The sequence below is a fragment of the Gordonia malaquae NBRC 108250 genome, assembly GCF_000344135.1.
Classification (GTDB): Bacteria; Actinomycetota; Actinomycetes; order Mycobacteriales; family Mycobacteriaceae; genus Gordonia; species Gordonia malaquae.
This window is the reverse complement of sequence record NZ_BAOP01000004.1, coordinates 115,343-230,685: the sequence shown is the minus strand read 5'-3', so window position 1 is coordinate 230,685 and position 115,343 is coordinate 115,343. Positions and strand designations below refer to the sequence as shown.

The window sequence follows — 115,343 nt, the reverse complement described above, 5'->3', positions numbered from 1 at the left end:
CCGATGGCCGTGCGCGCGTTCCGTGGGAAATGGTCTGTGGAGTGAGTCAGCCGACTCGTTGGTGCAGCCAGGTCACTTCGCCGTCTGCTCCGCCCATGCGGTACGACTCCAGGGCGTCGTCCCATGCGGTTCCGAGTGCGGTGTCGAGCTCGGCGGCCAGGCCTGCGCTGTCGGGCTGGGCGTCCATCATGGCGCGAAGTTGCATCTCACCGACGATCACGTCGCCGTTGGCGCTGATGGATCCGCGCCAGAGGCCGAGTCCGGGGACATGGCTGAATCGTTCGCCGTCGACGCCGTCGCTGGCGTTCTCAGTCACCTCGAACGCCAAGCCGGGCCACTCGCGCAGTGCGTTGGCCAGGCGCGCACCAGTGCTGACGGGACCGGTCCAGTCCACCGTGGCGCGCATGCGTCCAGGCTCGGCGTCTTGCGTCGACCACTTGAGATCTGCGCGCGCATTCAGCGTCGACGACAGCGCCCACTCCACATGCGGGCACAGCGCGACGGGAGAGGCGTGGATGTACACCACGCCAGTCGTCAGGTCCGCAAACTGGTTCAGAATGCGCACTGTTTCACCTCCGATTCGACGAGGAACGTCTTCCCCAAGGCACCGCGTCGAGATCGGATATCACACTACTGATACAGAGTATGCCTTGTGAGGTGCGTGTTGCGCTAGGTGTATCTGGTGTGGATGTGCTGTCGGGCGGTCGACAGCTGTCAGAGTGGGATGTTCTTGTGGCGACCGCGACGCGACGGTGCTGCGGCGAGAGCCTCAGCGAGACGACTGCGGGTCACCGAGGGGTCGATGATCTCGTCGACGACACCGATCGACTGAGCGCGGCCGACGCCGCCCGCAATCTGCTCGTGCTCCACTGCCAGACGGTCGTGGAGGGCTTCGCGCTCGTCCTCGGGAGCTGCGGCGAGCGTCTTCTTGTGCAGGATGCCGACAGCGGCTTTGGCGCCCATCACGGCGACTTCGGAGCCGGGCCAGGCGAACACGGCGGTCGCGCCGAGGGCGCGGGAGTTCATCGCGATGTATGCGCCGCCATAGATCTTGCGGGTGACGAGGGTGACTCGGGGGACGGTGCACTCGGCGAACGAGTGGAGCAGTTTGGCTCCGCGCCGCACGACGCCGTTCCACTCCTGTCCGACGCCGGGCAGGTAACCGGGGACGTCGGTGAGCACAACGATCGGGACGCCGAACGCGTCGCAGAGCCGCACGAAACGAGAGGCCTTCTCGGCGGCCTCGGAGTTGAGGCAGCCGCCCATGCGCAGCGGGTTGTTGGCGATCACGCCGACCGACCGGCCGGCGAGCCTGCCGAAGCCGATCGTGATGTTCGGGGCCCACTTGGCCTGGATCTCCTCGAACGTCGAGATCTCAGTGGCACCGTCTGCCGCGAGTTGGGTGTCGAGCAGGTTCTCGACGATCGGATGGACGTCGTATGCGCGACGATTCGACTCAGGGAGCAGCGCGCGAAGGTCTTTGTCCTCGGCTGCCGCATGCGTCATGTCGATCGAGCCCTGCTGAGAGAACGTGGTCACCAGTCGACGAGCACGCCAGTAGGCGTCGAGCTCGGAGTCGGCGGTGATGTGGCTGACGCCGGAGCGCTTGCCGTGCGTGTGAGGTCCGCCGAGCTCCTCCATGCTGACGCTCTCGCCGGTGACGCTCTTGACCACGTCGGGGCCGGTCACGAACACACGTCCGTCCGGGGCCATGATCACGACGTCGGTCAGTGCAGGTCCGTACGCTGCTCCGCCTGCCGCGAATCCGACGACAACGGAGATCTGCGGGACGTAGCCGGAGGCGCGCACCATCGCTTCGAACACGCCGCCGACCGCGTGCAGTCCTTCGACGCCCTCAGCGAGGCGCGCACCACCGGAATGCCAGATGCCCACGACCGGAGCCTGGTCTGCGATGGCGGTGTCGATCGCGTTCACGATGTGAGCGCAACCGACAACCCCCATGGCACCGCCCATCACGGTGCCATCAGTGCAATAGGAGACGGTGCGAACACCGTCGACCTCACCGACGGCTGCCAGCACACCCGATTTGTCGCGGGGGTGCAGGAGCTCGACGGTTCCTTCGTCGAAGAAGGTGGTCAACCGAAGCAGCGGGTCTCGGGGATCCGTCGCTTCCTCACGGCCGGGGATGGGTGCCAGTGTGGTCATCGGTTTCTCCTATGCGTGGAGGGTGTGTCAGTACCGGCCGAACGCCAATGCGACGTTGTGGCCACCGAACCCGAACGAGTTGCTGATCGCGTAGTCGATCTGTCCGCGACGAGCTTCACCGTGCACGACGTCGATGTCGCCGCACTCCGGATCCTGGTTGTCGAGATTCAGCGTCGGGGGAATGACTGACTCCTCCACCGACTTGATCGTCAGGACCGCTTCGAGGGCGCCGACGGCGCCGATCGAGTGGCCCAGAGCCGACTTGGGCGCGTAGATGGCCGCGTGATTGCCCACGGCCGCCTGAATGCCTTCCGATTCGGCGGTGTCGCCGATCGGCGTCGACGTCGCATGTGCGTTGACATGCGTGATGTCGGACTTCTGCAGGCCTGCGGTCTGCAGTGCGCGTGTCATCGCACGCGCGTTGCCCTGGCCCGACGGGTCCGGCGCCACGAGGTGGAAGCCGTCGGACGTGATTCCCGAGCCGAGCAGTCGAGCGTGGATGTGAGCACCGCGCGCCTTGGCGTGGTCCTCGCGCTCGAGGATCAGCATCGCTGCTGCTTCGCCGAAGACGAAGCCGTCACGATCTTTGTCGAACGGACGCGACGCTGCCGCCGGATCGTCGTTGCGGGTGCTCATCGCACGCATCATCGAGAACGCCGCGATCGGCACCGCGTCGATGTGTCCTTCGACGCCGCCGGTGACGACCATGTCGGCGTCGCCGAACACGATGTGCCGCCAGGCGTGCGCGATGGCTTCAGCACCCGAGGAGCAGGCCGACACCGGAGTGATGACGCCGGCGCGTGCGCCGATGTTCAGACCGGCGACGGCGGCGGGGCCGTTGGGCATCGTCATGGAGACGGCGAGCGGCGAAACCTTGCGGTAGTTGCCGGTCTCGCGGAGCACCCGGTCGGCGTCCATCATGGCCTCGGCGCCGCCGATGCCGGTGCCGAGCACGACGGCGAGTCGATCCGGGTCGACCTCGGGTGTGCCTGCCTGCGCCCAGAGGCGCTTGCTCAGCACGTGCGAGATCCGCTCGACGTACGCCATCCGGCGTGCCTCGATGCGCGTCACCTCAAGAGACGGGTCTTCGAGGAACTTGCCGCCGATGCTCACCGGCAACTTGTACTGCTCGATGTAGTCGTCGGTGAGCGTGCGGATCCCGGACTTCCCTGCGACGAGATTCTCCCAGGTGGTGTCGAGATCTCCGCCGAGGCTGGTGCTGGCGACCATGGAGGTCACCACCACGCTGGGGAACTCTCCGCCCCTGGTTGAAAAATCACGCAGTTCTGTCATATCAGGCCTGGCTCGCCTCGATCTGAGCGGCGATCGCTGCTGCGGTCTCCGGGTTCTCGGCCTCGAGCTTCTGGACGTAGGCGACGGTGTCGCCGACGGTGCGCAGGCTGGCGAGATCCTCATCGGGGACCTTGACGCCGTACTTGTCCTCGACCTGCACGGCGATCTCGACCATCGACAGCGAGTCGATGTCCAGGTCGTCGACGAACGACTTCTCGAGGGTCACTTCTGACGGCTCGATGCCGGTGACCTCTTCGACGATCTCTGCGATGCCGGCGACGAGCTGTTCCTGAGTGGCGGCCACGATGTGGCTCCCTTCTTCTGGGTGTTGCTTGCGGGGGTTTCGGAGGTCAGCGGGTTCGCTGTTGGACATCCGCTCGGGTGGAGCGGCCTCCGACGGCCGGGGGTGTCCGGCCTCATCCAAGTCCTGGGAGGTCCTCCAGATCTGCGGGGACCTTGACGGCGCGCGAGGGCACGCCCTTGAGTTCACGTTTGGCGATGCCCACCAGGGCACCTGCCGGCGTGAGTTCGATGATGGAGTCGACGCCTGCGGAGCGCATCGTCGCCGAGCACAGGTCCCACCGCACCGGGCTGGTGACCTGGTCGACGAGCTTCGCCAGAGCGGCGGCGCCGTCGGTCACCGCTGCGCCGTCGGAGTTCGACAGCAGGGTGCGGTTCGGATCGTTCGGAGTGATGTCGGCTGCGGCTGCGGCGACGGCATCGCGTGCGGGTGCCATGTAGTGGGTGTGGAATGCGCCGGCCACTGCGAGCTTGCGAGTGCGTGCCTTCTCCGGCGGGTTGGCGATCAGTTCGTCGATTGCCGCGACAGATCCTGCAGCGACGATCTGGCCCACCGCGTTGCGGTTCGCGGGAATGAGGTCGAGTTCGGCCAGCCGTGCGAGAACGGCGGTCTCGTCGCCGCCCAGCACTGCGGCCATGGTCGTTGCTTCGAGGGCGCAGGCTTTGGCCATCTCGGCGCCGCGGATGCCGGCGAGGCGGACTGCTTCGTCGGCGGTGATGACGCCGGTGATGGCCGCCGCCGCGAGTTCGCCGACCGAGTGGCCCGAGACGATCGTGTCGGCGGGGAGCTCGCCCTTGCGATTGCGGATCTCATCGAAAGCGAGGAGTGCGGAGACGACGACGAGCGGTTGTGTGACCGCGGTGTCGGTGATCTCGTCTGCGGTTGCGACGGTCCCGAGGCGCACGAGGTCGAGGCCGACCGTCTCCGACCATGCCGCGACACGATCGTGGGCACCGGGCTGCTCCAACCATTCGGTGAGCATGCCGGGTGTCTGGGAGCCCTGTCCGGGCGCAAGCAACGAAAGCACGTGACAAGACAACACCCTTGACGGGCTGCCCGATGGTGTTGAGTCGTATGAACCTGCAGAATGAAATTTGTGGGAACCCTACAAATGAATCCCGAAGGGCATCCGCATCGTCACCATGCCGTGATCCGTTACCGATATGAAGAAAATATTCCAACACCTGGCGCTATATCAAGATTCTCCGTGACGCCTGTGACTCAGGTTACGATTGTCGTTGCTTGTTGCTGATTTCGGGACAGTCGAGCGACGGTAAGTGCCACCCGGAGGACATATGCGTCCCGGGAGTTACCTGGGTCACGTCCCGTGATGTCGGTCACCTTTTTTAGTCGATACCGCACAGTGTTCGGATGTATGTACAGCTCCCGCGCGCAGGATTCGATGGACCCGCCCGCATCGAGGTACGCCTCGAGGGTCGACTGCAGAGTCTGGCCCTCGCCCCCGAGTGGCGTGATCAGTGAGTCGATCAACATCTGTGCCGCGGTCTGGTCGCCGTTCAAGGCGCGCTCGGGGAGCAGATCGGAGCTGTGCACCGGTCTGGGGGCGCCGGGCCACCCGCGGACGGCGTCTGCGGCGGTCATCGCTTCGACCGCCGAGGCGTGGGCCACGGTCAGGTTGGGCATCGTCGGTCCGATGACGACGGGGCCGTCCGCGAAGTTGTCGAGCAGATCGGTAAGGAATCTGTCGGTGGAGCTGAGCTGGCCGCCGACGATGGCGACCAGAGTGCTGCCCTGGACCACGGTCAGCGTCGCCCGGTCGTGGTGCTTGCCGGTGTTGTGAATCGCGAGCGGGACCGAAACGTTCTGCTCGGGTGGTGGCGTCCCGACGATGACGGTGGCCTGTGTTTCGCTCGGCCAGTTGAGGGCAGCGGCGCGGGACAACAGTTCGGTGCTGCCGTCGCCGCGGACGACGGCGTCGACGACGAGGGCTTCCATTCGCGAATCCCATGCGCCGCGCGACTCCGCGGCTGATGCGTAGATCGCCGCTGCGGCGAAACCGATCTCACGGCCGTAGCGCAGCACGGACTCGGTCAGTGCCCGCAGTTGGACGTCGTTCCTCGCCAGCAGCGGCAGCCACTTCTCGAAGAACTCCATGGCGACGCGGACCATCTCGACGGTCTGCAGGAGGGTGACTCGCCGTGCCAGGTCTTGGGGCACCACCTGAAACGCCTGCACGGTGAACTTCACGTTGCCCTCGGGATCCTGGATCCACTCGACGAAGTTCACGACCGATGTCTGCACGACGAGTTGGACGCTCGCCTTCTGCCCGGCGTCCAACTCGGTGAAGTAGGGGAGTTGCTCTGACATAGCGTGGACGGCCTCGGTCGCGAGTCGTCCGCTGTACAGCTTCATGCGTCGCAGCAGTGCATCGGGCAGCGCATCGTGCACGGTGGCGGGCGCGGGCACGTGAGCCCCGCGGCTGTTGTAGAGCACACCGGATGCGGCGCTCGCGGCGAGCGCTTCGCTGGTTGGTTGCTGTTCTTCGGGCACACGACCAATCTAACGTGCAGGTCGTCGGCGGTGAGCAGGGTACGCTCGGCCGGGTTGTGCGAAGGGTGCAGATCGTGACCAGCATGTGGTCACGATCTGCACCCTCAGTGGTCGGTCCGACTATGCGACGCCGGGGTCGCTGGTCTGCTCCGGCGCGGCGGTGACGTCGGTGATCTGGTACTTGTCGGCGGCCTGTGCTGCCACCGAGCGGTCCACCTCGCCGTCACGGGCCAGCCCGACGAGGACGCCCACGGCGATCGACTCCGCGTCGATGTTGAAGAAGCGTCGAGCGGCGGGACGGGTGTCAGAGAACCCGAAACCGTCCGCGCCCAGTGTCAGATAGGTGCCGGGGACATAGGCCCGGACCTGCTCCTGAACGCCGCGCATGTAGTCGGACACGCCCACCGTCGGTCCCGACGAGTCGGCGAGGAGTCCGGTCAAGTGCGGGATGCGCGACTGCGTCGGGTCCCGCAACTCGCCACGGTCGGCGTCGATGCCGTCGCGTGCCAGCTCCGACCACGAGGTGATGGAGTACACGTCTGCGGAGACGTCCCATTCGTCGGCGAGCAGATCCTGAGCTCGCAGGGCGTCGCCCATGGTGACGCCGGAGACGAGGATGCTGGCTCGATGCGTCTTGCCTTCGGGGCCCTTGCGGAACAGGTACCCGCCCTTGATCAGGCCGTCGACGTCGAGGCCGTCAGGTCGCGCAGGCTGTGTGATCGGCTCGTTGTAGACGGTGATGTAGAAGTAGACATCGTCCGGGTTGTCGCCGTACATGCGGGTCAGGCCGTTGTCGATGATCGCGGCGAGTTCGTACGCGAACGCCGGATCGTACGAGACGACGCCGGGATTGGTCGCGGCGATGAGCGGTGAATGACCGTCGGCGTGCTGCAGACCCTCGCCGGTCAGCGTCGTCCGACCGGCCGTCGCGCCGATCACGAAGCCTCGCGACATCTGGTCGGCCGCCGCCCAGAACCCGTCGCCGGTCCGCTGGAACCCGAACATCGAATAGAAGATGTACAGCGGGATCATCGGCTCGCCGTGCGTGGCGTACGACGTGGCGACCGCGGTGAAGCTCGCGGTGGAACCGGCCTCATTGATGCCCTCGTGCAGGATCTGACCTTCCTTGGCCTCCTTGTAGGCGAGCATCAGTTCGGCGTCGACCGACCGGTACTGTTGACCGTTGCGGTTGTAGATCTTGAGCGTCGGGAACCACGAGTCCATGCCGAATGTGCGCGCCTCGTCGGGAATGATCGGCACGATGCGCTTGCCGATCTCCTTGTCACGCAGCAGTTCCTTGAAGATGCGGACCAGGGCCATGGTGGTCGCGACCTGCTGATTGCCCGATCCCTTCGCGGTGACGGCGAGGGCTTTGGTGGTGTCCGGGTGCAGCGGGATCGTCGTGGTCCGACGCGATGGAAGGAAACCGCCGAGGTCACGGCGACGATCGAGCAGGTACTGGATCTCCGGTGAGTCCGCGCCGGGGTGATAGTACGGCGGCAGGTATGGATCGGCCTCGAGCTGAGCGTCGGTGATCGGGACACGCGAGGTGTCGCGGAACGCCTTGAGATCGTCGAGCGTCAACTTCTTCATCTGGTGCGTGGCGTTGCGACCCTCGAAGTGCTTGCCGAGTGTGTAGCCCTTGATCGTCTTCGCGAGGATGACAGTCGGCTGCCCCTTGTGATTCATCGCGGCGTTGTATGCGGCGTACACCTTGCGGTAGTCGTGGCCGCCGCGCTTGAGCTGCCAGATGTCCTGGTCGGTGAGGTTCTCCACGAGCGCCTTCGTGCGCGGGTCGCGGTTGAAGAACTGCTCACGGATGAACTGCCCGTCGTTGGCGCGGAACGTCTGGAAGTCGCCGTCGCGCGTCTTGTTCATCAGGTTGACGAGGGCGCCGTCCTGGTCGGCGTGGAAGAGCGCGTCCCACTCGCGGCCCCAGACGACCTTGATGACGTTCCAGCCCGCGCCGCGGAAGAACGACTCGAGTTCCTGAATGATCTTGCCGTTGCCGCGGACCGGGCCGTCGAGGCGCTGCAGGTTGCAGTTGATGACAAAGGTCAGATTGTCCAGGCCTTCCGTCGCCGCGACGTGCGCGAGACCCCGCGACTCCGCCTCGTCCATCTCGCCGTCGCCGAGGAACGCCCACACGTGCTGATCGGACGTGTCCTTGATGCCGCGGTCATGCAGGTAGTGGTTGAACCGCGCCTGGTAGATTGCGTTCATCGGGCCCAGGCCCATTGACACCGTGGGGAACTGCCAGAAGTCGGGCATCAGACGAGGATGCGGGTACGACGGCAGGCCGCCGCCGAGTCCGGCGTGGCTGTGCTCCTGCCGGAACCCGTCCATGCGGTGCTCGTCGATGCGTCCCTCGAGGAACGCGCGGGCGTACACACCGGGGGAGGCGTGGCCCTGCACGAAGATCTGATCGCCGCCGCCGGGATGGTTCGGTCCGCGGAAGAAGTGGTTGAAGCCGACCTCGTACAGCGACGCCGAGGACGCATAAGTCGAGATGTGCCCTCCGACTCCGATGCCGGGGCGCTGAGCTCGGTGCACCATGATCGCGGCGTTCCACCGGATGAACGCGCGGAACCGGCGCTCGAGGTCCTCGTCGCCGGGGAACTCGGGTTCGAGATCGGTCGGAATCGTGTTGACGTAGTCCGTCGAGGTGAGCGGCGGCAACGCGACACGATTGTCGTCGGCGCGCTCGAGCATCCGAAGCATCAGGTAGCGGGCCCGCTCCGGGCCTGCCGCACTCAGCATCGCGTCGAACGATTCCAGCCATTCATCGGTTTCGGTCGGATCGCTGTCGGCGAGGTACGACGCGACGCCGTCGCGGATCACCTCGACGCGGCTGCTGCGCGTGGGAGTGTCGTTGGGGCCGGTCGTGGTCGGGTCAGTCACAAATCCACCATTCTCGTCGGCGAGCCGGGGACAGGTCGGCGGGCTCGCTGTGGGGCCGTCGGGGTGTGACGGCGGATCGATTAGGGTCCACAAGGATTCTTGGTGGACCACTGTTCCATCGTGCCGTAAATCACCGCTCCTGGCAGTCGATGTGCCCAGTCACACGTCCTACTCTGCGGTAACCTGATTCGATTCATTTCACGGGTGGGAGGGCGAACCGATGGTGGTCCGTGCTGGAGCAGGCGTCACGGCCCTGATCGTGCTGTCGGCACTGGTCGTCTCGTGTTCGCAGGAGACGCCGCCGGAGCCGTCGACCGCCGCGGCGCCGTCGTCGGTCGGCAGCAGTCGCGCTGCGTCGGTTCCGACCGCAGAACGCTCCGAACTGGAGAAGATCGCCGCAGTCCAGGTGTGCCGCAATGTGATCACCTCTGCGGGAGCGATGGTCCGCGACTACAACGTCTTCATCACCAAACTCAACAGTGTGCAGTCGTACGCCAAGATGTCCTCCGAGGACCGCTGGGCCGCCGACACTCTCACCGCGGGCGCCGACCAGGTGCGCAAGGCCATCGCGCCGGCCACGCCGTCGGACCTCCTCGGTGCGGTCAACCGTTTCGTGGACAGCTCCGACGATCTGGCCGAGCGGATCGGCGAGAAGCAACTCGGCGGCCTCAACGCCGCATCGGACACCTGGGGCACCGACCGCACCGCGGCTCTGAACAAGTGCTCGGAGTTCCTTCCAGCCGAGTGAATCCGTGCCCGCAGAACACGTTCGGGCGGAGGAAACACCGGGTGTGCACTGTCGGGATGTCCGTTGAACCTCTAGTCTTGAACTGAGTTTCACTCGACAGTGACCCGACAGCCGTGAATGCACGGCAAACGGCACCGCGGGTGAACAGGACACTTGTAAACAAACGGGAGGACACACGCGGTGGTAGCCGCCACGGACGACAAGGCGAGCAAGCTCGGATTCACCAACGGAATGGTGATCCAAGAGCGCGGTTGGGACGAGGACACCGACGACGATCTGCGCATCGAGATCGAAGACGCGATCGATGCGGAGATGCTCGACGAGGACGCGATCGATGTAGTCGACGCCGTTGTCCTGTGGTGGCGAGACGACGACGGTGACCTCGTCGACGCGCTGATGGACGCCATCGGTCCCCTCGCCGAAGGCGGATTCATCTGGGTGCTGTCGCCGAAGACCGGTCGCGACGGTTACGTCGACCCGTCGGTCATCGCGGAGTCGGCGCCCACCGCGGGACTCACTCAGACATCGGTGACGAGCCTCGGCGACTGGACCGGTGCACGTCTGGTGACGCCGAAGGCTCGGTCGGGCAAACGAGCATGACGAAGCCGGACAGCGTTGCTGTCGGCCCGCTCCCTGTCGGATCGGTTGCGCCCGAGTTCGAGCTACGCGACCAGAACAACCGGCGAGTGACATTGTCGACCCTTCGTGAGAAGGGCGATGTGCTGATCGTGTTCTTTCCGCTCGCCTTCACGGGCACGTGCGAAGGTGAGCTCGGGTACATCCGTGACAATCTGCCGAAGTTCGACGACACCACTCTGACGACCGTCGCGGTCTCCGTCGGTCCGCCGCCGACCCATAAGGTGTGGTCGTCGGCGCAGGGCTACCTCTTCCCGATTCTCTCGGACTTCTGGCCGCATGGCGGAGTGGCGAGCGAGTACGGAGTCCTCGACACCGACCGCGGGTACGCCAACCGGGGAACCTTCCTCGTGGCACGCGACGGGACGGTCCGCTTCTCCGACATGGTCGGGCCCGGTGAGGCCCGCACGGTCGACACCTGGGACGAAGCGCTCTCGCTCCGCTCCTGATCCGCCTGTGGCGCAGGCGACTCAGGGCTGCGGCGGAACGACCTCGCTCGTCGACTTCAGGACGCAGCCGGCGGGCGGCAGATCCGTCGCCGGGTACATGGTGGCCAATGCGACTGCGAAGCGGCGAGCACGTTCGACGTAGCCCGCTTCGGTGTAGTGAACACCGTCTTGGAACCAGTTCTGCTCGGTTTCGCCCGCCCAGTCGTAGACCCGAAGGTTCGGGTACCGCTTGCACGCCCGGACGAGCGCACGGTTGAAGTTCCGCATCGCACCGTTGTCGTACGCGGGATTCTCGTTGAGGCGATTGGTGATGACGGTCGGCCACAGAACAGGCTGACCGACGAGCGGCTTGAGCAGGTTGTCGATGCGCATGTCGACGGGCCCGGCGCCGCCGACCTCCACGTTGGCGGTGTCGTTGATGCCCATCGCGATGACCCAGCAGCCGTGCACGCCTCGCCTGAGGGCACCTTCGATCGACTCGGTGGCGTTGGGCTGATCGTTCACCCGTTCCATGCTCGAGCGGCCTCCGACGACGTCTTCGATGTACGTCTTCGCGCCGACCTCGCGATAGCGACCTTCGAGGCGCAGCGCGACGTTCGGTTGCATTCCCGGATCACTCATGCCGATCGACGTCGAGTCGCCGACGTGGATCACCGTTGAACACTTGGTGCGGCGCTGCCCGGCGGGCAGCGTGGGCCCGTAGCGTTCGGGCGCGGGGCCCTCATCGATCTCCTCATCGATGCCGCTGCTGCCGTCGTCCGACTTGTAGAGAGCCGAGACGATCGGGAGGTCGGGGTTGAGCTTGGACACGGCGACCATCGACCCGACTGCCAATCCGAGGACCACCAGCGTCGCGAGAACGGCGCGGGCGGGGGAGCGGCGCTGTTCCGGCTGCTCGGAGGCCTGAGCGGGGATCGGCTCAGGATCCGGGGCAGCGGCCGCTGTGACGTCGCCGTCGGTGTCGTCGATCGGAGCGGTCGGCGCCGTGGGCGTCTCGTCTGCCTTGGGCGGAAGGTTCAACACGCTCGGGGCCTTGGACAGCACGGTGACGCCGGTGGGCACGCGGAAGCGCACGGTCTCGGCGGACGAGGGCTCGGCAGAGCCTCCCGGGGTCGGCTCGACGTCGGGCGTGTCGTCGGCGGCCGGCGCGCTGATGTCGACGGTCTCCTCGACGATCGGCGCGCGAAGCACCACGTCCACCGGCTCCTCGAGCAGTGGGCGGGGCTGCGACGGAGCCGCTGTCGCGGGGTCCCAGCCGGTGACGGAGGGAACGGGTTCCTGGGGGTGTTCGTCGGCCATCGGGGGCTCCTCAGTGGGGAGGTCGTCGGGCGTCGCCGACCGGAAAGGTCGCGCGAGGGTGGTGAAGGCGGCGACGGCCGTGGCCCACAGCGCGGCGCGCATGGTGTCCTCGTGGCGTCGGGGCGTGGTGAGCGCTGCACGGAACCCGTACTTCCGGATCGGGTCCTCCACGTAGCGCCACGAGAGGGAAGCGATGACAAGAGTCGCGATGACCACCACGATGGAACTGATCAGCGGTGATCCGCCGCGGATGATGCCGGGCAGGAACGCCACCAGTGGCATGTGCCAGAGGTAGATGCCGTACGATCGTTCGCCGATCCACCGGAACGGCTGCATGCTCAGGACTGTCGCGACGAGTGTCGACGGGGTCACCGCCGCCATCAGGACGCCCATCGTCGCCACGGTGAGGACCGCGATTCCCCAGTCGTAGAGCTCGAGTGAGTTGTCGCCCGTCGTCATGCACAGGTAGACGATGCCTGCGAGTCCGGCGATGCCTGCGACATCGAGCACACACCGTTGGTTGTGAGTGACCGTACGCGCGCGTGCCGGCCACCAGAAGGCGAGGGCCGCGCCCATCAGGAGTGCGCCCGCACGTGTGTCGGTGCCCTCGTAGGCGCGGGTGTTGTCGAAGCCGGCTTCGGCGAGCGTGGTGAGCAGGAAGAACGAGCCGAGAGCCAGGCCGAGCGTCACCAGGCTGATCAACCAGCGCTTGCGCAGGACCAGGTAGAAGAGCCCGAGCAGGAGCGGCCACAAGATGTAGAACTGCTCTTCGATCGACAACGACCACATGTGGCTCAGCGGGCTCGGGCCGCCGAACCGCTCGAAGTACGAGGTGTCCGACAGGATGGTGTGCCAATTGTTGACGTAGAACAACGCGCTGAGCGCTTGGCCGGAGTAGGTGCCGAGCTTGTCGGGGATCACCACGGCCGTCGTGACCAGCGTGGCGATCAAGACGAGGACCACGGCGGGCAGCAGCCGTCTGGCCCGTCGGAGCCAGAACGTCTTGAGATTGAGCCCGCCGGTGCGCTGGTGCGTCGCGATCAGCAGTGAGGTGATGAGGTAGCCGCTCAGGGTGAAGAACACGCCGACGCCGAGTAGTCCGCCCCTGAACCCGGGGACCTGCAGGTGATACAGCAGGACCACCGTGACCGCGACGGCGCGGATGCCGTCGAGGCCCGGTAGATAGGACGATTCGTTGTGCGTGGGACGTGGCATGTCCGGGCGGCACCCCCTGATGCGGTGAGACAGTGTGCGACGACGTGCTCTCCGCTCGACTGGTGGAGCCGGAGCCGGTCCGCCCGTCGTCACAGGCGGCGGCGTCGACGTTCCATCATAGGTCGTCGTCAGGGGTAACCTTGTCATTCATGTGACTGGATGACATGGAAATTCGGTTGCCGGGACGTGGGATCGGTCACGTCCCGGCGGTCGTGTGAATGTTCAGGCCGGAAACGCCGTCGCGAGCGCGGTGGCGAACAAGCGGTTGCGCTGGACGACGCCCGCGGCGTTGTAGTGGATTCCGTCGACATACCAGTCGTCCTGCGTCTCCGACGCGAAGTCGTAGACCTTCAGGTTCGGGTAGCGGCCGGTGGCCTTCTGCAGCGCGGTGTTGAAGGTGCGCATGTTGGCCGGGGCGTACGCCTTGTTGCTCGGATTCGACGTCATCACGGTGGGCCAGAGGACGTTCTGGCCGGTCAACTTCGACATCACGCGGTCGATCCGGGCGTCGGCGTCCACGCTGCTGCCGACTGCGACGTTCGCGGCGTCGTTGACGCCCATGGCGATCACCCAGCAGCCGCGTCGGCCGGATGCGAGCTGCGACGTGATGGCGTCCACGGCGTTCGGCTCGCCGTCGACCTTCTCGACGATGGACCGGCCGCCTGCGGCGTCGAGGACGCTGTCGGTGGCGCCGACTCGCTTGTACTGGGCGCTCAGGCGATCCTCGGGATCGGTGACTTTCGCAGCGCTGTCGATGCCGACGGAGGTCGAATCACCGATGTGGGTCACCTGGGCGCACGACGTCCGGCGCTCGCCCGTCGGCGTGACCTGCGGTGGAGCCTTTCCGTCCGGGGCCTGCGGGACGAGGAGATTGAACAGGGACTCGAGGTCGTATCCGCCGCTGCCGTTCTGGTCGATGGGCAGTTCCTGGATGATCCGCCCCGCGCTGTCCATCAGCTCGCCGATCGACGGTTCCGCTGAGGCGGGTGCGACGGGAACGAACGAGAGCGCGGCGATCGCGCCGACGACTCCGGCGGTCAGTTGGAGGCGGCGACGCTTGAGCGTGCGGGGCGAGGACGTCTGATCTCTAGTCACAATAATCCCAGTAGAACTCAACTGCCCCACGCGTTTCAACCCTCGGAGGGTTGCGGATGGGTATCGATGGTCTGCAGGGAGTTGTGTGTGCTGCCTGTCGTTCGCGCTCACAGGCAGGGGATGGGTAGGGCGGCGTTACGATCACCGCCGCGCAAAACCCTCGACTCGGACGGGTCTGCCTGGGAGCGTCGGAGTCGCTCGCGGGTGTGGCTGAGTGGTCAAGCAGCGGTCTGCAAAACCGTCTACGCAGGTTCGAGTCCTGTCATCCGCTCTGTTTTGGGCGACTCCGTCGAGTCGTCGTATATGGGGCTCCGTTGACTTATCAGCTTAGGCTTAGTTTACTATCGCATCGAGTCTTCGATGTGGCGGACGCCCGTCTTCGGTGTCCGATTCATCGAGGCCCGGCCTCGCCTTCCCGTGCGGGGCTGCCCCGTAGTCGACGGTGCACGTCGCCGTCGCCGTCAGCGAAGGAACTTCGTCCCATGCACATCTCCAGTCGATTCCGCTCTGTCGGGGCGGCGGCGGCACTAGCCGCCGTTCTCGTCCTGCCGGTCGCGTGCTCCAGCGACTCCGGCGACTCCGCGGATGCGGCTGTCACCGTTTCCGGTGCGTTCGGCGAGGCCACGATCGAGGGCGCGCCGCAGCGCATCGTCGCGCTGTCGACGACGGACGCCGACTTCGTGTTCGCGGCGGGCGCCAAGCCGATCGCGGTGCCGATCCTCGAACAGTCGAACGCTGCGACAGGCGGCACCGGAATCTACCCGTGGCAGAAGTCGCTCTACCCGGCCGACACCCCGAAGGTCGACGCGCCGGCAACCGACATCAGCGTTGAAGCCGTCGCCGCCCTCGACCCGGACTTGATCGTCGCAACCGGTTTCTGGGGACTGGACGAGAAGGTCTACGGAGCGCTCTCGGACATCGCGCCGGTCGTGCACTTCGACACCGAGGCCAATGCCGACGCGTGGCAGGACAACGTCCGCAAGGTCGGCAAGGCGGTCGGCGGCACCGAGAAGGCGGAGGAGAGCATCACCGCGGCCGAGGCGTCGATGACGTCGGTCCGCGAGGCGAACCCGAAGCTCGCAGGCAAGAAGTACAACGCCATCATCTCGCCGTCGGAGGACGGCGTGTACGTCCTGTGCTCGGAAGAGGACAACATGGCACGTGCGATGAAGGGTCTCGGCCTCGAACTCAGCGACTACGCGAAGACCGTCGAGTGCGACGGCGGCAAGGGGGAGGTCTCGTGGGAGAACCTGCCCAAGCTCGACGCCGATCTCCTCTGGGTGATCCCCGACACCGCCGACCAGATGTCGGTTCTCGACGCGCAGCCGCTGTGGCCGCAGCTGCCCGCGGTCAAGCGCGGAGCGTTCACCGTGGTCCCGAAGTCGGAGGGTGTTCCGTTCGCGCTCGGCTTCCCGTCTCCGCAGAGTCTTGAGTGGGGCGTCGGCCAGGTGGCGCCGAAGTTCTCCGAGGCCGTGTCCAAGTAGTTCATAGATCGTGTGACACCGCACTCGCGCGGTGTCACACGGCGTGGGAGCCCTCCGGGCCGCACCGGCAGATCGCAGTCAGTTAAGATAGCCTAAGCTAACTTTCCAGCGATTCGCCGATGGTGGCACGGAGGGCTTTCTCATATGACCGAGACGTTCAGCACGGTGACAGGTTCCGATCGCGGCGAGACGTCCATCGACGGCGCGGCCGTCGCTGTCGCCCCATACCGCGGGGCGACGCTCGACCTCCTCGCCGACGCGGACGTGGACGCCGGGTGTGGGCTCGGCCCGGATTCCCTCGTCGTCGAGGTGCCCGGCGTCGTCGGCCTGCCGGCCGACGTCGTGCTGGAGGCGTACACGCACTGGGCCGAGAACGCTTCCGGAGTGCGGTCCGACGCGGGGGCGTCGATCTCGGTCCGGCGAGTGACCGATCCCGCCGGGCGCATCGCCGGCTTCTCGATCACCGTGACCTCAGCGGACGTCGACGAGGTGTGGCTAGACGGCGCGTCCGACGTGATCGCCGACCTGGCCCACGCGCACTACGGCGGACGGCCGATGGAGTCCGTCGTCGGCGACGTCGACGCGGCAGCGGCTCGACTCTCCGCCCACAACAAGTCCAGTGACGTGTTCGATCGGGACCACTGGCACCGATTCGCCGGCGACCTGGAGGATCTCGAACCCGCACAGGTCGCCCGCGGTGGCGGACGTGGTGCACAGACCGCCGTGCGATCGGCGCGGGTGGCCAGGCGGGCGACAGGGTCGTCGCACGGTGACGTCGCCGCACTCGTGGGCCGATCACTCGTCGTCATCCGAGGCCTCTCCGGCGACCTCGGCGACGGGCTGCTGGTGGACGTTGAAGAGCCCGCTCGGACACCGGATCTGGTGGCAGTGCCGGGTCGAATCCGACGCCGGTTCCCGCTCCTGCTGTCGACCGAGGTCCTTGAATCGGACGGTGTCGTCACTGATGTCGATGCACAGACGGCCGCGGACTACGGTGCTCTCCGATTCGACAATCCACTCGCCGACGGACTGTTCGACGATCTCGCCGAAGCAGAAGTCCTGGTGGCGCTGCGGTCGGGTGACGCACTGCCCGATCCGACGAGCAGCAGGGGCGAGATCACCGATTTCGGCCGCTATCGAGTGCTTGTGACCGTGTGGATTCCGCGTCGAGACGGCGATGTCGCGGTGGACGTCGTCGTCGCTCCGGACGTCGACGTGGACGCCGATCGATTGTGTGCGGGGATCGTCGACGGTCTTGTCCGCTCCGGCGTGCGTCCACCCGCCGACGTGCATCGGGTGGGTGTTCCGGCGCCCCTCGTCGAAGTGAGTGCAGCGGCGCGGGCAGGCGTCGAGCAGACCTTCGGCGCGGTTCGCGACATCCTGCCGGTGTCCACGCTGCAGGAGGGGCTGCTCTATCACCTGTCCTCGGCGCAGTCGTCGGCCACCACGGACCTGTACGCTTCGCAGTTCCACCTTCGGCTCGCCGGGCCCGTCGATCCGGATCGGATGCGTGACGCCGTGGCGTCGCTGCTCCGACGTCACCCCAACCTGGCGGCGGGCTTCGTCACCTTCGGTGATCGGTCACTGTCAGTCCTCCCTGCCGTCGTCGAGCCGGACTTCACTGTTGTGCGCAGTTCGGAGTGGGATCACCGGGCAGGGCTCGACGTCCTCTTCGCCGCGGAACGGGCCCGGCCGTTCTCCGCGGTCAAGCCGCCCCTGATCCGATTCCTCCTCGTCGAGGAGTCCACAACCGAGTCGGTGCTGTGCGTGACTTTCGAGCACATCGTCGCCGACGGCTGGTCGGCCGGACTGATGATGGACACGCTCCTGGAGTTGTACAGCGACCCGACCGGGCGTGATCTTCCTGCACCCGTGCCCTTCCGCGACTACCTCGAGTGGTTGAGCGGACGTGACCTCGGCCTCGCCCGAGCAGTGTGGGCTCGCGAGATGTCCGGCATCGACCAGCCGACCTTGGTCCGTCCAGACGCCGACGCGTCGGCAGCATCGACGGCGATGGCCCGCGACTACCACCACGACCTGGACGCAGAGCTGAGCGAGCGCGTCCGCGCTTCCGCGGGGCGCGCCGGTGTCACCGTCAGCACCTTCCTCCAGACCGCATGGGGAGTGGTCCTGTCGCGGCTGGTGGGCTCGGACGACGTCGTGTTCGGGACCACGGTGTCGGGCCGACCGCCCGAACTGGCCGGATCCGAACGCATCGTCGGTCTTCTGTTCAACACGGTGCCGGTTCGCGTTCGCACGAACCCGTCGCAGTCGATCGGCGAACTCCTGTCCGCCGTCAACACGTCGACAGTCGCTGTCCTCGATCACCCCTACGTCGGACTCGGTGACATCCATGCCGCCGCCGGACTGCGCGCGTTGTTCGACACACTGTTCATCATTCAGAACCATCCGGGACGAGACGAGAGTCGGACGTATGGACCCGATGGCCGTGTACGAGTCACTCAGGCGGATCTGACCGACTCGACGCACTACCCGATCTCGTTCGCGGTTCATCCCGGAGAGACCATTCACATTCGGTGCGCGTATCGCGGTGATCTGTACAGCGCTGCGCAGATCGCCGATCTCACCGGGCGGCTGACGGCAGTCCTCGAATCGATGTCGACTGATCTCACCGCCCCCGTGGGGAGCATGTCGATCGCGACTGCGGCCGAACTCGCCGAGGCGGCCGAGGAGTGGAACGGCGGCGATCGGGCCGTCCGCGACGTCACCGTCGCAACCCTGTTCGACGAGTGCGTCGCTCGCGGCGGCGACGACGTCGCGCTGGTCGCCGGCCCCCGCCGTCTCTCGTTCACTGCGCTGGGGGACGAGGTGAACAGGCATGCGCGCATGTTCGCGCAGTTGGGTGCGGCGCCAGAAGCGCGAGTGCTTCTCATGCTGCCGCGCGATCATCGGATGATCGTGGCGATGTTCGCGACCTTCGCGACGGGAGCAGCGTATGTACCCGTCGATGCGGATTACCCGGCGGACCGCATCGGATACATGGTCGACGCGGCACGGCCGACGCTGATCGTCACCGTTGGCGCGCTGCGCGACCGCCCGGGTTACCGGGAGACGTTCGCCGCGACCGAGTGCCCGGTTCTCGATCTCGATGCCGATGCCGAACAGATCGCCGCACTCGACTCGGGTCCGCTCACCCGAGTCGAACTCGGCACGCACGCGACGGCCGACAATCTCGCCTACATCATCTTCACGTCGGGGTCGACGGGGCGGCCGAAGGGCGTCGCAGTGCCGTACCGCGGCCTCACCAACATGTACGCCAATCATCTCGAACGGATCTTCGAGCACGTCGTCGGAAGCCAGGGCGGGCGGCGGATGCGGATCGCGCACACCACGTCGTTCTCGTTCGACGCGTCGTGGGAGCAGTTGTTCTGGATGCTCGCGGGTCACGAGGTCCACGTGATCGACGAAGACCTGCGGCGTGACCCGGCAGCCCTGCTCGCATACTACGACTCCGCGTCGATCGACGGATTCGACGTCACTCCGTCCTATGCGACGCACCTCGTGGAGCAGGGGCTGCTCGATCGAGACCGCCCACGCGGGCGATCGGTGGCCGCGGATGCGGAAGGTGTCGTCTTCGTGTCTCTCGGCGGGGAGGCGGTGCCGGACGTCCTGTGGACCGCGCTTCGGGACGCTCCCGGTGTCGAGGGCTACAACCTGTACGGCCCGACCGAGTACACGATCAACGCGCTGGGGGCGGACGTCGCCGACAGCACGGTCTCGTCGGTCGGCCGGCCGATCTTCAACACCCGCGCCCACATCCTCGACTCGAGTCTGCACCCGGTCCTGCCTCAGGTGGCCGGCGAACTGTACCTGGCGGGTGCCGGCACGGCCCGCGGGTACCAGGACCAGCCCGGACTGACCGCGGACAGGTTCGTCGCCTGCCCGTGGGGTGACGGTGAGCGCATGTATCGGACCGGTGACCTGGCCCGGTGGCGCGAAGACGGCAGCATCGAATACCTGGGTCGTGCCGACGACCAGGTGAAGATCCGCGGCTTCCGCATCGAGCTCGGCGAAGTGGCCAACGTGTTGCTCGAATCCGACCTGGTCGGGCAGGCCACGGTGGTGGTGCGTGACGGCGCGAGCGGGCCGACGCTCGTGGCGTACGTCGTCGCATCCGATGCGGCCGATCTCGACGTTGATCGCCTCCGAGCACATTCGGCATCCCGGCTTCCCGACTACATGGTCCCGTCTGCGTTCGGGCAACTCGACGAGATCCCGTTGACGATCAATGGAAAGGTGGACGTCAGAGCCTTGCCCGCCGTCGACGTCCACCACGACGAGTACGTGGCGCCGCATGACGACCTCGAAGCCGCAGTGGCCGACATCGTGGCCGACGCTCTCGGCGTCGACCGCGTGTCGGTCGTCGACGATTTCTTCGCGATCGGCGGTCATTCGCTGCTGGCGATGCGGGTCGTCGCCCGGGTGAACAGCGACCTGGACGCCGACCTGTCGATGCGCGAAGTGTTCGACGCCCCCACGGTCGTCGGCATCGCGGCGGCCGTCCGCACGTCGGCGGGTGCGCGTGCCGCGGTGGTGGACACGGTCGTCGGTCCGGTCGTCCCCGCCTCGGCGGGGCAGCGATCGTTGTGGCTCATCGACCAGGTGTCCGGGGCGAGTTCGATGTACACCATCCCGGTCGTGATGACGGCGTCCGACGACTTCGATCCGACCGCGTGGTCTGCGGCACTGCGCGACGTCGTGATCAGACAGGAGGCCCTCCGCACGGTCCTCGTCGAATCGGACGGCGAACTCGTGCAGCAACTGACACCCGTCGACGACGTCGACGAGGTTCTGCAGGTCGACCGCGTCGATCTCGGCGACGCCCGGCCACTCGACGTCGTTCGGGAATGGGTCGCGCGCCCTGTCCTGGCGGGTGATTTCCCGGTGCGGGCGGCAGTCGGATCGGGGAACACGGGTACTCCGGTCGTCGCGCTCGCGATCCACCACGCGTCGATCGACGAGTGGTCACTTCCCGTCCTGCTTCGCGACCTCGGCGTCGCCTACACGGCGCGTGCCGCCGGGAACGCCCCGGACTTCACACCTCTCGCGTCGAGCTACAGCCAGTACTCGGTGTGGCAGCACGACATGCTGGCCGACTCGGCAGTCGTGCTGGACCACTGGGCGGAGCGTCTGGACGGTGCTCCGGAGGTCTCCATGATCGCGACCGACCGCGCGCGCCCGGCGATGTGGGACTCGGCCGGTCTCAGTGTCGACCTCGCTGTGCCCGCCGACGTGACCACCCGCCTCCGTGACCTCTGCGCGCGCGAAGACGCGAGCATGTACATGCTGATGCAGGCCGCGGTGGCGGTGGCGATGCACGGGCTCGGTGCGGGTGACGACATCGTGCTGGGCTCCCCGGTGGGCGGCCGAGGCGACACGGCGCTCGACGACCTCGTCGGCTACTTCGTGAACACCCTCCCGCTGCGGCATCGACTGGACGGCAATCCGACACTGCGCGAGATGATCGCGCGAGCCAGAGAAACGGTCTTGGACGGGTTCGCTCATCAGGACGTGCCGTTCGACATGATCGTCGGGCGGTCCGGGGTGAGTCGGAGCAGCGCGTACAACCCGCTGTTCCAGACTCTGGTCACGTATCGGGTCGACCGAGTGATCGGTGATGACGCCGACCTCCTCGACGAGGCCGGATTCGGTCCGTTCCCCGAACGCGTTGAGGTGGGAACCGTCAAGGCGGACCTGGAGATCGACCTCGCCGAGCAGGCGGGTGGGCTGACCGGCGTCATCGCGTATGCGAGTGCGTTGTTCGACTCCGGAACAGCCGAACGACTCGCCCAGGGACTCGTGAGGGTGCTCACCTCGTTCGCGGACGCGCCCGGACGACGTCTGTCTGAGGTCGTGGTGGCCGGTGATCTGGACGCGGCCGCGATCACCGCCTGGTCGACCGGCGGGCGACGCGTCCCGGCGGCGGAAGCTCCGCTCGGGGATCTGCTCGTCGATGCGTTCTCCCGCCACGCCGATCGTGTCGCAGTCGTCGCCGACGGCGAGAGCCTGACCTTCGACGAGCTCAACAGGTCCGCAAGCGCGATCGCGCGAACGCTCCGTGCAATCGGGCTCGAGCCCGAGGATCGCGTCGCGTTGCTGATCCCGAGGTCGGCGACGATGATCGCGGGTTTCGTCGCGGTCCCGCTGGCCGGCGGTGTGATCCTGCCGATCGACACGTCGTATCCCGACGACCGGATCGCAGCGATCCTCGCCGATGCGTGTCCGACCGTTCTGCTCACCTCGGCGGGCACGAAATCTCGATTCGCGGCGTCGGCGGGGGCGATCGGCGCACGTCTGGTCAACGTGGACGAGATCGACGACTCCGCGACGCCGATCGACGGGACCTCAGTGCCCGCACGGGTGCGCGTCAGCAATGCGGCCTACACGGTGTACACGTCCGGGTCCACCGGCCGCCCGAAGGGCATCCTCGTCGACCACACCGCGATCGTGAATCTGATCCGTTGGCGCCAGAGCGAGTTCGAACTGCACCCCGGCGACGGTGTGCTCCAGAAGACGTCGCTCGGTTTCGACCCGGCGATCCCGGAGATCCTCTGGCCGCTGTTGTACGGAGCCAGAGTCGTCGTCGCAGCCGACGGGGGAGACCGTGACCTGCGGTATCTCGCGGACCTGTTGCGCTCGGGCGATGTCACGTTCGCCGAGCTCGTCCCATCGGTCGCGGCGGCGATGCTCGACGACGGCGTGACCCTGGCCGGTTCGGCGCTCAAGTACTTGTCGCTCGGTGGCGAAGCTCTCTCTGCAGCGTTGCTGGACCGGATCGTCGATCGGTGGGGTCTGCACGTGTGGAACACCTACGGCCCGGCTGAGGCCGCCGTCGAGGTGACCTCGTTCGCCGCGGGCGGCGCCGATGTCGGTGACCGCGGAGCGGTGCCGATCGGCGTCCCGGTCGCCGACACAGTCGTCCGAGTCCTCGACGACCTCCTGCGGCCTGTGGCTCCGGGAGTCGTCGGCGACCTGTACATCGGCGGCAGACAATTGGCTCGCGGGTATCTCGATCGCGTGGACCTGACCGCGGCGTCGTTCGTCGCCGACCCGTTCGGGACGGCGGGCGATCGCCTCTATCGGACCGGCGACCTCGTCCGGTGGAACGACGACGGGCAGCTCGTCTTCATCGGACGATCAGACCACCAGGTCAAGATCAACGGCTCGCGCGTGGAACTGGGCGACGTCGAAGCGGCGGTCTCCGCGGCACCGGACGTGGGCCACTGCGCGGTTGTAGTCTCCCGATCCCAGGGGGCGGCACATCTCGTCGCCTACGTGACGCCGAGCGCTCATGGCGTCCCCGCACCCGACACCGAACGACTGCGCGGCGATCTGCGCCGCCGTCTACCCGTCCACATGGTCCCGTCTGCAGTCATCGCCGTCGACGCCTTGCCGCTCACCCCGAACGGCAAACTCGACGTCTCCGCCCTCGAGGCGCTCGAGGACTCGACGACGCCGGGACGGGCACCCTCGGGTGACATCGAGACGGCGATCGCAGATGCCTTCGCCGACATCCTCGGACTTGACGCGGTGGACGCGGACGCAGACTTCTTCCGCCTCGGCGGGCACTCGCTGCTCGCCATGCGGGTCGTGTCCCGACTCAACGCCGGTCTGGGCACGAACCTCTCCCTGCGAGACGTGTTCGACAGCCCGACGGTCGCCGCGCTCGCCACCGCTGTGGCGAGCGCCGCGACAGGCGAGGGTGACGAACTCCACGTCGCCGACGTCGTCGTCGGAGCCGTCGTCCCGGCATCGTTCGGCCAGCAGGCCCTGTGGTTGATCGGGCAGGTGACGGGCCCCGGCTCGGTGTACACGATCCCCGTCGTCCTGACCGTGGACGCGCAGTTCGACGAGGACGCCTGGTTCGCGGCGCTCGCCGACGTGATCGTGCATCACGGCGTTCTCCGCACCACTCTCATCGAGTCGGACGACGAGCTGGTGCAGGTCGTCGTGCCCGCTGACGAGGTCGCAGACCACTTTGCACCGGACCGGTTCGTTCTGGACGCCGAGGACGACGCCCACGCTCGAATCGAGGAATGGGTCCAACGTCCGGTGACGTCCGGCGTCGACTTCCCGGTTCGGTCTGCCGTCTTCCGCGGCGTCGACGTGGAGTTGTCGAGGTCCGGGACGGTCGTCGCGCTCGCCATCGATCACGTCGCGGTGGACGAGTGGTCGTTGCCGCCGCTGTTGCGTGATCTCGGCGACGCCTATCGTGTCCGGCGGTCCGGCGGTGTTCCGACGTTCGACGCTCCGACCGCGACGTATGCGCAGTACTCGATCTGGCAACGGCAGATGTTCGGAAACGTCGGGGACCCCACCCCGCTCTGCAGAGAACGGCTGGACTACTGGCGGGGGCACGTCGACGGTGCACCCGAGGTGTCGATGGTGGCGGTGGATCGCCCACGTCCGGCCGTGGCCGAGTACGACGGCTTCACCGTCGACTTCGAGGTCGACGCAGATGTCACGCGGGCGTTGCGAGACCTGTGCGAGCGGACCGACACCACCATGTACATGCTGGTCCAGGCGGCGGTCGCCGTCATGATGCGCGGATACGGGGCAGGGGACGACATCGTTCTCGGTTCGCCCGTCGGCGGGCGCGGAGACTCAGACCTCGACGCCGTCGTCGGGTACTTCGTGAACACGCTTCCACTGCGACATCGGTTGGACGGCGATCCGACTCTCGCCGACGTACTGGTGCAGGCGCGGGAGACGGTGCTGGACGGATTCGCCAACCAAGACGTGCCGTTCGAGCGCATCGTCGGTCACGTCGGGGCGCCTCGCAGCAGCGCTCACAACCCGCTGTTTCAGACGCTCGTCACCTATCGTGTCGCCGACGTCATGGGGAGCACGGTCGACAGCCTCGCCGATGCGGGTCTGGAACCTGTCCGCCGACGCATCGGGATCGGATCGGTGAAGAGCGACCTCGAGATCGATCTAGGCGAACAGCTAGCGGGCGGGGGCCTCGCCGGGACGGTCTCGTGCGCCTCGTCGCTGTTCGACGAAGCGACGGGCCGACGGCTCGCTGCAGGTATGCGCACGGTGCTCGCAGCGTTCGCCGCCGATGCCGACCGGCCGTTGTCGGAGGTGTCAGTGATCGATGACGTGCAGCGTGCGTGCATCGACGCGTGGTCGGCCGGGCCTCGGGAGCCGCTCGACGACGAGGCCTCGATCGACGAACTCCTCGCGGAGGTCGCCCGATCGAACCCGGACCGGATCGCGGTGCGGGCCGGCGGCGAAGGCCTCGACTACGCGGAGTTCGACGCCTCAGTGAACCGACTGGCCCGCGCGCTGGTCGCGACCGGAGTCACACCCGGCGATCGTGTCGCCGTGATCGCGAACCGGAGTGTCGGCCTGCCGTCCGTACTGGCCGGAGTTCTCCGGTCGGGCGCCGCTTTCGTGCCGATCGACCCGTCCAACCCGGCGGACCGAATCGACTACGTGCTCAGCCAGAGCGGCGCACGGATCGTGATCGTCGACGACTCCACCCGTGATGTCCTCTCCGCGCTCACGACCGTGCCGACCGTGCTCGACCTCGGCGACGATCGCGTGCGCTCGACGGTGTCGCGCTGTTCCCCGGAACCGGTGAGCGATGCCGAACGCGGAGGGCCGATCCGCGGCCGCGACGTCGCGTACGTCATCTACACGTCCGGATCCACGGGACGGCCGAAGGGCGTCGTCGTCGAACATCGGGGCTTCGTCAATTTCTTGCGATGGAAGCAGGAGACCACTGGAATCGACATCGACGATCGGATTTTGCAGAAGACTCCGATCTCCTTCGACGCGTCACTATGGGAGTTCTTCGTCCCGCTGATGGTCGGCGCCACCGTCGTCATGGCAGAACCCGGGGGCCACCGCGATCCGGACTATCTGACGAGGGTGATCGCCGAAGAGCGACTGACGACCGTCGAGTTCGTCCCGTCGATGCTCGACGCGTTGCTCGAACACGGACTGGACGGCGTCGACCTCTCGAGCGTGCGACGGGTGTTCTGCGGTGGCGAAGCGCTGTCGGTCGCGACCGCGGCAGCGGCCCTCGAGCGGTTCGGCGACATCGTCCACAACCTGTACGGGCCCACCGAGACGACCGTCGGCATAGCCGGAAAGCACGTGACCGCTGCCCTGCTGGCGTCCGGTGCTAAGTTCGGCGGCGGCCTGCCGATCGGTGTCCCGGCCTACAACAGCGGTGCCAGGGTCCTCGACGCTGCTCTCGCGCCGACCCCGATCGGAGTGGTCGGCGAGTTGTACCTCGACGGTGTCCAACTGGCGCAGGGCTACTCGGGCCGCCCGGATCTCACCGCTGCGGCATTCGTGGCCGATCCCTTCCGTGCGGGCGAGCGAATGTACCGGACCGGCGACCTCGTGCGATGGAACTCCGGCGGTGACCTGGAGTACCTGGGTCGCGCGGACGACCAGATCAAGATCCGCGGGTTCCGCATCGAGATCGACGAGATCCGCACAGTGGTCGAACAGCACCCCGCGGTGGGGTCGGCGGCAGTCGTCGCCAAGAACCGTCGTGGTGACGGCGACCGAGTCCTCGTGGCGTATTACACCGCCGCCGACGACGACGTCGACGACACGGTGGAGCAGTCGATCATCGCTCATGTCGCTGCAACCCTGCCCGACTACATGACGCCGTCGTCGTGGATGCGCATCGGCTCGATCCCGGTGACCTCGAACGGCAAGCTAGACACCCGCGCCCTCCCGGAGCCCGTTCACGTGTCGGCCGGCGGACGTGAGCCCACCACACGGACGGAGATCGACGTGGTCGCCGCGATCCGTGACGTCCTCGGTCTCGACGAGTCCACGCGTGTCACTGTCGACGACGACTTCTTCCGGCTCGGTGGCCATTCGCTGCTCGCGGCTCGTCTCGTCGGTCGCCTCGGCGGCGGGTTGACGCTGAAGTCCGTGTTCACTCGTCCGACTGTCGGAGGACTCGCGTCCGCCATCGACGAAGGTCGGACCGTCGACCATCCGATCCTCCTTCCACTCGCCGACTCGGGGAACGCGGGAACGGTGTTCGCGATCCACGCCAGCTCCGGCTTCGGAACCGTCTACTCGACCCTCCGGTCGAACCTGCCGACGGGGGCCGGACTGATCGCGCTCCAGGATCCAGCACACGCGGGTGAACCCAGGGACGTCGACACCCTGGACGAACTGGTCGACGTGTATGCGGACGCCGTCCTCGACTCGGGTGCGGCCCGGCCGTACAACCTGCTTGGCTGGTCGTACGGCGGGCACCTCGCGTTCGGGGTCGCCAGGCGACTGGAAGAGCAGGGGATCGCAGTGGAGACGGTGACGATCCTCGACACTCCGGCAGTGACTCAGGAGACGGTCGTCACGTGGTCGGACGCCGAGCGCGACGACCGGGTTCGCACGTCGTTCGCGCAGTTCGCGGGTCTTCCGCATGCGAAACCGCCGCACGACCGCCTGCCGGAACGCGGCGAACTCGCAGCGCTCAACTCCACCTCGGACGGCCCTCTGGCATCGCTGTCGATCAGTGAATCGATGGCGTTCATGGACTCCTTCGACCGCTGCCTTCGACTGCAGGAGTCCACACCGACGCACGGAGTGCTCCGGGCACGGGGCCTGCTCGTCATCGGAAGCGATCACGAGGAGACCGCCGACGACATGGCCGCGGGGTGGAGTGCACACTTCGTCGACGAGATCGACGTCAGGCGTGTCGACGCCGGACACGAAGACCTTCTCACCACGTCGGGTGTGCCCGCGTGGTCGCCGTGGTGGGCGAACCACCTGCATCAGACACCTGGAGAGGACTGAGATGTCTGCCCCCGCACTCGCTCGAACCACACTGCTGCCCGCTCAGGAGGGAGTCTGGTTCGCGCAGCAGCTGATGCCGGACAGCCCGGTGTTCAACATCGGACAGGCCCTGTGGTTCGACGCGGCCGTTGATCCCGACGCGTTCGCCGCAGCCTGGGCGCAGACGTGGTCTGACGCTCACGTGCTCCGCTCGTGTTTCGACGATCGGGACGGCGAGGTGACGGTCACGACGCCGGACCGGTCCGCGCCGTGGGACGTCGTCGATCTGTCGGGGCAGCCCGACCCGGAGGCCGGCGCGCGTGCCGCCATGCGCACTGAGCTGGACGTTCCGCAGAGCCTGACAGGAGATGATCTTGTCGGATCGACCCTGTTCAGGCTCGGCCCGGACCGGTGGGTGTGGCACCTGCGGATCCACCACATCCTCATCGACGCATACGGATTGTCCCTGGTGTCGAAACGCGTCGCTGCTGTGTACACGGCGTCGATCACGGGGTTCGTGTGCCCCGAGTCGAACTTCGCGTCGCTCGTCGAGGTGATCGAGGCGTCTGCTCGCGACGACGATGCGATCGCCGCGGACCGCGAATACTGGACGCGGACGGTCGACGGCCGCGGAGTGGTCCGACCGCTGTCAGGCGAGGGTGAGCTCGCCCAGGTCAGCCCGCGCACGCCGATTCAGAGCCGGCGCGTGATCGACGCCGAGCTCGCTGATCGCATCGACTCCCTGGCCGCGTCGACTCGGAGTACCTGGGCCGATGTCGCGGTGCTGGCGTGGGCGTCGCTCCAGAGTGCAACGAGCGGTGACGACCACGTCGTCGTCGGAATGCCGATGATGGGACGTGCCGGGCGCCCTGCGATCCGCACACCCATGCTGGCCGCCAACGTTCTGCCGTTCCACATCGACCTGCCGGGGTCGACGTCGATCGTCGACTCGCTTCGGGTCGTGACCGACGGACTCCGCGAGCTCCGTCGCCACCAGGCGTACCGGGCGGAGGACATCGCTCGTGACGCGGGTCTGGTCGGGACGCGACGGCATCTCGTCGGGTCGTTGATCAACATCAAGGTCTTCGACTACCGGCTCGACTTCGCGGGGATCGGGGCAATACAGGAGAGTCTGGCCACGGGGCCCGTGACCGACGTCGCGCTGTCGGTGTACCGCGATGCGACACACGGCTTCAGCGTTGCACTCGACGCCAATCCCGACCTCTACTCGACCGATCAACTGGAGGTCCTCGCGGACCGACTGTGCGCTCATCTGTCAGGCCTGGTCGGGGCCGAACCGGCTACCGCCCGAGGAACGGTCCCCGTCGCGACGGCCACTGAACTGGAACTCGTCGACGACTGGTCGATCGGTGCGATCCACGCGGAGTCTGCCGCGGTGGGAGCGATGTTCCGCGCCACGGCAGTGCGTGCCGCCGATCGCGTCGCCGTCGTCGACGCAGGCGGCGAGACGTCGTACATCGATCTCCTCCGACAGGCCGACGGCCTCGCCGCACGTCTGGTCTCGAGCGGGGTCGGGGCGGACAGTCGGGTGGCGTTGCTGCTTCCCCGCACCGTCGATCATGTGGTGGCGACCCTCGCGACCCTGATGGCAGGCGCCTGCGTGGTGCCGATCGACTCGTCGTACCCCGCGGCGCGCGTCGCGTACATGCTCGACGATTCGAGCCCGGACATGATTCTCACGTCGAGTTCCCTGCGCGCGGAGTGGGAGGGCGTTCTCGGATCGTCACGCGCGCCGGTCAGTGTGCTCGACCGGCCGGTGGGGCCGCCCCCGCACTGGGATCGCCCGGCGAGTCCCCGGCGCGACGATCAGGCGTATCTGGTCTACACGTCCGGCTCGACCGGTGTACCGAAAGGCGTGGCGGGAACCCACGGTGCGCTCGCCGATCGTGTCGCGTGGGCCGTCGACCGCTGGAGGGTCGACGGCCCGGATGTGCGCCTGGCGAAGAGCTCGGTGAGCTTCATCGACGGAACCACCGAACTCCTCGGCGCTCTCGTCGCCGGAGCGTCGACGATCCTCGTGGACGAGGACACTGCCCAGGACGCTCGAGGGCTCATCGACACCATCGACGCTCGTTCGGCCACTCAGGTGACTGCCGTGCCGTCACTGCTGCGCGCGATGATCGACATCGGCGGCGCCCGCGTGCAGTCGGTACGCCGCTGGATCGCCAGCGGCGAGGACCTGCCGTCCGGTCTCGTGCACGATCTGCACGCGGCCGATCCGTCAGTGACGGTCACGAACTCCTACGGGTCGTCGGAAGTGGCAGGCGACGTCACCTTCACCGACGTCACCGACCATGTGACGATCGGTACGCCCGCACCCGGTGTCCGGCTCGCGGTCCTCGACCGGTGGTTGACGCCGGTGCCGCCGGGAATGCTCGGCGAGCTCTACGTCGGCGGGTCGCAGGTGGCCCGCGGGTATCACCGCCGCCCGGCACTCACTTCCGAACGGTTCGTCGCCGACCCCAGCGGGTCGGGGACCCGCCTGTACCGGACCGGTGACCTGGTGACGTGGTCGTTCGACGGATCGCTGATTTATCACGGTCGCACCGACCACCAGGTCGCGGTTCGCGGATTCCGGGTGGAACTAGGAGAGATCGAAGCGGCGGTGTCCGCCCTCGACGGGGTGGTCGACTCTGCCGTCGTCGCGCCGGTCGGGCCGTCCGGCGATCGCACGATCGTCGCGTACGTCACCGGGAGGACGGTGCTCGACTCGGCTGCGATGACGGCCCGGCTGGCACGCACGCTGCCGTCGTACCTGGTGCCGTCGACGATCGTCGTCGTCGACGAGCTGCCGACCACGCCGTCGGGGAAGATCGATCGTGCGGCGCTGACCGCGCGTGAGCCGCGGATGGCCTCATCCGAGGCGGCGGCTCCGGCGACCGCGACCCAGGCGCGTCTCGCTGAACTCGTCGGCGAGACTCTCGGTGTCGCAGGCATCGGCCCGGCGGACGACTTCTTCGCTCTCGGCGGGCACTCGTTGTCGGCGACCAGGCTCCTGGTGGCGATCAGTTCGACATGGGATGTCACTCTCGCTTTGCGTGAGGTGTTCGAGCATCCGACGATCGGCGCCCTCGCCGCCCGGATCGACGCCGCCGTACTTGCAGCAGACCACAGCGACCTCGAGTCCGACGTCGACGCGTTCGCCGTTCGACCCGATCGCGGCACGCAGGCGCCGCTGTCGACGGCGCAGAGGCGGCTCTGGTTCCAGCATCGCCTCGACGGCCCGAACGCCGTCTACAACATCGTGATTCCACTCCGCGTTCGGGGACTGTTGGACGCTGCGGCCCTCACACGGGCCGTGCGGGTCGTGGTCGCCCGACACGAGTCGCTTCGAACCGTCTTCTCCGACGGTGTCGACGGACCTGTCCAACGCGTCCTGGAGGTGACCGACCCGCACATCGATGTTCAGACCGCCGAAGTGTTCGACGACTCGACGATCGCCGACTTCATCGCCGACCGTCGAGATCGCCCGTTCGATCTGGAGTTCCAGGCGCCGATCCGGGTGTCGATCCTGGCAGGCCACGGAGAGTCGGTCTTGTGTGTCGTAGTTCATCACAGCGCTTTCGATCAGTGGTCTCTGCCGATCCTGTTCCGGGAGTTGGACACCGCGTACTGTGCCGCGGCCGCCGGAAGGGTGGCTGACCTCGGTGATCTGCCCGTGCAGTACGCCGACTACGCGGCGTGGCAGGAACGCACGCGAGACGTTCGCGGTGTGTCCGGCCTCGACTACTGGGGCGAGACGCTGCAGGACCTGCCCGACGAGTTGCCCGTGTTGACCGACCGGGCCCGACCCGCCGACACCGGCCGTCGAGGGTTCACGGTGAGCCGAGCGATCGACGCTTCGACGGTCACCGCGATCAAGGGCGCGTGCCGAGCCCACCGGGTCACCGAGTTCATGTTCGCGCAGGCCGCCGTGGCGCTGGTTCTGGACCGCTTCGGCGCGGGACCGGATGTGCCTGTGGGAACACCGGTCTCCGGGCGCAGCGACCCGGCCGTGGCAGACACCATCGGATTCTTCGTCAACACCGTCGTCATCCGCAACGACCTGTCGGGCGACCCCACGGGCGGTGAACTGCTCGCCCGGACTCGCGGCCGAGTTCTCGACGCGTTCGATCACCAGGACGTGCCGTTCGAGCAGGTGGTCGATCACGTGAATCCAGAACGGATCACATCGCGGCACCCGTTGTTTCAGACGATGGTCGTCTACCGCAACAGCCGCGGCCTGCCTGCGACCATCGGGGAGGCCGCAGCGGAGTTCGTTCCGACGCCCGCGGGCTGGGCGAAGTTCGACATGGAGTTCGAGATCGTCGAGCTCGACTCGGGGAGCATGTCGCTCGACGTCGTGTTCGCCGCCGACCTCTTCGATGAGCAGACCGCCCGCCGATACGTCGACGCGTTGGCGCAGAGCCTCCACGAACTCGCAGTCGGGAACGAACGTCGACTCTCCACTCTCGACATCGAAGGCAGCGCAGCGGAGCCCTCCGACGGAGTGATCACCTCACCCCGTGAGGCGCGGATCGAGCAACTCGTCGCCCGGATCGCCCTGGCGGCGCCGAACCGGGTCGCGCTCGCGATGGGGGAGGACCGCCGAACGTACGCCGACCTCGTCAGCGCAGCCAACCGGGTGGCCCGACTCCTCGGCGACGCGGGCGTGCGGAGCGGCGACCGGGTCGCGATCCTGTCGCCGCGCAGCCTCGACCTGGTCGTGATGATCCTCGGCGTGCTCACTGCCGGAGCCACCTACGTCCCGGTGGACCCGACGTACCCGGAGGCTCGGATCACCTACCTGCTCGCGGACAGCGAGCCGTCGGCCCTGCTGGTGAGTGACCCCGACGTCCTCGACCTTCGTGTTCTCGACGCAGCCGTGTCCACCGCGTCGACCATCGTCCTGAACTCGCCGGAGACGGCGGCCGACCTCTCTCGGCTGTCGGGCGGACCTCTGACGGAGGCCGAGAAGTCCGGTGCGCCGGGCCCCGGAGATTCGGCGTACATGATCTACACGTCCGGATCGACGGGGGTGCCGAAGGGCGTCATGGTTCCGCACCGGAACGTGGTGGCATTGCTGGACGCGACCTCCGACATGGGGTTCGGTCCCGACGACGTGTGGACGCTGTTCCACTCGTACTCGTTCGACTTCTCTGTCTGGGAGATGTGGGCGCCGCTGTGCAGCGGCGGTCGTGTGGTCGTCGTCGATCACCCCACGTCGCGGGACCCGAAAGCGTTCGGCGATCTGCTCCGCGACGAGCAGGTCACCGTGCTCAATCAGACGCCGTCGGCGTTCTACGCGTTGACCGACGCCGAACGTGACCGTGACGACACCTCCGGTCTCGCATTGCGCACGGTCGTGTTCGGTGGCGAGGCGCTCGATCTTCATCGCCTCGGCCGATGGCGGGAGGCGCATCCGTCGGATCAGACCACGCTCGTCAACATGTTCGGGATCACCGAGACCACAGTGCACACCACAGTGCACGTGGTCACCGGCGACGAGGCGTCCGGAGCGAGCGTGATCGGGCGGCCGCTGCGCGGTCTGTCGACGTACGTCCTCGACCACCGATTGCGGCCGGTTCCGATCGGTGTGGTGGGCGAGCTCTACGTCGCGGGCGGTCAGGTCGCCGACGGGTACTGGCATCGAGGCGGACTCACATCGAGTCGTTTCGTCGCGAATCCGTTCGGTTCCCCCGGCGACCGGCTGTACCGCACCGGCGATCTCATGCGGTGGAACAGCGACGGCCTGCTGGAGTACGCCTCCCGTGCGGACGAGCAGGTCAAGATCCGCGGGTTCCGCATCGAACTCCACGAGATCGTCGAGGCTCTTGAGGCTCATCCGGCGGTCGACACCGCGCGTGTCGTCGTCGGACGCAGACCGAGTGGCGACGCCTATCTGAGTGCCTACTGGGTCGGATCGCCCGCCGAGACCACCGCGATCCGCGCACACTTGGAGCAGTCGCTGCCCGTCCACATGGTTCCCGCCGCGATCACCCGCATCGACGCGATGCCGCTCACCGGCAACGGAAAACTCGATCGACGCGCGCTGCCCGAGCCTTCGACCGCAGACGCGTCGCCGGAGTCTCGCCCCATCGAAGGCCCGGCGGAGGTCGCGGTCCACGCTGCCGTCACCTCGGTTCTCGGAATCGATGAGGTGGGCGTCGACGCCGACTTCTTCCACCTGGGAGGAGACAGCATCTCCGCGCTCTCCGTCGTGCGGCAGGCACGCGCGAACGGTGTCGTGATCACGCTCAAGGACGTCTTCGACCACCGGCGGGTGGACGCCATCGCTTCTGCGTCCAGACCTGTCGACGAGGACACGCGTTCGCGACGTCGGCTGACACATCGAGCGACATCGCTGACTCCGATCATGCATCGCCAACTGGCGGCGGGCGGAGATCTCTCGTCCTTCCGACAGACGGTGCTGTTGACCGCACCCGCCGACCTCGATGTGAAACGCCTGCACGTCGCCTTGACGGCAGTCGTCGGTCGACACGCCGCGCTGTCGTTGTGCATCGATCAGGCCGGTGTCCGGCTCGGAGACACGGCTCGTACACCGGGGACCATCGAGACGATCAACGGCGTCGGCCGCAGCGGCGCCGATCTCGAATCGATCGTCGCAGACGTCGATCGTCGTCTCGCTGAGAAGCTCGACGCGGCGGCCGGGCATCTCACCGCGATCGCCGTCGTGGACCGAGGCGACGAGGACGACGTGATCGTCTGGACGGTCAACCATTTCGGCGTCGACTTCGTGTCCTGGGACGTCCTCGTCGCGGACCTCGCCGATTTGTATGACTCGCCCGCCAATCGATCGACCGCGGAGCTCGACGACTCGTTCCTCCAGTGGATGGAGTATCTCAACACCGATGCCGTCGACCATGCGCGCGGCGAGGTCGACTTCTGGGCGGAGCGACTCGGATCGATTCCCGTCGGTCCGGATCTCGAGCGAGGCGAACCGACCAGGGCCGTCGGCGTGTTCGGTGCCGAGACCGGGGCGGCGGTGGCCGCGGGCGCGGCCGTCCACGACGGTTTCGCTCAATCGGTACTGCTCGCCGGCTTCGCCGTCGCGTTGCAATCCTGGCGGGGGACCGCAGGCGGTGACGCGGTCCTCGTCGACCTCGAAGGGCACGGTCGGACCTCACCCGCAGGCGCGCCGCCCGTCGACTCCACGGTGGGCTGGTTCACAGTCGTCGCACCGACCCCGGTGAAGGTCGACGCGCATACCGCCGCCGCGCTGACCACCGCACCGATCCTTGCGGTCGACCTCGTGGAGCAGACGCGTCGATCCGTCGACGAGGTGCCGGACGGCGGCTTCGGCTACGGAGTGCTGCGTTACCTGGACGCCGAGAACCGAGCGAGGCTCGAGTCATTCGCCCGCGCCGATGTCCAGTTCAATTTCGGCGGGGTGATCGGAGGGCGCACTGCAGCCGACACCGCTTGGTCCACGCCCGACGAACTGCCGCGACTCCTGGCAACCGACCCCGCCGAACCTGCGCATCCTCTTGTCGTCAACGTGACGGGTCGACGCGTCGGCGACTCCGTGCTCTTCGACTTCGCCATCGAATCCGACCGGCGGATGTACGCGGAGGCTCTCGACGACCTCGCCGCCCGATGGGAGGCCGCCGTGTCGGTGATCGCGGCGGGAGCGGTGACGCACTCACGGTCCGAGACAGCAGACTCGATCGCGGTGCCGCCGACCGCGAACCAGCACCGGCTTCGAACAAGTGACGTCCCGCTCGCTGAGTTCGTCCGGACCGGAGTCGTCGACCTGCCGTCGGCGCCTGAGCTCACCGAACTCCACGGTGCACTGCTGACGGCGATGACGACCTTCGACGCACTGCGACAACGGATCTCCCCGCGTGGACGCGTCTGGCTCACCGAAGTTCTCCCGCCGTCAGCTCGGCGGGTCGTCGACGCTGTCGCCGTCGAGCAGACCGACCTTCCGCGGACACGAGCCGTGGCGGACGTCGTCGACCGGCTCGTCTCCGGAGTCGACGTGTCATCCGGCGACGGGGTGCGGGTCGCCGCGGTGACCAGTGCCGGCGGTGTGCACCTGGTGGTGGCCGTCCACGGGGCGCTCGCCGACAGTCGGTCGGTTCACACGCTGTTGACGGCACTCGCATCGCTGCTCGTCGACTCGGAAGCGCCGCGTCCTGGAGCCGCGGTGGCCGATGTCGCCGATCGGCTCGCGATGTCCGTGCAGTCCGAGGCGATCGAAACTTGGGTCGACGGACTGCGTGATCCCGGCGGTGCACCGGTTGATGGTCGTGTCGGCGAGACTCGGATCGACCGTGTCGTGGGCTCGTTCGACCCGGCTCTCGTGGAGAAGGCATTCCTGTCCGTGGTCGAATCCAGCCACCCGGTCGCCGTTGACGCGGACTTGCGTCCGATCGTCGGCGTCGACAGCGGCACCGTCGGATGGCTGTCGTCGACGACGGCGTTCGACGCTGCTGTGGACACACCCGTGGCCGACCGCGGCTGGTCAACGCTGGCCCGATACGGCAGCAGGGACGGCCGCCGCGTGGCGAAACGCTTCGGCGAAGCGCCGATCCTGGTGACCCGACAGTTCGCCGAGACTGCGCGACCCGGCGTCGCCGAGGGCGATGAGCGATTCCATTCCGCCGTGTACCGGTATCGGGTCGACGAGACCTCGGTTCACCTGAGTGCGACCGGGGGAGGGAGCCCAGAACTGTTGGACGTCTGGGCAGACGCCCTGCGGAGTCGCCCCGACCACGACAGTTAAGGTGAGGGTAACCGAAAATGGCGTGACAGGGCGGGAGAGCAACGGGATGACGGTGGATGCTGACACTCCGCTTGCACGGCCGGCCCCCGACCTCCGGAAGCCGGTCGACTGGTGGCGGGTCGGCCGGATCGCGGTGGGCTGGCTGGTCGCCGTCGCGCTGCTCGGGCTGGTGTTCCTGGCCAGCTTGAGCGTCGGTTCGACGAGCATCCCCTTCACCACCGTCTGGCAGGCTCTATGGTCGTTCGACCATTCAGACGAGCACATCATCGTCCGCGACATGCGTCTGCCCAGAACGGTCCTCGGGCTGGTCGTCGGCGCCGCATTGGGAGTCGGCGGCGCCCTGATCCAGGCGATGACACGCAATCCGCTGGCCGATCCGGGCATCCTCGGAGTGAACGCAGGCGCAGCGTTCTTCGTCGCGTTGGCGGTCGGGGTGCTCGGGTTCACCGACATCCGCGTGTATGTCTGGTTCGCCTTCATCGGAGCGATTCTCGTGATGGTGCTGGTGTATGCGCTCGGCTCGTCGGGCCGGGGAGGCGCAACGCCGATCCGGCTCACCCTGTCGGGTGTCGCCGTCGGCGCTGTCCTGACCGGCGTCACATCGGGCCTGGTCCTTCTCGATCCCACGGCGTTCGCCACGATGCGTTCGTGGAACGCGGGGTCGATCGCCGGGCGCGGCTTCGATGTGACGAACTCGGTTCTGCCGTTCATCGTGATCGGTCTGGTGCTGACAGTGCTGATCGCGCGGCCGCTGAACGCGGTGGCGCTCGGCGACGACCTCGCGCGATCACTCGGCGCGGATGTGAACCGGACTCGCCTGATCGGCGTCGTCGCGGTCACCCTCCTGTGCGGTGCAGCGACGGCGGCGGCGGGACCGATCGTGTTTCTCGGCCTGATGGTTCCGCATGTCGCGCGTTGGATCGTCGGACCGGACCAGCGGTGGATCATGGCGTACACGGTGGTCGGCGCTCCGACACTGCTGCTGGTCTCGGACATCGTGGGTCGGCTCGTCGTGCGCCCCGGGGAGCTCCAGGTCGGCATCGTGAGTGCCCTGATCGGCGCTCCGGTCTTGATCCTGCTCGTACGTCGTGGAAAGGCCAGTGGACTGTGATCTCCAAGTCCCGGGTCGACTTCGGTCGACCGATGGCGGTCGGTCGCGGATTCGGCGGTGGCTGGTCGGTGCGCGTCGACCTGCGGATGGTGTCCGTGTGCGCACTCGTCGCCGCGGCGGCGATCATCGTCGGCGTCGTGACACTCTGCGTCGGCGACCTGCCGATCGCGCCGGACCGTGTGCTCGCCGCCGTCATGGGCGACGGCAGCAGGATGGAGACGACGGTCGTTCTCAAGTGGCGGATGCCGCGGGTCGTCCTCGCCCTCGTGCTGGGGGCGTTGCTCGGCGCGAGCGGCGCGATCTTCCAGTCCGTGACGCGGAACCCGCTCGGCAGCCCCGACGTGATCGGATTCAACACCGGCGCGTACACCGGCGCCCTCGTCGTGATTCTGCTGATCGGCCAGAAGGGATACTACGAGACGGCGGCGGGCGCCTTGATCGGCGGCGTCGCCACTGCGCTGGCGGTGTATCTCCTCGCGTACAAACGCGGGGTTCAAGGGTTCCGGCTGATCATCGTCGGTATCGCCGTGAGTGCGATGCTGACCTCGATCAACGCCTGGATCCTCGTGAAAGCCGACCTGGATCGTGCGATGTCGGCATCGGTCTGGGGGGCGGGCTCCCTCAACGGACTCCGCTGGGACAACGCGACACCGGTCCTGATCGTCGCCGCCCTGTGTGTCCCACTGCTGGTGGTAGCGGCGGTTCGGATGCCGATCCTCGACCTCGGAGACGACGCGGCCAAGGCCGTCGGTCTCCGTGCGGAGGGGACCAGGCTCTATCTCATCCTGGTGGGCGTGGTGCTGACCGCCATCGCGACCGCAGCCGCGGGGCCGATCGCGTTCGTGTCGCTGGCCGCGCCGCAGATCGCCCGACGTCTCACCGGGGCGCCCGGAGTAGGCCTCGCGCCGGCTGCCGTCATGGGGGCGTTGCTGCTCGTGGCGAGTGATCTGGTGGCGCAACGTGCGTTCGCGCCGACGCCTCTCCCCGTCGGTGTGGTGACGGTGTCCGTCGGCGGGATCTATCTTGTGTGGCTGTTGTTCAAGGAAGGGCGTCGGCAATGACCGGAGCAAGCATCGACATGATCAAGAGGCCGTCGGCGGCTGCGCGTCTGCAGGCTCGAGATCTCACGATCGGCTACGACCGTCGCGTGATCAGCGAGTCGTTGAGCGTCGACGTTCCCGACGGAGCGTTCACCGTGATCGTCGGGCCGAATGCGTGTGGCAAGTCGACCCTGTTGAGGGCGCTGTCGCGGCTGTTGACACCTACAGCGGGGACGGTGCTCCTCGACGGAAAGGCCATCACCTCGTACCCGGCGAAAGAGGTCGCACGACGGCTCGGGCTGCTGCCGCAGTCGTCGATCGCGCCTGACGGGATCCGCGTCGGCGACCTCGTCGCACGTGGCCGGTACCCGCACCAGAAGCTCATCCGACAGTGGTCTGCAGCGGACGAGGCCGCCGTCGTCGAAGCGATGGCCGCGACCGGTGTCACCGAACTGTCCAGCCGGCTCGTCGACGAACTGTCCGGCGGACAACGGCAGCGCGTGTGGGTGGCGATGGTCCTGGCGCAACAGACGCCGCTGGTGCTTCTCGACGAACCCACGACCTTTCTGGACATCGCCCACCAAATCGATCTCCTCGACCTGTGTGCGCGACTGAACCGCGAACAGGGGCACACCATGGTCGCGGTGCTCCACGACCTCAACCACGCATGCCGCTACGCCGATCATCTGATCGTGATGAAAGACGGCCGGATCGTCACGGAGGGAGTGCCCTCCGATGTCGTGACTGCCGATCTCGTCGAGAACGTCTTCGGTCTGGCATGCCGGATCATCGACGACCCCGAATCACACACGCCGCTGGTGATTCCGCTCGTGTCGCATTCGAAGCCCAGACCGCGCGGCTGACGGATGTCGTCGTCGTGAGGGGCCTCTTCTGAATTGACGGCATGTAGCGTCACGTCCGCCAGTTGTGTCACGTATGTGGTCACAACCGGCGGACGGAGTATGCGGTGCGCGAAGAGGGTTTCGAACCCCCGACCGCTGGTGTGTAAAACCAGAGCTCTACCACTGAGCTATTCGCGCGCGACGTCAGTTGCGCATGACGTCCACTGGCACATTATCGGGTGGACGCCGGTTGCCCAAACTCCAGTCGCGCAGTGTGGCACGGGCGGCACCGCTAGGCTCGACGACATGAGGGACGAGGACGCGATGCGTCGAGCACACGACGTGTTCGATCCATTGTGCGACAAGCTCTTCGCGCGCCCGAACGTCGACATCGGCCCGATGTTCGGGTCGGAGGGAGTGCGAGTCCTCGGCAAGGTGTTCGCGTTCGTCGCCGGTCGTGGCGAGCTGGTGGTCAAGTTGCCGTCCGACCGCATCGACACGCTCATCGACGACGGTGTCGGCTCGCGCATGGAGATGCGCGGCCGTGTCTTGCGCGAATGGATGCACGTCGACCTCGACCACGCCGACCAATGGGAAAGCGTCATGAACGAAGCCCACGACTTCGTACGATCCATCACTGTTCGACCCGACCGGAGGACCGCAGAACGTGAAGACCATCGTTGAGAAGACCGCGCTGATCGACGCGCTCGAAGCACAGTGGCAGAGCATCGACGATCTGGTGACCCCGCTGACCGACGAGCAGTGGACCACCGCGACCGGGCTTCCAGGGTGGACGGTCGCCGACGTCGTCGCCCACGTCATCGGCACCGAGAGCATGCTCGACGGCCGGACCGTCGAATCGATTCGTGACGTCGAGTCGCTCGACCATGTGAAGAACCCGATCGGTGTCCTGAACGAGAACTGGCTCGATCACTACCGGGCGCGCACGCGTGACGACGTGATGACCGACTACCGCGCACTCACCGCCAAGCGGGTGGCCGACCTGCACGCGTTGGACGACGACGCGTGGAACGCAGACGCCGTCACTCCGGTCGGTCCCGAGAGCTACGGCAGATTCATGCGGGTGCGCAACTTCGACTGCTGGGTGCATGAGATCGACATCCGTGACGCCCTGGGCCTCGGTGATCCGACGCTCTCGGAACCCGCCCGATTCGCGCTCGCCGAGTTCGCGCACAACCTCCCGTACGTGGTCGGGAAGAAGGCCCGCGTGCCCGCGGGGAGCGCGGTCACCTTCGAGTTCGTCGGTCTCGTGCCGTCGCTGACACACGTTGCGGTGGGAGAGCGAGCCGCGGTCGTTCCAGGGCTCGACCGTGCTGCTGACGTGACACTTCGAATGAGCGTCGCCGACTACGCGCGACTTGCGGGAGGGCGTCCGGGAGCGGCGACCGCCACCGTCGTCATCGAAGGCGACAAAGCGATCGGTGACTCGATCGCCGACAATCTGCACTACCTCATCTGACCGTCTCGGCAGGTCAAGCGTCGCGGCGCACGCGTCCGGAGCCGAACGCGCGCGCCGCGTTCTCCGTCATCAACCGGGCCGGTTCGGGATCGCTTCGCAGTGTTCGCTCGAGGTCGGCGGAGTCGGGGACTGCGCCGTCGCTGGCGACAACGACGATGTTCCCGCTGCGTCGGCCCTTGAACATCGCCGGGTCGGAGATCAGGGCGATGTTCTCGAAGACCTCGCCGATCGTCGAGACCTCCGAGCGGACCGAGTTCAGATCGCGTCGGTCCCCGCAGTTCGCGATGTACAGCCCGCCTGGCACCAACACCTTCTGAACCGCCTGAGTGAATTCGACGGTCGTCAAGTGCTCGGGCGTCAGGCTGCCGCTGAACGCGTCGCGCATCACGACATCGCGCGTCTGAGGAAGCAGGCTCTCGGTGACGTCTCGTGCGTCGCCGACACGGATGCGGAGGCGCGGTGCGCGCGGGAGGTCGAACCACTCGCGCGCGAGCCGCGCGAGCTCGGCATCGATCTCGACGGCGACGTGTCGCGACTGCGGGTACCGCTGGGCGAGGGACCGGGGGAGAGCGCATGCCGCGCCACCGAGGTGGAGCACTCGAAGCGGCGTCGACGGCTCGCGATACCGATCCGCGATCGCCGCGGCCGCTTGGCGCATGTACTCGAAGTCGAGTTGTTCGGGTCGGTCCGGGTCGATGTGGCTCGACTGTGCGCCGTTGATCGACAGGAGCCAGCCGCCGTCGATGCTGTGGACGAGTTCCGCGGTGCCGGTGGAGATGTCGAAGACTCCGGCGGTGGGAGCGGGTCTGGAGGCGGCCATGACTGACCATCGTATCGTCGGCCGATACGATCGTCCGATGCGACTGCCCACCGACGATGCACTCGGGATCGGCCTCGGATCGGTGGCCGACGTCGTGTTCGGTGATCCGCGACGCGGACACCCCGTCGCCGTGTTCGGATCGGGTGTCTCCGCCGTTGAGAAGTGGATGTACGACGACTCGCGGCCGCGGGGCGCGGCGTTCGCCGTCGGCTGGATCGGAGTCGGGACCGCGGCAGGACTGATCGCGCGACGCGCAGGCGCCGTCGGCGCCGCGGCGGCTACGTTCACCGCCTTGGGCGGCACATCGCTCGCCGCGATCGGCGACCGGATCGCCGATGCACTCGACGCAGGCGACATCGACGGCGCGAGAACACTCGTCGCAGGCCTGGTGGGACGGGACACCACTCGGCTCGATGAAGCGGGGATCTGTCGGGCGGCGGTCGAGTCGATCGCCGAGAACACCTCCGATGCGACCGTCGCGCCCCTGTTCTGGGGTGCGGTCGCCGGTGCGCCTGGCATGCTCGGGTACCGGGCGGCGAACACTCTCGACGCGATGGTCGGCTACCGATCACCGCGCTACCAGCGATTCGGATGGGCCGCGGCACGGCTCGACGACGTGGCGAACCTTGCTCCGGCACGCCTCACCGCGACGTTGGTCGGCGTGGCGGCAGCCCAGCCGGCGGCGGTGTGGCGCAGCGTCCGACGCGACGCGCGGCTGCATCCCAGTCCGAATGCGGGTGTGGTCGAGGCGGCGTTCGCCGGAGCGCTGGGGGTGACGCTCGGCGGGCGCACCGTGTACGCGCATGGAACTGAGGATCGTCCGACGCTGGGTGACGGGCCCGCGCCCCTGGCGGCAGACCTCCGCGCTGCGGTCCGGCTCTCTCGTCGTGTGCAACGACTGAGCGCCGCGCTGGCAGTCGCTGCGCAGTTCCGTCGACGTCGCTGACCTGCAGCGAAACCACGCAAGGGGCAGTGTTGTCAGCAACTAGGTTGTAGACAACTTAAATGTGGACTACTCTTACCGGTGTGAACGACGACCTCGCGCTCGACCAGCAACTCTGCTTCGCTCTGTACGCCGCCTCTCGGGCGACCACTGCGGTGTACCGGCCGTTGCTGGACGAGCTCGGTGTGACGTACCCGCAATACCTCGTGCTCTTGGTGCTGTGGGAGCGTGACGGCAGGGGAGTCCGGGAGATCGGCGCCGAGCTCGATCTCGACACCGGGACCCTGTCGCCGCTGCTGCGGCGCCTTGAAGCCCTCGGGTTCGTCGAGCGCCGTCGCCAACGCGACGACGAGCGGCGGGTGGACGTTCACCTCACCGACGCCGGCCGCGCTCTGCGCGCCGATGCCGAGAAGATTCCTCGCTGCATCGCGTCCGCGACCGGGCTCGACCGTGAGTCCGCCGCTGCACTCCGCGACCGACTCGTTGAACTCACTGCAGCACTCCATGCGCACGGCGCACACGCCGTGTGACCGATCGATCGAGAAGAAACGGAACGCTCATGAGCACCATCTACACCGCAGAAGCCCTGGCCACCGGCGAAGGACGTAACGGCCACGGCCGCTCGTCCGACGGTCGTCTCGACGTCGACCTCGCCATCCCGACTGCAATGGGCGGCAGTGGTCAGGGGACCAATCCCGAGCAGTTGTTCGCCGTCGGCTACGCGGCCTGCTTCCATTCCGCACTCCAGTTGGTCGCGCGCCAGGAGAAGGCAGACGTCACTGATTCGTCCGTTGGGGCGCGCGTCGGCATCGGGCCGAACGACGACGGTGGCTTCGCGCTCGAGGTGACCCTCGAAGTGACGATTCCCAACCTCGATCAGGCGCAGGCGCAGGCGCTGGCCGACAAGGCTCACCAGGTGTGCCCGTACTCGAACGCGACTCGCGGGAACATCCCGGTCACGATCACCGTCTCCGACGACTGACGTGCCGACCGGCCAGTAGTGCCAACGGGTTACTACTGGCCGGTACTCTGCTGGGCTGCCGGACGCTCAGTACATTCCGGGAAGAAGTCTTCACGTCTCGATGACGAAGGATGTCCCATGGGTGTACTCATCAGAACTCTGACGTCGACCGTGCTCGCCGCGGGCGCGCTGACCGCGGTCGCGACCGGGCCGGCTGACGCGGTTCCCGCACCGGGCTCTCCTGAGGGCGCTGTCACGTTCTCGGCGAAGAACCTGGGTGCGTGCAAGGCCGAGTTCACGATCGTCAACAAGACGAACGTGACGACGTACACGATCGACTGGCGGATCGACGACGAGCCCGGACGCGACATCGGAGTCGGTTTCGACGTGTGGCGCACCGGCACACCGAACATGGCGTCCAAGGCCGCACTGCCGAGTTGGCCGGACGGCGGCGCGGGTGAGAACACCGTCGAGAATCGCACGATGGTGTCGAACCGCGAACCGGTGACCGCGACCTACGTCCAGGACCTCAAGAACATCGTCGCGGGGTGGAACCCGCCGCTGCCCAATCCAGATGCCCGATCACACCGCGTGGACTACCGAATCGTGCTCGGCCCTCCCGGAAACAACGGACAGACGCCCGACGAGAAGCCGGAATGGCTCGGCGACCGTGCATGGCGGCACATCACCGTCACCGGGTGCGGTGCCACCACTGGCTCGTCCGGGTCGGCTGACAACACGTTCGGCAGCCTCGGAGGCGGATTGTTCGGAATGCTCAGGTGACCACATGTCTCGACGGCTGACAATCATCACAGCGATCAGCGCGACGGCCGCCGCGCTCGTCGTCGCGCCGGGCTCCACACACGCCGCCACGAAGGGGGTTGAGCTCACCGCGCACGACAACGGTGACTGCACGGTCACCTTCACCCTTGTCAACCACACCAATTCGACTTTCTACCAACCGGATTGGTGGTTCGACCAGGAGGGTCCCGCGCCCGCGAAGACGGCGGACGCGTCGACGTACGTGGCGCCGTGGCGCGTGGTGCCGAGCACTGGGACCACGTGGGCGTTCGCCCGATGGGTGGGCAGTCCTGCCCTGCATTCCGAACTCGCACCGGGCGTGCCCGCGTTCGCGCCTCCGACCGTGGGCTACAACACCAGTGCACAACCGGACGGCAAGGTGTCGACCGCCACCGTCGACGTCCGTGAGGCCACCGGGCCCGAAGCTCCCGACGCCTCCGACGCCGGGACTCAGACCGTCTGGTTCCGCATCGGAAACGGTCCGGTGCCAGGTGATCGAATCGCACCCGCGTCGATCGTGGTCACGGGGTGCGGTCCGCAGCCGTGGGGATCCACAGCGGGATCGTCCGACGGCGGGTTCGGCAGCTCGATCGGCGGCGTCGCCGGACTGTTGCCCTAACTACTTTCCGTAGCGGGCCGCGAGTTTGGCCCGGACGACGTCGTCGTCGGACTCGACCTCCGAACCTCCCTCGCCGATTCCCGCAACCGCCTTCGCGTCGACGTCGTTGCCCGACCGCTGGCCGGATTCGCGCAGAGCCTGACGGATGCGGTCGCGCTCGGATTTCGCGGTGGGGAGGGGCTCGTCGACTGTGTCGTCGTCCGACGACGCCTTCTGCGCCCGCCGCGCCTTGACCTCGTTGAAGATGAAATATCCGGCACCGAGCGGCACCATCACGCCGAACGCCAGCCACTGCAGCCCGTACGACAAGTACGGTCCGCTCTCCAGTTGCGGCAGGGCGATCTCGCCGAGGGACCCCGGTTGCTCGGACGACAACTGCAGGTAGAACGACTCCAACGGCATGGTGGTCGCCTTCGACAGTGCGGCCGTGTCGATCGTGTACGCCGTGAGGACGTTGTTCTCCAGGCGCGGTTCCTTACCGGGGCTGGTGCCTTCGGTCTGCATCAGGCGGGCCGCGATCGTCACCTCGACGTCGGGCGGGGTCGGGACGTTGAACGTGCCGTCGGCCGCTGAGGGCACGATCCCGCGGTTCACCATGATGACACGGTCGGAACCGGCAACCTGGAACGGAGTGAGCGCCTCGACGGCGGGGCGTTCGTCCGCGTAACGGAAGCGAAGCAGTACCTGGCCCTTCGGCAGGTACCGTCCGCGAACGGTCACTTCCCGCCATTCGCGGTCCGGATCGAATGCGGCGCCGTGGGGCGCCAGCTCGTCGATCGGGACCGGAGCGGTGCCGGTGGCGGCGCGGATCAGTTCGTTCCGATGCTCGGTGTCGGAGTTCTTGCCGAGCTGCCACGGCGCGAGGATGGAGAAGCACGCAGCGGCGAATGCCACGACGAACACCGCGAGCAGAAGCCACCCAGGCTTGAAGAACGAACGAAGGACGCGCACGCCCCAAGGTTACTGACTGCGTGCAGTCAGCTGCGATCGGCCAGGGTTGCGTGGGTCCACGCCAGCAGGCCGGGGATCGCGGCTTCGATCTGTTCGCGGACCTCCGAGAAGTCGTCCGGTGTTCCGTAGTAGGGGTCTGGAAGATCGGCGTCTGCGGCATCCGGGTCGAAGCTGCGGAGTAGCCGGACACGGTTTCCGAGGCGTTTGCGCTCCAAGTCGGCGACGTGCCCGCGGTCGGCCACCACGATCAGGTCGGCCGAGAGGTGATCGGGTGACAGTTGTGCGGCGACGTGCTGATCGGAGTAGCCGTGAGCGAGGAGCTCGGTGCGTGCGCGGTTATCCGCCGGCTCTCCGATGTGCCACCCGCCGGTTCCTGCGCTGGTCACCCTGACCTGCTCAGACAGGCCCGCCTCGTCGATCGCGTGAGCGAAGATGAGTTCGGCCATCGGCGACCGGCAGATGTTGCCGGAGCAGACGAAACAGATGTGCAGGGCGCTGCTGGCGGCCGAAGTCGCCGTGTTGTCAGACACCGAGAACCTTTCGCAGTTGGGTGACCGTCGTGACGATCCACCGATTGTCTTCCGGGCTGCCCGATCGATGCTGGGCCGCCTCCAACTCTCCTGCGTGAGCGTAACCCCACTTCACTCCGATCGTCGGGACCTGGCACGAAGCGGCCCCGTCGACGTCGTGAGATCGGTCACCGACCATGACGATCGGCCGCTCTGTCGGATTCGCGCCGAGGCGACGGAGTGCTTCGGCGACGACGTCGCCCTTCGCGGACCGTCCGACGGCGTCGTCGGCCCCGCAGATGTGCGCGAATCGGTGCGCCAGACCGAAGTGCTCAAGGATCCGTCTGGCGATCACTTCGTTCTTCGACGTCGCGATCGCGAGCGTGCGTCCGGCCGCAGCGAGGTCGGCGAGCAATTCGGCCACACCGGGGAACACGGCGTTCTCGCGCCAACCGATGACGTCGTAGCGGGCGCGGTAGGCGCGTACTCCGGCGGCGGCACGGTCGCCGGTGATCCCGAGCAGCGCGAGTGAATCGATGAGGGGAGGACCGACGATGGACGGCCAGAAGTCGTCGGGCGGAAGCGGTTCGCCGATCTCGATCAGCGCATGCCGGAACGACGTCGTGATCCCCACAAAACTGTCGGTGACCGTCCCGTCCAGATCGAACAGCACCACCGTGTCGGCGGCGGCCGGGTCGATGCTTCGCCGACCGTCGACGACGCGGGGCACTGCGGACGGACTCATCCCTCCATCGTGCACGTAGGGTGAGTGATCATGACAGTCGACGTGCCTGGGCTCACCGCGGCAGCATTCGGCGTCGGATCGTCACATGATCGACTGAGCGATCCGAACCGGCACGGCGACGTGGACGCCGGGCCCGGCCTGATCGACTTCGCGGTGAACGTTCGCCCCGGACCGCCGCCCTTCATCGTCGAAGCGCTGACGTCTCGTATCGCCGACCTCGCGGCGTATCCGTCGGACGCCGACACCGAAGCCGCCACCGCACGTGCCGCAGCACTTCACGGCAGGGACGTGCGAGACGTCCTCCTCCTCGGCGGAGCGGCCGAAGGCTTCGAGCTCGTCGCGCGCCTCGGGTTCTCGCATGCGGCATTGATCCAGCCGTCGTTCACTGAACCGGCGAGAGTCCTGGTCGCTGCCGGAACGCGGGTGACACACGTGACTCCGCCGCCGCCGTGGCGTCTGTCGGACGCGCAGGTTCCGGAGGACGCGGACCTCGTCGTCGTCGGGAACCCCACGAACCCGACGTCGGTGCTCCATCCTGCCGCGGACATCCTCGCACTGCGTCGACCAGGTCGAACGATCCTCGTCGACGAAGCCTTCGCCGACCTCACACTCGACGGGGACAGCTTCGAACCGGAGTCGGTGGCCCACCTGGCCGGAGACGATCTCATCGTCGTCCGGTCGGTCACGAAGACGTTCGGACTCGCCGGTTTGCGCGCCGGATACCTCCTCGCCTCACCGCGGACGATCGACGCGATGACCGTCGGACGCCGCCACTGGCCGCTCGGCACCCTCACGCTCACCGCACTGCATGCGTGCCTGGGTGGGGCAGGACAGGCGTACGCGCATGAGCAGGCGCGGATCGTCGCGGCCGACCGGGCGCACCTGGTGACTCGCTTGGGAGAGATCGGACTGAGCCCGCTCGCGCCGCCCCGAGCTCCGTATGTCCTCCTGTCCACACCGAATGCACTCGGCCTCAAGGACGCGCTGACCGGCCGTGGTTTTGCGGTCCGCAGTTGCGCGAACTTCGTCGGCCTGGGGTCGGACCACCTGCGCCTCGCGGTCCGTCCCGCGGAACTGACCGATGGGCTGATCGCCGCCGTGCAAGATGTGAGAGACCGACCCGCCGAACCAGGGGAGACGAGAAACCGATGACTCGCACACTCGCCGAGGTGATCCTGCGACTCGACACCGCGTATCCGCCCGCACTCGCCGAGTCGTGGGATTCGGTGGGGCTCGTCTGCGGAGACCCGACCGAGCCGGTGCGCCGGGTGGTCGTCTGCGTCGACGTGACCGACTCCGTCGTCGACCATGCGATCGACGTGGGCGCCGACCTCGTGCTGGCACATCACCCGCTGCTTCTCCGCGGTGTCGACACCGTGTCGGCAGGCACCCCGAAAGGACGCATCGTCCACCGGTTGATCCGGGCGAACTGTGCGTTGTTCACCGCGCACACCAACGCGGACAAGGCCCGGCCCGGTGTCTCTGACGCGTTGGCCGACGCCCTCGGCCTCGTCGACACCCGGCCATTGGACGTCGAGCCCGCGCAGGTCCTCGACAAGTGGGTCGTCATGGTCCCGGAGAGCAACGTCGACCAGGTGACCGAGGCGATGTTCGCGGCAGGGGCCGGCGCGATCGGCGACTACCGCGACTGCCGCTGGGGAGTGGTCGGCACCGGTCAGTTCCGGCCCGTCGAGGGAGCGTCGCCTGCGATAGGCGGCGTCGGCGAATTGACGCATGTCGACGAGGAACGTGTGGAGACCGTCGCACCGCGACGAGCCCGGTCGGCAGTGTTGGCCGCATTGCGGGCCGCGCATCCGTACGAAGAGCCCGCATTCGACGTGTTCGAGCAGGCCGCCGTCGACAGCGATCTCGGTCTCGGGCGGATCGGACGACTGCCTGCGCGGATGCGGCTCGACGAGTTCGTCGCACACGCCGGAACGGCGCTGCCGTCGGCAGCCTGGCCGATCCGCGCAGCCGGCGACCCGGCCGCAGTCGTCGAGACCGTCGCGGTGTGCGGCGGCGCGGGCGACTCGCTGATCGGGGCGGCGACCGCGGCCGGCGTCGACGCGTACGTCACCGGCGACCTACGGCATCACGTTGTCGACGAGGCCCGGCGAGCCGGGGCTCCCGCGCTCATCGATGCGGGTCACTGGGCCACCGAATTCCCGTGGTGCACGTCCGCCGCGGACATCCTCACCGACTTCGGGTGCGAGACGACCGTCTACGCACCGCCAACCGACCCGTTCACCGTGGTCGACCGACAGAGATAGGAGAGCGCCGTGAAAGCACCCGCAGCGCAGCAGCGACTGCTGCTCGACCTCGCCGAACTGGACGCCGACATCGCCAAAGCGCAGCATGCGCGTAAGAATCTGCCCGAGGACGCCGAACTGGCGGAACTCGCGACGGCCCTGGAGGCCGCACGAGACGACGTCGCACGATCGCGCGTCGCCGTCGACGACCTGCAGGCGGTGTACGACAAGATCGACGCCGAACTGACCGGGATGGCCGAGCACGCGGCACGTGATCAGGCCGCCATCGACGCCGGGACCGTCGGGCACAAAGCGCTCACCGAACTCCAGCACGAGCTCGATCACCTGATCCGTCGCCGCGACGATCTGGAAGCCGAGATGCTCGAGCTGATGGAACAGCAGGAGGCGACCGGCACCGAAGCAGATCGTGCCGAGGCCGCCCTGCTGGTGCTGACCGAGAAGGAACTTGACCTCGTCGCCCAACGCGACTCGAGCGCCGCTGCGGCAGAGCAGAAGGTCGCCGACATCACCGATCGTCGAGGCTCGCTCGCGGCGACGATCGACGGCCCGCTCGTCGCGATCTACGATGGACTGCGGGGCCGCGGTCAAGTCGGCGCCGGGCTCGTCCAGGCTCGTCGTTGTGGCGCGTGCCGGATGGAACTCGATCCCCGGACCCTGTCGCGGATCGCCGCCGCCGATGAGGACGAAGTGCTCCGGTGCGAGGAGTGCGGCGCGATCATGGTGCGCACCAACCACTCCGGGCTTCCCGGGCAGGGGCGTCCGCGTGAGTGACAAGGCCACCTGGCAGGGACAGACGTCCACACCGACCCGAATCGTCCTGCTGCGCCACGGTCAGACACCGCTGTCGGTGGAGCGCCGGTACTCGGGGCGCGGCAATCCGTCGCTCACGGACGTCGGCCTCGCGCAGGCGACGGCTGCCGCCACCAGACTGTCGGCGTCGCCGTTCGGCTCGATCGACACCATCGTCTCGTCGCCCCTGGCGCGGACTCGTGACACCGCCGAGTTCGCCTCCCGCGTGCTCGGTGTCGATGTGGCTGTCCACGAAGGGCTCATCGAAACCGACTTCGGCGAGTGGGAGGGATTGACGTTCCGCGAAGCGGCCGAGCGCGACGGGCGGTTGCATCGCAAATGGCTGAGCGATGTCGACGTCGCGCCGCCGGGCGGTGAGAGCTTCGCCGCCGTCGCCGACCGCATCGCACAGGTTCGTGACGATCTCGTCGACCAGTACCCGGGGCAGACGATCCTCGCCGTGAGCCACGTGACCCCGATCAAGACGTTTCTGCGCGGGGCACTCGGAGTCGGTCCGGAACTCCTGTTCCGGATGCACCTCGACCTCGCGTCGTTCTCGATCGTCGAGTTCTATCCCGACGGCGGGTCCGTCGTCCGACTCGTCAACGACACCGCCCACCTCCAGTAGGGACGCCGTGCCCGTCGAGCGTAGTCGAGACCCTGCCCGTCGGTCGCTGTCGAGACGTGGGGGTATCCTTCAATGGCGAACGAGTCGGCCGGGCGGCCGCGGCGAGGGAACCGTACGAGCATTCGTGCAGGCCCGATGTCGAGGAAAGTCCGGACTCCACACAGCAGGGTGGTTGTTAACGGCAACCCGGGGCGACCCGCGGGACAGTGCCACAGAGAACAGACCGCCGCCCGCTTCGGCGGGAGGTAAGGGTGAAACGGTGCGGTAAGAGCGCACCAGCGTCACGGGTGACCGCGACGGCTAGGTAAACCCCACCCGGAGCAAGGCCGAAGTCCGCACCGCTCGCGGTGCGGATGCGCGAGTGCTTGAGGACTGCTCGTCCGAGCTCGCGGGTTGGCTGCTTGAGGCACCCGGCGACGGTGTGTCCAGATGGATGGTCGCCGCCGGTCTTCACGACCGGTACAGGATCCGGCTTACGCGCCGACTCGTTCGCCTTCACACCGCACGGAAACGGACCCGCGACGTTGTCGGGTCGGCTTCGACGACTTCGACGGTGCACGCAGTTCCGGCGGCGGGCGCGCCTTCGCAGCCGCCGATGATCGCCGGCGATGAGATGAACACCTCGGCGGGCTTGTCGCCGCGAGCGTCCCGCATCACGACGGCGTCGAAACGCGCGCCGATCTGGTCGGCGAGCACCACCGCCTCGGTGAGGTCGACGCTTCGGCGTTCCGCTGTCGAGGCCGTCGAGTCGGACGACGCCATGATCTTCGGGAGCGTCGGCAGCACATCGAGCACCCATTGAGGAGGTTCCTGACCTGCAGCGATCGCTAGACACGTCTCGGTCGCATACCGATCGCCGAGACGACGAAGGGGCGCGGTGACGTGCGAGTACACGCCACCGACCCCCGCGTGAGCCACGGCCGCGTCGTCCAAGGCGGCCGAGGACTCGTCGAGCGCGAGGTATCCGGCACCGCGCATCAATCGCGCTCCGACCGACATCAGTGCCAGCGTGGTCGGAGCGTCTGCGGGTAGGGATGCGAGGAACTCGCCCGGCGACGCGCCGTCGGCCCACGCCACTCCGAGGTGCGTGGCAGCCGCTCGCAGATCGTCGACCGCCTCACGAGAGGCTGGCGGCAGGGTGCGCAGCAGCCCGACGCCCGCATCGCGCTGCATCCGTCCGGCCGCCATGCCGACGAGCAGGGACACCTGGGCGTTCCACTGATCGGCCGGGGTGTGCGGTGCGATCTGGAGTGTCCATGCGCGGTTGCCCTCGTGGGGGACGATCTCCTGATCGGGTAGATCCAGCTGGACTGCGCCACGCCGCAGCGCCCAGTCGATCCGTGTCTGCCCGAACGCCGGGAGCGCGGCGATCGAGGGATGCAGCGTGCCGGCGTCGTGGGCGGCCATCACACCCGCGTAGTCGAGGCGTTCCCGCGAGCGGACCGTCGCACGTTCGACGTGAACGCCGGTCTGGTCGCCGTCGTGATTCACCGTCACCGTCCAGAGGACTGCGGGTCGGGTCTGATCGGGCAGGAGAGACCCGACGCCCTCGGACATCGGTCGCGGGTGAAGGGGGACGCTTCCGTCAGGGAAGTAGATCGTCTGCCCGCGCCGCAGGCTCTCGGTGTCGATCGGACCGCCGGGCGCGACGAGCGCGGCGACGTCGGCGATCGCGTAGTGGACGGTGAACCCGTCGTCGGTCGCCTCGATGTGCAGCGCCTGATCGAGATCCTTCGATCCGGGCGGATCGATGGTGACCAGGTTGATGTCGGTCCGGTCGACCCGTCCTTCGGTCAGACGGTCCGTTGTGGACTCGGCTTCAGCAGTCGCTGCGGCCGGGAACTCCTCGGTGACGTCGAGCTCACGTCGGATCTGGTCGAAGTCGATGGCCGGTGCGAACACTCTGCGCTGCATGAGATCGAATGTATGCGATACGTATGTCTCGGCAGGTCAGCGGTCGGCGAGTTCGTTCGCAATCGCACCCGAGAGAAGGGTCCGGGCGCGCTCCGTGCTCATCGAGCCACTGTGGATGCGCATCGACAGCCCTTCCACCAGTGACGTCAGGCGCTCAGCAGCGTCAACAGCGTCCTGTGCGGTCAGCTGACGCACAGTCGCGATCACGTCGGCCACGTCTGTCGACCACTCGGCGGTCGTCTCGGCGAGCGGTTCGCGGAGTTCCGGTGTGAAGACGCCGCTCGCGCGGAGTTCGCCCCACGCGATCGAGTTCTGCGCAGTCCCATCGGCGAGTTCCAACTGCAAGAGCGATTCCAGTCGATCCCGAGGATCGGTCTCGTCGCTCGCGCCCTCGGTGTAGTCGACGGCACGTTGGTTGACGTGCTCGAGCGCCGCACGTAGGACACCTGCGCGGTCGGTGAAGTGGTAGTAGAGCGCAGCTGTCGAGACTCCTGCCTGCGCAGCGAGCTTCTCGACGCGTAGACCGCGGACGCCGTCGGCTGCGATCACCCGCACAGCGGCGTCGAGCATCTCGGTTCGCTTGTTCACGCGTGCCACAACGGCTCCTGCTGAGTCGCACAGTGGATCCCGCCGCCGCCTGCCGCGATCCCGTCGATCGCGACGGAGACGACTGAGCGATCCGGGAAGAGTCGGGTGAGGGTTCCGTGTGCGGCAGCGTCAGCATCCGGGTCGCCGAAGTCGGGCATGACCACGGCTCCATTGCACTCGTAGAAGTTGATGTAGCCCGCGGCGAAATCGTCGTCGGCTCCGCTGAATCGAAGATTCGTCGGTGCGGTCAGAATCTCCACCTGAAGCGGTCGGCCGTTCACGTCGGTCGCTTGCCGAAGGATGTCCAGGTGAGTGCGTGTGACGTCGTAGTCGAACGATTCGGGATCGTCGTCCATCGCTGCGACGACGACACCGGGACGGACGAATCGTGCGTAGAAATCTGTGTGGCCGTCGGTGATGTCGTGGCCTCTGATCCCGGGTAGCCAGATCACCTTTGTGATCCCCAGAAGGCGACTCAGTTCGGACTCGACGTCGGTCTTCGAACAGCCGGGGTTCCGGTTGGGGTTCAGCACACACGACTCGGTGATGATCGCGGTGCCCAGCCCGTCGACCTCCAATGCGCCGACTTCCAGTACGAGGTCCGTCGAGATTCGGCGAGCGTCGGCCTCGTGCGTGACAAGGGCTGCGATCCTCGCGTCGCGACTATGAGCCTGCTTGCGTCCCCAGCCGTTGAAGTTGAAGTCGACAGCGGCGAGGCCTTGTGGCGTGTCGACGAACGTCGGACCGGAGTCGCGGATCCACAGGTCGTCGAGCGGCGCCTTGACCAGCGTGATGTCGGCGTCGCTGACGAGTCGCTTCGCGAGCGCCAGTTCGTCTGGGCGAACCAGCATCGACACCGGCTCGAATTGGGAGATCGCGGTGGCCACCGCGAGGAGATCGCGCTGGACCAGTGGAAGCAGTTCCCGGCCCCAGACTGAAGCGCTGGCACCGAATGCCATCCAGGTCCGCCGATGGGTGGCGCCCTCGTCTGGCATCCGTCCGACCTGTGGCTCTGCCGAACTCGACGGGGTTGCAGTGCACCCTGCAACGGCGGCGGCCGCCGCTGCCGCACCGAGCCCAAGGAAGTGTCGACGACGCATCAGAATCCTAACTAACTAAAATTTCAGTCAGTTTAGCAGAGATGCAACTATTGCCGCACGGGCTTGGACCTGCGGGGTCTGTTTCGCGGGATGCGAAACGTCGGCAGCGATTCTGGTCCTCAGCACCGGAATCGCCGCCAACGTTGACGATGTCAGTCGAGGCGGCGGTACGCCTTCACCGCTTTGCGGCCGCGGGCCTCTTCGCGTGCATCGAGGCGGCCGAGGACGAAGTGCGCCTGCGGGCTGAGCGGCGTGTTCCCGCCCACAGCGAGCAGGCGCGCCCGGTTCACGGCGGTGTCGTTGAAGACGCCGAGGTGCGTCTGGATCTGTTTGGCGTAGTGGCCGACTTTGTGCAGCGAGGCACGGCGGAGGGCCTCGGTCGATTCCGCGGTGTACCGAGCCGCTTTGGCGCGCTTGCGGATCGTGTGCAGTTGCTCCACCCAGTCGTGCGACCACACCTCGTGGTCGCGCAACCCCTTCTGGGCTTTGCGCAGGCGCTTGTACGATGCGGCGACGGCCTCGGCGGCCACGTCGCGTGCCGGTCGGTCGGCGTCCGGTCCCTTGACCGGCTCCGCGATCAGGCGGTCGAGATCGTTGAGCAGAGTCAGGTAGCGATGTGTCGACAGCGCGAACCTCATCGATTTGAGGGCCCGCTCGTGGCGGACGCGTTCCCCGTCGACGAGCACCGCGACGAGATCCTCCGGTGCGTTCTCGCGTGCCAGCAGGAGTTCGTTCGTCTCCAACTGCACCTCCAGATCGCGGACGTCGCCGAGAACCTTGCCGAGCAGGCGCAATTCTTCGGAGATCGGGGCCGCGGCCTCGGGAGCGAGTACCTGAGGGTACGAGGTGAGGATTGAGCGCAGCTTGCGGGCCGCGACGCGCATCTGGTGGACCGCGTCCGGGGCGTCGTCGCGGGCGAGGGGGTCGTACGCGACGAGTGCGTCGCGATGCGCCGCGAGATCGCTGATCACGAGGTCGAGAGCTGTCGGCTTCTTCGGCAGCGCGGGCCGGTGGACGTCGGCGGGCTGCGATCCGATGGCCCGAGCCAGCTTCGAGGTGCTCGATGCCTTCCGCGCGCCCGCGTCCTTCAGATACGCCTTGGCGCGCTTGAGGATCGTGGCGTCACCGTCGACAAGCTCGAACTCCCACTCGGCCCACCGGTTGACACCTCCTCCGGGCAGCAGGGATTCCGCGGAGACGACGTCCTCGCAGAACACCGCGATCTCTCGCCCGTCACCGTCGAAGACACTGGTCACGGTGCGGTCCGTGGTGATCGTGGCGACCGGCACCAGTGTGCCGGTGCGCACGATCGCTGCCACCTGTTCGGTCAACGCCGCGGGCACACCACCGTCGTACGGCACCTCGTCGAAGTCGACCGCGAGTTCACGACGGGCGGCTTTCACCGTGGACGGGCGCTTGAGATGCCACCCGCCGTCTGTGCCGCCTGACCGTCGACGCAGGGTGGTTCGGTTGACGGCGAGGACAGTGTCCTCGGTGTCGTAGTAGGTGGCTTCGAGGAGGTAGGTCTGCGGTTCGCCGACCCGACCGTCGGGAACCAGCCCGGACAGGTCGGGTGCGGGGAGTCCCGCGTCGACGTCGAACTTCAACTCGATCTCGAGGGATTCGTGCGCGGCGGGACTCATGATGTGCCTTCAGGCTCGGGTGCGGGCGAAGCGGTCGGTCGCTTCCACCAGATGGTGGACGATGCCGGGTTCGAAGGATGCGTGACCTGCGTCGTCGACCACATGGAGGTCGGCGTCGGGCCACGCGCGGTGCAGATCCCAGGCGCTGCGCATCGGACAGACGACGTCGTAGCGCCCCTGGACGATGACGGCCGGGATGTGCTCGATACGGGCGATGTCGGTCAGCAGTTGGCCGTCCTCGATGAACCCGTGGTTGGTGAAGTAGTGATTCTCGATGGTTGCGAAGGCGAGGTCCTCGGGCCCTTCGTCGCCCGAGTTCGGCCGGGGCTCCAAGTAGCTCGTCATGTTCTCCCACGCCGACCACGCGTTGGCGGCACGCTGTGCGGCCTCACGGTCGTCGCCGGTGAGCAGGCGGTGGTAGGCGGCGACGAGATCACCGGAACGTTCGGCGTCCGGGATCGGCTCCAGGTACCGCTCCCACACGTCGGGGAAGATGTGCGACGCACCGCCGTTGTAGTACCAGTCGATCTCGCTGCGGCGCAGCAGGAAGATCCCGCGCAGGACCAACTCGGTGACCCGCTCCGGGTGGGTCTGGGCGTACGCGAGACCCAGAGTGGAACCCCACGACCCGCCGAACACCTGCCACGTGTCGATGTCGAGATGCTCGCGGATCGCCTCCATGTCGGCGATCAGGTGCTGCGTGGTGTTGACCGACAAGTCGGCGCCGTCGGCGATGTGCGGACGAGACTGCCCGCAGCCGCGCTGGTCGAACAGCACGATCCGGTACTTCGCCGGGTCGAAGAACCGGCGCTGCTGCGGGGACGTCCCGCCGCCGGGGCCGCCGTGCACGAACACGACCGGCTTCCCGTCAGGGTTGCCGGAGCACTCCCAGTAGACCTCTTGACCGTCGCCGACCGACAGATGGCCGGACGCATACTGCTCGATGGGTGGGTACAACGTGCGCATGCGTCCAACCTTATCGGTCACGAGCTCGGCCTATCGGTCAGTAGGAGTGCTCAGGACCTGGGAACGACGCCGATGCGACGTCGGCGGCGTACTGGCGTGCGGCGGTCCGCAGATCGTCGCCGATCGACGCGTATCGCTTGACGAACTTGGCGGTCTTGCCGTGTGTGTAGCCCGCTGCGTCCTGCCAGACGAGCACCTGGGCGTCGGTCTCGTTGCCTGCGCCGATGCCGACCGTCGGAATGGTCAGCTTGCGGGTGATCTGTCCGGCGACGTCGGCCGGGACCATCTCCATGACGACCGCGAATGCGCCGGCTTCCTGGACGGCGATCGCGTCGGCGATGAGCTGGTCGGCGGCGTCTCCGCGGCCTTGGATGCGGTACCCGCCGAGGCCGTTGACGCTCTGCGGGGTGAAGCCGACATGCGCCATGACCGGGATGCCCGCCTGGGTCAACGCGGAGATCTGCGGTGCGATGCGTTCGCCGCCCTCGATCTTGATCGCGTGGGCGCCGGACTCCTTGAACATCCGGATCGACGACTCGAGCGCCTGCTGGGGGCCCACCTCGTAGGTGCCGAAAGGCAGGTCGGCGACGACCATCGCGTGGGGAGCGCCGCGCACCACGGCACGAGCGAGCGGGATCAGTTCGTCGAGCGAGACGGGAATCGTGGTGTCGTAGCCGTACACGACGTTGGCTGCGGAGTCGCCGACCAGGAGGACGGGGATCTCGGCTTCGTCGAAGATGCGGGCCGTGGAGTAGTCGTAGGCCGTGAGCATCGCCCACTTGTGACCTTCGGTCTTCCACTGGGCGAGGTGCTGAATGCGCGTGGCGCGACGGGGGCTCGGGGTGCTGGCCGAACCGTAGACGGATGCTTCCGACATGTCTGCCTCATTTCTGCCTCGAGTCCCGCCTGTGCGGGTACCCGGGTTGGTGTGGACCTCTCGATTCTCCCACCGGCGTCGTACCTCCGGCAGAGGCGATTCGGTGGCATTGATCACATGAGGCGCGGTCTCGAGGGGACACGCGATTCGGCAAAGTGCCGGGTGTAACACGCGCGTAATCGCGGAGCACTAGGGTTCGGGTATGGATCGCCAACAGGAATTCGTGCTGCGCACCCTCGAGGAGCGCGACATCCGCTTCGTCCGGCTGTGGTTCACCGACATCCTCGGATACCTGAAATCGGTGGCGATCGCACCGGCCGAACTCGAAGGCGCGTTCTCCGAGGGCATCGGGTTCGACGGATCGGCGATCGAGGGGTTCTCCCGTGTCTCCGAGGCCGACACCGTCGCCAAGCCTGACCCGTCGACGTTTCAGGTGCTCCCGTGGGTCACCGACGGCCGTCAGCACTCGGCGCGCATCTTCTGCGACATCGCGATGCCCGACGGCACTCCGTCGTGGGCCGACCCGCGCAACGTGCTGCGCCGCCAGCTGAACAAGGCGGCCGACCAGGGCTTCACCTGCTACGTCCATCCGGAGATCGAGTTCTTCCTGCTCAAAGATCTGCCTCTCGACGGCACCCCGCCGATCCCGGCGGACGGCGGCGGCTACTTCGATCAGACGTTCCACGACACCGCGCCGAACTTCCGTCGTCACGCGATCGAGGCTCTCGAGTCGATGGGCATCTCGGTGGAGTTCTCCCACCACGAGGGCGCCCCCGGTCAGCAGGAGATCGATCTCCGTTACGCCGACGCATTGTCGATGGCCGACAACGTGATGACCTTCCGCTACCTGATCAAGCAGGTCGCGTTCAACGACGGTGTCCGCGCCACGTTCATGCCGAAGCCGTTCAGCGAACACCCCGGATCGGCCATGCACACCCACCTGTCGTTGTTCGAAGGCGACACCAACGCTTTCCACAACCCGGACGACCCGATGCAGCTGTCGAAGATCGGCAAGCAGTTCATCGCGGGCATCCTCGAGCACGCGAACGAGATGAGCGCGGTCACCAATCAGTGGGTCAACAGCTACAAGCGACTCATCTACGGTGACGAGGCCCCGACGGCCGCCACCTGGGGTCGTGCGAACCGGTCGGCGATGGTCCGCCTCCCGCTGTACACGCCGAACAAGGCGTCGTCGCGGCGCGTTGAGGTCCGGAGTCCCGACTCGGCCTGCAACCCGTACCTGACGTTCGCCGTGCTGTTGGCCGCCGGTCTCAAGGGCATCGAAGAGGGCTACGAGCTGCCCGAAGAGGCCGAGGACAACGTGTGGGCGCTGACGCCCGCGGAGCGTCGTGCGATGGGTTACAAGGAACTCCCCGGGTCGCTGGCCGACGCCCTCACGCAGATGGAGAAGTCCGAGCTCGTCGCCGAGACCCTCGGTGAGCACGTGTTCGACTACTTCCTCCGCAACAAGTGGGCGGAGTGGGCCGAGTACAGAGGACGCGTGACCCCGTTCGAGCTCGAGAGCTACCTACCGCTGTAGAAGGGCACAGACGTGACGAGTACCGGAGGCCGTTCGGCCGTTCCGAGTCCTGGCCGTCTGGGGCTTCTCGACGACACCGCGCGCGCGGATCTCGCGACGCTGGGATGGTCGAGTGCTGCGACGGTTGATCTCTTGTGGGCGCTGTCGCGGGCACCCGACGCCGACCTGGCGTTGCGGGCGCTCGTGCGGCTCCATGACCGTGAAGGGTCGGGGGACTGGCCGCAGATCGACGCCTTGCTGCGGTCGTCGAAGGCGTTCCGCGGTCGACTGCTGTCGGTGCTCGGCGGGTCGGATGCGCTCGCCGATCACGTCGTCGCCGAACCCGATGCGTGGCGGCTGCTGGTCGACGACGAGATGCCGTCGGCGGAGCAGTCGCGATCCGCGCTGCTCGACTCGATCGGGGCGGTCCGGGTCGACGGGACGTCGGACGACGATCTGCTGTTCCGCGCGGCGATCACCGGACCGGACGCGGTCGCGGCGCTCCGCAAGTCGTATCGAGACCAAGTTCTGATCCTCGCCGCGCACGATCTCGCGGCGACCGTCGAGAACGAGGAGGTCCTCTACCTGCCCGAGGTGGGCGGACGGCTGGCCGATCTCGCCGACGCGGCGCTGACCGCGGCCCTCGCCGTCGCGATCGCCGAAGTGGCCGGCGACAGCCCGCTCGACATCCGACTAGCGGTGGTCGCGATGGGGAAGTGCGGCGCCCGCGAGCTGAACTACGTCTCCGACGTCGACGTCGTTTTTGTCGCCGAACCCGCAGACGGAACCTCGGCCCGGATCGCGGGCGAGATGATGCGCATCGGTTCGCAGGCGTTCTTCGACGTCGACGCGGGACTGCGCCCGGAAGGCAAGTCCGGTGCGCTCACGCGGACCCTCGAGTCGCATGTCGCGTACTACCGGCGATGGGCCAAGACCTGGGAGTTCCAGGCGTTGTTGAAGGCTCGCCCGATGACCGGTGACATGGCACTCGGACGGGACTATGTCGCGGCGACGTCTCCGATGGTGTGGGACGCGTCCGAGCGCGACGACTTCGTCCCCGAGGTGCAGGCGATGCGCCGCCGGGTGGAATCCCTCATTCCCGATGAGCACAAGGCCCGCAACCTCAAGCTGGGCCGTGGCGGCCTGCGCGATGTGGAGTTCGCCGTCCAACTGCTGCAGATGGTGCATGGACGAGTCGACGCATCGTTGCGCGTGCAGTCCACGGTGGACGCCCTGGACGCGCTGACAACCGCGGGTTACATCGGGCGCGACGACGGCGCGAACTTCTCGGCGTCGTACCAGTTCCTCCGTCTGCTCGAGCATCGGATCCAGCTGCAGCGTCTGAGCCGGACCCATCTGCTGCCCGAGCCCGACGACGAGCCCGCGATGCGCTGGTTGGCGCGGGCCGCGCACATCCGTCCCGAAGGAAGCCGTGACGCCGCCGCGGTTCTCCGGCGTGACCTGCGGAAACAGATCACGCGCGTGCGGCAGTTGCATGAGAAGCTGTTCTACCGGCCGCTGCTCGACGCGGTGGCGCGGCAGGACAAGGGGCTCCTGCGACTCACCGACGACTCGGCCAAACGTCAGCTCGCCGCGCTCGGCTACGCGATGCCCGACCGCGCGTTGGCCCACATTCGGGCGTTGGCGTCGACCCCCGGACGTACCGGTGCCATTCAGTCGATGATCCTGCCGGGACTGCTCGAGCACATCTCGGACACTCCCGATCCCGACGCTGGTCTGCTGAACTATCGCAAACTCAGCGAGCAGATGGGCACCACGGCCTGGTACCTGCGCCTTCTCCGCGACGACGGCGTGGTCGCCGAGCGGCTCATGCGGGTGCTCGGGACAAGTGAGTACATCGCCGACCTTCTCATGCGGTCACCTGACGTCATCTCGCTCTACTCGACGGGAGCGACGGGCCCCAAGCTCATCGAGGTCGACTCGGCCGACGTGGCGAAGGGGCTGCGCGCGTCCATGCGTCGTGCGCCGGACCTGACACGGGCGATCGCTGTCGCGCGATCTCACCGTCGCGCAGAGCTCGCTCGCATCGCGTCGGCCGACATCCTCGGACTGATGACCGTCCAGCAGGTGTGCCGGGCGCTGTCGACGGTGTGGGCCGCCGTGCTCGACGCGGCGCTGGAGAAGGTGATCGAGGAGTCGCTGCAGGGTGCGCCCGCACCCGCCCGGCTGGCTGTCATCGGCATGGGCAGGCTCGGCGGAGGAGAACTCGGCTACGGCTCGGACGCCGACGTCATGTTCGTGTGCGATCCCGTCGACGGTGCGGATGAGGCCGACGCCGTGAAGTGGGCGCAGAAGGTGTGCGAGCAGGTCAGGACCATGCTGGGCACGCCGAGCGCCGATCCGCCGCTCGAAGTCGACATCGGTCTTCGCCCGGAGGGGCGGAACGGGCCCGTCGTCCGGACGCTGGCGTCGTATGCGGCGTACTACGACCAGTGGGCGCAGGCGTGGGAGGTGCAGGCGTTGCTGCGAGCTCACACCGTCGCAGGCGATGCCGACCTCGGTCTGTCGTTCCTGCACATGATCGACCGGACCCGTTACCCGGCAGGTGGTGTGTCGCCGGACGCGGTCCGCGAGATCCGCCGCATCAAGGCACGTGTCGACTCCGAGCGACTGCCTCGCGGCGCAGACCCTGCGACGCACACGAAACTCGGACGAGGAGGGCTCGCTGACGTCGAATGGACCGTCCAGCTGACCCAGCTGCGGTACGCGCACGAGTATCCGTCCCTGCACAACACCTCGACGTTGGAGACGCTCGACGCCATCGCGGCGGCCGAACTCGTTCCGGTCGACGAGGTCGAGATCCTCACTGAGGCGTGGCTCACCGCGACGAAGGCGCGGAACGCGTTGGTGCTGGTCCGCGGCAAGCCCGTCGACCAGCTTCCGTCCCCCGGCCGGCAACTGCGTGCAGTGGCCTACGCCGCCGGCTGGCCGCAAGACGAGGCGTCGGAGTTCTTGGAGCACTACATGCGGGTCACCCGACGCGCCAAGGCCGTGGTGCTGGAGGTGTTCGGGAGCTGAGGTCGGCGGTGGCTACCATGGTCGGATGCCTCCGAAGAACCTGAACGAGTTCATCGGCGACCTCGTGACCCTGCCGCTGGCGGCGGCGCAGAAGATCACCCAGCCGATCCTGCAGGCGGCGAACTCGGTAGTTCAACGGTTTCCGCGTGAACTGATCAGTCTCGGTGGTGACGCGGACGACCCGACGGGCAAGGTTGTCTACGACTTCTTCGCCGGCATCGGGCCCGAACTCGCGCATCCAGGGGGAAGCCTGCCCGGCGCCAACCGGTGGGACGATCCGCTCGACCCGGCGCACCCGATTCCGGTGATCCTCGCGCACGGAACGGCTGGCGGCGGCCAGACGAACTGGGGCACCTACGTCCCGTTGCTCACCGAGGCGGGCTATTCGGTGTTCACGCTGACTTTCGGCGCCATCCCCGGGTCGCGGTGGCCGATCTCGGCTCTCGGCGGCATGACGACGATCGAGGAGAGCGCAGCAGAGTTCGGCGCGTTCGCCGAGAAGGTCATGGCGGCGACCGGATCGGACAAGGTACACGTCGTCGGTCATTCGCAGGGCACGCTCGTCCCCAACTATTGGGCACGCTTTCTCGGCGGGCACGACAGGATCGGCAAGTACGTGTCCCTGGCTCCACTGTGGGAAGGCACCACTGTGCTCGACGGGGCGACCGGAATCCTCAGCCGTTTCGGCTTCGACCCCGCCGGGGTGGTCCCGTGCCGTGCGCTACCGCAGATGATGGACGATTCGGAGTTCATCGCCACGATGAACGCCGACGGCGGGCCGTACGTCCCCGGCATCTCGTACACCAACATCTCGACTGTCCACGATGAACTGGTGCACCCGTTCACCTCCGGACAACTCCCGGGACCGGACGGCGTCGACGTCACCAACATCGTCCTTCAAGCCGGCTGTGTGAAAGACCTGTCCGACCATCTCGGCATCTGCGGATCTCCTCGCGCGGCGGCGTTCGTCCTCAACGCGCTCGACGACCATCCGAGCCGAGTGGTGCCGTGCCAGGTTGTTGCGCCCTTCTTCGGTTCGCCGCTGTTGCGGCGCACCGGCGGTGTGCCCGACTTCATCAAACCGTTCGCGCCGTCGACTACACCAGACAGATGAATCTGCTGGTCGGACCGGTGGACATCCTGTCCAAGGACATGTTGGCAGAGAGGTTTCAGGCGTAGGTTCTCACGATCGACCTACACCGAGGAGTCGCCATGGGCCAAGCATCGCACCGGTTCGAGAACGCGGCCGGATTCCTGCAGACGAGGCTGTCGCCGTACCGCGTCGCCGAACTCGCGCACCGTCAATCGCCGCCGACGCCGACGCCGACGCTCCGATATCTCGGCGGAGGCAACGGGTGGCTGCGATTCTCGATCCGGGGAATGGGCGGTGTCACCGAGTACATGACCTTTGTGGTCAACATCGACAGCACGATGGTCGGATGTGACGTGAAGACCGACATCATGTCGTTCACCACGTCGCAGGACAAGATCGGGTTTGTGCCTGCAGGCCGAAAACAACTCGTCGGCTACAAGCAGTACCGGGCATTCTTCGACCGCCTCGCCCGAGAGGTGCTCGCCGAGGACCCGACGGCCCGCGCACACTTCAGTGAAGTGGGTTGAGTCGATGGACAGTCTGATTCCGGTTGTCATATTCCTCGTCATCTTCGGCGTACCGCTGCTTCAGGTGGCGATGTGGTTGTTCGCGTGGAACAAGCTGCGCAACACACCGCGTGCTGAGCTCACCGAGTTCCATGCGACGGCGCGCCAGGACGGTAGCGTTCCCGAACGCCCAGACGGATTCGGGATCCCCGCACCTGCGCCGCTGCCGCAACAGCCTTTCGGTCCAGGCTACGGGCATCCAGGTCCAGGAGCGCCGACGCTGCCGGGCCGGAGCTTGGCACAGTCGATGCCTCAACAGCCGATGCCCCAACAGTCGATGCCTCAGCGGCCGATTCCTCCACAACAGTTCGGTCGCCCGCCGATGCCTCACCCGGCCGGCCCGGCGATGGTCGGCCCGCCTCCGATGGGGCCTCCACCGACGGGATCGCGACCGATGGGACCGCATCCGATGGGGCCGGTCAACGGTGTACCGCCGCGGATGCCCCCACCGCCACCTCCGCCGCCCCCACCGCGCGTGCCCCCGACTCTCTGAAATTCGCCACTCGATCAACCCGCGAGGATGCGCCCGCATCCTCGCGGGTTGCTGTCTGTGGGGCCTTCTACCTGCGTATTCGCGGAACGTTTCGGTGAACCCTTGACAATCGCCGCCGGACGGGTGACTGTGGTCACACCTGAACAAACCGAACGCTCGGTGGGTGAGTGTTCATTCCCTGGAAGGTGACACCCATGACCGATGCTCCTGACCTTACCGAGCTTCTGGCCGACTCCCCGTCGAACTGGGGTAAGTGGGGACCGGACGACCAGGTCGGATCACTGAACTATCTGACCCCGGAGCAGGTCGTGGCCGGCGCGGCCCAGATCCAGAAGGGCGAGCTGTTCACTCTGCAGCGGCTCATCGGTGACCCGAACGGCGATCCGGTGTGGCCCGGCCGTAGCCCCGCCACCCGCGAGATGATCCTGGACGAATCACACTGGGACGAGGGCGGCGACGGGCCGGCCTTCCCGGGCGGACTGCATTACGCCGATGACAAGCTGAACGCCTTCCTCCAGGGATCCACGCAGTACGACGCTCTGGGACACGTCTGGTACGACGGCAAGATCTGGAACGGCTACGACGCCCGCACCACCATCGGCGGCCTCGAGAAGGCCAGCGTCGAACCGATCGCACAGCGGGGCGTCGCAGGCCGGGCCAACCTCCTCGACATGGCGCGCTTCCGCGGCAAGGACTACCTCGAACCGGGCGAGACGTTCACGCACGAGGATCTCATCGCTTGCGCGGAGGCGCAGGGCACGCCGATCGCCAAGCGCGACATCCTGATGATCCGAACGAATCATCTGCAGCTGTTCTTCGAGAAGGGCGATGCGTTCTATGAGGACTTCTGCGAGTCCGGTCTGGTGTACTCGCCTGGACTCGTCGAGTGGTTCCAGGACATGGAGATCCCCAACCTCGTCACCGACACGATCGCCAACGAGGTCACGTTCGATCCGAACAGCGGTGTCGCACTTGTCCTGCACAATGCGCTGATGCGGAACCTGGGCGTCACTTTCACCGAGATCTGCGATCTCGAGAAGCTCGCCGCAGACTCGGCGGACGACGGTCGTTACACGTCGTTCTACGTGGCCGCGCCGCTGAAGATCCACCGTGCGACGGGGTCTCCGGTCAACCCGGTGGCGATCAAGTGACGGTGTACACCGACCGACCCTGGCTCGCGCTCTACTCGCAAGGCCGGCCCGCCGACATCGCACTCGCCAACGAGTCGGCTCTCGCGATCTTCGTGTCGGCGGCCACTGAGGCGGCGGACGCGCCCGCGATCAAGTACTTCGACGGTGTGCTGACCTATGGTGAGATCAACTCCGCTGCCGATGCGCTGGCTGCGTCGTTGATCGCCGACGGATTCGCACCGGGTGATCGTCTGGCGCTCTACGTCCAGAACGATCCCGCATTTGTGATCGGGTTGGTGGCGGCGTGGAAAGCGGGCGGTGCAGCGGTCGCGGTGAACCCGATGAACCGGCAGCGTGAGCTGGCGTATCTCCTCGAAGACTCGGGTGCCGTCGCTCTGCTCGCACTGAACGAGCTCTACGACGACGTCGCGCGCGAGGTGATCGCGGAGGGAACCACCGCGGTGCGGACGGTCGTCACAGTGTCCGCGCTCGACGGGCAGTCACGCGACGATCGTCGTGTGCTCGGTGGACAGACGTCAGACGTCCCAGCCGGAACGTCGTCGCTGACGGCGATCATCGCGGAGCATGACGGGTCGGCTGTACGGTCCGCGGCCGCACCGACGGCGGACGATCTCGCCGTCCTGACGTACACGTCGGGGACGACGGGAAAGCCGAAGGGCGCGCTCAACACTCACGGGAACCTTGCTTTCAACGCACAGACCTATCGCGACTGGATGGGCCTGACCGGAGACGACGTGGTGCTCGGCGTCGCGCCGCTCTTCCACATCACCGGTTTGGTCGGGCACGTGATGATCGCGGCGCTGCTCCGCGCTCCGCTGGTCTTGACTCACCGGTTCGCGCCGGACGTCATGGTCGAGGCGATCCGCGAGCATCGTCCGACATTCACGGTCGGAGCGATCACCGCGTACATCGCACTCGCCGACTCCGGTGGCGCGGAGGCCGGCGACTTCGCGTCGTTGCGGGCGCTGTACTCCGGTGGTGCGCCGATCGCACCTGCGGTCGCCGACCGTCTCGAGAGAGTCTTCGGGGCCTACATCCACAACATCTATGGCCTCACGGAGACCAATTCGCCGTCGCACGCGGTCCCGTTCGGTGTCCGTGCGCCAGTCGACGCCGAGTCGGGGGCACTCTCGGTCGGTGTGCCCGTGTTCAACACGGTGGTTCGAGTGATCGACGACAACGGCGACGACGTTCCCGTCGGAGAGGTCGGGGAGTTCGCGACGTCGGGGCCGCAAGTGGTTCCGGGGTACTGGAACCGACCCGAGGCGACAGCGGAGTCGATGCCGGGCGGCGAACTCCGGACCGGCGACGTCGGATTCATGGACACGGACGGCTGGTTCTACCTGGTCGACCGGAAGAAGGACATGATCAACGCGTCCGGGTACAAGGTGTGGCCCAGGGAAGTCGAGGACGTTCTGTACGGGCACCCGGCAGTCGCGGAGGCCGCGGTCGTCGGTGTGCCGGACGAGTACCGCGGTGAGACGGTCAAGGCGTTCGTCTCGCTCCGGCCGGGAGCGTCGGCGACAGGGGAGGAGATCGTCGAGTTCTGCAAGGCTCAGATGGCGGCGTACAAGTACCCGCGGTCAGTGGAGATCATCGCCGAACTCCCGAAGACTGCCACCGGAAAGGTGCTGCGCCGGACGCTGCGCGACGAGGTCATCGCACGCTCCTGAGCCGATCGCACCATCGACACTCCGCCCGACACTCTCCGTCGGGCGGAGAGTCGTCGGTTCACTCTCCCGCGAGCCGAAGACCGAACTGTCGATAGAGGCGTGCGACCGTCGTGGGATCCGCGGTCGGGTCGAGGCGGCAGACGCTCCCGCACAGGTCGACGACGGCGCGCGCAGTGGCCGACGGATCGTCGACTCCGATCTCGTCGACCAGCCGCTCGACGTTTCGAACCAGTCGGTCCGACGCAGACTGCACTCGTGCCTTGTCGGAGGGATCGACATTCGCCTGATCGGCCAGGACGATCAGCATCACGTCACGACGTGTGGCGGCGAACAGTGCGACCGCTTCACACACATTGCCGAACGACATCGTGGGGGAGTCCGCATCGGCGGCAGCGGCGTCGGTGTGCGCGGCCAGCTCGGCGTGCGCCAGGTCGAACACCGCCGTCAGCAGCGACTGCTTACTCGGGTAGTGGTGATACACGCCCGCCGCGCTGAGGCCGGCCTCCGCCGCGATCGTGCGCATCGTCGCACCGTGATAGCCGACGCCGACAAAACATCGGATCGCCGCTGCAAGCGCAGGGTCGAGGTCGCGGTCGGGAAAGACCCGCCAATCGAATGCCGGAACGGCGTCGTCGACCCGAGTCGGGGAGACGATCTCGGCCAGCGATTCGACGGTCGTCCCCAATTCGGCCGCGATCGTGGTGAGTCGCTCCACGCTGACCGTTGTCTTGCCGGTCTCTATGCCGCTCATCGTCCCGACGCTCACACCGATACGTCGCGCCAGCTCGCGCATCGAGATCCCGGACAGCTCACGCGCCGGCCGGATCATCAGCTGCGCCTGTGTCGGCGGATCGGACATGCGTCAACCGTAGTTGGCCGCAACCGATCTCGGGCGCGACCCGGCCGTGAAACCCCAACGCGGACAGAGTGTCGGAGCCTACAATCGCGGTGCGAGAGCCGACTGTCACTGACGACGCGGAATGAGAGCAGCACGCTGATGATCGACGACGCGGCCGACCTGACGCGGCCGACTTCGGGCCTCGAGATGTTCACCGCGACTGTCGCCGCCGGTGCGGATCGGCCGATGGTCCGATACCTCGACACGACGCTGACGGCGCGAGAGATCGACCTGTTCTCCGATGACCTCGCGCAGCGGCTCATTGATGATGGTTTCGGCCCCGGTGATCGTGTGGCAGTCCTCTGCCAGAACGATCCGGGGTTTGTCGTCGCAGTGATCGCGGCATGGAAGGCGGGCGGGACGGCTGTCCCGCTGAACCCCATGTACACCGAGCGTGAGCTGGCGTTCGCGTTGGTCGACACCGGTGCACGTGCGCTCGTCTGCCTCGACGAGCTGTACTCGGCCGGTGCGGAGCCGATCATCTCCGGCGGAGACACCGACGTGGTGACGGTTGTGCTCACGTCCGCTGACGACTGGCGGTCGGCTCCCGAGTCGCCGAGTTCGGCGCGGATGCCCGGAGCGCCGGCGTCGGACGATCCGGCACTCCTGCTCTATACGTCCGGGACGACCGGCGTCCCCAAAGCGGCAGTCATCACGCACGGAAATCTGACGGCGGCCGCCGAACTCTATCGACTGTGGACGTCGATCACCGCGGACGACGAAGTCCTTGCGATCACGCCGCTCTTCCACGTCACCGGAATCGTCGGACATCTCGCGCTGTCCTTGCGAGTGGGCGCGCCGTTGATTCTGGCTCACCGATTCGACGCGACACTCCTGGTGCAGGCGATGCGCGATCATCGGCCCGCGTTCATCGTCGGCGCGATCAGCGCGATAGTCGCGCTTGTCGACGCATCCGACGGGGCCGACGACTTCCGGTCGGTGAAATGGATGGCGACCGGCGGCGCCCCCGTGTCGGCGGCCGTCGCCTCCCGGGTGACAGCGCGCTCCGGCCGAGAGCTCAGCATCGTGTACGGATTGACCGAGACCACGTCGCCTGCGATCGCCACCCCGATAGGCGAAGTCGGGCGAGTCGATCCGGAGTCGGGCGCACTTTCGATAGGCGTGCCACTCGCCCCCACACGGTGCAGGATCGTCGACGACTCCGGCAGGCCCGTCGGCCCAGGCGTGGTGGGTGAAGTGGAGATCGCCGGACCACAGGTGAGTCCCGGGTACTGGCATGACGGGGCGGTCGTGGACGGCCCCGTCGACGGAGCGCTGCACACCGGCGACGTCGGGTTCTGCGACAGCGACGGCTGGGTGTTCCTCATCGATCGGCGCAAGGACATGATCACCACAGCCGGCTACAAGGTGTGGCCGCGCGAAGTCGAGGATGTGTTGTACCGGCATCCCGCAGTCGCCGAGGCCGCGGTGGTCGGCGTCCCCGACGACACGCGTGGCGAAGTGGTCAGCGCGTTCATTGCTCTCGAGTCCGGCGCCACCGCGACCGTCGCCCAGATCGAGGCGTTCGCCGCGACACAACTCGCCGCCTACAAGCGGCCGCGGCGATTCACCGTCGTCACCGAACTGCCGAAGACGGCGACAGGCAAGGTCCTCAGGCGCGAACTGCGCGGCTGACCCCGATGCACGACGTCAGCTCGCGTCGAGGATGGACAGCGCGAAGACGATGGAATCGCCCGGTTGGATCTTCCCGTCCGGGGTACCGCTCGGGTAGCCGTCCGACGGCGACACCGCGACGGCGACCTTGGCACCGACCTTCTGGCCGACCAGAGCCTTGGTGAATCCAGGCACGAGCTGAGTCGCGGGGTACGAGATCGGAGCGCCCCGAGAGAAGGAATCGTCGAACGTCGATCCGTCACGGCCGGTGACACCCGAATAGCAGAACGTGACGAACGAACTCGTGGTCACCTCGGCGCCGGTGCCGGGAACCAGTGTCTTCACACTGGTCTCGTCGACGGCGAACTTTCCGTTCACCGTGATCAGCGGAGCGTTCTCCGCAGTCGGGGCGACCACCTCGATGGAGCCCTTCGTCCCCTGGAACACCCAATCGGCCTAGGTCGTCGACGCAGGCTTCTCGGTGGGGCACGTCGAGGTGTCCTCGGCGGCGCCGTCCGCGGAGTCCGAGGTGTTCGTGAGACCTGTCGGAGTGCTGTCCGTCGAGGAATCGTCCGACGAACAACCGGCGAGAACCAACGCCGACACCGCGACGGGGACCAGGATCAAGGGCTTGAGCTTCATGATCGGCAAGCGTACCGGCGGCGGGTCGCCGGGCCGATCAGAGGGCGAGGATCTGCGCCTTCTTCGCTTCGAACTCAGCGTCAGTGAGGATGCCGGTGTCGCGGAGCTGACCGAGCTGTGCGAGTCGGGCGAGCTGGTCGTCGATGGCGCCTGCAGTAGGCGCGGGCGCCGGTGCGACCGGTGCGGCAGCCACGACAGGAGCAGGTGCGTGAACAACCGGCTGCGCGGCGGCGGTCGCGTCCTGATGCGCCCATCGCTGCTGCTGGCGGCGCTGAACGCGGCCGTGGACTGAGCTTGCGACGGCGGCACGTGCAGCGGTCTTGAGGATGCCCATGAGTTCGTCTCCTTCGGTCGGGATGGTCAGGCGTCGCCGAGGGCGGCGTCGAGATCGTCGGTGGACACGGGACCGGAGGCGACGAGACGAGCGCCTGCCGCGTTGAATGCGGCAACCACCGGAGCCATCGTCAAGTCTTCGTACACGATGACCGCTCCGACCGAGCCGGGGGTGAGGGCATCGGCGACGGATGCGAGGTCGTCGGCATCGAGCAGGTCGCTTGCGGCACCGTCGAAGTCGCCGAAGTCGAGGCCGTCGACCACGCCGAAGTCGTGTGCGGGGACGGTGGTGACCCCTGCGTCATCCCGGCGGAAGAACTCGATGTCGACGATGAAGACGACACCGGCGTCGACACGCTCCAGCAGAGCGGCGAAGCCTCCGGCGGACACGGCGCCGTCGGGGAACTCGATCACGAGGTAGTCGACAGGGCCGACCGAAGGGCTGTTCATATGCGACACAGTAAACGGTCAGTGGCAGCGTCCGCCCGGAAGGCTGTCGAACTCGGCCTGCAACCACTCCGCGACCTTGTCGAGCGTCGCTGTTCCCGCTTCGAACGTCATCCTCGGAGTGTGGATGCTGGCCGAGACGGCGACTTGCGAACCGTCGTGGAGAGTCACGACGCCGATCTGCCGAACCACGTACCCGCCGTCTGCGTCGGGTCCCCACCCGCCCTTGACGGCGGTCCGTTCGTCCCCGAGTCGTCGGACGCCCCATTCCTGCACATCGGCGACGTCACGCATGAGTTCGAGGATGTGGTCACTGCCCGTCATACACGGAAGGTTCGCCGTCCAGGTGCCGGAGTCGGCAAGCGACCACTGCGTCTCGCCCAGCATCGGATGTGTCGAACCGCGATGTGGAGGCGGGACGGTGACCGTGTCGCCGCCTTCGCGGAGCACATCGGCGAGAGCCTCGGAAGCCTCCGTGGGGGTGCCGAGCGATTTGGTGAGGATCCGGGCGGAGTTGTTGTCGGAGTCGACGACGGCGTTCGCCTCGGTGCGGCTCATGCCGTGCTTGCGTTCAGCAGCCAGACCGAGAGGCGCCTTGATCGTGGACCACGCATCATGGACGGTCTGATCGCCGAACAAGAGCGGCGTGCCGCCTCCGACGGGAACGATGGCCACACCGACCGGGGTTCGGAAGCGGAGAGCGTCGAATGACGCGTTCAGTCGAGCCTCGATGTCAGCGCGCGAGCGTGTGGTCGGCGGGGCGGCAGGTGAGGGACCACCGTGGTCGCGTTGGAGGACAAGGAACACCCCGACCGCGACTGCCACGATCGTGACGACGGCGAGAGCGACGACGATCGGTGTGCGCCGCGACTCGGTGCCGTCATCCGACGGTGCGCGATGCCGTCCGCTCATCTCGTCCCTTCGGTAATCGAACTCTCCACGTGATATTCAGGGTTCGACGCTAGCAGTCTCGTGAGTGTCGGTCCGAATGCGCGGAATGTTAGCTGGCTATGGTGAGGTGTCCGTCACAAGGTGCACGTCGCAGTTTTCCATCGGGTTAACGGCGTGATTCAGGGTCGGTGTGCCTCATGTCGCGACCTTGCGAAACCCCCTCCCAGATCTCGGTTAGTCGACCCTAACTGTTTACATGGGGGACGCCGATCTGCCGAGTGCTGCGCATCACTGTTTTAACTATATGCACCGGTGTCGGCCCGAGATACGCTCTGCCGCATGAAAATTCGGAGACCGGGGATACTCGTGCCGCTTGCGGCGGGACTTCTGCTCCCGCTGCTGCCGACCAACGTCGGGATCACGTCGGCGGCACCGAACTGCCCGCGGGTGATGGAGTTCTCCACCGGAGGAGCGGCGCAGCCCGACGGCATTCGACTCGGTGCGATGGGCAAGTCGGTTCCGGCCGACACGCAGCGAACCAAGGTTCGCTACAGCGCGAGCATCTCGCCGGTCGGGGGCAACATCAGCGGGGCGGAGTCGACTGCGGAAGGTGAACGGAACCTTCGTGGTGCGGCACGTTCGTTCCGCGCACGATGCCCTGGATCGCATATCCGCCTGGTGGGCTTCTCTCAAGGGGCCCTCGTCACCGGCAATGTGTGCAACACCTTCGACTCGGATCCGGTGATGTCGCGCAACACGAGTTGCGTCCTATATTCCGATCCACGTAGGCCTGATCCGGTCCGACCCGGAGTCATGGCGATGCTGCCGTCGTTCGTGCCCGGATTCCCGATGATGGGGCCGCGGCCGCAGACCCGGAACATCCCTGTCACGCAGGTCTGCCAGACCAACGACGGGATCTGTGCGGCGCCCAATCCGGTTCTCGACCCGATCGGGTTCATCAACAACCTTCTCGGCTACCTCGTCTACGGAGCGCACGGCGACTACTTCGCCGCACCGCACACCGTCGACGACGGTCGGCTGCACACAGTCCGGCGTGCACCGTACATCCCGACCGCGGACGTGCCGAGGCCCGCGCCGGGGCTTCCGACGCCCTACGACGTGTTCGACCCTGTCAATCGGCTGCTCATCACACCGGCGCCGATCGCGACGACGTATCGACCGACACCGCTGGCCGCGTACTTCCCGCCGATCGTCGCGTGGGTGCTGCCGCCACGAATCGGTGCCGTTGTGCTTCCTCCGATCGTGGATCTGCAGGCGATCCTCGTCGCGGTTGTCGAGGTGGTCGATGCCGTCGTCGGGACCGTCGCCGACGTCGTCGACGCGATCGTCGTTCCCGAGGTCGGTGTGGCCGAGCAGGTTCCGTTGCCTCCGGTGGTCGTACCCGACGTCCAGGATGCTGAACTGGCGCCGGGGCTGTCGGCTCCTCTCGTTCCGGGGGACGGGGCCGAAACCGTGCTTCCCAGGGTGTCAGAGGTCGCGTCGAACGTATTCGGCCCGACGGCGGGCGACGGTGCCGACATCGACCGGATGGCTGCGCTCGTGGGAGCCCCCGTGGCGGGTCTCCCGATTGATCCGGCGTTCACCGTTCCGGTGGAAGCGCCGCTCGCCGACGCGTGAGGGTCAACCGGCGGCGTGGACCTGCACCTGGGCGAACGTGTCGTCGATGATCTCGGCGAGAGGAGTGGCTCCGTCACTCTGACTCCATGTGCGCAACGCGACGTCGAAGCAGGTCAGGGCCGTGTTGATGGTGATGTCGGCGAGGCGGCGCGGATTGCTGTCGGTGATGGACTTCTCAACGTGCGGCATGAGCGCCACCGCCCATGCGATGTGTCGCTCGAGGTTCTTCGCACGAAGCTCGGAGCTCGACGAGATGATCCGCATGATCTGCTTCCACGAGTCCGCCACCAAGTCCATCTCGACGCCGGCGCCGCGGAACGTGAGCCGCAGCGCCTCCCATGGACTTTCCGGGTGCGAGAGGTAGGCGTCGACGACTGCCTGTGCCGTCGGCATGCGGCTGCCGAACACCACGTCGTCCTTGTTCGGGAAGTAGCGGAAGAAGCTGCGCGAGGAGATGTCGGCGGCCCTGGCGATATCGGCGACGGTCACGGCGTCGTAGCCGTGTTCATCGAACATGTCGAGGGCGAGGTCGGCGAGTGCACACGTCACGGCTTCGCGTGCGCGTGCCCTCATGCCGGTTCCCTCTGGAGTCATGCATCGGAGCCTATCAGTGACAACAACGGCACTCGATGACGTACTTGTCATAGTGTGACAGCGGACGTACGGTGGAGGACGACCACAGTCAACCGTTGAGAGAGGCCAGCCGATGCGCGCCGTCAAATACCCCCAGTTCGGAACGCCGGAAGAGATCCTCGGCGTCGAGGACATCCCGACTCCCGAGCCGGGCCCCGGCGAGGTGCGGGTCCGCGTCGTGCTGTCGCCGATTCACAACCACGATCTCTGGACGATCAGGGGCGAGTACGGCTTCAAGCCGGAACTGCCGGCGCAGGCCGGTACCGAGGCCGTCGGCGTCGTGGATGCGCTCGGCGAAGGCGTCGAGAATCTGGCGGTCGGGCAGCGCGTGGCGACCGGGCAGAAGTTCGGCGCCTGGGCCGAGTTCTTCGTCGCGAAGGCGACAGGGCTGATTCCGGTCCCGGACAACCTGTCGGATGAGGACGCCGCCCAGCTCCTCGCGATGCCGTACTCGTCGATCACGCTGCTCGACCAGCTGAACCTCAGCGCGGGTCAGTGGCTCATTCAGAATGCGGCGAACGGTGCGGTCGGCCGCACGCTTGCTCAGCTCGCAGCGGCCCGAGGTGTCAACGTGATCAGCCTCGTCCGTAGGGGCGCAGGCGTCCAGGAACTGGCCGCCATCGGAATCGATCGTGCGGTCGCGACCGATGAAGAGGGATGGCAGGACAAGGTGCGTGCGATCGTCGGCGACGCGCCGATCATCGCGGGTGTCGACTCCGTCGGCGGTCGCGCGACGGGCGACATGATGCAGCTGCTGGGGGAGAACTCGACGCTCATGGTGTTCGGGGCGATGGAGTCGCCGGTCGTGAAGATCCCGTCGGGCGACCTCATCTTCAAGCAGGCCACCGTCAAGGGCTTCTGGGCCAGCACGGTCAGCGCCACCATGGACCGGAAGCGGAACGCCGAACTCATGGCCGAGCTCATCGACCGCGTCGGCGCAGGCGAACTGACCCTGCCTGTCGAGGCGGTCTACCCCTTGGAGAAGGTCCGCGACGCCGTCGCCGCCAATGCGACCGCGGGCCGTTCCGGCAAGATCCTGCTCAAGCCGTAGTTTTTCGCCGTCTAGCCTGGTGTTTGCTGGCAGCAGCTGACATCAAACACCAGGCTAGAGCTAACTCGCTGACGCTAGGTTTCGCGTCGCGACGATGCTGGGCTGCATCGTTCTGGCGTCGGCATGGGATTGTGCGGGCTGCGAACTTCCGCCACCGACCGGGTGTTGTACGGCTCAACGCAGACAAGTCGACCCGCTCGGCAATCGGGAGGTGATTGCGGAGCGGGTCGACTTCACTGCGTACTCACTGCGGACTGACAGGCAGTCCTAGCAGGTCAGAGATCAGCAGTCGTAGTACAGCGAGAACTCGTACGGGTGCGGACGGATCTGCACCGGCATGATCTCGTTCTCGCGCTTGAGGTTGATCCAGGTCTCGATCAGGTCCTCGGTGAACACGCCGCCTGCGGTCAGGTAGTCGTGATCCTGCTCGAGGCGATCGATGACCGCTGCCAGCGACGTCGGCGCCTGCGGGATGCCCTTGGCCTCCTCCGGCGGGAGCTCGTAGAGGTCCTTGTCGACGGGCTCGTGCGGCTCGATCTTGTTCTTGACGCCGTCCAGGCCGGCCATCATCATGGCGGCGAAGGCGAGGTACGGGTTGCCCGAGCTGTCGGGGCAACGGAACTCGACGCGCTTGGCCTTCGGGTTGTTGCCGGTGACCGGGATGCGCACGCAGGCACTGCGGTTGCGCTGGCTGTAGACCAGGTTGATCGGTGCCTCGTAGCCGGGGACCAGACGCTTGTACGAGTTGATCGTCGGGTTGGTGAACGCGAGCAGCGACGGTGCGTGGTGCAGGATGCCGCCGATGTAGTGACGCGCGATGTCCGACAGTCCGGCGTAGCCCGACTCGTCGTGGAACAGCGGCTTGCCGTCCTTCCACAGCGACTGGTGGGCGTGCATGCCCGAGCCGTTGTCGCCGAAGAGCGGCTTCGGCATGAAGGTGACCGACTTCTGGTTCTGCCACGCCGTGTTCTTGATGATGTACTTGAACAGCTGAACGTCGTCAGCGGCGTGCAGCAGCGTGTTGAACTTGTAGTTGATCTCGGCCTGGCCGCCGGTGCCGACCTCGTGGTGACCGCGCTCGAGCTCGAAGCCCGAGTTGGTCAGGTTGGTCGACATCTCGTCGCGCAGGTCCACGTAGTGGTCGTACGGTGCGACGGGGAAGTAACCGCCCTTGGGGCGAACCTTGTAGCCGAGGTTCGGGGTGCCGTCGGGGTTGGTCGGCGATGCGGAGTTCCACCAGCCAGACTCCGACTCGACCTCGTAGTGGGTCGAGTTCATCTCGGAGCTGAACGAGACGGAGTCGAAGATGTAGAACTCGGCCTCGGCGCCGAAGAAGCAGGTGTCGGCGATGCCGGTCGAACGCAGGTAGTCCTCGGCCTTGCGGGCGACGTTACGCGGGTCGCGGCTGTAGGCCTCGCGCGTGAACGGGTCGTGGACGAAGAAGCTCACGTTCATCGTCTTGGCCTTGCGGAACGGATCGATGCGCGCGGTCGCCGGGTCGGGCAGCAGCATCATGTCCGACTCGTCGATCGACTGGAAGCCACGGACCGACGAACCGTCGAATGCCAGGCCCTCGGTGAAGACGTCTTCGGTGAATGCAGCGGCGGGGATGGAGAAGTGCTGCATTGTGCCCGGCAGATCGCAGAAACGGATGTCGACGTACTCGACACCGGATGTGCGGATTCCTTCGAGCAGCTCTTCGTTCGTGTTGTACACGGTTGGCCTGACTCCTTACTGAACATCCGACCAGAACCTCTGGTCGCATTCCGAGGCCGCCGTGATGCGACGGCACCGGATCTCACCAATGAAATCTATGGAGGTGAGGTTGCCCGTGCGTCAAGCGAATGTTTCCGCCGTGTTACGTCACGGACGACGTGTTACAGATTAGCTGTACTCGGGGCGTGTGCGTGTGGCGTCGGCCACCGAACTTGGTGTTCGCTGCACGCTGACTACGATGAAGGCATGACTTCACGCGGTGACTCCGGATCCACTCGACGTGCCGCGGGGACGTGGCTGTCGGGGCCACAGATCCCGGGTGCCGAAGGAAACCGGTTCCGCGGTGAAGATCTCGGACTTCCCGAGTCGGGCGTCGGTGCTCTCGCCTCGGGCTGGCAGCGACTCGTAGGCATCATCGCCGACTGGCTGATCGCGGGCGGTGTCGCCATCCTCATCGTCGGCGTTCGTGGCCCAGAGGGGATGGCCAGCGGTTTCGAGATGACGATGCGCGCTGCGTCGCCGGTCCAGGCGATCACGTGGTTCGTCATGGGTCTGATCGCCGTGAGTCTGTTCGGTTTCACGCCGGGCCAGTATCTGGCCGGTATGCGCGTCGCACGCGTGGACTACGGCGCGAAGCGGAACGCGGCGGAGGCCGCAGACACAGAGCCGCGGGCGGCCGTCGGCTTCGTCCGAGCTCTGGTTCGCCAGGTGATCGTGTTCTTCGTCGTCCCGGCTCTCATCGCCGACCTCAACGGACGCAGCATGCACGATCGCGCAACCGGAACGGCGCTCGTCCGCACTCGCTGACCCTCTGACCTCTCAACTTCGGCACTGTCTGCCGCGCTATGCGCGGTAGGGAGTGCCGAAGTTCTCTCACATCTCGTGCAGCAGCGCGGCTACGGCGGTGAGGATGCTGATCGCGGGCTCGACGGACACTCGCGGGTCGATCGCGCGCTGCACGCTGAGGCCGATGCCGGTGCTGAGAATCAGGTCGGCGATGTCGTGCGGCGTGCCGAATGCGTTGCTGATGGCCAGGGAATCGCCGAACACCCGGGTCAGCTGCGCCGCGATCGTCTCGCTGATCTCGTAGCGGAGGGTCGCGATCGACTCCTTGACGTCCGGATTGTTGCGGGCGAGGGCGGCGTACTCGAACTCGAGCATCGTCCACTCCATGTCGCCGAGGGACCGTCGAAGCCAGTCGGCGAGACCGTCGATGAATCGAATCGGGTCCACCTCGCCGTCGCCGGGCGCCAGATCGGCGATCTCCGCCATCTTCTCGTCGTGGATGTCGACGAGAACGGCGCGGCACAGCGTCGGCTTGTCCTTGAAGTTCGAGTAGACGGCGCCCTTCGAATAGCCTGCGGCCTCCGCGATCGCGTCGAGGCTGGTGGCGGCGTATCCGTCTCGGAGGAACGCGGTCCGCGCAGTCGTCACCAGATCGGCGACGGTTTTGGCTCGTCGGTCCGATCGGCTCATGCGTGCGGTCTCCGGTGGCATGGGATCATCATAGCGTCCGCATACCGAGGGTATTGACATACTTGCAGTATCTAAACAATGATCGTTGACATGATGAAGCTGCCATTCCTCAACTCGTCCAATCCGGCGATCGATGTCGACGGCGCCGTCGTCGTGATCACCGGCGGCGCCCGCGGCATCGGTGCGGCGACCGCCGAACTCTTCGCCAGTCGCGGAGCCCAGGTCTGGATCGGCGACGTCGACGCCGACGTCGCCGCACAGACCGCGGCCCGACTCGGCATCCGTTCGGCCCACGTGGATGTGACGTCTCATTCGTCGTGGACGGGATTCGTCGAGACGGTGATCGGCGAAGTGGGACGAATCGACGTTCTCGTCAACAACGCCGGTGTGATGCCGGTGGGCCCGTTCGAAGACGAGTCGGACGCGACAACGGATCTAATGCTCGACGTGAATGTCCGTGGTCTCCTCCTCGGCATGCGGGCAGTACTGCCGCTGATGCGCGATGCGGGTGTCGGGCACGTCATCAATGTCGCCTCGTTGGCGGGAATGATCCCGCTGCCGGGGATGGTCACGTACAACGCGAGCAAGTACGCCGCGCTCGGAGCGTCCCTGGCGGCGCGCCGCGAGTACGACGGCACCGGAGTCACTGTGTCGGCGATCCTGCCGTCGGCGGTCCGCACCGAACTGGCATCCGGAGCCAAACTGGGTGGAGTCCTGCCGACAGTCGACCCGGAGGACGTCGCGCGCGCCATTGTCCGCAGCGTCCGCGTCCGGGCGCCCCGGACCTCCGTGCCCGGTTGGATCGCGCCGGGCTGGGTGCTCGTCGACGCGTTCGTCCCCGAATTCATCGAGCGAATCGCTCGGCGCTTCGCCGGGGAGCGCCAGGCCATGGCGTTGGATGCCGGAGAACGTCGCGCATACCTCGACCGGATCGACCGCCAGTCCCGTGATCATGCGGCAGACAAGTCGGAGGCCGGCGCATGACCCGCATCGCACTTGTCATCGGCTGTGGCGGCACCATCGGCGGTGCATGGACCATCGCCGCGTTGCATCACCTCGTCAACCAGACGGGCTGGGATCCGGCGTCGGCGTCGATCCTCCAGGGGACCTCTGCCGGAGCGGAGATCGTCACCATGCTCGCGGGTGGGCACAGCGTGGCCGACCTCGTTGCGATGCAGCAGGGGAATCCGCCGAACCCGGTGCTCTGCAGCCATCTCGCCGACTGTCCCTCGTCGCTTCCGAAACTGCCCGCACCGGCGCTGCCGAGCCTGTCGGCCCTTCGAGCTGGGGGTCCGGGGCATTCGCGACTCACGGGTGTGGCCCCGCGGGGTCGTGGTGACACCGCCTGGCTCCAGCGTCTCGCCGACGCGTCGACCGGGGGGCGGGAATGGTTCGAGCGCGACGGGGTACGGCTTGTCGCGTACCGACCCGAGGACGGCGAACGCGTCGCGTTCGGCGCGCCGGGGTCACCCGCTGCCACGGCAGGCCAGGCGCTGCGCGCGTCGTGGGCGATCCCCGGTTGGATGCCGCCGGTGGAGATCGACGGTCGCACGTACGTGGACGGCGGAGCGGCGTCGACCGCATCGGTTGATCTCGTGGGACCCGACGACGCAGACCTGATCTATCTCCTCGCGCCGATGGCGTCGGCGGCGGCGGTCTCCGGGCCGGGTGTCGGCGGAGCCCTCGAGCGGTTCCTCCTCCGCAAGCCGATGTCGACCGTGATGTGGCGAGAAGTGGAAACGGTCCGGGCACGCGGCACCGAGGTCGTGGTGATCACGCCCGACGCGCGTGACCTGCGTGGCCTCGGTCCCAACTTCATGGCGCGCGACAAACGCGCCGAGGCCTTCGAGCAGTCGATGATCTCCGCGGCCGACAGCGTTCGCCGTGCACTCGACGAGGGAGCAATCGCATGAGCAGTCGCAGGGAACCGCGCATCGTCGTCATCGGTGCGGGCGTCGCGGGCATCACCACGGCCCATCATCTCGACCGTGCAGGATTCACCGACTTCGTCGTACTCGAGAAGGGCTCAGACGTCGGGGGAGTCTGGTACTGGAATCACTATCCCGGACTGACCTGCGATGTGCCGTCGGAGATCTATCAGTTCGCGTTCGCGCCCAAACCGGACTGGTCGAGGATCTGGGCCACCGGGCCGCAGATACAGCAGTACCATCGCGACGTCGTCGAGCAGTTCGGTCTCGCCGACCGGATCCGCCTCGACACCGAGGTGGTCTCGACAGTCTTCGACGACGTGTCGGGGGAGTGGACGGTCACCACGTCGGCGGGCGACGTCCACGTCGCGGACTTCGTCATCTGCGCGACAGGTGTCCTGCACAACCCGGCGTACCCCGACATCGACGGCCTCGACACGTTCGACGGACCCGTCGTGCACACCGCGCGGTGGGACGACGGTCTGGTCACCGCGGGGAAGCGCATCGCGGTACTCGGCACCGGTTCGACGGGCGTTCAGGTGGTGTCAGCACTGCAGCCGGAGGCGGCCTCGGTGACCCACTTCGTCCGCTCGCCGCAGTGGATTCTGTGGGCGCCGATGCATCTCCCTGCGGTGCCCGGTGTGGCGAGGCTCTTCCGCGCCGCGCCTGCGATTCAGGACGCGCTCCACAGTGTCCTGCTGAAAGGGGCCGGCATCCTCGTCGACGTCGTCACGAAACCGACCTGGCGTCGGCGTGCCGTGCAGAAGTACGCGGAGATCTCACTGCGTGCCCAGGTGGGATCGGGAGCATTGCGCGACCAACTGACCCCTGACTATGAGCCGTTGTGCAAGCGACAGGTCCTGTCCGGGTCGTACTATCGGGCGATCAATGCGCGCAACACCGAGGTGGTCAGCTCAGGCATCAACCGAGTGGTCCCTGGCGGCATCGTCACCGAGGACGGTCGTACCCATGACGTGGACGTGATCGTTCTGGCGACAGGCTTCCGTGCGCACGACTACATGCGTCCGATGAACGTCGTCGGACGCGACGGTGTGCGGCTCGACGACGCCTGGAGCGACGGTCCGCGCGCCTACCGGATGACCGCGATCCCCGGCTTCCCGAACCTGTTCACGGTGCTCGGTCCCAATTCGCCGACTGGTTCGATCTCACTGCAGCACTCCGCGTCCAAGACCGCCATGTACATCATCGCGTGGTTGGAGAGGTTCCGGTCCGGCGACGTCGACCAGGTCGAGGTGACCGAGGAGGCGACGGCCGAGTTCAACGCGCAGGTGGCCGAGGCGCTGGAACCGACCGTGTGGAACACCGGTTGCAACTCCTGGTATCAGACCGGGTCGGGGATCGACCTGTGGCCGTTCGACAGGCGGACGTTGGACCGCATGCTTGCGGCTCCTCAGGAGGAGCATTTTGTCGTGCGGCGATCAGGAATCGTCGAGGCACGGTGACTCGCCGACTGTTCGACGCGCATCTGCACATCGTGGATCCGCGTTTCCCGCTTGTCGAGAACAGCGGATACCTGCCGCCGGCGTTCACCACCGCGGACTACACGAACCGGGTCCGCGACCTCGGCGTGCAGGGCGGCGCCGTGGTGTCCGGGTCGTTCCAGGCTTTCGACCAGGCGTACCTTCTCGACGCTCTGGCGTCTCTGCCCGGCGAGTTCGTCGGCGTCACCCAGATTCCCGCAGACACCCCTGACGCGCGGATCGTCGAGTTGGACGGCCTCGGTGTGCGGGCGGTCCGGTTCAACGTGCGACGCGGGGGATCGGCGTCCCTCGACGAACTCGAGTCGTTGGCGTGCCGCGTGCACGCGCTCGTCGGTTGGCACAGTGAGCTGTACATCGACTCGAACGATCTGGCAGCACTCGCGCCGACGCTCCGCAGACTTCCCGCGATCAGCATCGACCACCTCGGCTTGTCGGCGGATGGATTCACCGACGTGCTGAGGCTGGTCGACTCCGGAGTCCGAGTGAAGGCCACCGGGTTCGGCCGTGTGGAACTCGACCCGGTGGCGGCGATGCGTGCGATCGTCGACGTGGACCCCGGGGCGCTGATGGTCGGAACGGACCTGCCGTCGACACGTGCCCCGCGCCCGTTCGTCGACTCCGATCTCGACCTGGTCCACGAAGCCGTCGGCGACGATCTCATCGACGACGTGCTCTGGTCCAATGCCGCGCGCTGGTACCGGGTCTGATCGCTTGCCACGACGCTTCGACGCGCCTCCTCGCTAGCGCTCGTCAGCGGCTCAACGAGCAGGAAGCACGGAGAGGTCGCCTTCTGGTCTGAAACGAGGAAATGCCTTGAGCTCGAAGGTCAGCGACGACGAACGGTGCGTGCGGCGCTGCGCATCTTGGCGCCTTGAGGCATCGGGCCCTTGGGGAGAGCTGCGCCTGCACCGCCCTTGGCCTTGAGCGCCGACAGTCGACCGTCGACGGCTTCCATGCGATTTCGGTCGATGTTGTTCGGCAGTTTGCGGATGTAGCGCTCCAGCTTGGCGAGCGGGACTTCGCCCTCGCCGTCGCCGACCATGACCTCGTACACGGGGGTGTCGCCGACGACGCGAGCGACCTTCTTCTTCTCCTGCGACATCAACGGCTTCACACGGCTGGCCTGGCCTTCGGCGACGAGGATCACGCCGGGCTTGCCGATCACGCGGTGCACTGCGTCGAGGTGCGACGTTCCGGCGACGGCCTGCTGCACGCGCCACTGGCCGCGGATGTTGCCCAGCGCCCATCCGGCGGCGCCAGGCTGTCCGTCGGCCTTCTTGTACACGGTCTTCTGGACGCGGCGGCCGAACAGGATGAACGACAGCAGCACACCGAGGATCAGGCCGAGCGGGATCATCATCCACAGCGGTCCGAAGGCGAAGAGGCTCAAGACGACGAAGATCGCCGTCACACCGAGGATCACGGCCGCCATCAGCGGAATGAGGGCCTTGTCCTCCTTGCGCTGCATCTGGAACGCCTGCCAGATCTGCTGCCGGCGTTCCTTGCTCGCCGCCTTGCGGGCGGCCTTCGCTGCGGCCTTCGCCTCTTTGCTCTTGTCTTGCGCCTTCGCCATGCCTACCAGTCTAAAGGTCTCGATGCGGGATACGTCGCGCGGTCAGCGCGACATCCGAGCGAGGACGGACGAGGCCTCCTGTGCGGCCGATCCCTCGGCGGCGAGGTGTGCGAGTTCCGGTGCCAGTTCGCGCCCGTGGCGTGCCATGGCCTGCGAGTAGAGGCGTCCGGCGCGGTACGACGAGCGGACCAGCGGGCCTGCCATCACGCCGGCGAAACCGAGCTCTTCCGCGTACTGCGAGTGCTCGACGAACTCCTCCGGCTTCACCCAGCGCTCCACCGGGTGATGACGCGGCGACGGGCGCAGGTACTGGGTGATCGTCACGATGTCGCAGCCAGCTTCGTGCAGGTCGCGCAGCGACTCCTGGATCTCCTCGGGCGTCTCGCCCATGCCGAGGATCAGGTTCGACTTGGTGACCAGTCCGAAGTCGCGCGCCTGGGTGATCACGTCGAGCGACCGCTCGTAACGGAAGGCCGGGCGGATCCGCTTGAAGATGCGGGGCACGGTCTCCACATTGTGCGCGAGGACTTCCGGGCGAGACTCGAAGACCTCGGCGAGCAGATCGGGCTTGGCGTGGAAGTCGGGGATCAGGTTCTCGACGCCCGTGCCGGGGTTGAGTTCGTGGATCTTGCGGACGGTCTCCGCGTACAGCCACGCGCCCTCGTCGGGGAGATCGTCGCGTGCGACGCCGGTGATCGTCGAGTACCGCAGTCCCATCGACCGGACGGACTCGGCCACTCGACGCGGCTCGTCGCGATCGAGCGCCGACGGCTTGCCGGTGTCGATCTGGCAGAAGTCGCAGCGGCGGGTGCACTGCTCACCGCCGATGAGGAAGGTGGCCTCGCGGTCTTCCCAGCATTCGTAGATGTTGGGGCAGCCCGCCTCTTCACACACCGTGTGCAGGCCCTCGCCCTTCACCAGCGACTTGAGTTCGGTGTACTCGGGGCCCATCGTCGCCTTGGTCTTGATCCACTTCGGCTTGCGTTCGATGGGGGTCTGCGCGTTGCGGACCTCGAGACGGAGCAGTTTGCGGCCGCTCGGGGCGTCGGCGGGGGACGGGGTGGACGGTGTGGCAGTCACTGCGGGGTTCCTACGGTCGAGGGTGTGGGGGATGTCGAGTCGAGTGCGTCGGCGGTGTGACCGGGCGACGGCGGGATCGGGTCGTCGAGACATTCGGCGACCAACGCCGTCACCTCGTCGAGGATCGAGTCGACGCTGATCGGTTCGCCGATCTCGTTCGCGATCGATGTGACACCCGCGTCGGGGATCCCGCACGGCACGATCGCGTCGAACACGGTCATGTCGGGGTCGACGTTGAGTGCGAAGCCGTGCAGCGTCACGCCCTTGGCGACGCGGATGCCGATCTGGCCGAGTTTCCGGTCGCCCTTCTCATCGTCGATCCAGACGCCGGAGCGTCCATCGATACGACCGGTGGCCAGGCCGTGTCCGTTGCAGACGCGAATCAGGGCCTCTTCGATCCGGCGGACGTAGTCGACCACGTCGACGGGTTCGGCGAGCAGCACGATCGGGTAACCGACGAGCTGGCCGGGGCCGTGCCAGGTGATGCGTCCGCCGCGATCGACATCGATGACGAGCGCTCCATTGGTGGGACGGTCGGTGTCCTGCGTCCGCTTGCCTGCGGTGTACACGGACGGATGTTCGAGGAGGAGCAGCACGTCGTGGTCGAGTTCGCCGGACGCACGTTGATCGGCCAGCTCGTGCTGCATCCGATAGGCGTCCTGATAGTCGATCACGCCGAGGCGTCGCACCTCGATCGGTTCACTGCTCAATCGGGCGGATCCGTTACGCACAGCGGCACTCCAAAGAACACATCAGACAGACGGGAAAGACGTCGCGGCGTGGCACATGAATTTGCAACGCGCCGCGCGCCGGAAACATTCCGGACGGGAAAGACGAACGCCGTCCGAGGCGACCGGGATGGTCGCCGCGGACGGCGGTCATACGGATTGGGGACGTGTCACAGTCCCAGGTCGCCGGCGAACTCTCCGGCTTCCAGGCGCTTGCGGACGGTCGTGACGAAACGACCGGCGTCGGCGCCGTCGATCAGGCGGTGATCGTAGGTCAGCGGCAGGAACGCCATCGACCGCGATGCGATCGACTCGGTGCCGTCGGCCGCAGTCAGGACCACGGGACGCTTGACGATGGCACCCGTGCCGAGCATGGCGGCCTGCGGCGGAACCAGAATCGGCGTGTCGAACAATGCGCCCTGGCTGCCGATGTTCGTGATGGTGAACGTGCCGCCGGCCAGCTCGTCGGGCTTGAGGCCACCGTTGCGTGCGCGGTCGGCGATGTCGGCGATCGCACGGGCCAGACCGGCCAACGACAGGTCGTCGGCGTTGTGGATCACCGGCGAGAGCAGGCCCTGCGGGGTGTCGACGGCGATGCCGAGGTTCACGGTCGGGTGGTACGTGATCTCCTTGGCTTCTTCGTTGATCGACGCGTTGACGTTCGGGTGGGCCTTGAGCGCCTCGACGACGGCCTTGGCGAAGAACGGCAGGAAGGTCAGGTTGACGCCCTCGGCGGCCGCGAAGCCCGCCTTGGCGGCCTTGCGCAGTGTCGCGACCTTGGTCATGTCGACTTCGTGGACCTGTGTGAGCTGTGCGCTCGTCTGCAGCGACTCGCGGGTCTTCGCCGCGGTGATCTGGCGGATGCGGTTGATCTTCTGCGTCGTTCCGCGGAGGGCCGCGAGCTCGGGGCTGGCGGTGGCGACCGCAGGAGCAGACGCAGCAGGCGCGGCGGGCGCCGCTGCAGCCGGGGCGGGCGCCGGAGCCTTCTTGGCCTCGGCGGCAGCGAGCACGTCCTGCTTGCGGATGCGTCCGCCGACACCGGTGCCGGTGAGAGTCGACAGGTCGATGTCGTTCTCCGCGGCGAGCTTGCGCACGAGCGGCGTGACGTACGGCGTCGACTCGAGTGTCTCCGACGCGGCTGTGGGAGCGGGTGCGGCAGGCGCAGCAGGTGCAGGTGCTGCAGGCGCGGCCGGAGCAGCGGGTGCGGGCGCCGGAGCTGCAGGTGCGGGAGCAGCCGGTGCCGCAGGCGCGGGCGCCGGAGCAGCAGGCGCAGCGGGTGCCGCGGCCGCGTTGGCGTCGCCGATCACGGCGAGGCGTCCACCGACATCGACGACGTCGTCGGTGTCGGCGACGATCTCCAGGAGAACACCTGCGACGGGCGACGGGATCTCGGTGTCGACCTTGTCGGTCGAGACCTCGAGGAGCGGCTCGTCGACATCGACGGTGTCGCCGACGGCCTTGAGCCAGTTGGTGACGGTTCCCTCGGTCACCGACTCACCGAGCTCGGGCATCACGACGTCGGTGCCCGACGCGGAGCCGGCAGGCGCAGCGGCCGGAGCTTCGGCTGCTGGAGCAGCCGGCGCCGGAGCGGGCTCCGGTTCGGGCGCGGCTTCCGGCTCGGGTGCGGCGGCAGGTGCAGGCGTCTCTGCCTCGGGGGCTGCTTCGCCTGCCTCGCCGATGAGAGCCAGCTGACCGCCGACCTCGACCACGTCGTCTTCGTGCGCGACGATCTTGGTCAGGACGCCCGCCACCGGAGACGGGATCTCGGTGTCGACCTTGTCGGTGGAGACTTCGAGCAGGGGCTCGTCGATGTCGACGGTGTCGCCTTCCTGCTTCAGCCATTGGGTGACGGTTCCCTCGGTGACGCTCTCACCCAGGGCGGGCATCTCAACAGAGAAGGCCATTGCGTGTGACTCCCTAACTCGTGAACTTGTGCCGTTCGGTCAAGCCGATTCGCGGGTGCTTCCCACGTGCGCTCTTGTGGGCTCACGTGTACGTGCAGACGGTGGATCGACCGACTCCCGAACTCACAGTACCCGCTCGCTGTGAGACGTTCAGGGGAGTCCATCGGTTACCCGTCAGTAGCGGTTGAGGCGGGGCTCAGCCGTTCTCGACGACGTCTTCGAGAACCGCGATCAGGGTGCGAACGGGCACGCCCGTACCGCCCTTGGTCGTGTAACCCCACGGGCCGGAGGTGTTGAACGCGGGACCCGCGACGTCGACGTGTGCCCAGCCGATTCCTTCGCCGACGAACTCCTTGAGGAAGATCGCCGCGGACAGCATGCCGCCCCACCGATGGTTGGTGACGTTGGCGAGGTCGGCGACTCGCGAATCGAGGTCACCGCGCAGCTCCGACGGCATCGGCATGGGCCAACCGTTCTCGCCGACACTCTGCGAGACCGATGCGACGCGATCGCGGAACTCGTCGGTGCCGAGCACCCCCGGGGTGCGGTTGCCGAGGGCCACCATCTGCGCGCCGGTCAGCGTCGCGGTGTCGATCAGGTAGTCCGGATCGTCCTCGCATGCGCGGACGATCGCATCGGCGAGGATCAGCCGCCCCTCCGCGTCCGTGTTGAGGACCTCGACGGTGGTCCCGCCGTACTGCGTCAGGACGTCGCCCGGTCGCTGAGCGGTGCCCGACGGCATGTTCTCGGCCATCGGGACGGTGGCGATGACGGTGACGTTCACGTCGAGTTTGGCGGCGGCGATGGCCGTCGCGACGACCGCTGCGGCGCCGCCCATGTCGGAGGTCATGTGGTCCATGCCCGCGGCCGGCTTGATCGAGATGCCGCCGGTGTCGAATGTGATGCCCTTGCCGACGAGGGCGACTGTGCGTTCGGAGCCCTTGGCGTCGTGGATGAGTCGAACCAGACGCGGTGGACGAGAGCTGCCCTTGCCGACTCCCACGATCCCGCCGTAGCCGGCCTTGGCCAGTTCGACGTCGTCGAGGATCTCGACGCGGAGACCGGCCTGGCTGGCGAGGACGCGGGTGCGCTCAGCGAACTCGGCCGGGAACAGATGGCTCGGCGGAGTGTTGACGAAGTCGCGGGCGAGCGCCACGGCGTCGGCGACGATCAGCGCGTGATCGAGCTCCGCGCGGTTCTCCTTCGACTTGGCGGCCAGCAGTCGGACTTCGGACGGCGCCTGCTTCTTCGACGCAGACTTGGCCGACCGGAACTCCTCGAAGCGGTATCCGCCGAGGAAGTAGCCCTCCGCAGCGGGGCCGACACCGGCCTGGGCGAGAGCGCTGACCACCCGGCCGACACCGTCGAGTTTGCGGATCGACTCTCCTGCCGCCTGCCGGATGGCGTCGGCATCGTGATCGTCGGAGTCCTGGCCGAGCCCGACGGTCTGGATCAGGCGGACCGGCAACGATGTCGGTGCCGGGAAACTGAGGATCTCGCCGCTGCGGCCGGTGCCGCCGAGCGCGGCGATGCTCGCCGACACGGCATCGGCGGCCGCGTCGTCGAGGAGGTCCTCGCCGATCAGCAGGGAAGGCGCCTGGGTGTCGGCGTCCTCGGCGGCGATCAGGCCGATCACCAGGACGTCGTCGTCCTTGGTGAGGGCGGTGGTCAGTTCGATGCGCGGACCGCGAACGCGGTCGGAGAAGTCGTTGCTGCTCACGGGTGTCAACTCTGCCACAGGTGGGTCGGCGTCGATGCGACCGGCGGCGCGACGCGGCTCATGCGAGGGCGATACCGTATCGGGTATGACCGAACTCCTCGCAGGCCCCATCGCCGACCGTCACATCGCCCTCGGAGCATCGTTCGCCGAATTCGGCGGATGGGACATGCCGGTGTCGTACTCCGGCACCGTCGCGGAGCACACCGCCGTTCGTGAAGCCGTCGGGATCTTCGACGTCAGCCACCTGGGTAAGGCGCTCGTCGCCGGGCCGGGCGCGGCCGACTTCGTCAACCGATGCTTCACCAACGACCTTCGCAAGGTGACCGCGGGCAAGGCGCAGTACACGATGTGCTGCAACGCGGAAGGCGGCGTCGTCGACGATCTAATCACCTATCTGGTCAGCGACGACGAAGTGTTCCTGATCCCGAACGCATCCAACACCCCGGCGGTTGTCGCCGCACTCAAGGAGGCCGCGCCCGACGGCGTCGAGATCACCGACCTGCATCGTGACTACGCGGTGTTCGCGGTACAGGGACCGAAGTCGGCCGACGTGCTCGCAGCTCTCGGGCTGCCCACCGAGATGGAGTACATGGCGTTCGCCGACGCGACGCTGACCGTGGACGGTGCGGAGCGCACCGTCCGGGTGTGCCGCACCGGCTACACGGGCGAACACGGGTACGAGATCCTTCCGACGTGGGCCGACGCGGGCCCGGTCTTCGACGCTCTGCTCGCCGAGGTCACGGCTCGTGACGGTCTTCCCGCCGGTCTCGGCGCGCGCGACACACTGCGCACCGAGATGGGCTACGCGCTGCACGGCCACGAACTGAGCCCCGAGATCACGCCGGTCCAGGCGCGCAGCTCGTGGGCGGTGGGATGGGACAAGCCTGAGTTCTTCGGCCGCGACGTCCTGGTCGCCGAGAAGGAGGCGGGCCCCGCGCGCCGGCTGTACGGACTCAGGGCCACCGGTCGTGGTGTGCCGCGCGTGGACTGCACCGTGCACCTGGAGGCGGGTGGCGAAGTGATCGGCGTGTGCACATCGGGCACCTTCTCGCCGACTCTCAAGCAGGGCGTCGCGTTGGCGTTCATCAACACCGATTCGGGAGTCAAGAAGGGCGCGACCGTGGTCGTCGACGTCCGCGGACGTGCTCTCGAATGCGAGGTCGTCCTGCCGCCGTTCGTGCAGGGCAACGTCTGAGAGTCCGGTCCGACGATGCCGGTTTGCGGAGCAGGGATAGGATCGGTGCATGACCTTGGAGTTCACTCGCACCGAGCATCCGCATCCGGTGTCGGAGGGTCGACGCGCAGAGATTCTCGCCGCGCCGGGCTTCGGCAACCACTTCACCGACTACATGGTGGTAGTCGATTACGACCGTGAGCGCGGATGGCACGACGCGAAGGTGACCCCGTACGGTCCGATCGCGCTCGATCCGGCTGCGATGGTCCTGCACTACGCGCAGGAGATCTTCGAGGGGCTCAAGGCGTACCGCCAGCCCGACGGCACGATCGCCGCGTTCCGACCCGAGGCGAACGCCGAGCGGTTCAACACCTCCGCTCGTCGTCTCGCTATGCCGGAGTTCCCGGTGGAGGACTTCGTCGGATCGTTGCGGGCGTTGCTTGAGGTGGACGACGCCTGGGTGCCGCCTGCCGGCGGCGAGGAGTCGCTCTACCTGCGTCCCTTCATGTTCGCGACAGAGGCGAGCCTCGGTGTTCGCCCGGCGAACCAGTACCGGTACGTGCTGATCGCATCGCCCGCGGGCGCGTACTTCCAGGGCGGCCTCAAGCCGGTCAGCGTCTATCTGTGCACCGAGTACGTCCGGGCGTCGCCCGGCGGCACGGGCGCCGCCAAGTTCGGCGGCAACTACGCCGCTTCGCTGCTTGCACAGGCGCAGGCTGCAGAGAAGGGCTGCGACCAGGTGGTCTGGCTCGACGCGATCGAGCACCGGTACATCGAGGAGATGGGCGGGATGAACCTGTTCTTCGTCTTCGGGTCGGGATCGCAGGCTCGCCTCGTCACACCGGAGCTGAGCGGTTCACTGCTGCCCGGCGTCACACGGAAGTCGTTGCTCGCGCTCGCCGCGGATGCGGGCTACTCCGTCGAAGAGCGCAAGATCTCCACGAAGGAACTCGCTGACGGCGTCCGGTCCGGCGAGATCACCGAGGTGTTCGCCTGTGGAACGGCGGCCGTCATCACGCCGGTCGGCCGAGTCCAGAGTGACACCGACGCCTACACGATCGGCGACGGCACCACCGGCGAGGTCACCCAGGCGCTGCGCGACACGCTCACCGGTCTGCAGCGCGGCACGTTCGCGGACACCCACGGGTGGATGACCCGCCTCAAGTAGTTCAGGGTCTCCAAGCGTCGGAGGCGTTTCCCGGTGTCAGTCCGGGAAACGTCTCCAACGTTTGTCAGGGCAGGAGCGACCCGAGACTGCCGAGCCCCGGACCGGTCAGGCTGCCGAAGGTCGGGTCTTCCGGATCGGGAGCGGTCGCGGTGACGTCGTAGGTCGTTGCGGAGACCTTGTAGGTCTCGTTCGGCAGATCGTCGGCGCGGCAGAACTTGAAGACGACGTATTCGGACTGCAGGGGTGCAGACGGAGTGATCGAGCCGGTCTTGGTCTCGCCCGCCGCGATGTTCGAGATCTTCACCGTTCCTGCGGACCCGGTCGTGGCAGCCTTCGCGGCGTCGAGCTCGGTGTCGGTGGCGACCTTGCGCCACCAGTCGTTCGTCACGGTGGCGAGGTGTGCGGCGTCGGCCTTCTCCGACATCGGGTACAGCGTCACGGTGCAGTCGGCGATCAGGTCGGTCTTGTTGGTGACCGACACGTCGAACACTCCGCTGGTGAGCGTGTCGGTGTGCGGGTAGAGCGCTTCGTCGACGTAGATGGTGTCGTACGCGGCGGCGGTGCCGACGCCGATCGTCGCTGCTGAGCAGGCGGCTATTCCGGCGATGATGAGCGTGTTCCGAATCCGGTTGGGCATGGAGACTCCGTGTGTCGTGGGGGACTGTGCACGTCGAGTGTGTCCGAACAGTCATCGTCAGCTACTCGTGAGTAGGCAATTCGTCTCAACGACTGATTGACAGCGTCGAATCTGTGCCAGCGACCTCCCGCTCACAGTATGAGAATCACCAGGGCCAGTGCCGTTGTGAGCTCGACGACGGCGCCGAGCACGTCGCCGCTGACGCCGCCCACCCGACGACGGCAGTGTGCCGTGAAGGCGACTGTGAACACGATGGCTGCGGGGACTGCGCAGATCGCGCGGATGCCGAGCGGCCACGCCGCGCCGAGGGCCGCCGCGGTCCAGACGAGCAGCGACCATCGTTGAGTTCCGGCGACGAGTGCGCCGAAGCCGTCGGCGTTCGCCGTATCGAGCCCACGACGGCACGCGTAGACGACGGCGACTCGCGAGAGGGCGACGGCGTAGACGATCTGCGCCCATTCGTGGTGGCCGATGAGGGTCGAGTAGGCAACGGCTTGAAGGACGAGGACGACGGCCAGCGTGGCGGCGCCGAAGGGACCGACGTCGCCGCTGCGCATCACCTGGCGCACCCGGTCGGGGTCGCCGTAGCAGCCGAGGCCGTCAGCGGTGTCGGCGAGGCCGTCGAGATGCATCCCGCGCGTCGCGAGCGCCAGGACGGCCACGACGAGCAACCCGATGACGAGGTCGGGCAGCCTGGTGTGCGACAGTCCGAACGCGACGGCGGCAGCGATCGTGCCGAGGAGGGCGCCGACTATCGGAACCGCTGCGATCGCCGCACCGCCTGTTCGTCGATTCATCTCCGCCCGCGGTTGGGGGAGAGGTGCGACTGTCAGCCACGTGACCGCCACATGCACGGCAGCGGCCGGATTAGCCGCCATCGCTGACGCCGGCGTCGGCGAACGTCGCCATGTCGATCAGCACGTCGACGGCCGACGAGACGATCGGAAGTGCGGTCAGCGCGCCGGTGCCTTCGCCGAGACGCATCGACATGTCGACGATCGGGTCCAGTCCGAGACTCGACAGTGCAAAAGCGTGGGCGGGTTCGGTCGACCGGTGACCGGCACGCCACCACGCCGAAGCGCCGGGCGCCAGCTGTTCGGCGACGAGCGCGGCCGCGGAGGTCACCACACCGTCGATGAGGACCGGCGTCCGACGCAGCGCGGCCTGGGCGTAGAACCCGGCCATGGCTGCGAGATCGGGTCCGCCGACGGCTGCGAGGAGCGCCAACGGCTCATTGCGGAATCGGCGGCCGTACCGCATGCCGTCGCGAATGGCGGCGGTTTTGCGGATCCAGGTGGCGTCGTCGATTCCGGTGCCGCGTCCGACGACGACAACGGGTTCCCGATCGGCGATCGTGCCGATCAGCACGGCTGCAGGAGTGGTGTTTCCGATGCCCATGTCGCCCGCGATCAGCAGGTCGGCACCGGAGTCGACGAGGCGATCGGCGATCGCGCGTCCGGCGGCGAGGGACTTCCTCGCCTCGGCGATGGTCATCGCATCCCCGGTGCGGAGATCGCCGCTGCCGTTGCGGACCTTGTACGCGGTCGTTGCTGCGTCCGCTCCGGGGACGTCGGCTTTCACCGACATGTCGAACACGTGTACTCGCGCGCCTGCTCGACGGGCGAGGACGTTGACGGCTGCACCCCCTGCGGCGATGTTCGCGACCATCTGCGCGGTCACCTCGGGTGGGAACGCGGACACACCGTCCTGCGCCACGCCGTGGTCCCCGGCGAACACGGCGACCGCGGGTGCGGTGATCCGATGCGGCGGGCACTGATCTTGGCATGCGGAGATCCAGACGCCGAGATCTTCAAGCAGTCCGAGGGCGCCCGGAGGCTTCGTGAGCGTCAATTGGCGGGCGCGCGCCGCGTCGGCGACGTCAGGGGACGGCGGATCGATCGCCGGGAACACTTCGGCGTCGACACCGTCGGGCAGAGCGGCGCCGACGAACGACGCAGACGGGGAGATCGCCTCGGGGAAGGGGGCGACGGGTACGGGGACCAGTGGCGTGCGGGTCTGTTCGGCATCGTCCGGTGCGGACTCCGCCGACAGCGTGGCGCTCGGCGCGGGCAGGTCGAGGACACGGCCTGCGACGACCAGCTGCACGATCTCGCACACCTGCGCGACACGGTTGTTCACCGAGCCGATCTCGTCGGCGAACCGACGTCCGACGGGTGTCGGCGCGACGACGGACATCCCTACTTCGGGGCTCACGACGACCACATCGGCCACGTGGTCGGCGATCGCCGAGCACAGATCGTCGACGGCGTCGGTGATGGTGGCGGCCGGATCGTCCCACGCCTTCGCCGCGTCGAGCAGCGACGTCACCCATGAGCCGAGATCATCGATCAAGACGGGCGATTCGGGATCGAGCCGCATCTCGGCGGCCGGATCCTGAGTCTCGATCGTCAGGAAATGCTCTCCGCGCCGGACGCGGTGTGCGTCGACGCGGGCGCCCCACGCCTCGTCGACATCGACCGCACCGGTCGCCAGGTACCGGGGGCGATCAGTTGCCGCGAGAAGACTCTCGGCATGGGCGGACTTGCCCGAACGGGTTCCGCCCAGGACGAGATACCGCACGTCAGACCTTGTCGCCGGGCTTGGTCTGCGGCTTCGGCGCACGCATCACGCGGAGCTGCATTGCGCGCGTGAAGGCGTACCAGCCGAGCCGGAACGGCTTCTCCTGCGTGTCCGGGTAGCGTTCGCGGACACGCTTGTTGACCATTCGGCCGAGGAACATCGAGTCGATCGCCATGAACACGACGAACACGAGCAGCAGCAGGTTCGCGATCACCGCGAGCCTGGGCACCATGATCGCGACGATCAGGAGCACGGCGAACGGCATGAACAGGCCGGCGAAGTTGCGGCGGGCGTCGACAATGTCGCGGACCATCTTGCGGACCGGGCCCTTGTCGCGGGCCATCAGGTACTTCTCGTCACCCGACATCATCTTTTCGCGCTGGTCGATGCGAATCTGCTTGCGTTCGGCGGACAGCGCTTTGCGCTCGTCCTTGCTCATCGTCTTCTTGAGCGCCTTCTTGCGCTCGCGGGCCTCGGCGCGTGTCGTCGGAGGTGCGGCGACGGGACCGCGACGCTTCTCGGAATCGCGTCGTTTCGGCGTCGGACGACCCTTGCCGGGCGTCGGCGCGGCCTTGGCCGGGGTCTCTGCGGGGGCGGGCGCGGCGGTCGTCGACGCCGCGTCGTCTGCGGTGTCGTCGGTGCTCGTCGCAGCGGGCTTCCAGGGCAACTTCACACTGTTGAGACTAAAGCATGTCTCCTAATTCGCTTCGCGCGGTCTTGACGGCCAGATGCACTCCCCGCGGCGTTGTCGTCGGTCGTGATACCTACCGGTATCCCTCCCTCCTTCGCCTTGCGGGGCGCACATCTGGTCCGCCGATCCCGAGCGGCGAATCAGGAGACATGCTCTAGGCGATGACCGGACTCGGCCGACGATCGGGCATTAGTGTCCGACCCATGACACCGACCGTGGACCGGGAGACGCTCAGCGTCGTCATCGCGCCGGACGAGTTCGGAGGCACGCTGTCGGCCGTTGACGCGGCGTCGGCCATCGCAGACGGCTGGCTGTCGTCGAGGCAGGCCGATCGAGTGCGGCTGCTCCCGCAGTCGGACGGTGGACCGGGATTCATCGCAGTGTTGCAGGCTGCAGGAGTCGCCACAGTCCGGCCCCTTCGTGTCCCCGGACCACTCGGAGACCCGGTCGACGCGACGATCGGGTACGGAGCCGACGGGACCGTGTACTTGGAAGCGGCGCAGGCGTGTGGACTTCATCTGCTCGGACGTGAGCCGGATCCGTCGTCGGCGCGTGCCGCGACCACGGCGGGAGTCGGCACGATGCTCGCGTCCGCCGTCGCATCGGGAGCGAGGAGGATCGTCGTCGGACTCGGCGGAAGTGCGACGACAGACGGTGGGAGAGGCGCTGTCGAGGAACTCGGTGGAATCGGCGCCGCACGCGCTCGAATGAACGGTATCGATCTGGTCGTGGCCTCCGACGTCGACAACCCGCTCCTGGGACCGGCAGGTGCGGCGGCGGTGTTCGGTCCGCAGAAGGGCGCGGATCCGGTGACAGTGCAGGATCTCGAGTCACGTCTGACCGACTGGGCCGTGACGCTCGGCGGTGCGGTGGCCTCCATGCCGGGCGCGGGCGCGGCGGGCGGACTCGGCGCCGCGTTGCTGGCGCTCGGAGGACGTCGCAGATCGGGGGCGGACGTCGTCGCCGAGGCGACGGGGCGTCGCCGCGAGCTCGCCGACGCTGACGTGATCGTCACGGGGGAGGGGCGATACGACGAGCAGACGGCCCGGGGGAAAGTGATCGCGGCACTCGCGGCGGAAGCAGGGGGCACCCCGGTGATCGTCCTCGCGGGCCAGGTCCGCGGGACGCCGGACGTCGTCGGCGTGACCGCGGTCAGGTCGCTGGCCGACTTCGCCGGGTCGGTGGACGCGGCGATGCGGAGTCCACGCGAGATGCTGGCGGGGCTGGCGGCGGAGGTGGCACGCACGGTGGCCACAATCGAGGGCGTGATGCGGGAATAGGCGCACAGCGAGTACCGTTGAGCCAGTCAGACCGTGAACACACTCGATCGTCGTGTCTGCGGTTCGACGACAGACGTATCCCGGTTCGCTCGTGCAGACGCGGCCGGCGACATGAGGAGCGCCCATGACCGTTCAGAATGAAACCACCGACACCGGTGTCCTGCTCAGCGACAGCGCTGCAGCCAAGGCGAAGGCCCTGCTCGACCAGGAGGGCCGCGACGACCTCGCGCTGCGCATCGCCGTGCAGCCGGGTGGTTGTGCCGGCCTGCGTTACCAGCTGTTCTTCGACGACCGCACGCTCGACGGAGACCTCGTCCAGGACTTCGACGGCGTCAAGCTCGCCGTCGACCGGATGAGTGCGCCGTACGTTCAGGGCGCGACGATCGACTTCGTCGACAGCATCGAGAAGCAGGGCTTCACGATCGACAACCCGAACGCGACCGGCAGCTGCGCCTGCGGCGACTCGTTCAACTGATCTCCAGCGCAAGCGAGATGTGGCCGCGACCCCACCCCGGGTCGCGGCCACATTCGTCTGCACTACCGTGAGACAGATGTTCACAGCCGTCTGCGGGTCGCTCGCGACCGATCATCTGATGAAGTTCCCGGGCAAGTTCTCCGACCAGTTGGTCGCCGATCAGCTCCAACACATCTCTCTCAGCTTCCTCGTCGAAGACCTCGTCCTGCATCGCGGCGGAGTCGGCGGCAACATCGCGTACGCGCTCGGGGTGCTCGGAAACCGGCCCCTGTTGGTCGGCGCGGCCGGTGCCGACTTCGACGACTACGAGAACTGGCTCACCGATCACGGCGTCGACTGCCGCGGCGTGCGCCGTTCGACCACCAAGCACACCGCACGATTCATGTGCACCACCGATGAGACGATGGCGCAGCTCGCGACCTTCTATGCGGGTGCGATGACCGAGGCGGGCGACATCGACCTGCTCGACGTGGTCGCGGGCGGGGACCGCCCGGACATCGTGCTGATCGGCGCCGACGACCCGGCGGCCATGGTTCGTCACACGAACGCCTGTCGTGAAGCTGGTCTCCCGTTCGCCGCAGATCCGTCGCAGCAGTTGGCGCGCCTCGACGGCGACACGGCCCGCACCCTCATCGACGGCGCAGCCTACTTGTTCACGAATGAGTACGAGTGGGGCCTCCTCAAGCAGAAGACCGGCCTGACCGACGACGACATCGCAGGCATGGTCGGCGTTCGCATCACCACGCTCGGCGCCAATGGCGTCGACATCATCGACACGGACGGCTCCGTCACGCACGTCGACGTCGTCCCGGTGAACGAGCAGGTCGACCCGACTGGTGTCGGCGACGGGTTCCGTGCAGGCTTCCTGACCGGTCTGGGAGAGAACCTCGGCTTCGAGCGCTCGGCGCAGCTCGGCGCGATGGTCGCGACCCTCGTCTTGGAATCGGACTCGACCCAGGGCTGGACGTGGGACGTCGACGCCGCCCACGCTCGCCTGGCTGCCGCCTACGGTCAAGAATCGGCCGACGCCATTCGCGCCGCGCTGGCATAGTTCGGCGCGCAGCGAGACGAAAGGCGCTCAACGAGCAGGGACAGCGCAACGAAGCAGGCGAGGCGAAACACTTCCGGAGCCCTCCGCAGCGAGCGAGCCGCTAGGCGAGCCCGCGAGGACTGCCGAGGGAAGTGTTTCGCCTCGCCTGCTGGTCGAGACGGGTCGAGAACTACAGCCGAACCGGGTAGTCGTGATCCTCGATCTGCGGGTCGATCGTCTTGTCGACGAAGATCCCGTACCAGAGCATGAAGCACAGGACGGTCCAGACGCGACGGCTGTTGTCCACCTCGCCGCGGCGGTGCTCGTCGAGCATCTGCATCACGAACTTCTTGTCGAAGATGTGATCGGTGTCGGACGTCGAGATGAGTTCGCGTGCCCAGTCGTACATCTCGGTCCCGGCGAGCCAGTGGCGGAGCGGGACCGGGAAACCGAGCTTGCGGCGGTGCAACACGTGCGGCGGCACGATCTGCTCGAGTGCCTTGCGGAGCGCGTACTTGGTCGTGTCGTGGCTGATCTTCTCCTCGAACGGGAGTTGTTCGGCGATCGCGAACACCTCCTTGTCGAGGAAGGGCACGCGGAGTTCCAGTGAGTGCGCCATGTTGATCTTGTCGGCCTTGACGAGGATGTCGCCGCGCAGCCAGGTGAACAGGTCCAGGTGTTGCATGCGGGTCACCGGGTCCATGCCTTCGCTCATCTTGTATATGGGCGCGGTCACATCCTGGTGCATCCAGTCTTCACGGAAAGTCCGAAGGACGGCGCGCAGGCGAGCGTCGTCGAAGCTGCGGGCGTTTCCGTAGTAACGCTCCTCGAGGCTGAGTGAACCGCGGTGGAGCAGGCTCTTGCCCCGCGTGCCTTCGGGGATGCGGTCCGAGACCTTGCCTGCGAGACGCCGCAGGCCGGGGGAGAGCTTGTCGAACGACTTGAGCGACAGCGGCTCTTTGTAGATCGTGTATCCGCCGAAGAGTTCGTCGGCGCCCTCGCCCGAGAGGACGACCTTCACGTGCTTGCGGGCTTCGGCGGCGACGAAGTACAGGGGGACGAGGGCCGGGTCGGCCACCGGGTCGTCCAGGTACCAGATGATCTTCGGGAGCGCGTCGACGAACTCTCGCGGAGACACGACTTTGACGATGTGGCGGGCGCCGATGGCCTCTGCCGATTCCGCGGCGACGTCCACTTCGGAGTAGCCGTCACGTTCGAAGCCGGTGGTGAAGGTGATGAGGTCGGGGTTGTGCTGGATGGCGAGTGCGGCGATTGCCGTCGAGTCGATGCCGCCGGACAGGAACGATCCGACAGTCACGTCGGCCCGCATGTGCTTTGCGACGGAGTCGCGCAGCACGTCGGCGATCTCGTCGTAGCGCTTCTGCTCTCCTCCGGCAGTGAAGGGACGGACGGGGAACTTCGGCACGAAGTAGCGGGTCACCTCGGGGGCGACGCCGGGCCGCAGCGTGGCGTAGCAGCCGGACTCGAGGCGGGTGATGTTCCGATGCAGTGATTCGGGCTCGGGGACGTACTGGAGGACGGTGTAGTGCTCGATGGCACGATCGTCGAGCTCGGCGTCCAGATCGAGGCGCTCGAGGATCTCCAGGAGGCTCTTCTTCTCACTGCCGAACGCGGTGCCGCGACTGCTGGTGGCAAGGAACAGCGGCTTGATGCCGAACTGGTCGCGCGCGAGGAACAGCTCGCGCTTCTCGGTGTCCCAGACGGCGAAAGCGAACATGCCGCGCAGCTTGCGGACCACATCGGGACCCCAGTGGTGGAACCCGGCGACGATCGACTCGCCGTCGCCCTCGGTGCGGAACTGGGTGCCGAACTCTCTGGCGAGCTCCTCGCGGATTTCGAGGTAGTTGTAGATCTCGCCGTTGAACACCAGGGCGTACCGTTCGGTGTTCTCCGGTGGTCCCCAGCGCAGCGGCTGGTGGGAGTGCTCGATGTCGATGATCGACAGTCGATTGAAGCCGAGCACGATGTCGTCGTCGTGCCAGGTGCCGGGCTCATCGGGACCGCGGTGACGCATGCAGTGCGCCGCGGACGCGATCAGGTCGGCGTCCGGCCCCGCGGTGCCGTCACTGGTGAGCATTCCGAGCAAGCCGCACACGCTGACTGGCCTCTTTTCACATCGATTGCAGGTCGTGGCGAAGAACTGGTCCCCGCGCCGCGTCTACTATGCCGCAGAAGCGCCGCCGGGTGCGACATCCCGCGGCCCTCGTGAGGGAAACGACACTCTTGTCACGGCACGAATCCGCAGGTCGGCACCCGTGAGGGCAAAACCGCCAACCCCAATCGAGAACAGATGGGCGGGTTGGACTACGCTGCGTAGTTACTAGGTGCAAGAATTGCGTCGAGCACTGCAATACTCGTGCGCGAAACTTGTAGAACAGCTCCCTGTCAGCAGGAAGGCGTGAAATTGACGAACCGTGGACGGCCGTCTGTGCGACGTGGGGTACCCACGTCGCGCACGATCAAGCGACTCAGTGCCCTCGCGGTCCTGGGTGTCGTCGTGCTGATGACCTCGGGCTGCAGTGCCGAAGAAGCAATGCGCTTCGGATGGCCTGCGGGCGTGACCAGCGAAGCCAAGGACATGGCCGAATTCTGGACGTGGTCGGTCATCGCCGCCCTCGCCATGGGTGTGTTCGTGTGGGCCCTCATCTTCTGGACCATCACGTTCCACCGTGCGAAGGCAGTCGACTCCGAGGATCAGGAGATCCCGCGTCAGACGGCCTACAACGTGCCGCTGGAACTGGCGTACACCGCGATCCCGTTCGTGCTGATCGCCGTGATGTTCTACTTCACGGTCGTCGTGCAGAACAAGGTCGAGGCGAAGGAAGACAACCCAGCCGTCGTCGTCGACGTGACCGCATTCCAGTGGAACTGGAAGTTCGGCTACAACTCGGTCAACGTGAACGGCCAGCAGCTCGTCCGGGCCGAGGACTCGAAGAAGGGTTCCGCGTTCGACCTGCAGATCCCGAAGTTCCGTGAGCACGACGGCGAGAAGGAAGAGATCAAGGGCGCCGCAGGCGGCCGGTCGGCCGAGGAGCGCAAGTACCTCGCCTTCGATCAGATCGAGACCCTCGGCTCGTCCTCGGAGATCCCGATCCTGGTTCTGCCGACCAACACCCGCATCCAGTTCGATCTCGCGGCGGCCGACGTCGTGCACTCGTTCTGGGTTCCGGAGTTCCTGTTCAAGCGCGACGTCATGCCGTTCCCGGAGCAGAACCACACGGATTCGTCGTTCCAGATCAGCGGCATCGATCGTGAAGGCGCCTTCGTCGGACGCTGTGCCGAGATGTGCGGCACCTACCACGCGATGATGAACTTCGAAGTTCGCGCCGTGAGCCCCGCGGTGTTCGCCAGCTACATCAACTTCCGCAAGGCCAACCCGGAGGCCACCAACTCGGAGGCACTGCAGGCGGTCTGCCAGCAGCCGCGCTCGGTGACGACGGTTCCGTTCGACACGCGCCGCGTCTCGAACGGCACGACTCCGGACGATCTCGGCGATGCGAACAACACCGCACTGGCCGGGTGCACCCCGGCCGAGGGAGGTAAGAACTGATGAAGATCGAAGCACGCCTCTTCGAGGTCCTCGCAGTCTTCTTCATTCTGATGGGCGTCATCTACGCCGTCTGCACCTACTACTACCGGACCGGCGTCGAATGGACCGGCGTGACCTGCATGTTCTTCGCAGGCGGCCTGGCTCTGATCGCGGGCACGTACTTCCGCTTCGTGGCTCGTCGTGTTGAGATCCGTCCCGAGGACTACGACGACGCCGAGATCGAAGACGGTGCCGGTGAGCTGGGCTTCTTCAGCCCGCACAGCTACTGGCCCATCGCGATCGCCGCAGGCGCATCGCTCTTCGCGATCGGTTTCGCGACCGGCAACTTCTGGTTCTCGATCACCATGGTGGCAGTGATCCTTGCCGCGGTCGCCGGACTCGTGTTCGAGTACCACGTGGGACCTGAGAAGCACTGACGCATACAGCATCTGATGAAGCCGCACCCGGATACCGGGTGCGGCTTCGTCATACCCACGAACTGACGGACGACGATCGCGCCGCTCTGTTCGCGTTCCTGGACGAGGCGTTCGCACACGACTTCGAGGCCTCTGATTTCGACCATGCGCTCGGTGGCGTTCACGTCATCGCGGAGGACTCCGACGGTGTTGTCGGCCATGCGTCGGTGGTTCAGCGGCAACTGATCGCCGGAGACGACGTGCACCGCGTCGGCTATGTCGAAGCGGTCGCAGTGGCCGCCCGCATGCGCCGTCGGGGGATCGGCGACGTCCTGATGTCGCGGATCGACGAGATCGTCCTGGCAGCGTACGACCTCGGTGCGCTCGGCGCGTCCGACGACGGGCGTCCGCTCTATCTACGACGTGGCTGGGAGCCGTGGACGGGGCCGCTCGGCACTCTGACGCCGGATGGTGTGGTCATGACACCGGACGACGACGGTGGGGTCCTCATCCTCCGGACGCGCTCCACGCAGCACATGGACACCGCTATGCGTCTCCTCTGCGACTGGCGCGCCGGCGACGTCTGGTAGACCGCTTCCCGCGGCAGTTCTCGTTCCTGCTCTTTGTCGGGGCGAGGAGCAGGAACTGGAAGCGCCGCGGGTACAAGCCTGTGGATACCGCCCTGGTCAGATCGCGGACTTCGCGCTTGGATACAGCGCATGTGGACTACAGATCGTAACGGCGTCGTCAGACGGTCCGAGGCGCTCGACGCCGGCCGCACTGACGCGGACATCCGACAGGCGGTCCGGAGAGGAGAACTCCTCGTCGCCTGCCGGGGCCTGTACATACCCAGCTGCAGTCTGCCCGTCGAGAAGTGGCGCCTCGATCAAGAGGTCTATAGGCGACGCTGTCTCTCCGAAGCGGACGCCGGGGCCGTCCTCAGCCACCAGTCGGCAGCGGCCATCCTCGGCCTGGCAGTGCTGGAGCCGGATACGAGGCGTGTGCACGTGTCAGTGCAGACGTCGGCGAACGGGAAGCGCCGCGCCACGCGGCACATCCACACCGGCCTCGATGAGAACGATGTCATCGTTGTCGACGGCATTCTGTTAACCAGTCCCGCACGTAGTGCTGTGGACGTCGCGCTCACCTCCGACTTCGCGGGCGCCCTCGCCGTATTCGATTCTGCGCTACGAATGGGAGTGGATCGAGCCGAACTCCACGATCGTCTGGAGTCGGGCGGCGACGTGGAATTGCCCGGGCGCGTGTTGCCCTGCGGTACGCGAACGGATTGTCCGCGAATCCCGGAGAATCGTGGAGCCGGGCCCAGATGATCGAGGCGCACCTACCAGTTCCGCGGATGGGCTTCGAGATCGTCCGCTGGGACTGGACCGTCGCGAAACTTTGCCAAGTCGCTGCGCGTGTTCGTCCGTACTCGCACGCCGCCGGTCTGTTGTGATCGCGGCGCTTCCAGTTGCCGCTCCTCGCCCCGACAAAGAGCGGGAACGAGAACTGTCGCGGGAAGGTCGGTGGGGGAGGGGAGCGGGTACGACAGAGGCCGCCTCGCGGATGCGAGGCGGCCTCTGTCGGTGAAGCTGTGGAGCGTCAGGCGAGCGGGTTTCCGCCCTTTTCCTGAAGTTCCTGGAGTGCCTTCTTCTCGGCCTCGTGGTTCTCGTGAGCGATGCGACGGTTGGTCGCCTGTTCCTCGAGCGAGTCCGGGACGAGGACGGTACCGGTGCCGGGGGCGCCGGCGGAGCCGAGCTTGTTCATGCGCTTCGGCAGGGCAGCACCCTCGTAAGGCAGCGGGATCGGGTGGCCGTGATCGTCCACCGGGCCCAGCGGCTGATGCATTTCGATGTACTCGCCCTTGGGCTCGCGACGGATGATGCCCGTCTCGATGCCGTGGGAGAGGACGTCGCGGTCGCTGCGCTGCAGAGACAGTGCCCAACGGTAGGTGATGAAGTACACCAGCGGCGGCAGCACGATCAGGCCGATGCGACCCATCCACGTCGTCGCGTTCAGCGAGATGTGGAACTTCAGGGCGATGATGTCGTTCATGCACATCAGCGTGAGGATGATGTAGAACGTCAAGGCCATCGCGCCCGCAGCGGTGCGGACCGGGGTGTCACGGGGACGCTGCAGCAGGTTGTGGTGTGCAGTGTCGCCGGTGAGGGCCTTCTCGATCCACGGGTAACCGAAGAGCAGCCCGAACAGCACGCCGATCACCAGGACCACCCAGAAGATGGCGGGGACGGTGTAGTTGCCCAGGTAGAGCTCCCAGGCCGGCATCAGTCGAGCGAAACCGTCCGTCCACATCATGTAGATGTCAGGCTGCGAGCCCGCGGACACCTGCGCCGGGTTGTACGGACCGATGTTCCAGACCGGGTTGATCTGGAAGATGCCCGCCATGACGGCGAGGACGCCGAACACGATCGCGAAGAACGCGCCGCCCTTGGCAGCGAAGACCGGGAGGATGCGAACGCCGACGACGTTCTTCTCGGTACGGCCGGGGCCGGGGAACTGTGTGTGCTTCTGGTACCAGACGAGTGCGAGGTGAGCGCCGATTAGGGCCAGGATGATGGCCGGGAACAGCAGCACGTGCAGCACGTACAGGCGCGGGATGATGATGTCGCCGGGGAAGTCGCCACCGAACAGGGCCCAGTGGACCCAGGTGCCGATCAGCGGAATGCCCAGGACGATGCCCGACATCGCGGCGCGGACACCCGTGCCCGACAGCAGGTCGTCGGGGAGCGAGTAGCCGAAGAAGCCCTCGAACATCGCCAGCAGCAGCAGGAAGCAGCCGATGACCCAGTTGGCCTCACGCGGGCGACGGAACGCGCCGGTGAAGAAGATGCGCATCATGTGCAGGATGATCGACGCAGCGAACAGCAGGGCTGCCCAGTGGTGGATCTGACGGACGAACAGACCGCCGCGGACCTCGAACGAGAGGTCGAGCGTGGTCTCGTACGCGCGGCTCATGGTGACGCCGTTGAGCGGCTGGTACGCGCCTTCGTACACGACGTGCGCCATCGACGGGTCGAAGAAGAACGTCAGGTACACGCCCGACAGCAGCAAGATGATGAAGCTGTAGAGCGAGACCTCACCCAGCATGAACGACCAGTGCGTGGGGAAGACCTTGTTGATCTGGCGGCGCATGCCTGCGGCCAGGTGGTACCTCGAGTCGACCTCTTCTGCCTGCGTGGCGAGGCGATCGGCGATCGTCATGACTTACGCTCCCAGAATGCCGGTCCGACAGGCTCGATGAAGTCGCCGCCGTTGATGGCGGTGTTGGCGACCAAGTAGCCCTGGTTGTTGACAGTGATAGGCAGCTGAGCGAGAGCACGGGCGGCGGGACCGAAGACCGGCTTTCCGTACTCGAGCGCGTTGAACTGCGACTGGTGGCACGGGCACAGGATGCGCTGCGTCTGCTGCTCGTACAGCGAGGTGGGGCAACCGAGATGGCTGCAGACCTTCGTGTACGCGTAGTAGTCGCCGAAGTTGAAGCTCTCCTGGCCACGACGCTTGACGACCCGCTTGTTGTCCTCGGGACGCAGGCGGATGAGCATCACGGGGTTGCGGACGGCGCGAAGGCCGTCGAGCAGCTTGTGACGCGAGTGCTCGGTGTCGCCGTAGCCGTCCGAGACGCGCCACGGGAAGACAGTCTCCATGGCGCCTGCATCGAGGTCCTCGGGGCGCACCAGGACGACCTGGTACGGGTTGCCGGTGTCACGACGCAGGAAGACGGTCTCGCCCGGCTTCTCGCTGTGGTTCGTCGACCAGCCCGAGTGCCAGAGGTCAGCGTCTTCGCGCTTGGCCCAGGGGTTCTTGATGAAACCGCCGAGAGCTGCGACGCCCGCCGACACACCGATCGCTCCGACGCCGAACACGGCGGAGCCGATGATCATCTTGCGGCGGGGGAGTGTGCTCGTCTGCAGGGTGTCGCTGAGTTCGGCGACGATCGTCTGCTTGTCGACCTCGGTCGAGCCGCCGTCGTGGCGGTCCTGCACCGAGATCTCCTGCGGGATGAAGCGCTTCGAGATCTGGATGACGCCGAAACCGAACGCCAGGATCGCGCCGCCGAAGGTGACACCGAGCAGCGGGGTGTAGAACGTGTAGGCCCAGTAGCCCTCTTCTTCCGGCATGGTGAATTCCCACCGGTTCCAGATGAAGAGAACCATTCCCGCGAGGGCCAGAAGCCCGGCGAGGGTGAACCAGATGGCGACGGTGGCCTCGGCGCGCTTCTCAGCACGGGTGCCCGGTTCGGGGAAACGCTCGGTGCGGTGGATGATCTCCACACCGTCGAGGTTCGTGCCCAGACGAACCTTCTCCTCCTGGGACATCGCCGCGAGTTCCTCAGCGGTCGGGAGGTCCTTATTCGACTCGCTCAATTTCGTGATCCAATCCACATGGCGCCTGCGACGATGGCAGCTGCGCCGACGACCCACATGGTCAGACCCTCAGATGCCGGGCCGAATCCGCCCAGGCCGAGTCCGCCGCTCGGGTTGGCCGTGTCCGCATAGCGGATGTAGCCGATGATGTCTTCCTTGTCCTCCATCGACAGCTGTCGGTTGGAGAACTTCGGCATGTTCTGCGGACCGGTGAGCATCGCCGTGTACAGCTGCTGCGGGTTCACATCGGTCAGCGGGGGAGCGAACTTGCCGCCGGACAGAGCGCCGCCACGACCGGTGAAGTTGTGGCAGGAGGCGCAGTTGAGGCGGAACAGCTCGGAGCCGCGACCGAGGTCGGTTCCGCGGAGCGAGTCCATGCGCAGAATCGGGAAGCCCTGTTCGTCACGCTTGATCTCGTTGTTCTCGTCCATCTCGTATGCAGCGCGCGGGCCGCCGCCCATCGCCTGAATGTAGGCGCCGAGCTGGTCGATCTGAGCTTCGGTGAACTTGGCGGGCTTGCGCTGAGCCTGAGCCTCACCGCGGGCGGCGGGCATACGTCCGGTTGAGACCTGGAAGTACACAGCGGCGTCGCCGACACCCATGAGCGACGGACCGCGATCCGGGACGCCCTCGAGGTTGGTGCCGTGGCAAGTGATGCAGGACGTCGAGTAGAGCTGCTTGCCTGCAGTGATCATGGCGACGTCTTTGTCTTCGGCGGTCGCGATCTGCGGCTTCGGGCTGAGGAGCCCGGCGATCAGGCCGGTGGCGACGAGGCCGAGGAACAGGAAGAGGGTACCGGCGGCGCGTCGACGCAGCTTGCGGCGCGCCTTGGCGCGCGCTCCTGACGTTTCGTCGCTCGAATCCGGCGAACTCGGTGGAGATGATCTCATCGGTGACTCTCTACTAAGCGGTTGGACTGGTTTCTGGTGAACCGGGGCTGATCGGTTCTTCAAGGATCGCCGGGACTACCGGATGAAGTAGATGACCACGAAGAGGGCGATCCACACGACGTCGACGAAGTGCCAGTAGTACGACACCACGATCGCGGCGGTCGCCTGCGCCGGCGTGAACTTCGACATGCGGGTGCGGATCAGCAGGTACACGAAGGCGATGAGGCCGCCGATGACGTGCATGCCGTGGAATCCGGTAGCCATGTAGAAGACCGAGCCGTACGCGTTCGACGAGAGCGTCAGACCCTCACCGACGAGCGTGTAGTACTCGTACGCCTGACCTGCCACGAAGAACGCGCCCATCGCAAGAGTGAGCGTGTACCAGCGGCGAAGGCCGTACACGTCACCCTTCTCGGCCGCGAACACGCCGTACTGGCAGGTGACCGAGCTGAGGATCAGCACGAGGGTCACCGGCACGGCGAGTGCCAGATTCAGGTGAGCCGGCGGCTGAGGCCAGCCGTCGGCAGCATTGGCCCGCGCGACGAAATACATCGCGAACAGGCCGGCGAAGAACATCAACTCGCTCGACAACCACACGATGGTGCCGACGCTGACCATGTTCGGACGGTTCAGCGAGTGCACGCGTGAGGTGATGGCGGTTCCGGAGTTACCCACAGCGCTAGTCACAACATGAAGTATGACGGTTCGTAGTAAGCGATTTCCACCTGGGTAGGGAAATTGGGTCCGGACTTCTCTCCACCGCAGGTAGAACGGTCGTCGCGCGTCCGCTCGGCGTGTCTCCCGAGGTGCGCGGACCTGGGCGGATCTGGTTATGTCGACACATGACGAGTGACACCCCGGGAACGTCTGGACTTCGCCACAAGCTCGGCAGGCTCTTCGGCTCGACGGCCCGCGCCGTCCGGGTTCCGAATGTGGACGATGACGATCTGCACGTGATCGTCCGGTCGGACGACGATGCGACGGCGTCGTCGACAGTGTTGGAGGCGGCGGGCTTCGACTCCGATCGGAAGGTCGTGCTGCGGCATCTGCTCGAACTGCCCGAGACCGCACTCGACGACGCCGCGGCCTCAGCCGCGTTGGAGGGGTACTCCGAAGGGGAAGTGCTGCCGGACGACCCGGCGCCGTCGGACGGCGGTCTCCTCCTTGCGCTCGTGAGAGTCCAGTCGGTCGACGCTCGGACCGTGTCGCAGGAACGGTCCCGGATTGCGAGTCTTGCCTCGCGCAGCGGAGGTCGTGGTCTCGGGTGGGCGTTGCTGGACGTCCCGGTCGCGTCGTCGACCGACACGCGTCGATAGGGTGGAGCGGTGAGCATGCCCGATAACAGCGTTCCGCAGTACACCTGGCCGCAGATCCTCGGAAAGGCGACCGACGGCGTCGACCTGACGTCGGCTGAGGCGTCGTGGGCCATGCGCGAGATCATGTCCGATTCGGCGACCGGTGCTCAGATCGCGGCCTTCGGAGTCGGCTTGAAGATGAAGGGAGTCGCGTCCGACGAGTTGCGCGGACTCTCCGACACGATGCTGTCCCTGGCCAACCGCATCGACTTCGACGGCGACGCCGTCGACATCGTCGGCACTGGAGGCGACAGGTCGCACACGGTGAACATCTCGACGATGACATCAGTCGTCGTGGCGGCGGCAGGTGTTCGTGTGGTCAAGCACGGAAACCGTGCGGCGTCGTCGAAGAGTGGTGGAGCCGACGTTCTCGAAGCGCTGGGTGTCGCGATCACTCTCGGCCCCGACGCGGTGAGCACCTGCCTGGAGAAGGTCGGCATCGGCTTCTGCTTCGCACCTGTCTTTCACCCGGCGTTCCGGTTCACCGGTCCGCCGCGCAAAGAGATCGGTATTCCCACCGTGTTCAACGTGCTCGGCCCGTTGACGAACCCGGCAGGCCCGCAGGCAGGCCTCATCGGCTGCGCCTTCGGCGATCTGGCCCCGGTGCTCGCGGAAGCGTTCGCAGGGAGGGGGAACCGCACCCTCGTGGTGCGTGGCGATGACGGCCTCGACGAACTGACGACGACCACCACGTCGACCGTGTGGCAGGTACTCGACGGCGAAGTGCGGAGGCTGTCTCTCGATCCCCGTGACCTGGACATCGAGCTCGTGGAGTTGTCCGCGCTGCAGGGTGGCGACGCGGTCGTCAACGCCGGGATCGCGCGTGACCTGTTCGCGGGTGTGCGCGGTCCGGTACGCGATGCGGTGACATTGAACGCGGCGGCCGCGATCGTCGCCTACGAGCAGTCATCGGCGTTCGACGATTCGACGCTGGTGACTGCACTGCGGTCGGCGAAGGCCAGGGTCGACGACGTTCTCGACTCGGGGGCGGCAGCGGAACTCCTCGACCGGTGGGCCTCGATCAGCACCGCACTGGCTTGACGCCGTCCGATGCATCGTCGCGCGAACCCTCGTCACGCGGCGTGCTGCGACCGGACCGTCTCCCGCGGTTCGACCGGATTCCCGCAACCGGAGCCGCTGCGCAATGGGTGCGGTGGTTCTGGATCTCCCAATGGGACCTTCCCGACGGCGCGGAGTCGGCGCAGGACGTCATCGGCTTCCCTGCGCTGAACGTCGTCGTGGAGCCGTCGACGGTGTCGGTGTCCGGGGCCACGACGAAGTTGTCCACCCAAGTGTTGACGGGTTCGGGATGGGCGGTGGGAGCCCTCATGCGGCCCGCGGCCGTCGACTGGCTTGCGGTCGAGCCCGCAGCCCTCGTCGACCAGGTCGTGACCACATCCCTGGACGCCGTCGCACGACCGGTGCGGACGGCCATGCAGCAGTCGGGTGATGCGGCCGCTGCGGCCGCGGCGTTCAGCGATGCGCTGTGCGGCGATGCGTCGGCGCCGACGGCGGATGCGCTGCTGGCCGACCGGATCGTGACGCTGATCGAATCGGACTCCACCGTGGTGGCCGTCGACCACGTCGGCGCCGCAGTCGGAGTGAGTGCCAGGACCGTGCAACGGTTGACCCTCCGGTACACGGGCCTGACGCCTCTGACGTTGATCCGGCGTCGACGCCTCCACGAGGCGGCCGAGAGAGTCCGGAACGATCAGTCGGCGCTCGCCGACATCGCCGCCGACACGGGGTTCTCCGACCATGCTCATCTCACGAGGGAGTTCTCACGAGTCCTCGGATTCACTCCGAGTGCGTATCGGGCCACCGCGTCGACGGACTGACGGCCTGAACCTGTCGCGAATCGACAAGCCGCGCGGCACCCGCGGCTCGTAGCGTCGACAGCATGACGCAGAACCTCACGTCCCAGTCCACCGCAGCCGTGACCGGCGAGCACACCGTCGACGGTCGACCGAACGGGTACACCTCGTTGACCCCGTTCGTCGCCGTGACCGGTGCGGCATCGGCCATCACCTTCTATCAACGGGTGTTCGGTGCAACACTCGTCTCGTCGAACGAGTACGGGGGTGTGGTGGTGCACGCAGACCTCGACTTCGGCGCCGGTCGACTCCAACTCGGTGAAGTCAACCCGGAGTATCACCTGGTAGCGGGTCCGTCAGGCGACGACGCGTGTTTCACGCTCGCCGTCTACGTGACCGACGTCGACCAGACCGTCGAGCGTGCGGTCGCCGAAGGATCAGTGATCCGCGAGCCCGCGAGCCAGTTCGCGTCGGGAGACCGATACGCCAGCATTCGCGACCCGTACGGGATCAGGTGGTCGGTGATGACCCGCACGGTCGACCTCAGCGACGAAGAGAGCGCTCAGCGGGTCGCCGACTGGGCGGCCACACTCACCGAGTGAGGCTCAGGCCTCTCCGATGGAGAAGCCGCCGTCGACCTCCGCGCTCGCGTAGCTGCGGAACGCGATGTGCGTTGCACTCGACACCACACCGGGCAGACGGTTGATCTTCGCCGTCACCACATCCGCGATCTCGTCGTGGCTTCGGACGCGCACCTTCGCGATCAGATCGACGTCGCCTGCGCACGAATACACCTCTGTGACGCCGGGAATGTTCGCGACCGCCTGAGCGGTCTCCGGAATCTGATGGATGTCGGCCCCGATGAGAACGATGGCGGTGATCATGGCTTCACCTTAGTACCGCGAACGTCGGCCGGACTGCCGACGTCCGCACCCTCTCGGGCCAGCCGAGCGGACCTGGCGAAATGAGACCACTGTTGGGCCGAACCGATCGGCGACGACAACGGATCGGTCGACGACACCAGCCGGGTGCCGGTCTCGTTCATCCACCGTTCGATGAGGGCGACCTCCTCGGCGGGAGCGCCAGACAGGGGACCGTCGTCCGCCGGCGGTAGCACCGTGGACGCACTTGCTCGCATGGTCTCGACGATCGGCATCGGCGACACCCCACGAGCCGCGTGCGCGGCGCCGGCGAGCCTGCCGTAGCGGATCACGCTGAAGTTCCACCCTCCTGCGTCGTCAGGTCGGGCGACGACCAGTTCCGCGATCCCCGCGACGGCTGCGAGGCGTTGGCAGCGAGACAACGCTTCGATCGTCGCCGCGAGTCTGTCTCGGGCCCGGGCGGCCGATTCGAATCGTCGGAGTTCGGACAGACGCGTGAGTCTGCGCTGCAGATCGGCGAGCAACTCGGCCGACTCGCCTGCCATCAGGGCGCGTGCGGCCTCGGCTCGACACAGGTAGTCCGGGAGTGTCTGCGGACGATCACTCGCGGCGTGGCACAGATCCGGTCGATGAGCGACAAGCGGGTCCGGTCGCGTGTCCGCAGGCCCGTCGCCGGGGCAGAAGTGATGGTCGGCGCGTTTGAGGTTCTGGGTGCACGTGCGCAACCCGGCTGCGGCACTGATCACGTCGGCGACGTCGGCGGCGCTCGCTCGACCCGCAATCGGTCCGATCGAGTCGGCAGACGGCGTCCGCCCGACGGTCAGGCGAGGGAAACGCTCCTTGGTGAGCGTGATCCACCAGCCGCGATGCGGGTTCCGTGATCGGCGGTTGTACGCGGGCTTGTGCGCCGCGAGCAGCGTCAGTTCCCGGACCCCCGCCTCGAGGCCGTGTGCGCACACCACGTGGTCGACGCGTGTCGCCAGCGCCACCATCTCCGTCATCCGAGCCCGCGAGTCCGATCCGGAGAAGTACTGGCCGACCCGGCGGCGGAGATCGACGGCGGTCCCGACGTACAGCACCTCGTCGCCGGGGCCGCGGAAGAGGTACACGCCCGGTGCGTGGGGAAGCGCCGCGGCGAGCCCCCGCTTGGCGCGCATCGCGGGCGTCGCCTTCGGGAGATAGTCGACGAGATCTTGATACGTGTGCACCCCTCGGTTGCCGACTCGCTCGAGGAGCCGGTGGAACACGTCGACGGTGGCGCGGGCATCGTCGAGGGCGCGGTGGGTGGGACGCACCGACACGTTGAAGAGGTCGGCGAGAGCCGACAGCTTCACACTCGGCGCCTCGTCGCGAGTGAGGATCCGGCGTGCCATCGCGACGGTGCACAACGAGGTCGTGAAGGGCCACGGCAGGTTCATGCGTGCGGCAGCCTTCCTCAGGAACGCGGTGTCGAACCGGGCGTTGTGTGCCACGAGGATCGATCCTCGTGCGAACTCGGCGAACGCGGGCAGCACTTCTTCTATCGGTGGAGCGTCGTACGTCATCGCGGTGGTGATGCCGGTGAGCGCGACGATCTGCGGCGGGATCTCTCGGCCGGGGTCGACGAGCGTCGCGAACTCGCCGAGCACCTCTCCGCCCCGGATCTTGACCGCACCGATCTCGGTGATCGCATCCGTGTCCGAACTGCCGCCCGTCGTCTCGAGGTCGACCACGACAAGAGTCGTGTCGAACAGGGATCGGTCGGCGAACTCGTCATGGTCGATATCCGCGAACGACAGCTGGCCGGTGGTCATGGGCGGGACGCTACGTCGCACCCCCGACAATCCCGGTCGTGGTCGGCGCAGCCTCGAATTGTCGTAGGCCGCTCGTAGTCTCCACACCACATCGACAGTTGCGTGGCGAGAGAAGTCGCGTCGGACACCGCCGACGACGACTGTGAACACGCCCCTGTCCCAAAATGAGAGGCGGATCACAGTGTTGATCGACTGCACCACATGTCCGGCGCGTAGCCGAGAGTGCGACGACTGCATGATGCAGGTGTTGTTCAGCCCTGTTACCAGCGGGTATGTAACAGATCGGGAGTCAGGCGAAATGTTTGCTGCGGTTGATGTGTTCGTCGCCACAGACATGATTTCGACGCAAACCGCACATGCGGCTCTCGACGATGTTCGTGCAGGTCAGGGCACGATCGACGAGCCCGGCTCGGGGTGGCTCCGAGCTGTCTGACAACGCTCCGAGTCGGATCTGTGCCGGAGCTGGTGGACATCGGTGTCGGGGTTTCGTAATCTTTTCGAGACTTTCCAATCAGGGTGATCCCCCACCAGTGACATCCGCTGGAAGGTCACCGCTTAATCGCTCCCACCCTCCGGGAGCGAACCGGGGAACCACTTCCTTCTAGGCGGTGCGTGCAGACGCACTGCAGAGAATTGGGGTGAATCGCGGTCCGAACCCACCAGGTTCGAGAACGCGTAGGGCCATCTCTTCCGGCCCGAACCCGACAGCTAACCCGGTCAGCGGTCAGGGAGAAACAACAAGGAGTACGTAGTTCAGTGGCTAAACACCGTTTGGACAAGCCCCAGACTGGCGCCTTCAAGGCCGCCACGACTGCTGTAGTCGCAGGCTCGATCGCCCTCGGCGGATCGCTTGCGCTGGCAGCCGCACCGGCAGATGCCGCACCGCTCAAGATCCCGAACGTCGGCACGTTCGACGTTCCGGACAACCTGCTTCCCGGCAACCTGAAGGCCCCGAAGCTCGACGGCAACTTCGGCACCCCGCAGGAAGTCCGCGCCAAGAAGGCGGTCAAGGCTGCTGCGTCGAAGATCGGCTCGCCCTACGTCTACGGTGCTGCCGGCCCCAACGCTTTCGACTGCTCGGGACTCACCTCGTGGGCCTTCAAGCAGGCAGGCAAGATCATCCCGCGTGACAGCTACGGCCAGATGGGCGGCGGCACCCCCGTCGCATCGCTGGCTCAGGCGAAGCCCGGCGACATCCTCATCTTCAACGGTGGCGGACACGCAGGCATCTACGAGGGCAACGGCGTCTTCATCCACTCGTCCACCGAAGGCGTGCCGGTTCAGCGCGCCAAGGTCAAGGCCTGGAACCTCGCAGCGATCCGTCGCTACTGAGCGTGACAACGCCGACGAACTGAAGTTCCGAGCGGGTCAGGTGCACATGTGTGCACCGGGCCCGCTCGAACGGTATGAAGGATCATGTGGTGTATCAGATAAACCGTGACCGGCGACGTCGGACGACACGTGCCGCCGTGCTCGGGAGTGTCGTCGTCGCCACCGCCGCTCTGCTGCCCGCACCGCCGGTGGCGATTGCGGATCCCGTGCGCAGCGCCGACCAGATCCTGACCAGGTACCGCGAACTGTCGAAAGACGCCGAGCGGACCGCCGAGTCGATGAACTCGGCCCAGGTCGAGTACAACAAGCAGCGCAAGACCGTCGCCAGAGAACGCCGCGTATCGGCCGCGGCGACGAAGAAGCTC

The 115,343-nt window shown here is 66.9% G+C and carries 93 protein-coding genes, 2 tRNA genes, 1 other RNA gene and 1 riboswitch (1 of these 97 cut by a window edge); of the genes, 51 read left to right on the top strand and 45 right to left on the bottom strand.

The annotated features are described in order from the left end of the window. Positions 1–46 precede the first annotated feature (46 nt). From GM1_RS04365 to aceE, 7 genes are all read right to left on the bottom strand, one after another. A complete protein-coding gene (locus GM1_RS04365; protein WP_008376885.1) occupies positions 47–565 on the bottom strand; it encodes a DUF3145 domain-containing protein in 519 nt (172 codons plus the stop codon). 149 nt (positions 566–714) lie between these two features. After that, positions 715–2,166, bottom strand: coding sequence for an acyl-CoA carboxylase subunit beta (locus tag GM1_RS04360; protein WP_008376884.1), 1,452 nt, complete (start codon positions 2,164–2,166; stop codon positions 715–717). Positions 2,167–2,193: 27 nt separating this feature from the next. After that, positions 2,194–3,459 carry a KasA/KasB family beta-ketoacyl-ACP synthase gene (locus GM1_RS04355; RefSeq protein ID WP_008376883.1) on the bottom strand — a complete coding sequence of 422 codons (1,266 nt, stop codon included), beginning with the start codon at positions 3,457–3,459 and terminating at the stop codon, positions 2,194–2,196. Position 3,460: 1 nt separating this feature from the next. Then, entirely contained in the window at positions 3,461–3,763 is a 303-nt protein-coding gene (gene acpM, locus GM1_RS04350) for a meromycolate extension acyl carrier protein AcpM (RefSeq protein WP_008376882.1), read from the bottom strand. A gap of 112 nt (positions 3,764–3,875) precedes the next feature. After that, positions 3,876–4,787, bottom strand: a complete 912-nt coding sequence (locus GM1_RS04345; protein WP_008376881.1) for an ACP S-malonyltransferase — start codon at positions 4,785–4,787, stop codon at positions 3,876–3,878. 194 nt (positions 4,788–4,981) lie between these two features. Continuing rightward, the gene (locus GM1_RS04340; RefSeq protein ID WP_008376880.1) at positions 4,982–6,271 is read right to left on the bottom strand and encodes a PucR family transcriptional regulator; all 1,290 of its coding nucleotides are present in this window, start codon (positions 6,269–6,271) and stop codon (positions 4,982–4,984) included. Between the two features lie 120 nt (positions 6,272–6,391). Beyond that, positions 6,392–9,172: a pyruvate dehydrogenase (acetyl-transferring), homodimeric type gene (gene aceE / locus GM1_RS04335; protein ID WP_052005303.1), complete on the bottom strand. Its 2,781-nt coding sequence runs from the start codon at positions 9,170–9,172 to the stop codon at positions 6,392–6,394. A gap of 220 nt (positions 9,173–9,392) precedes the next feature. Between aceE and GM1_RS04330 the strand changes: the two genes are divergently transcribed. The 3 genes from GM1_RS04330 to GM1_RS04320 all read left to right on the top strand — a co-directional run bounded on the left by GM1_RS04330 (position 9,393) and on the right by GM1_RS04320 (position 11,005). Beyond that, a complete protein-coding gene (locus GM1_RS04330; RefSeq protein WP_008376878.1) occupies positions 9,393–9,920 on the top strand; it encodes an Rv2240c family protein in 528 nt (175 codons plus the stop codon). Between the two features lie 180 nt (positions 9,921–10,100). Next, positions 10,101–10,520 carry a DUF3052 domain-containing protein gene (locus tag GM1_RS04325; protein ID WP_008376877.1) on the top strand — a complete coding sequence of 140 codons (420 nt, stop codon included), beginning with the start codon at positions 10,101–10,103 and terminating at the stop codon, positions 10,518–10,520. Continuing rightward, positions 10,517–11,005, top strand: a complete 489-nt coding sequence (locus tag GM1_RS04320) for a peroxiredoxin (protein ID WP_008376876.1) — start codon at positions 10,517–10,519, stop codon at positions 11,003–11,005. The genes GM1_RS04325 and GM1_RS04320 overlap by 4 nt, the downstream gene beginning before the upstream one ends. A gap of 21 nt (positions 11,006–11,026) precedes the next feature. Here the strand turns inward: GM1_RS04320 and GM1_RS04315 are convergent, their stop codons facing one another. Both GM1_RS04315 and GM1_RS04310 read right to left on the bottom strand, forming a co-directional pair. Beyond that, on the bottom strand, positions 11,027–13,519 hold the full coding sequence (locus GM1_RS04315; RefSeq protein ID WP_008376875.1) for an acyltransferase family protein: 2,493 nt from the start codon (positions 13,517–13,519) through the stop codon (positions 11,027–11,029). 222 nt (positions 13,520–13,741) lie between these two features. Beyond that, on the bottom strand, positions 13,742–14,614 hold the full coding sequence (locus tag GM1_RS04310; protein ID WP_008376874.1) for an SGNH/GDSL hydrolase family protein: 873 nt from the start codon (positions 14,612–14,614) through the stop codon (positions 13,742–13,744). A 200-nt stretch (positions 14,615–14,814) separates the two neighbouring features. Between GM1_RS04310 and GM1_RS04305 the strand changes: the two genes are divergently transcribed. From GM1_RS04305 to GM1_RS04275, 7 genes are all read left to right on the top strand, one after another. Continuing rightward, positions 14,815–14,885 (top strand) — tRNA-Cys (locus GM1_RS04305). Between the two features lie 211 nt (positions 14,886–15,096). Then, positions 15,097–16,098: an ABC transporter substrate-binding protein gene (locus tag GM1_RS04300; protein ID WP_008376873.1), complete on the top strand. Its 1,002-nt coding sequence runs from the start codon at positions 15,097–15,099 to the stop codon at positions 16,096–16,098. Between the two features lie 144 nt (positions 16,099–16,242). Then, a complete protein-coding gene (locus tag GM1_RS04295; protein ID WP_008376872.1) occupies positions 16,243–27,894 on the top strand; it encodes a non-ribosomal peptide synthetase in 11,652 nt (3,883 codons plus the stop codon). A 1-nt stretch (position 27,895) separates the two neighbouring features. Beyond that, positions 27,896–36,622 carry a non-ribosomal peptide synthetase gene (locus GM1_RS04290; protein WP_008376871.1) on the top strand — a complete coding sequence of 2,909 codons (8,727 nt, stop codon included), beginning with the start codon at positions 27,896–27,898 and terminating at the stop codon, positions 36,620–36,622. Positions 36,623–36,668: 46 nt separating this feature from the next. Beyond that, a complete protein-coding gene (locus GM1_RS04285; protein ID WP_008376870.1) occupies positions 36,669–37,733 on the top strand; it encodes an iron chelate uptake ABC transporter family permease subunit in 1,065 nt (354 codons plus the stop codon). 32 nt (positions 37,734–37,765) lie between these two features. Next, complete coding sequence (locus tag GM1_RS04280; RefSeq protein WP_040519497.1) at positions 37,766–38,794, top strand: FecCD family ABC transporter permease; 1,029 nt, start codon at positions 37,766–37,768, stop codon at positions 38,792–38,794. Then, positions 38,791–39,636, top strand: coding sequence for an ABC transporter ATP-binding protein (locus GM1_RS04275; RefSeq protein WP_008376868.1), 846 nt, complete (start codon positions 38,791–38,793; stop codon positions 39,634–39,636). Before GM1_RS04280 ends, GM1_RS04275 begins: the two co-directional genes overlap by 4 nt. 105 nt (positions 39,637–39,741) lie before the next feature. Here GM1_RS04275 and GM1_RS04270 read toward each other — a convergent pair. Beyond that, positions 39,742–39,813 (bottom strand) — tRNA-Val (locus GM1_RS04270). A 108-nt stretch (positions 39,814–39,921) separates the two neighbouring features. On the opposite strand from GM1_RS04270, the gene GM1_RS04265 reads away from it, so the two are divergent. Further along, positions 39,922–40,299 (top strand): hypothetical protein, encoded by a 378-nt coding sequence (locus GM1_RS04265; RefSeq protein WP_052005302.1) that lies wholly within the window; start codon positions 39,922–39,924, stop codon positions 40,297–40,299. Then, positions 40,283–41,095, top strand: a complete 813-nt coding sequence (locus GM1_RS04260) for a maleylpyruvate isomerase family mycothiol-dependent enzyme (RefSeq protein ID WP_008376866.1) — start codon at positions 40,283–40,285, stop codon at positions 41,093–41,095. The genes GM1_RS04265 and GM1_RS04260 overlap by 17 nt, the downstream gene beginning before the upstream one ends. 13 nt (positions 41,096–41,108) lie before the next feature. Here the strand turns inward: GM1_RS04260 and GM1_RS04255 are convergent, their stop codons facing one another. Then, complete coding sequence (locus GM1_RS04255; RefSeq protein ID WP_008376865.1) at positions 41,109–41,915, bottom strand: spermidine synthase; 807 nt, start codon at positions 41,913–41,915, stop codon at positions 41,109–41,111. Here GM1_RS04255 and GM1_RS04250 point away from each other — a divergent pair. From GM1_RS04250 to GM1_RS04230, 5 genes are all read left to right on the top strand, one after another. Further along, the gene (locus GM1_RS04250) at positions 41,914–42,861 is read left to right on the top strand and encodes a cobalamin biosynthesis protein (protein ID WP_008376864.1); all 948 of its coding nucleotides are present in this window, start codon (positions 41,914–41,916) and stop codon (positions 42,859–42,861) included. The two genes, GM1_RS04255 and GM1_RS04250, sit on opposite strands and share 2 nt — an antisense overlap. Positions 42,862–42,941: 80 nt before the next feature. After that, the gene (locus GM1_RS04245; RefSeq protein ID WP_040519461.1) at positions 42,942–43,388 is read left to right on the top strand and encodes a MarR family winged helix-turn-helix transcriptional regulator; all 447 of its coding nucleotides are present in this window, start codon (positions 42,942–42,944) and stop codon (positions 43,386–43,388) included. Between the two features lie 29 nt (positions 43,389–43,417). Then, positions 43,418–43,840 carry an organic hydroperoxide resistance protein gene (locus GM1_RS04240; protein ID WP_008376862.1) on the top strand — a complete coding sequence of 141 codons (423 nt, stop codon included), beginning with the start codon at positions 43,418–43,420 and terminating at the stop codon, positions 43,838–43,840. 117 nt (positions 43,841–43,957) lie between these two features. Further along, on the top strand, positions 43,958–44,602 hold the full coding sequence (locus tag GM1_RS04235; protein ID WP_008376861.1) for a hypothetical protein: 645 nt from the start codon (positions 43,958–43,960) through the stop codon (positions 44,600–44,602). 4 nt (positions 44,603–44,606) lie between these two features. Beyond that, positions 44,607–45,239: a hypothetical protein gene (locus GM1_RS04230; protein ID WP_008376860.1), complete on the top strand. Its 633-nt coding sequence runs from the start codon at positions 44,607–44,609 to the stop codon at positions 45,237–45,239. On the opposite strand, the gene GM1_RS04225 is transcribed toward GM1_RS04230, so the two are convergent. The 3 genes from GM1_RS04225 to GM1_RS04215 are packed head-to-tail and all read right to left on the bottom strand — an operon-like array spanning position 45,240 to position 47,444. After that, positions 45,240–46,190, bottom strand: a complete 951-nt coding sequence (locus GM1_RS04225) for an SURF1 family cytochrome oxidase biogenesis protein (protein ID WP_008376859.1) — start codon at positions 46,188–46,190, stop codon at positions 45,240–45,242. Positions 46,191–46,216: 26 nt separating this feature from the next. Further along, complete coding sequence (locus tag GM1_RS04220) at positions 46,217–46,720, bottom strand: low molecular weight protein-tyrosine-phosphatase (protein WP_008376858.1); 504 nt, start codon at positions 46,718–46,720, stop codon at positions 46,217–46,219. Continuing rightward, complete coding sequence (locus GM1_RS04215) at positions 46,713–47,444, bottom strand: HAD hydrolase-like protein (RefSeq protein ID WP_008376857.1); 732 nt, start codon at positions 47,442–47,444, stop codon at positions 46,713–46,715. The genes GM1_RS04220 and GM1_RS04215 overlap by 8 nt, the downstream gene beginning before the upstream one ends. Before the next feature lie 24 nt (positions 47,445–47,468). On the opposite strand from GM1_RS04215, the gene cobC reads away from it, so the two are divergent. The 5 genes from cobC to rnpB all read left to right on the top strand — a co-directional run bounded on the left by cobC (position 47,469) and on the right by rnpB (position 51,623). Next, a complete protein-coding gene (gene cobC / locus GM1_RS04210; protein WP_008376856.1) occupies positions 47,469–48,596 on the top strand; it encodes an Rv2231c family histidinol phosphate aminotransferase CobC in 1,128 nt (375 codons plus the stop codon). Then, positions 48,593–49,714, top strand: a complete 1,122-nt coding sequence (locus GM1_RS04205; protein ID WP_008376855.1) for a Nif3-like dinuclear metal center hexameric protein — start codon at positions 48,593–48,595, stop codon at positions 49,712–49,714. The genes cobC and GM1_RS04205 overlap by 4 nt, the downstream gene beginning before the upstream one ends. Before the next feature lie 9 nt (positions 49,715–49,723). Continuing rightward, complete coding sequence (locus tag GM1_RS22240) at positions 49,724–50,485, top strand: zinc ribbon domain-containing protein (RefSeq protein WP_008376854.1); 762 nt, start codon at positions 49,724–49,726, stop codon at positions 50,483–50,485. Continuing rightward, positions 50,478–51,131, top strand: coding sequence for a histidine phosphatase family protein (locus tag GM1_RS04195; protein WP_008376853.1), 654 nt, complete (start codon positions 50,478–50,480; stop codon positions 51,129–51,131). The genes GM1_RS22240 and GM1_RS04195 overlap by 8 nt, the downstream gene beginning before the upstream one ends. Before the next feature lie 80 nt (positions 51,132–51,211). Further along, positions 51,212–51,623, top strand: an RNA gene (gene rnpB, locus GM1_RS21505) — RNase P RNA component class A. A 3-nt stretch (positions 51,624–51,626) separates the two neighbouring features. On the opposite strand, the gene GM1_RS04190 is transcribed toward rnpB, so the two are convergent. The 6 genes from GM1_RS04190 to panB form a co-directional block, all read right to left on the bottom strand. Continuing rightward, positions 51,627–53,045, bottom strand: a complete 1,419-nt coding sequence (locus GM1_RS04190; protein WP_008376852.1) for an RNB domain-containing ribonuclease — start codon at positions 53,043–53,045, stop codon at positions 51,627–51,629. A 36-nt stretch (positions 53,046–53,081) separates the two neighbouring features. Beyond that, positions 53,082–53,642, bottom strand: coding sequence for a TetR/AcrR family transcriptional regulator (locus tag GM1_RS04185; RefSeq protein ID WP_008376851.1), 561 nt, complete (start codon positions 53,640–53,642; stop codon positions 53,082–53,084). Beyond that, on the bottom strand, positions 53,630–54,733 hold the full coding sequence (locus tag GM1_RS04180) for an agmatine deiminase family protein (protein ID WP_040519459.1): 1,104 nt from the start codon (positions 54,731–54,733) through the stop codon (positions 53,630–53,632). The genes GM1_RS04185 and GM1_RS04180 overlap by 13 nt, the downstream gene beginning before the upstream one ends. A 152-nt stretch (positions 54,734–54,885) precedes the next feature. Further along, entirely contained in the window at positions 54,886–56,376 is a 1,491-nt protein-coding gene (locus tag GM1_RS04175; RefSeq protein ID WP_008376849.1) for a CYTH and CHAD domain-containing protein, read from the bottom strand. 9 nt (positions 56,377–56,385) lie between these two features. Next, complete coding sequence (pip, locus tag GM1_RS04170; protein ID WP_040519458.1) at positions 56,386–57,342, bottom strand: prolyl aminopeptidase; 957 nt, start codon at positions 57,340–57,342, stop codon at positions 56,386–56,388. Between the two features lie 37 nt (positions 57,343–57,379). Beyond that, positions 57,380–58,219, bottom strand: a complete 840-nt coding sequence (gene panB, locus GM1_RS04165) for a 3-methyl-2-oxobutanoate hydroxymethyltransferase (RefSeq protein WP_008376847.1) — start codon at positions 58,217–58,219, stop codon at positions 57,380–57,382. Positions 58,220–58,421: 202 nt separating this feature from the next. Here panB and GM1_RS04160 point away from each other — a divergent pair, with 202 nt between their 5' ends. The 6 genes from GM1_RS04160 (at position 58,422) to GM1_RS04135 (ending at position 67,753) form a co-directional block, all read left to right on the top strand. Next, positions 58,422–59,759: a glutamine synthetase family protein gene (locus GM1_RS04160; protein WP_008376846.1), complete on the top strand. Its 1,338-nt coding sequence runs from the start codon at positions 58,422–58,424 to the stop codon at positions 59,757–59,759. Between the two features lie 12 nt (positions 59,760–59,771). Further along, positions 59,772–62,777, top strand: coding sequence for a bifunctional [glutamine synthetase] adenylyltransferase/[glutamine synthetase]-adenylyl-L-tyrosine phosphorylase (locus tag GM1_RS04155; RefSeq protein WP_008376845.1), 3,006 nt, complete (start codon positions 59,772–59,774; stop codon positions 62,775–62,777). A gap of 25 nt (positions 62,778–62,802) precedes the next feature. Continuing rightward, complete coding sequence (locus GM1_RS04150) at positions 62,803–63,891, top strand: esterase/lipase family protein (protein WP_008376844.1); 1,089 nt, start codon at positions 62,803–62,805, stop codon at positions 63,889–63,891. 98 nt (positions 63,892–63,989) lie between these two features. Continuing rightward, the gene (locus tag GM1_RS04145; protein WP_008376843.1) at positions 63,990–64,397 is read left to right on the top strand and encodes a hypothetical protein; all 408 of its coding nucleotides are present in this window, start codon (positions 63,990–63,992) and stop codon (positions 64,395–64,397) included. 726 nt (positions 64,398–65,123) lie between these two features. Beyond that, positions 65,124–66,080 carry a cyclase family protein gene (locus GM1_RS04140; RefSeq protein WP_008376842.1) on the top strand — a complete coding sequence of 319 codons (957 nt, stop codon included), beginning with the start codon at positions 65,124–65,126 and terminating at the stop codon, positions 66,078–66,080. Beyond that, on the top strand, positions 66,077–67,753 hold the full coding sequence (locus GM1_RS04135; RefSeq protein ID WP_008376841.1) for an AMP-binding protein: 1,677 nt from the start codon (positions 66,077–66,079) through the stop codon (positions 67,751–67,753). The genes GM1_RS04140 and GM1_RS04135 overlap by 4 nt, the downstream gene beginning before the upstream one ends. 58 nt (positions 67,754–67,811) lie before the next feature. Here the strand turns inward: GM1_RS04135 and GM1_RS04130 are convergent, their stop codons facing one another. Beyond that, positions 67,812–68,612, bottom strand: a complete 801-nt coding sequence (locus tag GM1_RS04130) for a TetR family transcriptional regulator (RefSeq protein ID WP_008376840.1) — start codon at positions 68,610–68,612, stop codon at positions 67,812–67,814. Positions 68,613–68,750: 138 nt separating this feature from the next. On the opposite strand from GM1_RS04130, the gene GM1_RS04125 reads away from it, so the two are divergent. Then, positions 68,751–70,286: an AMP-binding protein gene (locus tag GM1_RS04125; RefSeq protein WP_008376839.1), complete on the top strand. Its 1,536-nt coding sequence runs from the start codon at positions 68,751–68,753 to the stop codon at positions 70,284–70,286. 15 nt (positions 70,287–70,301) lie between these two features. On the opposite strand, the gene GM1_RS04120 is transcribed toward GM1_RS04125, so the two are convergent. The 5 genes from GM1_RS04120 to GM1_RS04100 are packed head-to-tail and all read right to left on the bottom strand — an operon-like array spanning position 70,302 to position 72,599. Then, on the bottom strand, positions 70,302–70,712 hold the full coding sequence (locus tag GM1_RS04120; RefSeq protein ID WP_008376838.1) for an FKBP-type peptidyl-prolyl cis-trans isomerase: 411 nt from the start codon (positions 70,710–70,712) through the stop codon (positions 70,302–70,304). Between the two features lie 9 nt (positions 70,713–70,721). Then, positions 70,722–70,907 (bottom strand): hypothetical protein, encoded by a 186-nt coding sequence (locus tag GM1_RS04115; RefSeq protein ID WP_040519456.1) that lies wholly within the window; start codon positions 70,905–70,907, stop codon positions 70,722–70,724. 37 nt (positions 70,908–70,944) lie between these two features. Then, complete coding sequence (locus tag GM1_RS04110; protein WP_008376837.1) at positions 70,945–71,241, bottom strand: SHOCT domain-containing protein; 297 nt, start codon at positions 71,239–71,241, stop codon at positions 70,945–70,947. A gap of 26 nt (positions 71,242–71,267) precedes the next feature. Then, positions 71,268–71,690, bottom strand: coding sequence for a DUF6325 family protein (locus GM1_RS04105; RefSeq protein ID WP_040519454.1), 423 nt, complete (start codon positions 71,688–71,690; stop codon positions 71,268–71,270). Between the two features lie 18 nt (positions 71,691–71,708). Continuing rightward, the gene (locus GM1_RS04100; RefSeq protein ID WP_008376835.1) at positions 71,709–72,599 is read right to left on the bottom strand and encodes a hypothetical protein; all 891 of its coding nucleotides are present in this window, start codon (positions 72,597–72,599) and stop codon (positions 71,709–71,711) included. 318 nt (positions 72,600–72,917) lie between these two features. On the opposite strand from GM1_RS04100, the gene GM1_RS21490 reads away from it, so the two are divergent. Further along, positions 72,918–74,216 carry a cutinase family protein gene (locus GM1_RS21490; RefSeq protein ID WP_223291387.1) on the top strand — a complete coding sequence of 433 codons (1,299 nt, stop codon included), beginning with the start codon at positions 72,918–72,920 and terminating at the stop codon, positions 74,214–74,216. Between the two features lie 3 nt (positions 74,217–74,219). Here the strand turns inward: GM1_RS21490 and GM1_RS04090 are convergent, their stop codons facing one another. Further along, a complete protein-coding gene (locus GM1_RS04090; protein ID WP_008376833.1) occupies positions 74,220–74,810 on the bottom strand; it encodes a TetR family transcriptional regulator in 591 nt (196 codons plus the stop codon). 112 nt (positions 74,811–74,922) lie between these two features. Here GM1_RS04090 and GM1_RS04085 point away from each other — a divergent pair, with 112 nt between their 5' ends. Continuing rightward, positions 74,923–75,900, top strand: a complete 978-nt coding sequence (locus GM1_RS04085; RefSeq protein WP_008376832.1) for a zinc-binding dehydrogenase — start codon at positions 74,923–74,925, stop codon at positions 75,898–75,900. 282 nt (positions 75,901–76,182) lie between these two features. On the opposite strand, the gene glnA is transcribed toward GM1_RS04085, so the two are convergent. Then, positions 76,183–77,616: a type I glutamate--ammonia ligase gene (gene glnA, locus GM1_RS04080; RefSeq protein ID WP_008376831.1), complete on the bottom strand. Its 1,434-nt coding sequence runs from the start codon at positions 77,614–77,616 to the stop codon at positions 76,183–76,185. A gap of 246 nt (positions 77,617–77,862) precedes the next feature. On the opposite strand from glnA, the gene GM1_RS04075 reads away from it, so the two are divergent. Then, positions 77,863–78,423, top strand: a complete 561-nt coding sequence (locus GM1_RS04075) for an RDD family protein (protein ID WP_008376830.1) — start codon at positions 77,863–77,865, stop codon at positions 78,421–78,423. Between the two features lie 66 nt (positions 78,424–78,489). Here the strand turns inward: GM1_RS04075 and GM1_RS04070 are convergent, their stop codons facing one another. Continuing rightward, positions 78,490–79,113 carry a TetR/AcrR family transcriptional regulator gene (locus tag GM1_RS04070; RefSeq protein WP_008376829.1) on the bottom strand — a complete coding sequence of 208 codons (624 nt, stop codon included), beginning with the start codon at positions 79,111–79,113 and terminating at the stop codon, positions 78,490–78,492. 69 nt (positions 79,114–79,182) lie between these two features. On the opposite strand from GM1_RS04070, the gene GM1_RS04065 reads away from it, so the two are divergent. From GM1_RS04065 to GM1_RS04050, 4 genes are read left to right on the top strand one after another with little or no spacing between them, the layout of a single operon-like run. Further along, a complete protein-coding gene (locus GM1_RS04065) occupies positions 79,183–80,076 on the top strand; it encodes an SDR family oxidoreductase (protein WP_008376828.1) in 894 nt (297 codons plus the stop codon). Further along, the gene (locus GM1_RS04060; RefSeq protein WP_008376827.1) at positions 80,073–81,005 is read left to right on the top strand and encodes a patatin-like phospholipase family protein; all 933 of its coding nucleotides are present in this window, start codon (positions 80,073–80,075) and stop codon (positions 81,003–81,005) included. Before GM1_RS04065 ends, GM1_RS04060 begins: the two co-directional genes overlap by 4 nt. Then, the gene (locus GM1_RS04055) at positions 81,002–82,483 is read left to right on the top strand and encodes a flavin-containing monooxygenase (protein ID WP_008376826.1); all 1,482 of its coding nucleotides are present in this window, start codon (positions 81,002–81,004) and stop codon (positions 82,481–82,483) included. The genes GM1_RS04060 and GM1_RS04055 overlap by 4 nt, the downstream gene beginning before the upstream one ends. Then, complete coding sequence (locus GM1_RS04050; protein WP_008376825.1) at positions 82,480–83,229, top strand: amidohydrolase family protein; 750 nt, start codon at positions 82,480–82,482, stop codon at positions 83,227–83,229. Before GM1_RS04055 ends, GM1_RS04050 begins: the two co-directional genes overlap by 4 nt. A gap of 119 nt (positions 83,230–83,348) precedes the next feature. Here the strand turns inward: GM1_RS04050 and GM1_RS04045 are convergent, their stop codons facing one another. From GM1_RS04045 to GM1_RS04025, 5 genes are all read right to left on the bottom strand, one after another. Continuing rightward, positions 83,349–84,095, bottom strand: coding sequence for a DUF4191 domain-containing protein (locus GM1_RS04045; RefSeq protein ID WP_008376824.1), 747 nt, complete (start codon positions 84,093–84,095; stop codon positions 83,349–83,351). Positions 84,096–84,137: 42 nt separating this feature from the next. Further along, entirely contained in the window at positions 84,138–85,175 is a 1,038-nt protein-coding gene (gene lipA, locus GM1_RS04040; protein WP_008376823.1) for a lipoyl synthase, read from the bottom strand. Continuing rightward, on the bottom strand, positions 85,172–85,906 hold the full coding sequence (gene lipB / locus GM1_RS04035; RefSeq protein WP_008376822.1) for a lipoyl(octanoyl) transferase LipB: 735 nt from the start codon (positions 85,904–85,906) through the stop codon (positions 85,172–85,174). Before lipB ends, lipA begins: the two co-directional genes overlap by 4 nt. Positions 85,907–86,073: 167 nt before the next feature. Next, the gene (sucB, locus tag GM1_RS04030; RefSeq protein ID WP_008376821.1) at positions 86,074–87,807 is read right to left on the bottom strand and encodes a 2-oxoglutarate dehydrogenase, E2 component, dihydrolipoamide succinyltransferase; all 1,734 of its coding nucleotides are present in this window, start codon (positions 87,805–87,807) and stop codon (positions 86,074–86,076) included. A gap of 196 nt (positions 87,808–88,003) precedes the next feature. Further along, positions 88,004–89,527: a leucyl aminopeptidase gene (locus GM1_RS04025; RefSeq protein ID WP_008376820.1), complete on the bottom strand. Its 1,524-nt coding sequence runs from the start codon at positions 89,525–89,527 to the stop codon at positions 88,004–88,006. Positions 89,528–89,612: 85 nt separating this feature from the next. Between GM1_RS04025 and gcvT the strand changes: the two genes are divergently transcribed. Both gcvT and GM1_RS04015 read left to right on the top strand, forming a co-directional pair. After that, the gene (gene gcvT, locus GM1_RS04020) at positions 89,613–90,722 is read left to right on the top strand and encodes a glycine cleavage system aminomethyltransferase GcvT (protein ID WP_008376819.1); all 1,110 of its coding nucleotides are present in this window, start codon (positions 89,613–89,615) and stop codon (positions 90,720–90,722) included. Positions 90,723–90,771: 49 nt separating this feature from the next. Then, complete coding sequence (locus GM1_RS04015; RefSeq protein ID WP_008376818.1) at positions 90,772–91,869, top strand: branched-chain amino acid aminotransferase; 1,098 nt, start codon at positions 90,772–90,774, stop codon at positions 91,867–91,869. A gap of 64 nt (positions 91,870–91,933) precedes the next feature. Here GM1_RS04015 and GM1_RS04010 read toward each other — a convergent pair whose 3' ends face one another. The 4 genes from GM1_RS04010 to GM1_RS03995 form a co-directional block, all read right to left on the bottom strand. After that, positions 91,934–92,506: a hypothetical protein gene (locus GM1_RS04010; protein ID WP_008376817.1), complete on the bottom strand. Its 573-nt coding sequence runs from the start codon at positions 92,504–92,506 to the stop codon at positions 91,934–91,936. Positions 92,507–92,637: 131 nt separating this feature from the next. Next, complete coding sequence (locus tag GM1_RS04005; protein WP_008376816.1) at positions 92,638–93,384, bottom strand: adenosylcobinamide-GDP ribazoletransferase; 747 nt, start codon at positions 93,382–93,384, stop codon at positions 92,638–92,640. Next, positions 93,374–95,086 carry a nicotinate-nucleotide--dimethylbenzimidazole phosphoribosyltransferase gene (cobT, locus tag GM1_RS04000; protein ID WP_008376815.1) on the bottom strand — a complete coding sequence of 571 codons (1,713 nt, stop codon included), beginning with the start codon at positions 95,084–95,086 and terminating at the stop codon, positions 93,374–93,376. Before cobT ends, GM1_RS04005 begins: the two co-directional genes overlap by 11 nt. A gap of 1 nt (position 95,087) precedes the next feature. Next, on the bottom strand, positions 95,088–95,759 hold the full coding sequence (locus GM1_RS03995) for a DUF3043 domain-containing protein (RefSeq protein WP_008376814.1): 672 nt from the start codon (positions 95,757–95,759) through the stop codon (positions 95,088–95,090). A gap of 221 nt (positions 95,760–95,980) precedes the next feature. On the opposite strand from GM1_RS03995, the gene GM1_RS03990 reads away from it, so the two are divergent. The 3 genes from GM1_RS03990 to GM1_RS03980 all read left to right on the top strand — a co-directional run bounded on the left by GM1_RS03990 (position 95,981) and on the right by GM1_RS03980 (position 98,583). After that, positions 95,981–97,057 (top strand): glycerate kinase family protein, encoded by a 1,077-nt coding sequence (locus tag GM1_RS03990; protein ID WP_040519453.1) that lies wholly within the window; start codon positions 95,981–95,983, stop codon positions 97,055–97,057. A gap of 124 nt (positions 97,058–97,181) precedes the next feature. Beyond that, positions 97,182–97,532: a HesB/IscA family protein gene (locus GM1_RS03985; protein ID WP_008376812.1), complete on the top strand. Its 351-nt coding sequence runs from the start codon at positions 97,182–97,184 to the stop codon at positions 97,530–97,532. Positions 97,533–97,608: 76 nt separating this feature from the next. After that, positions 97,609–98,583, top strand: a complete 975-nt coding sequence (locus GM1_RS03980) for a carbohydrate kinase family protein (protein WP_008376811.1) — start codon at positions 97,609–97,611, stop codon at positions 98,581–98,583. A 169-nt stretch (positions 98,584–98,752) separates the two neighbouring features. Here the strand turns inward: GM1_RS03980 and asnB are convergent, their stop codons facing one another. Further along, complete coding sequence (gene asnB / locus GM1_RS03975; protein ID WP_008376810.1) at positions 98,753–100,678, bottom strand: asparagine synthase (glutamine-hydrolyzing); 1,926 nt, start codon at positions 100,676–100,678, stop codon at positions 98,753–98,755. A 303-nt stretch (positions 100,679–100,981) separates the two neighbouring features. Between asnB and ctaC the strand changes: the two genes are divergently transcribed. The 4 genes from ctaC to GM1_RS03955 all read left to right on the top strand — a co-directional run bounded on the left by ctaC (position 100,982) and on the right by GM1_RS03955 (position 103,859). After that, positions 100,982–102,133 (top strand): aa3-type cytochrome oxidase subunit II, encoded by a 1,152-nt coding sequence (gene ctaC / locus GM1_RS03970; protein WP_040519452.1) that lies wholly within the window; start codon positions 100,982–100,984, stop codon positions 102,131–102,133. Next, positions 102,133–102,549: a cytochrome c oxidase subunit 4 gene (locus GM1_RS03965; RefSeq protein ID WP_008376808.1), complete on the top strand. Its 417-nt coding sequence runs from the start codon at positions 102,133–102,135 to the stop codon at positions 102,547–102,549. Before ctaC ends, GM1_RS03965 begins: the two co-directional genes overlap by 1 nt. Before the next feature lie 38 nt (positions 102,550–102,587). Beyond that, positions 102,588–103,118: a GNAT family N-acetyltransferase gene (locus GM1_RS03960; RefSeq protein WP_008376807.1), complete on the top strand. Its 531-nt coding sequence runs from the start codon at positions 102,588–102,590 to the stop codon at positions 103,116–103,118. Positions 103,119–103,247: 129 nt separating this feature from the next. Next, positions 103,248–103,859 (top strand): type IV toxin-antitoxin system AbiEi family antitoxin domain-containing protein, encoded by a 612-nt coding sequence (locus tag GM1_RS03955; RefSeq protein WP_008376806.1) that lies wholly within the window; start codon positions 103,248–103,250, stop codon positions 103,857–103,859. A gap of 271 nt (positions 103,860–104,130) precedes the next feature. Here GM1_RS03955 and qcrB read toward each other — a convergent pair whose 3' ends face one another. The 4 genes from qcrB to ctaE form a co-directional block, all read right to left on the bottom strand. Further along, a complete protein-coding gene (qcrB, locus tag GM1_RS03950; protein WP_008376805.1) occupies positions 104,131–105,750 on the bottom strand; it encodes a cytochrome bc1 complex cytochrome b subunit in 1,620 nt (539 codons plus the stop codon). Further along, positions 105,747–106,913, bottom strand: a complete 1,167-nt coding sequence (gene qcrA / locus GM1_RS03945; RefSeq protein WP_008376804.1) for a cytochrome bc1 complex Rieske iron-sulfur subunit — start codon at positions 106,911–106,913, stop codon at positions 105,747–105,749. The genes qcrB and qcrA overlap by 4 nt, the downstream gene beginning before the upstream one ends. Further along, entirely contained in the window at positions 106,910–107,803 is an 894-nt protein-coding gene (gene qcrC, locus GM1_RS03940) for a cytochrome bc1 complex diheme cytochrome c subunit (RefSeq protein ID WP_008376803.1), read from the bottom strand. The genes qcrA and qcrC overlap by 4 nt, the downstream gene beginning before the upstream one ends. Before the next feature lie 75 nt (positions 107,804–107,878). Then, on the bottom strand, positions 107,879–108,490 hold the full coding sequence (ctaE, locus tag GM1_RS03935) for an aa3-type cytochrome oxidase subunit III (RefSeq protein ID WP_040519451.1): 612 nt from the start codon (positions 108,488–108,490) through the stop codon (positions 107,879–107,881). A gap of 155 nt (positions 108,491–108,645) precedes the next feature. On the opposite strand from ctaE, the gene GM1_RS03930 reads away from it, so the two are divergent. From GM1_RS03930 to GM1_RS03915, 4 genes are all read left to right on the top strand, one after another. Beyond that, a complete protein-coding gene (locus GM1_RS03930) occupies positions 108,646–109,119 on the top strand; it encodes a ribonuclease E inhibitor RraB (protein ID WP_008376801.1) in 474 nt (157 codons plus the stop codon). A 15-nt stretch (positions 109,120–109,134) separates the two neighbouring features. Then, complete coding sequence (trpD, locus tag GM1_RS03925; protein WP_040519450.1) at positions 109,135–110,199, top strand: anthranilate phosphoribosyltransferase; 1,065 nt, start codon at positions 109,135–109,137, stop codon at positions 110,197–110,199. 41 nt (positions 110,200–110,240) lie between these two features. Then, positions 110,241–110,996: a helix-turn-helix transcriptional regulator gene (locus GM1_RS03920; RefSeq protein ID WP_008376799.1), complete on the top strand. Its 756-nt coding sequence runs from the start codon at positions 110,241–110,243 to the stop codon at positions 110,994–110,996. A gap of 62 nt (positions 110,997–111,058) precedes the next feature. Continuing rightward, positions 111,059–111,574: a VOC family protein gene (locus tag GM1_RS03915; protein ID WP_008376798.1), complete on the top strand. Its 516-nt coding sequence runs from the start codon at positions 111,059–111,061 to the stop codon at positions 111,572–111,574. A 3-nt stretch (positions 111,575–111,577) separates the two neighbouring features. Here the strand turns inward: GM1_RS03915 and GM1_RS03910 are convergent, their stop codons facing one another. Beyond that, a complete protein-coding gene (locus GM1_RS03910) occupies positions 111,578–111,856 on the bottom strand; it encodes an Lrp/AsnC family transcriptional regulator (protein WP_008376797.1) in 279 nt (92 codons plus the stop codon). After that, positions 111,853–113,646, bottom strand: coding sequence for a DEDD exonuclease domain-containing protein (locus GM1_RS03905; protein WP_052005301.1), 1,794 nt, complete (start codon positions 113,644–113,646; stop codon positions 111,853–111,855). Before GM1_RS03905 ends, GM1_RS03910 begins: the two co-directional genes overlap by 4 nt. Positions 113,647–114,188: 542 nt before the next feature. Next, positions 114,189–114,383: riboswitch (cyclic di-AMP (ydaO/yuaA leader) on the top strand. A gap of 19 nt (positions 114,384–114,402) precedes the next feature. On the opposite strand from GM1_RS03905, the gene GM1_RS03895 reads away from it, so the two are divergent. Together GM1_RS03895 and GM1_RS03890 are read left to right on the top strand one after the other, a co-directional pair. After that, on the top strand, positions 114,403–114,978 hold the full coding sequence (locus tag GM1_RS03895) for an NlpC/P60 family protein (RefSeq protein ID WP_008376794.1): 576 nt from the start codon (positions 114,403–114,405) through the stop codon (positions 114,976–114,978). 74 nt (positions 114,979–115,052) lie between these two features. Continuing rightward, a protein-coding gene (locus tag GM1_RS03890) for a C40 family peptidase (RefSeq protein WP_081604225.1) crosses the window boundary here: on the top strand, positions 115,053–115,343 show its start. The gene runs 777 nt beyond the window's last position; 291 of the gene's 1,068 nt are visible here — the first part of the coding sequence; it begins with the start codon at positions 115,053–115,055; its stop codon lies beyond the right edge, outside the window.

What these genes read in the sequence shown, in the direction of transcription:
- trpD (WP_040519450.1), top strand. Translation starts at nt 109,135, where the DNA reads ATGCCCGATAACAGCGTTCCGCAGTACACCTGGCCGCAGATCCTCGGA.
- GM1_RS04250 (WP_008376864.1), top strand. Translation starts at nt 41,914, where the DNA reads ATGACTGACCATCGTATCGTCGGCCGATACGATCGTCCGATGCGACTG.
- pip (WP_040519458.1), bottom strand. Translation starts at nt 57,342, where the DNA reads ATGCGCACGTTGTACCCACCCATCGAGCAGTATGCGTCCGGCCATCTG.
- GM1_RS03930 (WP_008376801.1), top strand. Translation starts at nt 108,646, where the DNA reads ATGACGAGTGACACCCCGGGAACGTCTGGACTTCGCCACAAGCTCGGC.
- GM1_RS03915 (WP_008376798.1), top strand. Translation starts at nt 111,059, where the DNA reads ATGACGCAGAACCTCACGTCCCAGTCCACCGCAGCCGTGACCGGCGAG.
- qcrC (WP_008376803.1), bottom strand. Translation starts at nt 107,803, where the DNA reads ATGAGATCATCTCCACCGAGTTCGCCGGATTCGAGCGACGAAACGTCA.
- GM1_RS04255 (WP_008376865.1), bottom strand. Translation starts at nt 41,915, where the DNA reads ATGGCCGCCTCCAGACCCGCTCCCACCGCCGGAGTCTTCGACATCTCC.
- GM1_RS04070 (WP_008376829.1), bottom strand. Translation starts at nt 79,113, where the DNA reads ATGCCACCGGAGACCGCACGCATGAGCCGATCGGACCGACGAGCCAAA.
- GM1_RS04110 (WP_008376837.1), bottom strand. Translation starts at nt 71,241, where the DNA reads ATGGGCATCCTCAAGACCGCTGCACGTGCCGCCGTCGCAAGCTCAGTC.
- GM1_RS03985 (WP_008376812.1), top strand. Translation starts at nt 97,182, where the DNA reads ATGACCGTTCAGAATGAAACCACCGACACCGGTGTCCTGCTCAGCGAC.
- GM1_RS04085 (WP_008376832.1), top strand. Translation starts at nt 74,923, where the DNA reads ATGCGCGCCGTCAAATACCCCCAGTTCGGAACGCCGGAAGAGATCCTC.
- GM1_RS04320 (WP_008376876.1), top strand. Translation starts at nt 10,517, where the DNA reads ATGACGAAGCCGGACAGCGTTGCTGTCGGCCCGCTCCCTGTCGGATCG.
- GM1_RS04075 (WP_008376830.1), top strand. Translation starts at nt 77,863, where the DNA reads ATGACTTCACGCGGTGACTCCGGATCCACTCGACGTGCCGCGGGGACG.
- GM1_RS04315 (WP_008376875.1), bottom strand. Translation starts at nt 13,519, where the DNA reads ATGCCACGTCCCACGCACAACGAATCGTCCTATCTACCGGGCCTCGAC.
- GM1_RS04145 (WP_008376843.1), top strand. Translation starts at nt 63,990, where the DNA reads ATGGGCCAAGCATCGCACCGGTTCGAGAACGCGGCCGGATTCCTGCAG.
- GM1_RS04090 (WP_008376833.1), bottom strand. Translation starts at nt 74,810, where the DNA reads ATGACTCCAGAGGGAACCGGCATGAGGGCACGCGCACGCGAAGCCGTG.
- GM1_RS03990 (WP_040519453.1), top strand. Translation starts at nt 95,981, where the DNA reads ATGACACCGACCGTGGACCGGGAGACGCTCAGCGTCGTCATCGCGCCG.
- GM1_RS03980 (WP_008376811.1), top strand. Translation starts at nt 97,609, where the DNA reads ATGTTCACAGCCGTCTGCGGGTCGCTCGCGACCGATCATCTGATGAAG.
- GM1_RS04115 (WP_040519456.1), bottom strand. Translation starts at nt 70,907, where the DNA reads ATGAAGCTCAAGCCCTTGATCCTGGTCCCCGTCGCGGTGTCGGCGTTG.
- GM1_RS04355 (WP_008376883.1), bottom strand. Translation starts at nt 3,459, where the DNA reads ATGACAGAACTGCGTGATTTTTCAACCAGGGGCGGAGAGTTCCCCAGC.
- GM1_RS04045 (WP_008376824.1), bottom strand. Translation starts at nt 84,095, where the DNA reads ATGGCGAAGGCGCAAGACAAGAGCAAAGAGGCGAAGGCCGCAGCGAAG.
- GM1_RS04230 (WP_008376860.1), top strand. Translation starts at nt 44,607, where the DNA reads ATGTCTCGACGGCTGACAATCATCACAGCGATCAGCGCGACGGCCGCC.
- GM1_RS03905 (WP_052005301.1), bottom strand. Translation starts at nt 113,646, where the DNA reads ATGACCACCGGCCAGCTGTCGTTCGCGGATATCGACCATGACGAGTTC.
- GM1_RS04330 (WP_008376878.1), top strand. Translation starts at nt 9,393, where the DNA reads ATGGTGGTCCGTGCTGGAGCAGGCGTCACGGCCCTGATCGTGCTGTCG.
- GM1_RS04010 (WP_008376817.1), bottom strand. Translation starts at nt 92,506, where the DNA reads ATGCCCAACCGGATTCGGAACACGCTCATCATCGCCGGAATAGCCGCC.
- GM1_RS21490 (WP_223291387.1), top strand. Translation starts at nt 72,918, where the DNA reads ATGAAAATTCGGAGACCGGGGATACTCGTGCCGCTTGCGGCGGGACTT.
- GM1_RS04300 (WP_008376873.1), top strand. Translation starts at nt 15,097, where the DNA reads ATGCACATCTCCAGTCGATTCCGCTCTGTCGGGGCGGCGGCGGCACTA.
- GM1_RS04280 (WP_040519497.1), top strand. Translation starts at nt 37,766, where the DNA reads ATGGCGGTCGGTCGCGGATTCGGCGGTGGCTGGTCGGTGCGCGTCGAC.
- GM1_RS04285 (WP_008376870.1), top strand. Translation starts at nt 36,669, where the DNA reads ATGACGGTGGATGCTGACACTCCGCTTGCACGGCCGGCCCCCGACCTC.
- GM1_RS04150 (WP_008376844.1), top strand. Translation starts at nt 62,803, where the DNA reads ATGCCTCCGAAGAACCTGAACGAGTTCATCGGCGACCTCGTGACCCTG.
- GM1_RS04190 (WP_008376852.1), bottom strand. Translation starts at nt 53,045, where the DNA reads ATGCAGCGCAGAGTGTTCGCACCGGCCATCGACTTCGACCAGATCCGA.
- GM1_RS04105 (WP_040519454.1), bottom strand. Translation starts at nt 71,690, where the DNA reads ATGAACAGCCCTTCGGTCGGCCCTGTCGACTACCTCGTGATCGAGTTC.
- panB (WP_008376847.1), bottom strand. Translation starts at nt 58,219, where the DNA reads ATGTCGGAAGCATCCGTCTACGGTTCGGCCAGCACCCCGAGCCCCCGT.
- gcvT (WP_008376819.1), top strand. Translation starts at nt 89,613, where the DNA reads ATGACCGAACTCCTCGCAGGCCCCATCGCCGACCGTCACATCGCCCTC.
- GM1_RS04265 (WP_052005302.1), top strand. Translation starts at nt 39,922, where the DNA reads ATGAGGGACGAGGACGCGATGCGTCGAGCACACGACGTGTTCGATCCA.
- GM1_RS04175 (WP_008376849.1), bottom strand. Translation starts at nt 56,376, where the DNA reads ATGAGTCCCGCCGCGCACGAATCCCTCGAGATCGAGTTGAAGTTCGAC.
- GM1_RS04140 (WP_008376842.1), top strand. Translation starts at nt 65,124, where the DNA reads ATGACCGATGCTCCTGACCTTACCGAGCTTCTGGCCGACTCCCCGTCG.
- GM1_RS04100 (WP_008376835.1), bottom strand. Translation starts at nt 72,599, where the DNA reads ATGAGCGGACGGCATCGCGCACCGTCGGATGACGGCACCGAGTCGCGG.
- GM1_RS04060 (WP_008376827.1), top strand. Translation starts at nt 80,073, where the DNA reads ATGACCCGCATCGCACTTGTCATCGGCTGTGGCGGCACCATCGGCGGT.
- qcrB (WP_008376805.1), bottom strand. Translation starts at nt 105,750, where the DNA reads ATGACGATCGCCGATCGCCTCGCCACGCAGGCAGAAGAGGTCGACTCG.
- GM1_RS04360 (WP_008376884.1), bottom strand. Translation starts at nt 2,166, where the DNA reads ATGACCACACTGGCACCCATCCCCGGCCGTGAGGAAGCGACGGATCCC.
- GM1_RS04065 (WP_008376828.1), top strand. Translation starts at nt 79,183, where the DNA reads ATGATGAAGCTGCCATTCCTCAACTCGTCCAATCCGGCGATCGATGTC.
- GM1_RS03955 (WP_008376806.1), top strand. Translation starts at nt 103,248, where the DNA reads ATGTGGACTACAGATCGTAACGGCGTCGTCAGACGGTCCGAGGCGCTC.
- GM1_RS04290 (WP_008376871.1), top strand. Translation starts at nt 27,896, where the DNA reads ATGTCTGCCCCCGCACTCGCTCGAACCACACTGCTGCCCGCTCAGGAG.
- GM1_RS04125 (WP_008376839.1), top strand. Translation starts at nt 68,751, where the DNA reads ATGATCGACGACGCGGCCGACCTGACGCGGCCGACTTCGGGCCTCGAG.
- GM1_RS04005 (WP_008376816.1), bottom strand. Translation starts at nt 93,384, where the DNA reads ATGGCGGCTAATCCGGCCGCTGCCGTGCATGTGGCGGTCACGTGGCTG.
- GM1_RS04215 (WP_008376857.1), bottom strand. Translation starts at nt 47,444, where the DNA reads ATGAGTCCGTCCGCAGTGCCCCGCGTCGTCGACGGTCGGCGAAGCATC.
- GM1_RS04295 (WP_008376872.1), top strand. Translation starts at nt 16,243, where the DNA reads ATGACCGAGACGTTCAGCACGGTGACAGGTTCCGATCGCGGCGAGACG.
- GM1_RS04055 (WP_008376826.1), top strand. Translation starts at nt 81,002, where the DNA reads ATGAGCAGTCGCAGGGAACCGCGCATCGTCGTCATCGGTGCGGGCGTC.
- GM1_RS03965 (WP_008376808.1), top strand. Translation starts at nt 102,133, where the DNA reads ATGAAGATCGAAGCACGCCTCTTCGAGGTCCTCGCAGTCTTCTTCATT.
- GM1_RS04275 (WP_008376868.1), top strand. Translation starts at nt 38,791, where the DNA reads ATGACCGGAGCAAGCATCGACATGATCAAGAGGCCGTCGGCGGCTGCG.
- GM1_RS04205 (WP_008376855.1), top strand. Translation starts at nt 48,593, where the DNA reads ATGACTCGCACACTCGCCGAGGTGATCCTGCGACTCGACACCGCGTAT.
- sucB (WP_008376821.1), bottom strand. Translation starts at nt 87,807, where the DNA reads ATGGCCTTCTCTGTTGAGATGCCCGCCCTGGGTGAGAGCGTCACCGAG.
- GM1_RS03910 (WP_008376797.1), bottom strand. Translation starts at nt 111,856, where the DNA reads ATGATCACCGCCATCGTTCTCATCGGGGCCGACATCCATCAGATTCCG.
- GM1_RS04180 (WP_040519459.1), bottom strand. Translation starts at nt 54,733, where the DNA reads ATGCGTCGTCGACACTTCCTTGGGCTCGGTGCGGCAGCGGCGGCCGCC.
- GM1_RS04235 (WP_008376861.1), top strand. Translation starts at nt 43,958, where the DNA reads ATGGGTGTACTCATCAGAACTCTGACGTCGACCGTGCTCGCCGCGGGC.
- GM1_RS04130 (WP_008376840.1), bottom strand. Translation starts at nt 68,612, where the DNA reads ATGTCCGATCCGCCGACACAGGCGCAGCTGATGATCCGGCCGGCGCGT.
- GM1_RS04015 (WP_008376818.1), top strand. Translation starts at nt 90,772, where the DNA reads ATGACCTTGGAGTTCACTCGCACCGAGCATCCGCATCCGGTGTCGGAG.
- GM1_RS04240 (WP_008376862.1), top strand. Translation starts at nt 43,418, where the DNA reads ATGAGCACCATCTACACCGCAGAAGCCCTGGCCACCGGCGAAGGACGT.
- GM1_RS04160 (WP_008376846.1), top strand. Translation starts at nt 58,422, where the DNA reads ATGGATCGCCAACAGGAATTCGTGCTGCGCACCCTCGAGGAGCGCGAC.